This window comes from Cognatilysobacter tabacisoli (genome assembly GCF_003586305.1).
GTDB classification, from domain to species: Bacteria; Pseudomonadota; Gammaproteobacteria; order Xanthomonadales; family Xanthomonadaceae; genus Cognatilysobacter_A; species Cognatilysobacter_A tabacisoli.
Genome location: NZ_QXJI01000001.1, coordinates 612592 through 727934 on the forward strand (window position 1 = coordinate 612592; position 115343 = coordinate 727934).

98 protein-coding genes and 2 pseudogenes (2 of these 100 only partly in view) are annotated in these 115343 nt (G+C 71.3%); 47 read left to right on the forward strand and 53 right to left on the reverse strand.

Annotated features, from left to right (window positions below; genetic code table 11):
- The 11 genes from metX to D3A60_RS07460 all read right to left on the reverse strand — a co-directional run.
- A protein-coding gene (gene metX, locus D3A60_RS07410) for a homoserine O-acetyltransferase MetX (RefSeq protein WP_119718064.1) crosses the window boundary here: on the reverse strand, nt 1-261 show its start. It extends 873 nt beyond the left edge of the window; 261 of the gene's 1134 nt are visible here — the first part of the coding sequence; its start codon is at nt 259-261; its stop codon lies off the left edge, out of view.
- Between the two features lie 64 nt (nt 262-325).
- Complete coding sequence (locus D3A60_RS07415; RefSeq protein WP_119718065.1) at nt 326-1351, reverse strand: tetratricopeptide repeat protein; 1026 nt, start codon at nt 1349-1351, stop codon at nt 326-328.
- 1 nt (nt 1352) lies between these two features.
- Nucleotides 1353-1802, reverse strand: a complete 450-nt coding sequence (locus tag D3A60_RS07420) for a cytochrome c-type biogenesis protein (protein WP_407062776.1) — start codon at nt 1800-1802, stop codon at nt 1353-1355.
- A gap of 20 nt (nt 1803-1822) precedes the next feature.
- Nucleotides 1823-2380 carry a DsbE family thiol:disulfide interchange protein gene (locus D3A60_RS07425; protein WP_119718067.1) on the reverse strand — a complete coding sequence of 186 codons (558 nt, stop codon included), beginning with the start codon at nt 2378-2380 and terminating at the stop codon, nt 1823-1825.
- Nucleotides 2377-4356, reverse strand: coding sequence for a heme lyase CcmF/NrfE family subunit (locus D3A60_RS07430; RefSeq protein ID WP_119718068.1), 1980 nt, complete (start codon nt 4354-4356; stop codon nt 2377-2379). The genes D3A60_RS07425 and D3A60_RS07430 overlap by 4 nt, the downstream gene beginning before the upstream one ends.
- Before the next feature lie 22 nt (nt 4357-4378).
- The gene (ccmE, locus tag D3A60_RS07435) at nt 4379-4858 is read right to left on the reverse strand and encodes a cytochrome c maturation protein CcmE (RefSeq protein WP_119718069.1); all 480 of its coding nucleotides are present in this window, start codon (nt 4856-4858) and stop codon (nt 4379-4381) included.
- Nucleotides 4859-4889: 31 nt separating this feature from the next.
- Nucleotides 4890-5075, reverse strand: a complete 186-nt coding sequence (gene ccmD / locus D3A60_RS07440; protein WP_119718070.1) for a heme exporter protein CcmD — start codon at nt 5073-5075, stop codon at nt 4890-4892.
- Nucleotides 5072-5821 carry a heme ABC transporter permease CcmC gene (ccmC, locus tag D3A60_RS07445; protein WP_119718071.1) on the reverse strand — a complete coding sequence of 250 codons (750 nt, stop codon included), beginning with the start codon at nt 5819-5821 and terminating at the stop codon, nt 5072-5074. The genes ccmD and ccmC overlap by 4 nt, the downstream gene beginning before the upstream one ends.
- Before the next feature lie 87 nt (nt 5822-5908).
- Nucleotides 5909-6628, reverse strand: coding sequence for a heme exporter protein CcmB (gene ccmB / locus D3A60_RS07450; RefSeq protein WP_119718072.1), 720 nt, complete (start codon nt 6626-6628; stop codon nt 5909-5911).
- Nucleotides 6625-7272, reverse strand: coding sequence for a heme ABC exporter ATP-binding protein CcmA (gene ccmA / locus D3A60_RS07455; RefSeq protein WP_119718073.1), 648 nt, complete (start codon nt 7270-7272; stop codon nt 6625-6627). Before ccmA ends, ccmB begins: the two co-directional genes overlap by 4 nt.
- A 46-nt stretch (nt 7273-7318) precedes the next feature.
- The gene (locus tag D3A60_RS07460; RefSeq protein ID WP_119718074.1) at nt 7319-7798 is read right to left on the reverse strand and encodes a DUF3293 domain-containing protein; all 480 of its coding nucleotides are present in this window, start codon (nt 7796-7798) and stop codon (nt 7319-7321) included.
- Nucleotides 7799-7939: 141 nt separating this feature from the next.
- Here D3A60_RS07460 and D3A60_RS07465 point away from each other — a divergent pair, with 141 nt between their 5' ends.
- The gene (locus D3A60_RS07465; RefSeq protein WP_119719024.1) at nt 7940-9088 is read left to right on the forward strand and encodes a pyridoxal phosphate-dependent aminotransferase; all 1149 of its coding nucleotides are present in this window, start codon (nt 7940-7942) and stop codon (nt 9086-9088) included.
- A gap of 9 nt (nt 9089-9097) precedes the next feature.
- Nucleotides 9098-9895, forward strand: coding sequence for an amidohydrolase (locus tag D3A60_RS07470; protein ID WP_119718075.1), 798 nt, complete (start codon nt 9098-9100; stop codon nt 9893-9895).
- Nucleotides 9896-10178: 283 nt separating this feature from the next.
- Here the strand turns inward: D3A60_RS07470 and D3A60_RS07475 are convergent, their stop codons facing one another.
- From D3A60_RS07475 to D3A60_RS07485, 3 genes are all read right to left on the reverse strand, one after another.
- On the reverse strand, nt 10179-11783 hold the full coding sequence (locus tag D3A60_RS07475) for a pseudouridine synthase (RefSeq protein WP_119718076.1): 1605 nt from the start codon (nt 11781-11783) through the stop codon (nt 10179-10181).
- A complete protein-coding gene (gene scpB, locus D3A60_RS07480) occupies nt 11776-12753 on the reverse strand; it encodes an SMC-Scp complex subunit ScpB (RefSeq protein WP_119718077.1) in 978 nt (325 codons plus the stop codon). The genes D3A60_RS07475 and scpB overlap by 8 nt, the downstream gene beginning before the upstream one ends.
- A 191-nt stretch (nt 12754-12944) precedes the next feature.
- Nucleotides 12945-13868 carry a segregation and condensation protein A gene (locus D3A60_RS07485; RefSeq protein WP_119718078.1) on the reverse strand — a complete coding sequence of 308 codons (924 nt, stop codon included), beginning with the start codon at nt 13866-13868 and terminating at the stop codon, nt 12945-12947.
- Nucleotides 13869-14312: 444 nt separating this feature from the next.
- Here D3A60_RS07485 and D3A60_RS07490 point away from each other — a divergent pair, with 444 nt between their 5' ends.
- From D3A60_RS07490 to D3A60_RS07530, 9 genes are all read left to right on the forward strand, one after another.
- On the forward strand, nt 14313-14612 hold the full coding sequence (locus D3A60_RS07490) for a YciI family protein (protein WP_119718079.1): 300 nt from the start codon (nt 14313-14315) through the stop codon (nt 14610-14612).
- 11 nt (nt 14613-14623) lie between these two features.
- Nucleotides 14624-14902 carry a BolA family protein gene (locus D3A60_RS07495; protein ID WP_455423426.1) on the forward strand — a complete coding sequence of 93 codons (279 nt, stop codon included), beginning with the start codon at nt 14624-14626 and terminating at the stop codon, nt 14900-14902.
- Between the two features lie 159 nt (nt 14903-15061).
- Complete coding sequence (locus tag D3A60_RS07500; protein ID WP_119718080.1) at nt 15062-16081, forward strand: LacI family DNA-binding transcriptional regulator; 1020 nt, start codon at nt 15062-15064, stop codon at nt 16079-16081.
- A gap of 62 nt (nt 16082-16143) precedes the next feature.
- Nucleotides 16144-19164 (forward strand): TonB-dependent receptor, encoded by a 3021-nt coding sequence (locus D3A60_RS07505; protein ID WP_119718081.1) that lies wholly within the window; start codon nt 16144-16146, stop codon nt 19162-19164.
- A 151-nt stretch (nt 19165-19315) separates the two neighbouring features.
- Nucleotides 19316-20962: a glucoamylase family protein gene (locus tag D3A60_RS07510; RefSeq protein WP_119718082.1), complete on the forward strand. Its 1647-nt coding sequence runs from the start codon at nt 19316-19318 to the stop codon at nt 20960-20962.
- A 9-nt stretch (nt 20963-20971) separates the two neighbouring features.
- Nucleotides 20972-22255, forward strand: a complete 1284-nt coding sequence (locus tag D3A60_RS07515) for a sugar ABC transporter substrate-binding protein (RefSeq protein WP_119718083.1) — start codon at nt 20972-20974, stop codon at nt 22253-22255.
- Nucleotides 22256-22263: 8 nt separating this feature from the next.
- Nucleotides 22264-23148, forward strand: a complete 885-nt coding sequence (locus D3A60_RS07520; protein WP_119719026.1) for a carbohydrate ABC transporter permease — start codon at nt 22264-22266, stop codon at nt 23146-23148.
- A gap of 7 nt (nt 23149-23155) precedes the next feature.
- Nucleotides 23156-23977: a carbohydrate ABC transporter permease gene (locus tag D3A60_RS07525; protein WP_119718084.1), complete on the forward strand. Its 822-nt coding sequence runs from the start codon at nt 23156-23158 to the stop codon at nt 23975-23977.
- Complete coding sequence (locus D3A60_RS07530; RefSeq protein ID WP_455423423.1) at nt 23974-27153, forward strand: discoidin domain-containing protein; 3180 nt, start codon at nt 23974-23976, stop codon at nt 27151-27153. Before D3A60_RS07525 ends, D3A60_RS07530 begins: the two co-directional genes overlap by 4 nt.
- Nucleotides 27154-27174: 21 nt before the next feature.
- Here D3A60_RS07530 and D3A60_RS07535 read toward each other — a convergent pair whose 3' ends face one another.
- The gene (locus D3A60_RS07535) at nt 27175-28551 is read right to left on the reverse strand and encodes a GH1 family beta-glucosidase (RefSeq protein WP_119718085.1); all 1377 of its coding nucleotides are present in this window, start codon (nt 28549-28551) and stop codon (nt 27175-27177) included.
- 138 nt (nt 28552-28689) lie between these two features.
- On the opposite strand from D3A60_RS07535, the gene D3A60_RS07540 reads away from it, so the two are divergent.
- The 9 genes from D3A60_RS07540 to gyrA all read left to right on the forward strand — a co-directional run bounded on the left by D3A60_RS07540 (nt 28690) and on the right by gyrA (nt 43930).
- The gene (locus tag D3A60_RS07540) at nt 28690-29784 is read left to right on the forward strand and encodes an ABC transporter ATP-binding protein (protein WP_119718086.1); all 1095 of its coding nucleotides are present in this window, start codon (nt 28690-28692) and stop codon (nt 29782-29784) included.
- Between the two features lie 98 nt (nt 29785-29882).
- Complete coding sequence (locus tag D3A60_RS07545; protein ID WP_119718087.1) at nt 29883-30938, forward strand: LacI family DNA-binding transcriptional regulator; 1056 nt, start codon at nt 29883-29885, stop codon at nt 30936-30938.
- Between the two features lie 236 nt (nt 30939-31174).
- Nucleotides 31175-34678 carry a chromosome segregation protein SMC gene (gene smc, locus D3A60_RS07550; RefSeq protein WP_119718088.1) on the forward strand — a complete coding sequence of 1168 codons (3504 nt, stop codon included), beginning with the start codon at nt 31175-31177 and terminating at the stop codon, nt 34676-34678.
- 45 nt (nt 34679-34723) lie between these two features.
- The gene (zipA, locus tag D3A60_RS07555; RefSeq protein WP_119718089.1) at nt 34724-35470 is read left to right on the forward strand and encodes a cell division protein ZipA; all 747 of its coding nucleotides are present in this window, start codon (nt 34724-34726) and stop codon (nt 35468-35470) included.
- Between the two features lie 135 nt (nt 35471-35605).
- Nucleotides 35606-37954 (forward strand): NAD-dependent DNA ligase LigA, encoded by a 2349-nt coding sequence (ligA, locus tag D3A60_RS07560; RefSeq protein WP_119718090.1) that lies wholly within the window; start codon nt 35606-35608, stop codon nt 37952-37954.
- A 3-nt stretch (nt 37955-37957) separates the two neighbouring features.
- Nucleotides 37958-38974, forward strand: coding sequence for an EF-P lysine aminoacylase EpmA (epmA, locus tag D3A60_RS07565; protein ID WP_119718091.1), 1017 nt, complete (start codon nt 37958-37960; stop codon nt 38972-38974).
- Between the two features lie 173 nt (nt 38975-39147).
- A complete protein-coding gene (locus D3A60_RS07570; RefSeq protein WP_196778688.1) occupies nt 39148-39846 on the forward strand; it encodes a DUF3011 domain-containing protein in 699 nt (232 codons plus the stop codon).
- Between the two features lie 49 nt (nt 39847-39895).
- Nucleotides 39896-40966, forward strand: coding sequence for an S-methyl-5-thioribose-1-phosphate isomerase (gene mtnA / locus D3A60_RS07575; protein WP_119718093.1), 1071 nt, complete (start codon nt 39896-39898; stop codon nt 40964-40966).
- 291 nt (nt 40967-41257) lie between these two features.
- A complete protein-coding gene (gene gyrA, locus D3A60_RS07580; protein WP_119718094.1) occupies nt 41258-43930 on the forward strand; it encodes a DNA gyrase subunit A in 2673 nt (890 codons plus the stop codon).
- A 132-nt stretch (nt 43931-44062) separates the two neighbouring features.
- Here the strand turns inward: gyrA and D3A60_RS07585 are convergent, their stop codons facing one another.
- Entirely contained in the window at nt 44063-44542 is a 480-nt protein-coding gene (locus D3A60_RS07585) for a peroxiredoxin (RefSeq protein ID WP_119718095.1), read from the reverse strand.
- Nucleotides 44543-44705: 163 nt separating this feature from the next.
- Here D3A60_RS07585 and D3A60_RS07590 point away from each other — a divergent pair, with 163 nt between their 5' ends.
- Together D3A60_RS07590 and D3A60_RS07595 are read left to right on the forward strand one after the other, a co-directional pair.
- Complete coding sequence (locus D3A60_RS07590; protein WP_119718096.1) at nt 44706-45212, forward strand: Hsp20/alpha crystallin family protein; 507 nt, start codon at nt 44706-44708, stop codon at nt 45210-45212.
- 125 nt (nt 45213-45337) lie between these two features.
- Nucleotides 45338-46222, forward strand: a complete 885-nt coding sequence (locus tag D3A60_RS07595; RefSeq protein ID WP_119718097.1) for a DnaJ C-terminal domain-containing protein — start codon at nt 45338-45340, stop codon at nt 46220-46222.
- Nucleotides 46223-46267: 45 nt separating this feature from the next.
- Here D3A60_RS07595 and D3A60_RS07600 read toward each other — a convergent pair whose 3' ends face one another.
- The 10 genes and pseudogenes from D3A60_RS07600 to purB form a co-directional block, all read right to left on the reverse strand.
- Nucleotides 46268-46633: a response regulator gene (locus D3A60_RS07600; RefSeq protein WP_119718098.1), complete on the reverse strand. Its 366-nt coding sequence runs from the start codon at nt 46631-46633 to the stop codon at nt 46268-46270.
- Between the two features lie 99 nt (nt 46634-46732).
- Nucleotides 46733-47725 (reverse strand): YhdH/YhfP family quinone oxidoreductase, encoded by a 993-nt coding sequence (locus D3A60_RS07605; RefSeq protein ID WP_119718099.1) that lies wholly within the window; start codon nt 47723-47725, stop codon nt 46733-46735.
- A 112-nt stretch (nt 47726-47837) separates the two neighbouring features.
- A complete protein-coding gene (locus D3A60_RS07610) occupies nt 47838-48431 on the reverse strand; it encodes an LOG family protein (protein WP_119718100.1) in 594 nt (197 codons plus the stop codon).
- A gap of 194 nt (nt 48432-48625) precedes the next feature.
- Nucleotides 48626-50068 (reverse strand): dihydrolipoyl dehydrogenase, encoded by a 1443-nt coding sequence (gene lpdA / locus D3A60_RS07615; RefSeq protein ID WP_119718101.1) that lies wholly within the window; start codon nt 50066-50068, stop codon nt 48626-48628.
- A gap of 60 nt (nt 50069-50128) precedes the next feature.
- On the reverse strand, nt 50129-51352 hold the full coding sequence (gene sucB / locus D3A60_RS07620) for a dihydrolipoyllysine-residue succinyltransferase (protein WP_119718102.1): 1224 nt from the start codon (nt 51350-51352) through the stop codon (nt 50129-50131).
- Between the two features lie 77 nt (nt 51353-51429).
- Nucleotides 51430-54261, reverse strand: a complete 2832-nt coding sequence (locus D3A60_RS07625) for a 2-oxoglutarate dehydrogenase E1 component (RefSeq protein WP_119718103.1) — start codon at nt 54259-54261, stop codon at nt 51430-51432.
- A 155-nt stretch (nt 54262-54416) separates the two neighbouring features.
- Complete coding sequence (locus D3A60_RS07630) at nt 54417-55322, reverse strand: GNAT family N-acetyltransferase (protein ID WP_119718104.1); 906 nt, start codon at nt 55320-55322, stop codon at nt 54417-54419.
- Nucleotides 55322-56587: pseudogene (locus tag D3A60_RS07635) on the reverse strand (ribosomal protein uL16 3-hydroxylase); the annotation flags it as partial. The gene D3A60_RS07630 and the pseudogene D3A60_RS07635, both read right to left, overlap by 1 nt.
- Entirely contained in the window at nt 56584-56982 is a 399-nt protein-coding gene (locus D3A60_RS07640) for a VOC family protein (RefSeq protein ID WP_119718106.1), read from the reverse strand. The gene D3A60_RS07640 and the pseudogene D3A60_RS07635, both read right to left, overlap by 4 nt.
- A 36-nt stretch (nt 56983-57018) precedes the next feature.
- Nucleotides 57019-58395 (reverse strand): adenylosuccinate lyase, encoded by a 1377-nt coding sequence (gene purB / locus D3A60_RS07645; RefSeq protein WP_119718107.1) that lies wholly within the window; start codon nt 58393-58395, stop codon nt 57019-57021.
- A 192-nt stretch (nt 58396-58587) separates the two neighbouring features.
- Between purB and D3A60_RS07650 the strand changes: the two genes are divergently transcribed.
- Nucleotides 58588-59970, forward strand: coding sequence for a class II fumarate hydratase (locus D3A60_RS07650; RefSeq protein WP_231120498.1), 1383 nt, complete (start codon nt 58588-58590; stop codon nt 59968-59970).
- Nucleotides 59971-60002: 32 nt separating this feature from the next.
- On the opposite strand, the gene D3A60_RS07655 is transcribed toward D3A60_RS07650, so the two are convergent.
- From D3A60_RS07655 to D3A60_RS07675, 5 genes are all read right to left on the reverse strand, one after another.
- The gene (locus D3A60_RS07655; RefSeq protein ID WP_119718109.1) at nt 60003-60674 is read right to left on the reverse strand and encodes a YggN family protein; all 672 of its coding nucleotides are present in this window, start codon (nt 60672-60674) and stop codon (nt 60003-60005) included.
- 198 nt (nt 60675-60872) lie between these two features.
- Nucleotides 60873-61934 carry a hypothetical protein gene (locus D3A60_RS07660; protein WP_231120438.1) on the reverse strand — a complete coding sequence of 354 codons (1062 nt, stop codon included), beginning with the start codon at nt 61932-61934 and terminating at the stop codon, nt 60873-60875.
- Nucleotides 61931-62800: an ABC transporter ATP-binding protein gene (locus tag D3A60_RS07665; RefSeq protein WP_407062777.1), complete on the reverse strand. Its 870-nt coding sequence runs from the start codon at nt 62798-62800 to the stop codon at nt 61931-61933. Before D3A60_RS07665 ends, D3A60_RS07660 begins: the two co-directional genes overlap by 4 nt.
- A gap of 14 nt (nt 62801-62814) precedes the next feature.
- Nucleotides 62815-63189, reverse strand: coding sequence for a GntR family transcriptional regulator (locus D3A60_RS07670; RefSeq protein WP_119718111.1), 375 nt, complete (start codon nt 63187-63189; stop codon nt 62815-62817).
- Nucleotides 63190-63193: 4 nt separating this feature from the next.
- Entirely contained in the window at nt 63194-63556 is a 363-nt protein-coding gene (locus D3A60_RS07675) for a hypothetical protein (protein ID WP_119718112.1), read from the reverse strand.
- Nucleotides 63557-63690: 134 nt separating this feature from the next.
- Here D3A60_RS07675 and D3A60_RS07680 point away from each other — a divergent pair, with 134 nt between their 5' ends.
- The 6 genes from D3A60_RS07680 to D3A60_RS07705 all read left to right on the forward strand — a co-directional run bounded on the left by D3A60_RS07680 (nt 63691) and on the right by D3A60_RS07705 (nt 68573).
- Nucleotides 63691-64257: a glutathione peroxidase gene (locus D3A60_RS07680; protein ID WP_119718113.1), complete on the forward strand. Its 567-nt coding sequence runs from the start codon at nt 63691-63693 to the stop codon at nt 64255-64257.
- 128 nt (nt 64258-64385) lie between these two features.
- Complete coding sequence (locus D3A60_RS07685) at nt 64386-65321, forward strand: FKBP-type peptidyl-prolyl cis-trans isomerase N-terminal domain-containing protein (protein WP_119718114.1); 936 nt, start codon at nt 64386-64388, stop codon at nt 65319-65321.
- A gap of 113 nt (nt 65322-65434) precedes the next feature.
- Nucleotides 65435-66226: an FKBP-type peptidyl-prolyl cis-trans isomerase gene (locus D3A60_RS07690; protein ID WP_119718115.1), complete on the forward strand. Its 792-nt coding sequence runs from the start codon at nt 65435-65437 to the stop codon at nt 66224-66226.
- Between the two features lie 66 nt (nt 66227-66292).
- The gene (locus D3A60_RS07695) at nt 66293-67639 is read left to right on the forward strand and encodes a UDP-glucose dehydrogenase family protein (RefSeq protein WP_119718116.1); all 1347 of its coding nucleotides are present in this window, start codon (nt 66293-66295) and stop codon (nt 67637-67639) included.
- A 3-nt stretch (nt 67640-67642) separates the two neighbouring features.
- Complete coding sequence (locus tag D3A60_RS07700) at nt 67643-67876, forward strand: SlyX family protein (RefSeq protein ID WP_119718117.1); 234 nt, start codon at nt 67643-67645, stop codon at nt 67874-67876.
- 7 nt (nt 67877-67883) lie between these two features.
- A complete protein-coding gene (locus tag D3A60_RS07705) occupies nt 67884-68573 on the forward strand; it encodes a DUF2058 domain-containing protein (RefSeq protein ID WP_119718118.1) in 690 nt (229 codons plus the stop codon).
- 90 nt (nt 68574-68663) lie between these two features.
- On the opposite strand, the gene metH is transcribed toward D3A60_RS07705, so the two are convergent.
- The 3 genes from metH to D3A60_RS07720 are packed head-to-tail and all read right to left on the reverse strand — an operon-like array spanning nt 68664 to nt 73431.
- Nucleotides 68664-71351: a methionine synthase gene (gene metH, locus D3A60_RS07710; RefSeq protein ID WP_119718119.1), complete on the reverse strand. Its 2688-nt coding sequence runs from the start codon at nt 71349-71351 to the stop codon at nt 68664-68666.
- Nucleotides 71348-72460 carry a homocysteine S-methyltransferase family protein gene (locus tag D3A60_RS07715; protein WP_407062763.1) on the reverse strand — a complete coding sequence of 371 codons (1113 nt, stop codon included), beginning with the start codon at nt 72458-72460 and terminating at the stop codon, nt 71348-71350. The genes metH and D3A60_RS07715 overlap by 4 nt, the downstream gene beginning before the upstream one ends.
- Before the next feature lie 5 nt (nt 72461-72465).
- A complete protein-coding gene (locus D3A60_RS07720; protein ID WP_119718120.1) occupies nt 72466-73431 on the reverse strand; it encodes an ArsR/SmtB family transcription factor in 966 nt (321 codons plus the stop codon).
- 146 nt (nt 73432-73577) lie between these two features.
- On the opposite strand from D3A60_RS07720, the gene D3A60_RS07725 reads away from it, so the two are divergent.
- From D3A60_RS07725 to D3A60_RS07740, 4 genes are all read left to right on the forward strand, one after another.
- The gene (locus D3A60_RS07725; RefSeq protein ID WP_331250544.1) at nt 73578-74759 is read left to right on the forward strand and encodes an acyl-CoA dehydrogenase family protein; all 1182 of its coding nucleotides are present in this window, start codon (nt 73578-73580) and stop codon (nt 74757-74759) included.
- A gap of 233 nt (nt 74760-74992) precedes the next feature.
- Nucleotides 74993-79987, forward strand: a complete 4995-nt coding sequence (locus D3A60_RS07730; RefSeq protein ID WP_119718122.1) for an NAD-glutamate dehydrogenase — start codon at nt 74993-74995, stop codon at nt 79985-79987.
- A gap of 142 nt (nt 79988-80129) precedes the next feature.
- The gene (locus D3A60_RS07735) at nt 80130-80906 is read left to right on the forward strand and encodes an NAD kinase (RefSeq protein ID WP_119719030.1); all 777 of its coding nucleotides are present in this window, start codon (nt 80130-80132) and stop codon (nt 80904-80906) included.
- A 45-nt stretch (nt 80907-80951) separates the two neighbouring features.
- Nucleotides 80952-81857 carry a 5'-nucleotidase gene (locus tag D3A60_RS07740; RefSeq protein ID WP_119718123.1) on the forward strand — a complete coding sequence of 302 codons (906 nt, stop codon included), beginning with the start codon at nt 80952-80954 and terminating at the stop codon, nt 81855-81857.
- A 36-nt stretch (nt 81858-81893) separates the two neighbouring features.
- Here the strand turns inward: D3A60_RS07740 and D3A60_RS07745 are convergent, their stop codons facing one another.
- From D3A60_RS07745 to asnS, 19 genes are all read right to left on the reverse strand, one after another.
- On the reverse strand, nt 81894-82463 hold the full coding sequence (locus tag D3A60_RS07745; protein WP_119718124.1) for a DUF2939 domain-containing protein: 570 nt from the start codon (nt 82461-82463) through the stop codon (nt 81894-81896).
- Between the two features lie 101 nt (nt 82464-82564).
- Nucleotides 82565-83725, reverse strand: a complete 1161-nt coding sequence (locus tag D3A60_RS07750) for an MFS transporter (RefSeq protein ID WP_119718125.1) — start codon at nt 83723-83725, stop codon at nt 82565-82567.
- Nucleotides 83726-83741: 16 nt separating this feature from the next.
- Entirely contained in the window at nt 83742-84428 is a 687-nt protein-coding gene (locus D3A60_RS07755) for a DUF2461 domain-containing protein (protein WP_119718126.1), read from the reverse strand.
- A 10-nt stretch (nt 84429-84438) separates the two neighbouring features.
- Nucleotides 84439-85881, reverse strand: a complete 1443-nt coding sequence (gene sbcB / locus D3A60_RS07760; protein WP_119718127.1) for an exodeoxyribonuclease I — start codon at nt 85879-85881, stop codon at nt 84439-84441.
- Nucleotides 85882-85884: 3 nt separating this feature from the next.
- Nucleotides 85885-87252 (reverse strand): FAD-dependent oxidoreductase, encoded by a 1368-nt coding sequence (locus D3A60_RS07765; protein WP_119718128.1) that lies wholly within the window; start codon nt 87250-87252, stop codon nt 85885-85887.
- Between the two features lie 88 nt (nt 87253-87340).
- Nucleotides 87341-88612 carry a kynureninase gene (kynU, locus tag D3A60_RS07770; protein WP_119718129.1) on the reverse strand — a complete coding sequence of 424 codons (1272 nt, stop codon included), beginning with the start codon at nt 88610-88612 and terminating at the stop codon, nt 87341-87343.
- A 54-nt stretch (nt 88613-88666) separates the two neighbouring features.
- Nucleotides 88667-89677, reverse strand: a complete 1011-nt coding sequence (locus D3A60_RS07775; protein WP_119718130.1) for an amidohydrolase family protein — start codon at nt 89675-89677, stop codon at nt 88667-88669.
- Between the two features lie 6 nt (nt 89678-89683).
- Nucleotides 89684-90640, reverse strand: a complete 957-nt coding sequence (locus tag D3A60_RS07780) for a sodium-dependent bicarbonate transport family permease (protein ID WP_119718131.1) — start codon at nt 90638-90640, stop codon at nt 89684-89686.
- A gap of 1 nt (nt 90641) precedes the next feature.
- Nucleotides 90642-91172, reverse strand: coding sequence for a 3-hydroxyanthranilate 3,4-dioxygenase (locus D3A60_RS07785; RefSeq protein ID WP_119718132.1), 531 nt, complete (start codon nt 91170-91172; stop codon nt 90642-90644).
- A gap of 52 nt (nt 91173-91224) precedes the next feature.
- Nucleotides 91225-91650 (reverse strand): RidA family protein, encoded by a 426-nt coding sequence (locus tag D3A60_RS07790; protein WP_119718133.1) that lies wholly within the window; start codon nt 91648-91650, stop codon nt 91225-91227.
- Entirely contained in the window at nt 91647-92309 is a 663-nt protein-coding gene (can, locus tag D3A60_RS07795; protein WP_119718134.1) for a carbonate dehydratase, read from the reverse strand. Before can ends, D3A60_RS07790 begins: the two co-directional genes overlap by 4 nt.
- A 45-nt stretch (nt 92310-92354) precedes the next feature.
- The gene (locus D3A60_RS07800; protein ID WP_119718135.1) at nt 92355-93782 is read right to left on the reverse strand and encodes an aldehyde dehydrogenase; all 1428 of its coding nucleotides are present in this window, start codon (nt 93780-93782) and stop codon (nt 92355-92357) included.
- Nucleotides 93783-93820: 38 nt separating this feature from the next.
- The gene (nei, locus tag D3A60_RS07805; RefSeq protein WP_119718136.1) at nt 93821-94621 is read right to left on the reverse strand and encodes an endonuclease VIII; all 801 of its coding nucleotides are present in this window, start codon (nt 94619-94621) and stop codon (nt 93821-93823) included.
- Between the two features lie 27 nt (nt 94622-94648).
- A complete protein-coding gene (locus D3A60_RS07810; protein WP_119718137.1) occupies nt 94649-95158 on the reverse strand; it encodes a hypothetical protein in 510 nt (169 codons plus the stop codon).
- Nucleotides 95155-95940: an SDR family oxidoreductase gene (locus D3A60_RS07815; RefSeq protein ID WP_119718138.1), complete on the reverse strand. Its 786-nt coding sequence runs from the start codon at nt 95938-95940 to the stop codon at nt 95155-95157. Before D3A60_RS07815 ends, D3A60_RS07810 begins: the two co-directional genes overlap by 4 nt.
- 1 nt (nt 95941) lies before the next feature.
- Complete coding sequence (locus tag D3A60_RS07820; protein WP_119718139.1) at nt 95942-96574, reverse strand: FMN-binding negative transcriptional regulator; 633 nt, start codon at nt 96572-96574, stop codon at nt 95942-95944.
- A gap of 3 nt (nt 96575-96577) precedes the next feature.
- Nucleotides 96578-96883 carry a hypothetical protein gene (locus tag D3A60_RS07825; protein WP_119718140.1) on the reverse strand — a complete coding sequence of 102 codons (306 nt, stop codon included), beginning with the start codon at nt 96881-96883 and terminating at the stop codon, nt 96578-96580.
- Nucleotides 96880-97188, reverse strand: coding sequence for a hypothetical protein (locus tag D3A60_RS07830; RefSeq protein WP_119718141.1), 309 nt, complete (start codon nt 97186-97188; stop codon nt 96880-96882). Before D3A60_RS07830 ends, D3A60_RS07825 begins: the two co-directional genes overlap by 4 nt.
- The gene (gene asnS, locus D3A60_RS07835) at nt 97188-98588 is read right to left on the reverse strand and encodes an asparagine--tRNA ligase (RefSeq protein WP_119718142.1); all 1401 of its coding nucleotides are present in this window, start codon (nt 98586-98588) and stop codon (nt 97188-97190) included. Before asnS ends, D3A60_RS07830 begins: the two co-directional genes overlap by 1 nt.
- 168 nt (nt 98589-98756) lie before the next feature.
- Between asnS and D3A60_RS07840 the strand changes: the two genes are divergently transcribed.
- The 14 genes and pseudogenes from D3A60_RS07840 to D3A60_RS07905 form a co-directional block, all read left to right on the forward strand.
- On the forward strand, nt 98757-99095 hold the full coding sequence (locus tag D3A60_RS07840; protein WP_119718143.1) for a HesB/IscA family protein: 339 nt from the start codon (nt 98757-98759) through the stop codon (nt 99093-99095).
- A gap of 315 nt (nt 99096-99410) precedes the next feature.
- The gene (lexA, locus tag D3A60_RS07845; protein WP_119718144.1) at nt 99411-100040 is read left to right on the forward strand and encodes a transcriptional repressor LexA; all 630 of its coding nucleotides are present in this window, start codon (nt 99411-99413) and stop codon (nt 100038-100040) included.
- 3 nt (nt 100041-100043) lie between these two features.
- Nucleotides 100044-100664, forward strand: a pseudogene (gene imuA / locus D3A60_RS07850) (translesion DNA synthesis-associated protein ImuA); the annotation flags it as partial.
- A gap of 156 nt (nt 100665-100820) precedes the next feature.
- Nucleotides 100821-102245 carry a Y-family DNA polymerase gene (locus D3A60_RS07855; RefSeq protein WP_119718146.1) on the forward strand — a complete coding sequence of 475 codons (1425 nt, stop codon included), beginning with the start codon at nt 100821-100823 and terminating at the stop codon, nt 102243-102245.
- Nucleotides 102242-105514: an error-prone DNA polymerase gene (locus tag D3A60_RS07860; protein ID WP_196778689.1), complete on the forward strand. Its 3273-nt coding sequence runs from the start codon at nt 102242-102244 to the stop codon at nt 105512-105514. The genes D3A60_RS07855 and D3A60_RS07860 overlap by 4 nt, the downstream gene beginning before the upstream one ends.
- Nucleotides 105515-105596: 82 nt before the next feature.
- A complete protein-coding gene (locus D3A60_RS07865; RefSeq protein ID WP_119718147.1) occupies nt 105597-107405 on the forward strand; it encodes a DUF885 domain-containing protein in 1809 nt (602 codons plus the stop codon).
- A 265-nt stretch (nt 107406-107670) separates the two neighbouring features.
- The gene (rpsF, locus tag D3A60_RS07870; protein ID WP_119718148.1) at nt 107671-108099 is read left to right on the forward strand and encodes a 30S ribosomal protein S6; all 429 of its coding nucleotides are present in this window, start codon (nt 107671-107673) and stop codon (nt 108097-108099) included.
- Between the two features lie 26 nt (nt 108100-108125).
- Complete coding sequence (gene rpsR, locus D3A60_RS07875) at nt 108126-108356, forward strand: 30S ribosomal protein S18 (RefSeq protein WP_119718149.1); 231 nt, start codon at nt 108126-108128, stop codon at nt 108354-108356.
- Between the two features lie 121 nt (nt 108357-108477).
- Nucleotides 108478-108930, forward strand: coding sequence for a 50S ribosomal protein L9 (gene rplI / locus D3A60_RS07880; RefSeq protein ID WP_119718150.1), 453 nt, complete (start codon nt 108478-108480; stop codon nt 108928-108930).
- 267 nt (nt 108931-109197) lie between these two features.
- Nucleotides 109198-110625, forward strand: a complete 1428-nt coding sequence (locus D3A60_RS07885; RefSeq protein ID WP_119718151.1) for a replicative DNA helicase — start codon at nt 109198-109200, stop codon at nt 110623-110625.
- Between the two features lie 125 nt (nt 110626-110750).
- On the forward strand, nt 110751-111923 hold the full coding sequence (gene alr, locus D3A60_RS07890) for an alanine racemase (RefSeq protein ID WP_157981430.1): 1173 nt from the start codon (nt 110751-110753) through the stop codon (nt 111921-111923).
- A gap of 9 nt (nt 111924-111932) precedes the next feature.
- Nucleotides 111933-113510 carry a cryptochrome/photolyase family protein gene (locus D3A60_RS07895; RefSeq protein WP_119718153.1) on the forward strand — a complete coding sequence of 526 codons (1578 nt, stop codon included), beginning with the start codon at nt 111933-111935 and terminating at the stop codon, nt 113508-113510.
- 60 nt (nt 113511-113570) lie between these two features.
- Nucleotides 113571-114311, forward strand: coding sequence for an SDR family NAD(P)-dependent oxidoreductase (locus D3A60_RS07900; RefSeq protein ID WP_119718154.1), 741 nt, complete (start codon nt 113571-113573; stop codon nt 114309-114311).
- A protein-coding gene (locus tag D3A60_RS07905) for a cryptochrome/photolyase family protein (protein ID WP_119718155.1) crosses the window boundary here: on the forward strand, nt 114311-115343 show its 5' portion. It continues 395 nt past the right edge of the window; the window shows 1033 of its 1428 coding nt (coding positions 1-1033); it begins with the start codon at nt 114311-114313; its stop codon lies off the right edge, out of view. Before D3A60_RS07900 ends, D3A60_RS07905 begins: the two co-directional genes overlap by 1 nt.

Sequence of the window (115343 nt, forward strand, 5' to 3'; positions counted from 1 at the left end):
GAACCAGCGGTCGGTGTCGATCGGTTTGCCGGGGCCCAGCATCGCCTCCCACCAGCCGGGCGACGGGTCGTCGGCATTCGATGCGGCGTGCGCATCGGGCGACAGGCCGGTCAGGATCAGGATCGCGTTGTCGCCGGCGGCGTTGAGCGTGCCCCAGGTCTCGTAGGCCATGCGCGCGCCGTGCAGCGCGCCGCCGCGCTTCATCGGGAAAGGCGAAGGCAGGTCGATGAAGCGCGAGCCGGGCGGGATGAATTCGGTCATCGCGAAAGTGTAGCCGCCGCGCGCGGTCGGGTCCGCCGTCACCGCGCGGCCGCGACGCCGTGGATCAGCGCGCCGTGCCGATCGTCAGCGCGACCGGCGTGCTCGCCGGCAGCGCCACGCGCACCGGCGCGCTTTCGATGTCGCCGTCCTGGCGCGTCGCGTCGCCGCTGGCCGACAGGCGCGCGAACACTTCGATTTCCTTCAACGCGGAGAGCTTCTGCGTCGGCATCAGGCTGTCGGCGTCGTCGAGCGTCACCGTCAGCGGCAGCGACGACAGCGGGTGCTTCTCGACCGCGACCGGCATCGGCGGACCGCCGGGCACGCGGGCGATCACGAACACCGTGGTGTCGCCGCGCAGGCGCACGCGCGCGGCGAAGTCGGGGTCGAGCGCGACGGTGAGCGTCAGCGCATTCGGGCCCGACGCCGACGCCGGCGCGGCGGCGGCCGGCAGCGGCGGCAGGCCGGCCTCCTGGCGCGCGGCGTCGATCTGCGGGCGCAGCGTGGTGGCGGTTGCGGCTTCGACGACGGTCAGCAGCGGCTCCCAGGTCTTCGCGGCCTCGGCCGGCTGGCCGGCCTGGCGCTGGGCGATGCCGAGGAACCAGCGGCCGCGCTGGTGCATCGGCTGCAGCGCGAGCGCGGCGCGCAGCAGCGCCACGGCGTCGGCGTCGAACCGGTTGCCCGCGTTGGCCATCGCGCGCGCTTCGGCGGCTTCGACCAGCAGGTCCGGATCGTCCGGGGCGAGCTTGATCGCGCGGGCGAACGCGTCGCGCGCGTCAGCGCGGCGCTCGAGCGCGGCGTACGAGCGGCCGAGCAGGCGCAGGCCTTCGACCTGGTTCGGATCGCGCTCGAGTTCGGCCTCGAGCTGGGTCACGGCCTCGGCGAGCGTCTGCGGCGCAGCGCGCTGCGCCGGGTCGAGCGCGTTCGGCGTGCCGACCAGCGCGTACAGCAGCGCGGTGGTCATCGCCAGCACCGCGACCAGCGCGGCGCCGGCCAGCGGGCGGCCCGACGTGCGCGTCGCCCACAGCGGGCGCAGCACGTAGGCCAGCGTGCCGAGGGCCAGCACGGCCGCGGCGATCACGAATACGGTCACGTCACCACTCCTGGTCGTCGTCGGGCGCGGCGGCGTGCGCGGCCGGCGCGCGGCGGCGCACCAGCGTGGTGATCACGATGCCGCCGATCACCAGCAGCAGCGCCGGGCCGAACCACAGCAGCCAGGTCTTCGATTCGACCTGCGGCCGGTACAGCACGAACTCGCCGTAGCGGGCGACGAGGAAGTCCTTGATCTGCGCGTCGTCCTTGCCCTCGCGCATCAGCGCCAGCACCTCGCGGCGCAGGTCGACGGCGATCTGCGCATTCGAGTCGGCCAGCGACTGGTTCTGGCACATCACGCAGCGCAGTTCGGCGACGAGCGCGTGGAAGCGCTGCTCCTCGCGTGCGTCGGTGAACTCCGGCGGCGCGGCGTCGGTGGCGACCTGCGCCTGCGCGGCCGGCGCCGTAACGAGCGCGGCAAACGCGACAGTTGCCGCGGTCAACACCGACATCGCAAGCATGCGCAGCGCGGTCATGGCCTGGCCTCGAGCCGTTCCAGCGCGGGCACGAGCTCGCCGGCGATCTTGGCGTCGGTCAGCGGGCCCACGTGCTTCCAGCGCACCACGCCGTCGGCGTCGACGAGGAAAGTCTCCGGCGCGCCGTAGATGCCCCAGTCGATCGCGACCTGGCCGTCGTAGTCGACCAGCACCATCCAGTACGGGTTGCCGAACTGCTCGAGCCAGCGCAGCGCGTCGGCGTGCTCGTCCTTCCAGTTGAAACCGATCACGCGCACGCGCTTGGTCTCGGCGAAGCGGGTCAGCACCGGGTGCTCGTCGCGGCACGCGGGGCACCAGCTGCCCCACACGTTGAGCACGTACGGCGCGCCGCGCAGGTCGGCGGACGACACCAGCCGGCCGGCCTCGTGCAGCACTGGGAGCTTGAACGCGGGCGCCGGCTTGCCGACCAGCGGCGACGGCAGCGCGTCGCGGTCCGGGTTGCGGCTCAGCCACACGCCCGCGGCGAGCAGCACCCCGAGCGCGGCGACGACCGCCAGCGGAATCCAGCGCGACAGCGAGGTGCGCGCGGTCATGCGGACGGCTCCGTCGCGAGCGCGCCCTCGGCGCGGCCGCGTGGCGCCCGCGCCGGCGCGGGCTCGCGCACGACCCGGAACCGGCGGTCGGCCGCGGCGACGAGGCCGCCGAGCATCATCAGCAGCGCGCCGGCCCAGATCCAGCGGACATAGGGCTTGATGTGCACGCGCAGCGCCCAGGCGCCGTCGCCGAGCGGCTCGCCAAGCGCGACGTAGACGTCGCGTGTCCAGCCGCGGTCGATCGCGGCCTCTGTCATCACCTGGCCGCCGCTGGCGTAGGCGCGCTTCTCGGGGTGCATCGTCGCCATCGGTTCGCCGCGGTCGAGCACCTGCACCGTGCCGTACTGCGCGGTGAAGTTCGGGCCGGGGCGCTGCTGCACGCCGTCGAAGCGGAACTCGTAGCGGCCGAGGGTGACGCTCTGGCCGGGGGTCACGGCCAGCTCGCGCTGCTGGTTCAGCCCCTCGACCAGCAGGGCGCCGACCAGGAACACCGCGATGCCGAGGTGGGCGAGGGTCATGCCGGCCATCTCGGCGGTGAACTTCCTGCCGGTGGACTGCAGGCGCGTCCACACGAACCGCAGCGTGCCGGCGGCGACCCACGCCGCGCCGAACACGCCGGCGGCGACCTTCCACTGGCCCTGCGGCGCCATGAAGAACGCGACCACGCCAAGCGCGGCGGCCAGGCCGAGCCACGGCAGCAGCATCGCCAGCGGCCGTGACACCTGCTCGCGCTGCCAGCGCGTCACCGGGCCGAACGGCACCAGCAGCACCAGCGGCGCCATCAGCAGGATGAACAGCAGCGAGAAGTACGGCGGGCCAACCGAGATCTTGCCGAGCTCGAGCGCGTCGGCCAGCAGCGGGTACAGCGTGCCGAGCAGCACCATCGCGCAGGCCGTGGTCAGCAGCAGGTTGTTGGCCAGCAGCAGGGTCTCGCGCGAGGTGGCCTCGAACGGCTGGCCCTCGTACTCGACGCCCGGCGCGCGCAGCCCGTACAGCAGCAGCGAGCCGCCGACGACGATGCCGAGGAAGATCAGCACGAACAATCCGCGCGACGGGTCGGCGGCGAACGCGTGCACGCTGGTCAGCACGCCCGAGCGCACCAGGAACGTGCCGAGCAGCGACAGCGAGAACGTGGCGATCGCCAGCAGCAGGGTCCAGCCGCGGAACGCGCCGCGCTTCTCGGTGACGGCCTGCGAGTGGATCAGCGCCGCGCCGGCGAGCCACGGCATGAAGCTGGCGTTCTCGACCGGATCCCAGAACCACCAACCGCCCCAGCCCAGTTCGTAGTACGCCCACCACGAGCCCAGCGCGATTCCGAACGTCAGGAACGCCCACGCGACGTTGGTCCAGGGCCGCGTCCAGCGCAGCCAGCGCGCGTCGATGCGGCCGTCGAGCAGCGCGGCGACGGCGAATGCGAACGGCACCGCGAAGCCGACGTAGCCGACGTACAGCATCGGCGGGTGGATGATCATCCCCGGGTCCTGCAGCAGCGGGTTCAGGTCGCGGCCCTCGGCGGCGGCCGGCAGCAGGCGCTGGAACGGGTTGCTGGTGAAGATCAGGAACGCCAGGAAGCCGACGCTGACGATGCCCATCACGCCGAGCACGCGCGCCAAAACGTCGGCCGGAAGCCGCTGCGACCAGCGCGCCACCGCGCCGGTCCACAGCGCCAGGATCAGCGCCCACAGCAGCAGCGAGCCCTCGTGCGCGCCCCACACGGCGGTGTAGCGGTACATCACCGGCAGCAGCGAGTTGCTGTTCTCGGCCACGTAGCGCAGCGAGAAGTCCTGCTGCACGAAGCCGTGGGTCAGCACGACGAACGCGAACGCCACCAGCACCAGCTGCGCGTACGCCGCCGGGCGCGCGACCGCCATCCACGGCGCGATGCCGCGCTGCGCGCCGACCAAGGGCAGCACCGCCTGCAGCGCCGAGACCAGCAGCGCCAGGACCAGGGCGACCTGGCCGAGTTCGGCAAGCATCAGCGCGCTCCCGCCGCGCCGGTCACGGCGCGGTCCCGGCGGCCGGGGCCTGCACGTCGTGCTTCTTGTGCGCGGCGCCCATCTTGTCGGCGACTTCCTTCGGCATGTAGGTCTCGTCGTGCTTGGCAAGCACTTCCTCGGCGACGAAGCGGTCGCCCTGCATGCGGCCGGTGGCGACGACGGCCTGCTTCTCGCGGAACAGGTCCGGGAGGATCCCGGTGTAGACCACCGGCATCAGCGCGTCGCCGTCGGTGACCTGGAAGTGCGCCTCCATCGAACCGGCGGCGCGCTTGAACGAGCCTTCCTCGACCATCCCGCCGAGGCGGAAGCGGGCCTGGCCGGAGGCGACCTGCGGGCCGGCTTCGCCGCTGCGGACCTCGCTGGGCGTGTACAGGTAGGCGACGTTGCGCTGCAGCGCCATTGCCACCAGCGTCACCGCCACGGCGGCGGCGACGACGAGCGCGAGGATCAGCAGCAGGCGGCGGCGACGGATCGGGTTCATTGCATTCCAGCGTGGTGGATCGAGGGGAGTGCTAACGGATCAGTTCGGGCGGGCGGCCGTCGCTGGATGCAGCGGACTGGCGCGAGCGTTCGCGCGCGGCGCGCTGGCGGGCGTTGCGCAGCTCGCGGCGGATCTGCAGGCGGGTGGCGACGTAGTCCCAGCCGAGCACGACGACGAAGACCGCGTACGCGGCGACGACGTATTCCAGGTAGCTCATGCGCCGCCCCCGGCCTGCTCGGCGACCCAGGCCTTGCCCGACTCGCGACGCAGGTTGTCGGCGCGTGCGCGGGCGAGGAGGGCACCGATGAACCACAGCTTGGTGCCGACCACCATCCACAGCAGCGGCGGCAGCATGCTCGGATCCATCGACGACTCGCCGAACACGCGGATCGTCTGGCCCTGGTGCAGCGAGTTCCACCACACCACCGAGTAGCGGATCACCGGCAGCAGCACCACGCCGACGATCGCCAGCAGGCCGGCGGCGCGCGCGGCGGCGCGGCGGTCGTCGATCGCGTTGTACAGGCCGATCACGCCCAGGTAGAGGAACAGCAGGATCAGCTCGGTGGTCAGGCGCGGGTCCCAGTCCCACCACGTGCCCCACATCGGCTTGCCCCAGATCGAACCGGTCAGCAGGGTGATCAGGGTGAACGCCGCGCCGATCGGCGCGCACGCCATCGCCAGGATCTCGCACAGCTTGATCCGCCAGACCAGCGCGATCGTCGCGTACAGCGCCATCAGCGCGAACACGGCCATGCTCATCCACGCCGCGGGGACGTGGATGTAGAGGATCCGGAAGCTGTCGCCCTGCTGGTAGTCGGCCGGCACGCCGAACAGGCTCCAGGCGACGCCGACCGCCATCGTCACCAGGCCCAGGCCGTAGCCCCACGGCGCCCAGCGCGCCGCGAAGCGGTCGAACGTGGGCGGCGAACCGAGTTTGTGGAACCACAGGACGATGGGGTGCATGGCGTCGCGTTTGGGTTTGCGTGCCCGCCCGGATGCGGCCGGAGCAGGGTGCGTTGGGGCCTGCGCTGGCCCGGTGCCGGCGTGGCGTCAGCTCAGTGCGATGCGGATCGCCGCGGCGGCCGTGAGCGGTGCCAGCACCACCGCGGCCACCAGTCCGGCGGCGAGCAGCAGCAGCGCCCCGCTGGCGTCGAATCCCTGCGCCGAGGCCGCGACGGCGCCGGCGCCGAACACCAGCACCGGCACGTACAGCGGCAGCGCCAGCAAGGCCACAAGTATACCGGAGCGCCTCATCCCGACCGTCAGCGCAGCCACCACCGCGCCGATCAGGCTCAGCAGCGGCGTACCCAGCGCCAGCGAGGCCATCAGCACGGGCAGCTGGTCGCGCGGCAGGTACAGCAGCTCGCCGAGCAGCGGGGCGGCCAGCAGCAGCGGCAGCGCGGTCGTCGCCCAGTGCATGAACGTGCGCACGGCGACCAGCCACGCCAGCGGCACCGGCGCGAGCATCCACTGTTCGAGCGAGCCGTCCTCTGCGTCGCCGCGGAACAGGGTGTCCAGCGCCAGCAGCCCGGCGAGCAGCACCGCGACCCACAGCACTGCGGCGGCGACCTTCGACAGCGCGGCGGCCTCGCCGCCCAGCGCGAGCGCGAACAGCACCACGACGATCACCGCGAACAGCGCCGGCTGCAGCGCGTCGCCGCGGCGGCGCCACAGCAGCCGCAGGTCGCGGGTGACCAGCGCCCGCGCGGCGCCGGCGAGCGTGGCGTGGCCGCCGTGCCCGGGCGCAGGGAACTCCGCCGCGGCGCTCATGCCGTCGCCCGCCGCGGCAACTGCAGCAGGCGCGTGCGCACCGGCGGGGCGGCGTAAGCCCCATGCGTCGTCACCAGCGCGGCGCCGCCGTCGTCGAGGTGGGCCTGGACCATGCGGTTGACCAGTTCGATGCCGTCCAGGTCGAGGTTGGCGTAGGGTTCGTCGAGCAGCCACAGCGGCGCCGGCGACAGCCACAGCCGGGCCAGCGACAGGCGCTTCTTCTGGCCGGCCGACAGCTGCCGGGCGAGTGCGTCTTCGAACCCGCCCAGCCCGACGATGGCCAGCGCACCCCCGGGCGCCACGCTCGGGCGACGGCCCTGCAGCCCGCACAGGAACTCGAGGTTCTCGACGACGCTGAGGTCGGCCTTGAGGCCGGGAAGGTGGCCGAGGTACGCCAGCTCGCGGGCGCGGTGCGCGGCATCGGCCGGCGCGCCGCGCAGCGCGACTTCGCCCGCGTCGGCGCGCAGCAGCCCGGCGAGCACGCGCAGCAGCGTGGTCTTGCCGGCGCCGTTGTCGCCCTGCACCAGCAGCGCCTCGCCGGCGTCGACGGCGAAGTCGAGCGGGCCGAACACCGGCTCGTCGTTGCGGGCGAAGCGCAGGCCGCGGGCGGCCAGCAGCGGCGGGGCGGTGCGGGGGTCGGTCATCGGCGCGGCGCGGGCGGCCCAGGCAACGGCGTGGGCCGCGGGGCCGTCATTCTAACCAGTCGGTATGGGCATCCGGCCCGGGCGACGCAGGCGCTGCCGGCCGCGGCAGCAGCATCCGCAGCCGCACCGGCGCGCCGCGCTCCCAGGCCAGCACGCCGGCCTGGCCGAACTCGACCGCGAGCCGGTCGAGCGCCCCGGTGTCGAGGTCGGCGACCAGCCAGCCCGGTTCGCGCCACGCGCCGTCGTCGGCCGCGGCCCATGCCGGCAGCCGCGGCGCGCCGGCCTCGTCGAGCAGGGCGACCAGCAGCGCGTCGGCCTGCGCGTTCGCCTCGTCCGGGCGCGGCTGCGAGGCCGGGTTCCACGCGGTGATGAAGGCGTAGCGCTGGGCCGGCCAGTAGGCCTCCAGGTCGGGAGCCGGTTCGCCGACGCGCAGCGGCAGCGAATCGCCGTCCAGCCGCACGGCGTAGTCGGCCTTCGCGTAGGCGAGGGCCAGCCCGGCGGCGTCGACGACTTCGAGCGCGTGCATGCCAGCAGTGTCGCGGCGCGCCTGCGGCGGCGCAAATGCACCGTCGGGTTGATCGCACCGTTCGTCATGACGCTCGGCCGCCGGGCTTCGTACACTCTGCGTCCCCACGCACGACGCCTCCCGATGACCCACGACTCCCCGCTGCAGGTCGAGACCAAGCTGCCCAAGGTCGGCACCACCATTTTCACTGTGATGTCACAGCTGGCCGTCGAGCACGGCGCAGTCAACCTCGGCCAGGGATTTCCCGACTTCGATGTGCCGCAGCGCCTCGTCGACGCGCTGTCGCGGGCGATGGCCGATGGCAAGAACCAGTACGCCCCGATGACCGGGATCCCGGCATTGCGCCAGGCGATCGCGGCCAAGACCGAGCGCTGCTACGGCTGGCGCCCGGACGCCGACGCCGAGGTCACGGTCACGTCCGGCGCGAGCGAGGCGATCTTCGATGCGATCCACGCCGTGGTGCGGCCGGGCGACGAGGTGATCGTGCTCGACCCGTGCTACGACTGCTACGAGCCGGCGATCGACCTGGCCGGCGGCGTCGCGGTGCACGTGCCGCTGGACCCGGCGACGTTCGCGCCGGACTGGGCGCTGATCCGCGCCGCGGTGACGCCGAAGACCCGCGTGCTGATGATCAATTCGCCGCACAACCCGTCCGGCGCGATGTTTAGCGCCGACGACATCGCGCAGCTGACCGCGCTGCTCGACGGCACCGGCATCGTGCTGCTGTCGGACGAGGTCTACGAGCACATCGTGTTCGACGGGCGCGTGCACGAATCGGTGCTGCGCTACCCCTCGCTGCGCGAGCGCGCGTTCGTGGTGTCGAGCTTCGGCAAGACCTACCATTGCACCGGCTGGAAGCTCGGCTACTGCATCGCGCCGCCGGCGCTGTCGGCCGAGTTCCGCAAGGTGCACCAGTACAACACCTTCTGCACCTTCGCCCCGGCGCAGTGGGCGTTCGCGGAGATGATCGAAGCCGAGCCGGAGCACTACGACGGGCTGGGCGACTTCTACCAGGCCAAGCGCGACCGCTTCCGCGAACAGCTGCTGACGACGCGGCTGAAGCCGCTCGACGTGCCGGGCGGCTATTTCCAGCTGGTCGACTACTCGGCGGTCAGCGACCTCGACGACGCGGCATTCTGTCGCTGGCTGACGACCGAGAAGGGCGTGGCGGCGATCCCGCTGTCGCCGTTCTACGAGACGCCGCCGGCCGGCCAGCGGCTGGCACGGCTGTGCTTCGCCAAGAACGAGGCGACGCTCGACGCGGCGATCGCGCGGCTGCAGCAGCTCTGAGGTGACCCGATGAACGACCTGCGCATTTCGCTTGTCCAGGGCGACACCCGCTGGCGCGATCCGGCCGGCAACCGCGAGTACTACGGTCGCCTGATCGCGCCGCTGCACGGCATCACCGACCTGGTGCTGCTGCCGGAGACGTTCACCAGCGGCTTTTCCAACGACGCGATCGACGAGGCCGAGACGATGGACGGCCCGACGGTGGCGTGGATGCGCGACCAGGCGGCCCGGCTGGGCGCCGCATTGACCGGCAGCGTGCAGCTGCGCGCCGACGGCGGCGTGTTCAACCGGCTTCTGTTCGTCACCCCCGGTGGCGAGACGCACACGTACGACAAGCGCCACCTGTTCCGCTACGCCAACGAGCACGAGCGCTACGCGGCCGGCCGCGATCGGCTGACGGTCGAGTGGAAGGGTTGGCGGATCTGCCCGCAGGTCTGTTACGACCTGCGATTCCCGGTGTTCTCGCGCAACCGCTTCGACGTCGAGCGCCCGGGCCAGCCCGACTACGACCTGCTGCTGTACGTCGCCAACTGGCCGGCCGCGCGCGCCTATCCGTGGAAGACCCTGCTGCGCGCGCGCGCGATCGAGAACCTGTGCTACGTCGCCGGCCTCAACCGCGTCGGCACCGACGGCAACGGCATCGCGTACTCGGGCGACAGCGCGGTGATCGACTTCCTCGGCCACCCGGTCAGCGAATGCACCGACGAGGAGGTCGTCGTGACCACCACGCTGCAGGCGGCGGAGCTGGCGGCGCATCGCGCACGCTTCCCGGCGATGCTCGACGGCGACCGGTTCGAATTGCGGTAGCGACGCAGGCGACGGGCCTCGGCCTCGTCGGGGGCGTCGAACAACGCAGGCTCGGCCGCATGCAGCCGGCGCCGCGGGATGCGCGGACCGGGTCAACGGCGCAGCCGCAGCGTGCGAAGCGGATCGCCGAGGCCCGCCCCGGAGGGCCGTCTCGCCTGCAAGTGCGTGACGGTTTGTCGCGGCCTTCGCGGCCCACCAGAGGTGCGGGGACGCCGATGCATCCCCGCCAGGCACGACAAAGGCGCCCTCGGGCGCCTTTGTCTTGAGCCGGATATCGACCCGGTCAGGCGCCGCCGCGCGGGCCGCGACCGCCGCCGGGACGACCGCCTCCGCGCGGGCCGCCCGGACGCGGTCCGCTCGGGCGTGCGCCGCCGGGGCGCGGCGCGCCACCGGGACGCGGGCCGCCGGGGCCGCCGCCGGGACGACCGCCCGGACCGCCGGGACGCGGGCCGCCCGGCTTGTTCGGGCGCGGGCCGCGTGGGCCGCGCGGCTCGCCGTACGGGTTGAACCCGCCTGAGCCGCCGGCGTGATCGGACGGGAAGCTCATGCCCGCGCCGGCCGGGTGGCCATACGGGCGCGGACCACCACCGCCGCCGCCGCTGCGCGGCTTGCCGCCACCGGGGCCGCCGCCACCGGGCCGGCCGCCGTACGGCTTGTTGCCGCCGGGCTTGCCGCCGCCGGGGCGACCGCGGCCGTCGGGATTGCGGTGGCCGCTCGGACCGGTGTCGACGCCTTCCGGCACGTACCAGCTGCGGAAGGCGGCGGGGTTGCCGTCGGGCAGCGGCTTGGGGCCCTTCATCGTGCGGTGCTTGAACGGCTTCTGCGACTGCTTGGCGGCCGCCTCGCCGCTGACCGTCAAGCCGCCGTGCGGCTTCTTGCCGCCGCGGCCGCGACCGCGATCCTCGCGCACGTGGTCGAAGCGGCGCAGCTCGCGGCCCTCGTCGGCGGCGCTGGTGTGGCCGCTGAGGTAACCGCCCTGTGCACGCTCGCCGCCGAGGTGGATCGTCGCCTTGGTCGCCTTGCGCTGGCCGATCACCGGCTGCAGGGTCAGCGCCGACGGCGTGCCGTCCTCGAGGCCCAGCTCCTTGCGCAGCGTTTCGACGCGGTCGGAGTTCAGCTCCTGCGAGTGGCCGCGCAGCAGCTCACGCGGCAGCGCGACGCCGCCGTAGCGGACCCGCTTGAGCCTGCTGACCTGGCAGCCCTGCGACTCCCACAGCCGGCGGACTTCGCGGTTGCGGCCTTCCTTGACGACCACGCGGAACCAGTCGTGCGAGTCGGAGCCGCCGATGCGTTCGATCTCGTCGAACTTGGCCGGGCCGTCGTCCAGCGCCACGCCGCGGGCGAGGCGGTCGACGATGTTGTCCGGCACATTGTCCTGGCCTTCCGGCGCGCGCACGCGGCAGACGTACTCGCGCTCGACCTCGAACGACGGGTGCATCAGCGCGTTGGCGAGCTCGCCGTCGGTGGTCAGCAGCAGCAGGCCGGTGGTGTTGATGTCGAGGCGGCCGATCGCGATCCAGCGTGCGCCCTTGAGCATCGGCAGGGCCTCGAACACGGTCGGGCGACCCTCGGGGTCCTCGCGCGTGGTCACCTCGCCTTCGGGCTTGTTGTACATCAGCACGCGGGCCGGCTCGGTCAGCGCGCTGGCGACAAACTGCCGCCCGTCGATCTCGATCTTGTCGCCGCCCTTGATGCTCTGGCCGACCTGGGCGGTCTCGCCGTTGACCTTGATCAGGCCGTCGGCGATGCGCTGCTCGAGCGCGCGGCGGGAGCCGAGTCCGGCTTGGGCAAGCACCTTGTGCAGGCGCTCCTCGAGCTTCGGCGCATCGGTCTGGGCGGTGTCGCCGACGCGTTTGAGCGTCAGCTTGCGGGGAGTGGGTTCAGTCATTTCGTTGCTGCTCCGGCTGGTCCGTGTCGGACCCGGCCTGTGTCTCGGGAACGGTCGTCGTCTCGACGGCGTTGTCTTGCTCGCGGTCGTTCTCGTCCGCCGCGCGCTCTCCCGGCGCGGCTTCGGGTTCGCCCGTGGAGGCGGTGAACCCGGCCGCGGTGTCGCCGCGACCGGAATCCGGGGTGGAGTGATCGGTGTCGCTGTCGGTGTCGCTGGCGTGGGCGTCGTCGTCCGCGTCGTCCGCGTCGGCGTCGAAACCCTCGACGCGGTCGTCCTCGTGCTCATCGCCGGCGAGATCGTCGTTGTCGTCTTCGTCGTGCTCCAGCGCGCCGTCAGCGGTGCCCGCGTCATCGGCATTGGCCGCGTCGCCCGGGCGCCCGTCCGCACCAATGCCGCCGGCGGCGATCGGTGCGCCGTCGAACGCCAGCTGAGGCTCGAGCTCGCCGATGTCCTTGAGCTCCGACAGCGGCGGCAGCTCGTCCAGCCGCTTGAGGCCGAAATAGTCGAGGAACGCCTTGGTCGTCCCGAACAGCGCCGGCTTGCCCGGGACGTCGCGGTGGCCGACGACGCGGATCCACTCGCGCTCCTCGAGCGCCTTGATGATGTTGCTGCTGACCGCGACGCCGCGGACCTGCTCGATCTCGCCGCGGGTGATCGGCTGGCGGTACGCGATCAGCGCGAGGGTCTCGAGCGTGGCGCGGGTGTAGCGGGTCTGGCGTTCGGTCCACAGCCGCGCCACCCACGGATGCACGTCGGCCTTGACCTGGAATCGGAAGCCGGACGCCACTTCGACCAGCTCAACCCCGCGGTCGGCACAGCCGTCGCGCAGCGCCTCGAGCGCCTGCTCGACGCTGTCGTTCGGCGCCGGCTGGTCTTCCGGGAACAGCGCGTGCAGCTGCGCCAGCGTCAACGGCTGGTTGGCCGCGAGCAGGGCGGCTTCGACGATGCGGGTGATCAGGGCTTGGTCCATGCGGTGTCGGTCGTCTGTGCAGCGTGGTCGTCGGTGGCGCGGGTGGAGCGGGTGGGGCGTGGCGCCGTCGCGAGGGCGCGGCGGCGAGTCAGATCCCGGAGTGTTCGGTCGGGGCCGCGGCCCTGGCATCTGGCTTCATGGCGGTGCGGGTGCTGCGGTACGTCGTCGCATCGGCGGCGCAAAGGCCGGGGTCACGCGGCGTCGTCATTGGCGGCGGGTTCGTCGAACTCGCTGCTCAGTTCGATCTGGTCGGGGTCCTGGCTCAGCGCCAGCGACTTGACGTAGATCGTCGCCAGCGCTCCTTCCTGCACGATCTCGACCAGCTGTTCCTTGGCCAGGGTCAGCAGGCCGAGGAACGTGACCACCACGCCCAGCCGCCCTTCCTCGGCGGTGAACAGCGACTCGAAGCGGTGGAACGCGCCGTCGCTCATGCGCTCGAGCAGTTCGCCCATGCGCTGGCGGACGCTCAGTGCATCGCGCTTGATCGCGTGCTGGGTGAACAGCTCGGCGCGCTTGAACACGTCGTGCAGCGCCAGCAGCATCTCGCGCAGTTCCACCGGCGGCGGCAGCTTCACCGACGCCCGGTCCGGCACGTAGGCCTGCACGGGGACCGTGTCGCGGTCCTGACGGGGCAGGGTGTCGATGTCCTCGGCCGCCTTCTTGAAGCGCTCGTACTCCTGCAGGCGCCGGACCAGCTCGGCGCGCGGGTCGTCTTCCTCGCCGTCCTCGGTTGCCGCGCGCGGCAGCAGCATCCGCGATTTGATCTCGGCCAGCATCGCGGCCATGACCAGGTAGTCGGCCGCGAGCTCGAACCGCATCTCGTGCATCGCCTGGATGTAGTGCACGTACTGCCGGGTGATGTCCGCGACGGGGATGTCGAGGATGTCGAGGTTCTGCCTGCGGATCAGGTACAGCAGCAGGTCCAGCGGCCCCTCGAACGCCTCCAGGATGACCTCCAGCGCGTCCGGCGGGATGTACAGGTCCTGCGGGATCTGCAGCACCGGCTGGCCGTGCACCATCGCCAGCGGCATCTCGTGCTGCTGCGGTGCCTGCGGCGGCGCGTGCGCGGTCGTCGGGTTGTGTTCGGTCGCGGCGGGCGCGGGATCGTTGATCATCAAGCCGGCCCCTCAAGGCCACGGCATTGCCACTACGCCGGGTCGTCGGGGCCGAGGGGGCCACGTCGCCGGTCGGAAACTGCGGGTGCAACGGACTGCAAAGGTCGATGCTGGCGCCCGACAGTCCGGCAATCTCCGCCGCGTGGTGAGCGGCGAAGGCAAGCGGATCGGCGTGTCGAGGCGTGGGCCGTGGAGGGCAGCATCCCGTGAGTGGGGGCACGGGGATCGCGCCGGCCGGACCGTCATCCGACGGGCCGATACGCGATGGGCCGCTGCTTCCGGCCTCAGGCTATTGAGCCCTAGGGTACGGGCTGGCGCAGGCGATTGTCCAGCAAGCCTGCCGCGCGGCCTCGGACGCGTTCATCGCTGCCGCCGTCGGCGCCTTCGCGAAGTGCGCGACTACAATCGCGGCCCCGCCATGCGGCGCCCGGACGGACAACCCCGATGTGGTACGTGATCGAAGGCTACGACGGCGCCGACGTGCTGGCGAAGCGGCTGGCGGCGCGCGCCGACCACCTCGCGCGGCTGACCGCGCTGCGCGACGCCGGCAGGTTGCTGCTCGCCGGCCCGTGCCCGGCGATCGACGCCGAGGATCCGGGTCCGGCCGGCTTCTCCGGCAGCGTCGTCATCGCCGAATTCGAATCGCTCGAGGCGGCACGCGCGTGGGCCGACTCGGACCCGTACATCGCGGCAGGCGTCTACACCCGGGTCGAGGTCCGGCCGTTCCGTAAGGTGCTGCCGTGAGCGGAGGGTCGCTGCCGCGCGAAGAGCGCGTCGGCGCGATCCGCGCGGCGATCGAGGCGGCGCTGGCGCCGGCCGCGCTCGAGATCGAGGACGAGAGCCATCGACACGCCGGCCACGCCGGCGCGCGCGACGGGCGCGGGCACTTCCGCGTCGACGTGGTCAGTGCGGCGTTCGCGGGCCTGAACCCGATCGCCCGGCACCGCGCCGTCTACGCGGCCGTAGGCGGGCTGATGGAGACCGACATCCACGCGCTGTCGATCCGCGCCCGCACGCCCGACGAGGTCGTTTAGCCGGCCGCTGCGGCGCTGCAGCATCGCGCAATCAACGCTGAAAGCCTTATGGATCATGGGGTTGCGCCGCACGGCGCCCACCCGGTAAGGAAACTTTTACGTTCCGCTTGAAAACGATTACATTCGCTTCACTTTCCGCAGTGGAGTCGGGTCGGATCGATGGCGGGCGTGACGATCAAGGACGTAGCGCGGGCGGCCAACGTCTCGGTCGCGACCGTGTCGCGCGCGCTGAATGGCCACGACAACGTCACCGACGAGGTGCGCCGGCGCGTGGCGGCGATCGCCGAGCAGATGAACTACTCCCCGCACGCCGCGGCACGCAGCCTCAGCAGCCGCCGCACCCACGCGATCGGCGTGGTCCTTCCCGACCTCTACGGTGAATTCTTCTCCGAGCTCGTGCGCGGCATCGACCAGGTGGCACGCGAGCACGGCCTGCACCTGCTGGTGTCGAGCTACCACGGCCACCGCGAGGAGCAGGGCGCCGCGATGCGTGCCATGCGCGGGCGCGTCGACGGGCTGCTGGTGATGTCGCCGTATGCGGCCTCGGCCGGCATCGTCGGCGATGGCGGGGCCGCCGGCCTGCCGCTGGTCCTGATCAACAGCCAGGACGCGGGCGAGGGCGCCGTCGCGCTGGGCGTGGCGAACTACGACGGTGCGGTCGCGATGGTCGAGCACCTGGTCGACTGCGGGCACCGGCGCATCGCCTTCATCGCCGGGCCCGACGACAACTTCGACGCCCACCAGCGCCTGTCCGGCTACCGCGACGCGCTGGCGCGGCGGCTGCCCGGCACCGAGCCGCTCGTGCTGCCCGGCGACTTCAGCGAGTCGTCCGGCCACCGCGCCGGCGTGGAGTTGCTGGCGCGCACGCCGCGTCCCGATGCGGTGTTCGCCGCCAACGACATGATGGCGCTGGGCTGCCTGTTCGCGTTCACCCAGGCCGGCGTGCGCGTGCCCGACGACATCGCCCTGGCCGGGTTCGACGACATCCCGCTGGCGCGCTTCGTCCATCCGGGCCTGACCACGATGCGCGTCGACATCTTCGAACTCGGCGCCCGCGCCGCGCGGATGCTGCTCGCGCGGCTCGGCGACGAGAGGGAGTCGCCGCCGGCGACGCCGCTGCAGCCGCAGCTGGTCGTGCGCGAATCCAGTGCCCCGCGCCGGGGTGCCGACAGTTCCTGACGCGGCCGCCACCGGCGATCGCGTCCTTGCTTCGAAGTTCGATGCCCTGGGAGGGGATACAGATGAATCACCGCACCGGAAGAGTCGTTCGACCCACGCCGCGCCTGCTGGCGTGCGCCCTGGCCAGCTGCCTGATGATGACCGCGGCCCCCGCCGCGCTCGCGCAAAGCACCGCCGCCACCGTGCGCGGCCAGGTGACCGTCGACGCCGCCCCCGCGGCGCAGGCGCGCGTCACCGCGACCAACGTCGCCACCGGCCTGAGCCGCAGCGTCACCGCATCGGCGTCCGGCAGCTATTCGCTCGCCGGCCTGCCGCCGGGCACCTACACCGTGGTGATGGACGCCGGCGGGCAGACCACCACCCGCACCGTGACGCTGCAGGTCGGCCAGACGGCGACGCTCGACCTCGCCGCCGGCGGCGTCGCGGAGACCGCGACGCAGGGCACCGTCACCGATGTCGGCACGGTCACCGTCACCGGCACGCGGCTGGCCGAGACCAAGACCTCGGAAGTCGCCACGTACATCACGCCGCGCCAGATCCAGGCGCTGCCGCAGGGCTCGCGCAACTTCCTCGCGTTCGCCGACATCGTCCCGGGCGTGCAGTTCGAAACCGGCGCCGACGGCTCCACCAAGCTGCGCTCCGGCGGCCAGAACTCCAACGGCACCAACGTCTTCATCGACGGCGTCGGCCAGAAGAATTACGTGCTGCGCGGCGGCATCAGCGGCCAGGACTCCAGCCGCGGCAACCCGTTCCCGCAGCTGGCGATCGGCGAGTACAAGGTGATCACGTCGAACTACAAGGCCGAGTACGACCAGCTCAGCAGCGCGGCGATCACCGCGGTCACGCGCTCGGGCACGAACGAGTTCGAGGGCCAGTTCTTCTGGGACTACACCACCGACAAGTGGCGCTCGGCATCACCGTCGGAGCTGCGCAGCGGCAGCAAGGCGGACAGCAAGGAAGAGCAGTACGGCGTCGCGTTCGGCGGCCCGATCCTGCGCGACCGGCTGTTCTTCTTCATGACCTACGAGCGCAAGGAGTTCGCCAGCCCGCGCGACGTCGGTGCACAGAACTTCGACCCGCGACTGCTGCCGCCTGAGCTGCAGGCGGGGCTGGGCACGACGTCCGCGCCGTTCGAAGAGGACCTGTACTTCGGCAAGCTGACCTGGCAGCCCGGCGACAACCACCTGTTCGAGCTGTCGACCAAGTACCGCGACGAGGCCGAGCTGACCAACATCTCCGGCATCAACACGCCGAGCTACGGCACCAGCAAGGACAACGAGAGCACGCGCGTCGCGCTGCGCTACCAGTACACCAACGAGAACTGGCTCAACGACGCCAACCTGACGTTCGAGGACGAGAGCTTCGGCCCGCGCCCGATCACGATCGGGCCGGGCTACAACCTCGTCGACGGCCAGCGCCGCGCGATCCTCAACGTCGGCGGCGGCCAGGACTTCCAGGACAAGGGCCAGGAGGGCTGGGGCTTCCAGAACGACCTGACCTTCTTCGGCTGGGAGAACCACACGATCAAGATGGGCTTCAAGTACAAGGCCATCGACATCAACGCGTTCGAGCAGCAGCCGTTCAACCCGCAGTACCTGGTCAACCTGCCGGCCGAACTGGCGCGCGGCAACACGACGCTGGGCTCGTTCACGCCGTACGAAGTCAGCTTCGGCGCGCCGCTGCCCGGCGCCGTCGACCGCAACATCCAGACCGCGAACAAGCAGTACGGCATCTACTTCCAGGACGACTGGGACGTGACCGACCGCTTCACGCTGAACCTCGGCCTGCGCTACGACTACGAGAAGACCCCGGCCTACGAGAACTACGTGACGCCGGCCAACCTCACCGCGGCGCTGCGCGGCTGGGCGAACATCCAGAACACCGACTACGACATCGAGGACTACATCAGCAACGGCTCCAACCGCAGCACCTTCGATGGGGCGTGGCAGCCGCGGCTGGGCTTCTCGTACGACCTGACCGGCGACGAGCGGCACGTGATCTTCGGCGGCGCCGGTCGCAGCTACGACCGCAACCTGTTCGACGTGCTCGCGCTGGAGCAGTCCAAGAGCACGTTCCCGCGCTACACGCTGCGGTTCAACACGCCGGACAACCCGTGCACCGTCGGCACCAACAACTGCTTCAATTTCGACCCGAGCTTCTACAACCCCGAGACGCTGTACGCGCTGGTCGCGGCCAATCCGAACTTCGGCGCCGAGGTCAACCTGATCAACAACGAGCTCGACACCCCGTACTCGGACCAGTTCAGCCTCGGCATGCGCAACGCGGTGGCGTTCCTCGGCCACGACTGGAACACCTCGGTGACGGTGGCGCGGATCGAGAGCCACGACGGCATCCTGTTCCGGCTCGGCAACCGCTACCCGGACGGCACGTTCTACGGCCCGGGCCGCACGTTCGGCGGGGCCCCGTTCGGCAACCCGATCCCGGGCTTCGGCACGCTGATCATTGCCGACAACGCGATCGAGACGAAGACCAACCAGCTGCTGCTGTCGGCCGACAAGCCGTTCACCACCGAGTCCGGCTGGGGCGTCACGCTGGCCTACACGTACACCGACTCGGAGGAGAACCGCAGCGGCGCCGCGGACCGCGACGAGCGCTACACGTTCGACTACGCCAGCCTCGACGACGCGCCGTGGGTCGACTCGATCGGCGTGTCCAAGCACCGCTTCGTCGGCACCGGCATCGTCGACCTCGGTGCGGGGGTGACGTTCTCGACCAAGCTGACGCTGGCCAGCCCGCCGGCCAAGGACGTCCTGAACTGCTTGGCGCCGGTGCCGGCCGGCGTCGACGGCTGCGGCAACGCACGCTTCGAGGGTGGCTACTTCGACGACGCCAAGTTCCGCCAGTGGGACATCGCGCTCGAGAAGGTGTGGGACACCGGCACCGACCTGAAGCTGCGCGTGCGGGCCGACGTGCTCAACGTCACCAACGCGAAGAACTACACCGACTTCGGCACGTTCCGCGGGCTCAATGGGGTGGAGAACGACAGCTACGGCGAGCGCACCGGCGACGGCATCGTGTTCCCGACGCGCACGTTCAAGTTGTCGATGGGCTTCAACTGGTGATCGGGGCGCCGCCGTCCTCATGACGGCGGCGCGGGGAGGGTGCCCGGCCCGCGCCGGTCGCCCTCTTTTCGGTCCGGTGTTGTAATCGTTTACACGCGAGGTCTGTGGTTTGAATCACCGAATGCATGTGTCTGCCGCTTCCGCCCCGTCCATGCCGTCGCCGCCGCGTGCGTTGCCGCGGCGTGCGCGCGCCTCGATCTGCCTGCTGGCGGTCGCGGCGCTGCTCGGCGCCTGCCAGCGGGAGGCACCGAAACCGGCCGTCGAGCCCCCGCCGCCCGCCGCGACCCAGGCCCCCGCGCCGGTGCCGAAGTCGGCGCGCCCCGAGCTGCCGCCGCTGTTCGACGACATCGAGCGGCGCACGTTCCAGTTCTTCTGGGACACCACCAACGAGCGCAACGGCCTGACGCCGGACCGCTTCCCGTCGCGCCCGTTCTCGAGCATCGCGTCGGTCGGCTTCGCGCTGACGGCGTACCCGATCGGCATCGAGAAGGGCTGGGTCAGCCGCACCCAGGCGGTCGACCGCACGCTGACCACGCTGAAGTTCTTCCGCGACCTGCCGCAGGGCCCGCAGGCGACCGGCAAGGGCGGCTACCGCGGCTTCTACTACCACTTCCTCGACATGGACCGCGGCCACCGCTACGACAGCTGGGTCGAGCTCTCCAGCGTCGACACGGCGCTGCTGATGATGGGCGTGCTGTTCGCGCAGTCGTACTACGACGGCGACGACCCGCGCGAGGTCGAGATCCGCGCGCTCGCCGACGCGCTGTACCGCGCGGTGGACTGGAACTGGCTGCAGCAGCGCAAGCCGCTGGTGTCGATGGGTTGGTTCCCCGAGAGCGGCTTCATCGAGCACGACTGGCGCGGCTACAACGAGGCGATGCTGCTGTACGTGCTGGCGCTCGGGTCGCCGACCCACGCGGTCGAGCCCGATGCGTGGTCGGTGTGGACGCGCACCTACAGCGAGACCTGGGGCGTGTACCAGGGCGAGGAGTACCTCTCGTTCGGCCCGCTGTTCGGCCACCAGTACAGCCACGTGTGGATCGACTTCCGCGGCATCCGCGACGAGTACATGCGCGAGCGCGGCATCGACTACTTCGAGAACAGCCGCCGGGCCGCGTACGCGCATCGCGCCTACGCGATCGAGAACCCGATGGAGTGGGAGGCCTACGGCGAGAACGTCTGGGGCCTGACCGCCAGCGACGGGCCGCAGCAGACACGGCAGCAGTTCGACGGCCAGGAGCGCGAGTTCCGCCACTACTCCGCGCGCGGCGCCGGCCTGCGCGAGAATTTCGACGACGGCACGATCGCGCCGACCGCGGCGATCGCCTCGCTGCCGTTCGCGCCGGAGATCGTGATCCCGGCCACGGTGGAGATGCACGAGCGATTCGGCGACTACCTGTACTCGAGCTACGGCTTCCTCGACGCGTTCAACCCGAGCTTCGACTACGAGATCCCGCTGAAGACCGGGCGCCTGGTCGACGGGAAGGGCTGGGTTGCCAGCGACTACATCGGCATCGACCAAGGGCCGATCCTGGCGATGATCGCCAACTACCGCGACGAGTTCGTGTGGACGGTGATGAAGCGCAACCCGCACATCCGCCGCGGACTGGAGCGCGCGGGATTCACCGGCGGCTGGCTCGCGGCCGACGCGTCCAAGCCGGCGCCAGCGGCGACGCCAGCCGACCCGGCCGCCGCCGCCGCGCGCGACGCGGGTGTCGCGCAGTCGCAGGCGACCCGCGCGGCGCGTGAGCAGGCGCCGCCGTCCGCGCCGACGCCGGCGTCGAACCGGCCCGAGTAAGCTGCGTCGATGGGTCCGATCGCGCGCCTCATCGTCGCCGCCGCGCTGGCCTGCGGGCTGGCCGGCTGCGGCGAGCGCGCCGACGACCGCCAGGTGGTCCGCTTCTGGGCGATGGGCTACGAGGGCGAGGTCGTCCAGCAGCTGATGCCGGAGTTCGAGCGCCGCCATCCCGGCATCCGGGTCGAGATCCAGCAGCTGCCGATCACCGCCGCGCACGAGAAGCTGCTGACCGCATTCGCCGGCGACGCGCTGCCGGACGTCGGCGCGATCGGCAACACCTGGATCCCGGAGTTCGCGCTGCTCGGTGCGCTCGAACCGCTGGCGCCGCGGCTGGCCGCGACGCCGTCGCTGGCGCCGGCGGACTACTTCGCCGGCGGCTGGGACACCGGGGTGATCGACGGCCAGGTGTACGCGGTGCCGTGGTACGTCGAGACGCGCCTGCCGTACTACCGCCGCGACCTGCTGGCGCAGGCGGGCATCGCCGCGCCTCCGGCCACGTGGGCCGAGTGGCAGGCCGCGATGGTCGCGATCAAGCGCGCGGTCGGCCCCGACCGCTACGCCGCGCTGCTGCCGCTGAACGAGCACGAGCCACTGCTGAACCTCGGCATCCAGTCGCCGGAGCCGCTGCTGCGCGACGACGGCCGCTACGGCAACTTCCGCAGCCCCGGATTCAAGCGCGCTCTGGCCTTCTATCGGGAAGTGTTCGACCGGCAGTTGGCGCCGCGCGCCAGCAACACGCAGATCGCCAACGTGTGGAACGAGTTCGGCCGCGGCTACTTCAGCTTCTACATCAGCGGCCCGTGGAACATCGCCGAGTTCCGCAAGCGCCTGCCAGCCGAACGCCAGGATGACTGGACCACGATGCCGCTGCCGGGCATCGACGGGCCGGGCGCTTCGGTCGCCGGCGGCGCGAGCTTCGTGCTGTTTCGCGACTCGCCGCGGCACGACGCGGCGTGGCAGCTGGTCCGCTACCTGTCCGAGCCCGACGTGCAGGTTCGGTTCCACGGCATCACCGGCAACCTGCCGCCGCGGCGCAGCGCATGGGCCGCGCCGTCGCTGGCCGGCGACGTGCACGCGCGCGCGTTCCGCGACCAGCTCGAGCGCGCGCGGCCGACGCCGAAAGTCCCCGAGTGGGAGCGCATCGCCAACGAGATCAAGCTGGTCGGCGAGGCGCTGGCGAACGGGCGCTACACGGTCGACGAAGCCGCCGCCGAACTCGACCGCCGCGCCGACGCGATCCTCGAGAAGCGCCGCTGGATGCTCGACCGGCAAGCCGCCCGAGGGGCCCGGTGAGCCGCGCGCTGCCGGTCGCCGCGTCGACGGCGGGCTGGGTGTTCGCCGGGCCGGCCGTCGCGGTGATCGCGGTGTTCTTCGGCATTCCGGTGCTGGCCGCGTTCGCGCTGAGCCTGACCGACTTCGACATCTACGCGCTGGCCGACATCGGCAACCTGCGCTTCGTCGGGCTCGACAACTACGTCGGCCTGCTGCACAACCCGCTGTTCTGGCGCGCGCTCGGCAACACGATGTACTTCGTCGTCGTCGGCGTGCCGCTGTCGATCGCCGTGTCGCTGGGCGCCGCGCTGCTGCTGCATTCGCGGCTGGCGACGCTGAAGCCGCTGTTCCGCACGACGTTCTTCGCGCCGGTGGTGACCACCGTGGTCGCGGTCGCGGTGATCTGGCGCTACCTGTTCCACACCCGCTACGGGCTGGTGAACTGGGGGCTGTCGCAGGTCGGCATCGAGCCGGTCGACTGGCTCGCCGACCCGGCTTGGGCGATGCCTACGATCATCGCCTTCGCGGTGTGGAAGAACTTCGGCTACAACATGATCATCTTCCTCGCCGGCCTGCAGTCGATCCCCGAGGACCTGTACGAGGCCGCGCGCATCGACGGCGCCTCGCCGCTGCGTCAGTTCCGCCACGTCACCGTGCCGATGCTCGGGCCGGTGCTGCTGATGGTCGGCATCCTCACCCTGGCCGGCTACTTCCAGCTGTTCGCCGAGCCGTACGTGATCACCCAGGGTGGGCCGCTGCAGAGCACCGTCAGCGTGCTGTACCTGATGTACGACGAGGGCTTCAAGTGGTGGAACCTCGGCAACGCGTCGGCGGTGGCGTTCGCGCTGTTCGTGCTGATGACCGTCATCACCAGCGGCCTGCTGTGGTTCGCCCGGCGCAGGGGCGCGGAGTGAGCCGCGCATGAGCCCGAGGCTGGCCAGGGCGATCGTCAACGGCCTGCTGGTCGCGCTGGCGGTGATCAGCGCCGCGCCGCTGCTGTGGATGCTGTCGGTGGCGTTCATGCAGCCGGGCGAGGCCAGCCAGTTCCCGCCGCCGCTGCTGCCCTCCAAGCCGACGCTGCACAACTTCCACGAGCTGTTCGCGCGTGCCGGCATGGGCCGCTACCTGCTCAACAGCGTGCTGGTCGCCAGCCTGACGACGCTGATCGCGCTGCTGCTCAACACGATGGCCGGCTACGCGTTCGCGAAGCTGCGCTTCGCCGGCCGCGATCGCGTGTTCCGGCTGCTGCTGGCGGCGCTGGTGATCCCGGCGCAGGTGACGATGATGCCGCTGTTCCTGATGCTCAAGCAGGCCGGGCTGGTCAACAGCTACGCCGGCGCGATCGTGCCGGGCATGGCCGGCATCTTCGGCATCTTCCTGGTGCGGCAGTACGCGCGCTCGATCCCGGACGAGCTGCTGGAAGCGGCCCGTATCGACGGCGCCGGCGAGTTCCGGATCTTCTTCCAGATCGTGCTGCCGGTGCTCAAGCCGATCCTGGTGACGCTGGCGATATTCGTGTTCCTGGCCGCGTGGAACGACTTCATGTGGCCGCTGATCGTGCTCAGCGACGGCGACCTGTACACGCTGCCGGTGGCGCTGGCGTCGCTGTCGCGCGAGCACGTGCAGGACAACGAGCTGATGATGGCCGGCTCGGTCGTCACCGTGCTGCCGGTGCTGCTGCTGTTCCTGGTGCTGCAGCGCTACTACCTGCAGGGCCTGCTGGTGGGGAGCGTCAAAGGGTGAAGGCATGGCGTGTCGCGGCCGCGTTGGCGGCGCTGGTTCCGCTGGGTGCGCTGGCGCAGGAGCGCGCTGCGCCGCGCGTGCTGGACGATTTCGAATCACCCGGGACTTGGCGCGTCGTCACCTCCGACCAGGTCAGCGGCACGTTGCGCCGTGTCGACGGCGACCAGGGCGCTGCGCTGTGCCTGGACTACGACTTCAACGGCGTATCCGGCTACGCCGGGCTGCAGCGCGACCTGTCGCTCGAGTACCCGGCCGACTACGAGTTTGCGTACCGCCTGCGCGGCGAGTCGCCGGCCAACGACCTGCAGTTCAAGCTGGTCGACGCCAGCGGCGACAACGTGTGGTGGGTCAACCGCACGCGGGTGGCGTTTCCCGGCGAGTGGACTCCGGTCGTGCACAAGCGCCGCCACATCTCGCGCGCGTGGGGGCCGGCGCCTGACCCGACCCTGCGCCGCAGCGCCAGACTCGAGTTCACCGTGTACAACAGCGCCGGAGGCAAGGGCTCGGTCTGCTTCGACACGCTGACGTTCCGCGAGCGGCCGCTCGAGACCGACCCGCCGCCGCGGCCGCTGGCCTCGGCCACGGTGGCGCATGCGCCGGCGTCGCTGGCGGTCGATGGCTCGGAGGCGACGCGCTGGCGCGTGCCGGCGGGCACCGCCGCATCGCTGACGCTGGACTTGGGCCGGATGCGCGAGTTCGGCGGGCTGCGCCTGCGCTGGGCGCCCGACGAGGCGGCGACGCGCTATGCGATTTCGCTGTCGGACGACGCAGCCGACTGGCGGCCCGCGCGCCGCGTCGTCGACGGCAACGGCGGCCTCGACCCGATCGCGCTGCCGGAATCGGAGGCACGCTACGTCCGCGTGGACGTCGAGGCGGGCGAGGGCGCGCGCATCGGGCTGGCCGAAGTCACGGTCGAACCGCTGGCCTTTGCCGCGACGGCGAACGACTTCGTCAAGTCGATCGCGCAGGCCTCGCCGCGCGGCACGTACCCGCGAGGATTCCATGGCGAGCAGCCCTACTGGACCGTGGTCGGCATCGACGGCGGGCCGGACCAGGGCCTGATAGGCGAGGACGGCGCGATCGAGCTGGGCAAGGGCAGCTTCAGCATCGAGCCGTTCGTGGTCAGCGCTGGGCGGCTGGTGACCTGGGCCGACGTCGAGACGGCGCAGTCGCTGCAGGACGGCTACCTGCCGATCCCGAGCGTGCGCTGGACCCACCCGGACTTCGCGCTCGACGTCACCGCGTTCGCGCACGGCACGCCGGAGCGCTCGCAGCTCGTCGGCCGCTACCGGCTGACCAACACCGGTGCCACCGCTCGCGACTACACGCTGGCGTTGGCCGCGCGGCCGCTGCAGGTCAATCCGCCGACGCAGTTCCTCAGCGTGACCGGCGGCGTCAGCCCGATCCGCGCGCTCGCGGTCGATGCGGGCGGCTGGCGCGGTGCAGGGCGCGACGTGCGGCTGACGTCGCCGGGCGACCATGCGCTGGCGTCGACCTTCGACCAGGGCGAGATCGTCGAGCGGCTGCGTGCGACGGACTGGTCGCGCTTCGCCCTGACGCGCTCCGGCGCGAAGCCCGCGTCCTGGCCGCTCGCCGGCCGCGCGAGCGTCGATGATCCGACCGGCCTCGCCTCGGGCGCCGTGTTCTACACCGTGCGGCTGCAGCCGGGCGAGAGCCGCGAGTTCGACTGGCGCAGCGGCCTGAGCGGCGCCGCGCCCGATCCGGCCGCGAGCGCCGCGGCGCTGCAGGACGAGGTCGCGGCGCAGTGGCGCGAGGCGCTCGATCGCGTGACGCTGCGCGTGCCCGAGGCCGGGCGGGGCGTGGTCGACACGCTGCGCACGGGGCTGGCGCACATGCTGATCAGCCGCATCGGCCCGCGCCTGCAGCCGGGCACGCGCTCGTACGCGCGCGCGTGGATCCGCGACGGCGCGATGATCGGCGAGGGGCTGCTGCGGATGGGCCGCGAGGACGTCGCCGAGGAGTTCCTGCGGTGGTACGCGCCATACCAGTTCGACAACGGCAAGGTCCCATGCTGCGTCGACGACCGCGGCAGCGATCCGGTGCCGGAGAACGACAGCCACGGCGAGCTGGTGTTCACCGTCGCCGAGGTCTACCGCTACACCCGCGACCGCCGTTTGCTCGAGGATCTGTGGCCGAACGTGGTCGGCGCGGTGAAGTACATGGACGAGCTGCGGCTGAGCGAGCGCACCGCCGCCAACCGCGCGGTCAACCCGGCGTTCTACGGAATGATGCCGGCCTCGATCAGCCACGAAGGCTACTCGGCCAAGCCCATGCACTCGTATTGGGACAACTTCTGGGCGCTGCGTGGCTACAAGGATGCGGTGCAGATCGCGCAGTGGCTCGGGCGCGAGCGCGACGCGCGGCGTTTCGCGGCGTCGCGCGACCAGTTCGCCGCGGACCTCGTGGCGTCGCTCGAGGCCGCCACGCGCCAGCACGGCATCGGCTACCTGCCGGGCGCGGCCGAGCTCGGCGACTTCGACGCGACTTCGACCACGATCGCGCTCGCGCCGGGCGGCGAGCAGCACCGGCTCCCGCAGGACAAGCTGCTCGGCACCTTCGAGCGCTACTGGCGCGAGTTCGTCGCCCGTCGCGACGGCACGCGCGAGTGGAAGGACTACACGCCGTACGAGCTGCGCACCGTCGGGACGTTCGTGCGGCTCGGCTGGCGCGATCGCGCGCACGAGGCGCTGGACTTCTTCTTCGCCGACCAGCAGCCGCGCGGCTGGAACCAGTGGGCCGAGGTGGTCTCGCGCACGCCGCGCACGCCGTTCTTCGTCGGCGACCTGCCGCACGCGTGGGTGGAGTCGGACTACGTGCGCTCGGCGCTGGACCTGTTCGCGTACACCCGCGAGCGCGACGACGCGCTGGTGATCGCCGCCGGGATTCCGGACGCCTGGGTCGCCGCCGACGGCGTGCAGGTGGCGAACCTGCGCACGCCTTACGGGCCGCTGGCGTACACGCTCCGGGCCGAGGGCAGCGCGCTGGCGCTGGACGTGCCGGCCGGGCTGAAGCTTCCGGCGGGCGGGCTGGTGGTGTCGCTGCCGCCGGGCTGGCGCAACGGCGCGGCGACGCTCGACGGTCGCGCGGTGAAGCTGGACGAGGGCGAGCTGCGCATCAAGCGCCTGCCGGCGCGCGCCACGGTCGAGCGGCCGTGACGCGCACGGCGCGGGACCGGGTCAGTACGGCAGCGGGTCGGCCAGCGAGCGGCCGTGCGTGGCAATGACGTTCGAGTACCAGCGCGCGCTGTCCTTCGGCGTGCGCTCCTGCGTGCCGTAGTTCACGTGCACCATGCCGAATCGCTTGGAGTAGCCGAGCGACCATTCCAGGTTGTCCATCAGCGACCACAGCATGTAGCCGCGGATGTCGACGCCGGCCTGGATCGCGTCGTAGATCGCGCCGAGGTGCTGGCGCAGGTAGTCGATGCGAAGCGGGTCACGTACGCGGCGCGCGCCGGTCTCGTCGACGCTGGCGGTCGGCGGGTCGAAGAACGCCGCGCCGTTCTCGGTGATGTAGACCGGCAGGTCGCCGTAGGTCTGCTTGAACCACAGCAGCAGATCGGTCAGGCCCTTCGGGAAGACCTCCCAGCCGGTCTCGGTGTACGTGCCCAGCGGCTGGCGCACCACGCCGGTGTTGAGCGGGTAGCTCTCGGCGGCGCGGGTCACGCTGCGGGTGTAGTAGTTGATGCCGACGAAGTCGAGCTTCTGACGGATAAGGTCGAAGTCGGCCGCCGGCCAGTCCGGCCATGCGTCGCCGAAGATCTCTTGCAGTTCGGCCGGGTAGTGGCCGAGCAGGGCGGGGTGCAGGTACTGCTCGTTCATGTACGCGTGCGCGCGGCGGACTGCGGCCGCGTCCTCGGCCGAGTCGCTGGCCGGGTACTTGGGTTCGATGTTCACTACCAGGCCGATCTCGTGCTTGCCGATGTCGCGGTAGGCCTTCACCGCCGCGCCATGCGCGCGCATCAGGTTGTGGCTGGCGATCGGCGCTTCGTAGCGGCTGCGGTGGCCCGGCGCCAGCGCGCCGTGCAGGTAGCCGCCGTCGGTGATCACCCATGGTTCGTTGAGCGTGACCCACTTCTTGACCCGGCCGTCGAGGGCGCGGAACAGCACGCTGCCGTACTCGGCGAACCAGTCCGCACTGTCGCGGTTGAGCCAGCCGCCGCGGTCGTCGAGCGCGGCCGGCAGGTCCCAGTGGTACAGCGTCAGCAGCGGCTCGATGCCGTTGGCCAGCAGCTCGTCGACCAGCCGCGAGTAGAAGTCGACGCCCGCCGGGTTCACCCGCCCGGTGCCGTCGGGCAGGATCCGCGACCACGACACGCTGAAGCGGTAGGCCTGCAGGCCCAGCTCGCGCATCAGCTTCACGTCGTCCTTCCAGCGGCGGTAGTGGTCGCACGCGACGTCGCCGGTGTCGCCGTTGAGCATCATTCCCGGCGTGTGGGCGAAGCGGGTCCAGATGCTCGGGCCGGCACCGTCGGCCAGCGGCGAGCCTTCGATCTGGTGCGCGGCCGTCGCCGCCCCCCACAGGAAACCATCGGGAAAGACCGGGGCGTGGCTCATTGCGACTTGCCTCCGTGGCAGGCGACGTTGCGTGGCGGGCGTGAAAACGATTACATGGGCAGAATAGCCGAGCCCCGGGGCAATTGCACCGGGGGTCGGGACGGGTCGCGCGGACGCGACGGCAGGGAGAACCGATAGATGGCGAGTGTGTCGCTGACCCGCGTGCGCAAGGTCTACCCGAACGGGTTCGTCGGCGTGGCCGACGCGACGTTCCAGGTCGCCGACGGCGAGCTGCTGGTGCTGGTCGGGCCGTCCGGCTGCGGCAAGTCGACCCTGCTGCGGATGATCGCCGGCCTCGAAACGATCACCGACGGCGAGCTGCGAATCGGCGACCGCCGGGTCAACGAGCTGCCGCCGAAGGACCGCGACATCGCGATGGTGTTCCAGAGCTACGCGCTGTATCCGCACATGACGGTCGCCGAAAACCTCGGCTTCGCGCTGAAGCTGCGGGGCCTGTCGAAGCCCGACATCGCCGCGCGCGTCGGCGAGGCCGCGGCGATGCTGGAGCTCGATGCGCTGCTCGACCGCAAGCCGGCGGCGCTGTCGGGCGGCCAGCGCCAGCGCGTGGCGCTCGGGCGCGCGCTCGTGCGCCACCCGCAGGTATTCCTCCTCGACGAGCCGCTGTCGAACCTCGACGCCAAGCTGCGCAGCGGCATGCGGGTCGAGATCGCGCGCCTGCACCGCAGGCTCGGCGCGACGATGGTGTACGTCACCCACGACCAGATCGAGGCGATGACGCTCGGCCAGCGCATCGTCGTGCTGAAGGACGGGCAGATCCAGCAGATCGACACGCCGATGGCGCTGTACCGGCGCCCGGCCAACCTGTTCGTCGCGACGTTCCTCGGCAGCCCGGCGATGAACGTGCTGCGCGGACGGCTCGTGCAGGCCGGCGGCGTCGCCCTCTACCTCGGCGACGGCCTGCGGCTGCCGATCGACCCGCTCGCCTCGGGGGTTGCCGACGCGTGGCTGGGCCGCGAGGTCGCGATGGGCGTGCGCCCGGAGCACCTGCTGCCGGCGGCGGACGGCGGCGGGTTCGAGGCCGAGGTCGACGTGGTCGAGCCGATCGGCAGCGAGACCTTCATCAACCTGCGGCTGGGCCCGCACCCGATGGTCGCGCGGCTGGCGCCCGAAGCCGCGGTCGACGTCGGGCAGCGGCTGCGCCTGGCCGTCGCGCCGGCGCACCTGCACTGGTTCGATGCCGCGACCGGCGAGCGGCTCGACGCGGCGGGCTGACGGCCGCGCGCAGCCGTTGGGGGCCGGGCCGGGGCTTCGCGCGTGCGGACCGGCAAGCTAAAGTCGGCGCCACGGACCCCACGAGGCAGCCAAGGACCATGGCAGCAATCACGATTCGCGACGTCGCGCGGCTCGCACAGGTATCGGTCGCGACGGTGTCGCGCGCGCTCAACGGACAGGGCCACGTGGCCGAGGCGGTGCGCGAGCGCGTCGCCGAAGCCGCCCGCCAGCTGCAGTACACCCCGCACGCCGGCGCCCGCAGCCTGAGCCGCCGCCGCACCAACACGCTGGGCATCGTGCTGCCGCGACTTGCGGCCGGGTTCTTCCACGACCTGCTGCGCGGCATGGACGATGCAGCGCGTAACGCGGACCACCACCTGCTGCTGGCCGCGCACCACGCCGATGACGACGCGATGCTCGCGGCGATGCGCGCGATGCACGGGCGCGTCGACGGGCTGGTCGTGATGGGCAATGCCGACGCGGCGCTGCGGGCCGGGGTCGAAGAGCCGCTGCTGCAGATCGGCACCGCCCTGTCGCCGGGCGCGCCCGCGGTGGCCATCGACCACCACGCCGGCGCGATGGCAATGGTCGAGCACCTGGTCGCCATCGGGCACCAGCGCATCGCGTTCATCGCCGGTCCGTCGGGGCATGCGCCGGCACGCGAGCGGCTCGGCGGCTACCTGGAGGCCATGGCGCGCCTGCTGCCCCGCGTCGAGCCGTGCGTCGTGCCGGGCGATTTCGACCGCACCTCGGGCATCCGCGCGGCGCTGACGCTGATGGGCGCGCCGGAACTTCCCGACGCGGTCTTCGCCGGCAACGACCAGACGGCGCTGGGCTGCCTGCACGCCTTTGCCCGCACCGGCGTGTCGGTGCCCGATTCGCTGAGCGTGGTCGGCTACGACGACACGGTCGAGGCCGGCCTCGCCACCCCGGGGCTGACGACGATGCGCGTCGACGGCGCGGAGCTCGGGCGGCGGGCGGTGCGACGCCTGCTCGCGTCGCTCGGCGAGGGCGGCAGCCCGGCGATGGTCGTGACGGAAGCCCTGGTGCCGACGCTGACCGTCCGGGACAGCACGGCCTCCCGCGTCGCGGCGGCGCTCGCCAACGCGGGTCCGCAGGGGCGGCGGGTCGGCGGCGTGCGCGAGGCGGGCTGACGGCAGGCGCGGGTCCGTGCAGGCCGATCGCGGCTTGCCGACCCTCTCTAGAATCAGGCCCGGAGGCGGCGCGCAAGGCGTCCGCACCGGCTTCGGCGGGCCCGCTATACTCGCGTGGAAGCTCGGCCGCAGAGCCGTCAACCGCCTATTTGAATCAATCGGATAGACGGGATTCCTAACCCAGTTTGTATTACGGTCACGTGCGACAGGGCACGTGCCGGAGGCCATCCCGCCGCATGCGTCTGTCCACGATCAAGCTCTCCGGCTTCAAGTCCTTCGTCGATCCCACGACGCTCCACCTGCCGACCAACATGACCGGCATCGTCGGTCCCAACGGCTGCGGCAAGTCCAACATCATCGACGCCGTGCGCTGGGTCATGGGCGAGAGTTCGGCCAGCCGGCTGCGCGGCGACTCGCTGACCGACGTGATCTTCGCCGGCTCGTCGGCGCGCAAGCCGGTGTCGCAGGCGCAGGTCGAGCTGATCTTCGACAACTCCGACCACACCATCACCGGCGAGTACGCCGCGTTCAACGAAATTTCGGTCAAGCGCGTGGTCAGCCGCGACGGCCAGAGCCAGTACTACCTCAACGGCGCCAAGTGCCGCCGTCGCGACATCACCGACCTGTTCCTCGGCACCGGCCTGGGCCCGCGCAGCTACTCGATCATCGAGCAGGGGATGATCAGCCAGATCATCGAGGCCAAGCCCGAGGAACTGCGCGTCTACCTCGAGGAGGCCGCCGGCATCTCCAAGTACAAGGAGCGCCGCAAGGAGACCGAGACCCGCATCCGCCACACGCGCGAGAACCTCGACCGCCTCAACGACCTGCGCGAGGAAGTCGGCAAGCAGCTCGAACACCTGCGCCGCCAGGCCCGCCAGGCCGAGCAGTACCAGGCGATCCAGGCCGAGCGCCGGGTCAAGGACGCCGAGTGGAAGACGCTCGAGTACCGTGCCCTCGACGCCAAGCTGCAGTCGCAGCGCGAGAAGCTGTCGCAGCAGGAAACCCGGCTGCAGCAGCTGATCGCCGAGCAGCGCGAGGCCGAGCGCGAGATCGAGACCGGGCGCGTGCGCCGCGAGGAGGCCGCCGAGGCGCTGAACAAGGCGCAGGCGGCCAGCTACGAGGTCGGCGGCACGCTGGCCCGGGTCGAGCAGCAGATCCAGCACCAGCGCGAGCTGTCGTCGCGGCTGCAGCGCGCGCGCGACGAGGCGCAGACCCAGCTCAGCGAGCTGGTGTCGCACATGGGCAGCGACCAGGCGCGGCTCGACGTGCTGCGCGCCGCGGTCGAGGAGTCCGAGCCGCGACTGGAGGCGATGCGCGAGGAAGACGCCGCGCGCCAGGACGCACTGCGCGACGCCGAGGCGCGGCTCACCGACTGGCAGCAGCGCTGGGACGCGCACGCGCGCGCCCAGTCCGAGGCCGCGCGCGCCGCCGACGTCGAACGCGCCCGCATCGAGGGCCTCGACCGCCGCGTCATGGACGCCGACCGCCGCCGCGAAGCGCTCGCCGCCGAACACGCCGGCCTCGACCTGACCGCGCTGTCGGAGTCGTTCGCCGGGCTGCAGGAGCAGCACGAAACCCAGAAGCTGTCGCTCGAGGCCCTCGGCGACGACGTCGAAGCCCGCAAGTCCGCGGTCGGCCAGCTTCAGGACCAGCAGCGGGCGATGCAGGCCGAGTTGGCCGACCTGCGCAAGCAGGCGCAGGCCGCGCGCGGCCGCCTGTCGTCGCTGGAGACGCTGCAGCACGCCGCGCTCGGGCAGGAGCAGGGCGCCGCGCTGGACTGGCTGAAGTCGCGCGGGCTGGATTCGTCGGCGCGCGTCGGCGAGACGCTGACCGTCGACGCGGGCTGGGAGAACGCGGTCGAAGCCGCGCTCGGGCAGCTGATCGAGGGCGTGCTGGTCGACGCGCCCGAGGCGCTTGTCGATGCGATCGGCGAGCTCGGCGACGGCCGGCTGGCGCTGGTCGATCCGGCCGGCGGCGACGCGTCGTTCGCACCGACCTCGCTGGCGTCGAAGGTGCGCGGCCCGCTGGCGATCCGCCGCCTGCTGTCGAAGCTGCATGCGGCCGAGACGCTGGCCGAGGCGCGCGCGCTGCTGCCGTCGCTCGGCGACGGCGAGTCGATCATCACCCGCGGCGGCGAGCGCCTCGGCGCCGGCTGGCTGCGCGTGCTGCGCGCCGGCAGTGCCCAGCAGGGCGCGCTGCTGCGCGAGAAGGACATCCAGGCGCTGCGCTCCGACATCGAGGCGATGCAGGGCCGCGAGCGCGAGCTCGATTCCGGCCTGACCCAGCTGCGCGACCGCCTGCTCGCGGCCGAGCAGCAGCGCGAGGACGCGCAGCGCGCGCTGTACATGGCGCACCGCGGCGTGTCCGAGCTCGCCGGCCAGCTGCAGTCGCAGCAGGGGCGGATCGATTCGGCGCGCGGGCGCATCGAGAAGATCGACGCCGAACTGGCGCAGCTGGCGGCCGCGCTGGAGGAGTCGCGCGAGCAGAGTCGCGAGGCCCGCGCGCGCCAGGAAGAGGCGGTCATGCGCATGACCGAGCTCGAGGACGCGCGGATGGCGCTCGAGGGCGAACGCCGTTCGCTGACCGAGGCCCGCGACCAGGCCCGGCAGCTCGCCCGCGAGTCGCGCGACGCCGTGCACGCGCTCGCGCTGACCCTCGAAGCCCAGCGCACGCAGATCGTCGGCCTGGCCCAGACCATTGAACGCATGGGCGGCCAGCGCGGCCAGCTCGACTCGCGGCTCGAGGAGATCGTCACCCAGCTGTCCGACGGCGACACGCCGGTGCAGGAGCTCGAGCAGCAGCGCCAGGCGGCGCTGGAACAGCGCGTCGTCACCGAGCAGCACCTGGCCAACGCGCGGACCACGCTCGACGGCATCGACAACGACCTGCGCCGCTTCGAGCAGGTCCGGCAGCAGCGCGACGAGCAGGCGCTGCAGCAGCGCGAAGCCATCGGCCAGCGCCGTCTCGACCAGCAGGCGCTGGTGCTGAAGGCCGAGACCATCGCCGCGGCGATCGAGGAGGCCGGCTTCGTCCGCGACGACGTGGCCAACACGCTGCCCGACGATGCCGATGCGCAGGCGTGGGAGCGCGTGGTCAACGAGCTCGACGGCAAGCTGCGGCGGCTGGAGCCGGTCAACCTGGCGGCGATCGCCGAGCATGCCGAGGCCGCGCAGCGCAAGGATTACCTCGACGCGCAGAACACCGACCTGACGACCGCGCTGGAAACGCTCGAGGACGCGATCCGCAAGATCGACCGCGAGACCCGCGGCCGCTTCAAGGACACCTTCGACCGCGTCAATTCCGGCGTGCAGGAGCTGTACCCGCGCCTGTTCGGCGGCGGCCACGCGTACCTGGAGCTCACCGGCGAAGACCTGCTCGACACCGGCGTGGCGATCATGGCGCGTCCGCCCGGCAAGCGCGTGTCGAACATCTCGCTGCTGTCCGGTGGCGAGAAGGCGATGACGGCGGTGGCGCTCGTGTTCGCGATCTTCCGGCTCAACCCGGCGCCGTTCTGCCTGCTCGACGAGGTCGACGCGCCGCTGGACGAAGCCAACGTCGGCCGCTTCTGCGCGATGGTCAGCGAGATGAGCGAGCAGGTACAGTTCCTGTTCGTCAGCCACAACAAGGCGACGATGGAAGCGGCGCAGCAGCTGTCGGGCGTGACGATGCGCGAGCCGGGCGTCAGCCGGCTGGTGTCGGTCGACCTGGCCGAGGCGACCCGCCTGGCCGGCGCGGCCTGACCGCGACGCCGAAGCGACGCACGCGGTCCGAACCAGGAGAACCCGATGTCCGAAGAACAGACCCTGCTGCTGCGCATCATCCTCAGCATCGCGGGCGTGGTGCTGATCGTGGCGATCTACCTGTTCGGCCGCCCGAGAAAGCCGGGGCAGGGCAAGCGGGTGCCGCGCGAGCGCGGCGGCAGGAGCGCCGAGCCGACGCTGGGCGAACAGCTCGAGGCGGACCTGGCGCGCAACGACCGGCCGTTCGACGACGCGGCGTCACAGGCCGAGCTCGACCTGGCCGAGGAGCCGCGCGGGCCGGAAGCGTCGGCACCGGACGTCGGTCGCCGCGCCAACGAGTCGTTCGAGAAAATCGTGACCCTGTACCTGGCCGCGCGCGCCGGCAGCAAGCTGCTCGGGCCCGACATCGTCGTGGCCGCCGAAAAGGCCGGCCTGGCATACGGCCACATGGGCGTGTTCCACCGCCTCGTCGACAACCACCCCGAGCGCGGCCCGGTCTTCAGCGTCGCCAACATCATGAAGCCCGGCAGCTTCGACATGGCCAACATCCAGTCGCTGGAGACGCCGGCGATCGCGTTCTTCCTCACGCTGCCGGCGCCGGTGCCCGCGCTTGACGCGTGGGAGGCGATGCTGCCAACCGCGCAGCGCATGGCCGAGCTGCTCGATGCAGTCGTCCTCGACGAGCAGCGCAACGCGCTCGGCCGCCAGCGCATCGGCCACATCCGCGAAGAGCTTCGCGCCTACGACCGCCAGCGCGAAGCGCCGCCGCTGACCAAGCCCGGGCGCTGGTGAGTCCGCGGCGTCCCGCCGGGCCCCGCCCGGAGACGCCCACCGCGCCCGCGCCGCGTTCGCCCGTAGAGGTCGGCGCGGTTTCCTCAAGACGCGGCGCGCGGCGCCGCAGCTGACGCCCGTCGCCGTTCGACCGCCATGGCCTCCCACGATCCCGCCGCCCGCATCGCCGACCTGCGCCGCCGCCTCGACGACGCGAACCACCGCTATTACGTGCTCGACGACCCGACGATCGCCGACGCCGAGTACGACGCGCTGCTGCGAGAGCTCGAGTCGCTGGAGGCCGCGCATCCCGAGTTGTGTGTCGCCGATTCGCCGACCCAGCGGGTCGGCAACGCGCCGTCGGCGGCCTTCGCGGAGGTCCGGCACGCGCTGCCGATGCTGTCGCTGGGCAATGCCTTCAGCGACGAGGAGGTCGCCGACTTCGTGCGCCGCATCGAGCAGACGCTCGACGTCGAGGCGCCGGCGTTCTCGGTCGAGCCCAAGCTCGACGGACTGGCGATCAGCCTGCGCTACGAGGACGGGCGATTCGTCCAGGGCGCCACCCGCGGCGACGGCGCGACCGGTGAGGACGTGACCGCCAACCTGCGCACGGTCAAGGCCATCCCGCTGGCGCTGCGCGGCCGCGATTGGCCGAAGGTGCTCGAGGTGCGCGGCGAGGTGTACATGCCGCTGGCCGCGTTCAAGGCGTACAACGCGCGCGCGCTTGCCGACGGCGCCAAGGTGCTCGCGAACCCGCGCAACGGCGCCGCCGGCTCGCTGCGCCAGCTCGACCCCCGCATCACCGCGCAGCGCCCGCTGGCGTTCTACGCCTACGGCGTCGGCGCGGTCGAAGGCGCCGAGCTGCCGCCGACGCATTCGGCGACGCTGGCGCGGCTGCGCGATTGGGGCTTCCCGGTCAGCGCCGAGAGCCGCGTCGTGCGCGGCGTGGACGGCCTGCTGGGCTATTACCGCGACATCGGCGCGCGGCGAGACGCGCTCGCGTTCGACATCGACGGCGTCGTCTACAAGCTCGACGACTACGCCGGGCAGCGCGAGATGGGATTCGTCTCTCGCGCGCCGCGCTGGGCGATCGCGCACAAGTTCCCCGCGCAGGAACAGGCCACGGTGCTCGAAGGCATCGACATCCAGATCGGCCGCACCGGCGCGGCCACGCCGGTCGCGCGACTGCGCCCGGTCCACGTCGCCGGCGTCGTCGTCACCAACGCGACGCTGCACAACGCCGACCAGATCGCGCGGCTCGACGTGCGCGTCGGCGATACGGTGATCGTGCGCCGCGCCGGCGACGTGATCCCGGAGATCGTCCGCGTCGTGCCCGAGCATCGCCCTGCCGGTGCGGCTCCGTGGGCGATGCCGGCGCAATGCCCGGTGTGTGGATCGGAGATCGTGCGCGAGGAGGGCGAGGCCGCGTGGCGCTGCTCGGGCGAGCTGTCGTGCCCGGCCCAGCGCAAGGAGGCGATCCGCCACTTTGCGTCGCGCCGCGCGATGGACATCGAGGGACTCGGCGACCGCTACATCGAGGACCTGTGCGACCTCGGCTACGTCGCGTCGGTCGCGGACCTGTACCGGCTTACGGTCGACGACCTGGTCGACATGAAGCGCCGCGCCGACGAGCGCGACGGCACCACGCCGGAGACCGTCAAGGCCGGCAAGGTCGCGACCAAGTGGGCCGACAACCTGATCGAGGCGATCGACCGCAGCCGCGCGACGACGCTCGAGCGCTTCCTGTTCGCGCTCGGCATCCAGCACGTCGGCGAGGCGACGGCAAAGGCGCTGGCGGCGTGGTTCGGCGACCTCGAGACGATCCGGCGGCTGCCGTGGCCGCTGTTCAAGCGCGTCCCCGACGTCGGCGGCGAAGTGGCGCGCGCGATCGGACATTTCCTCGACCAGCCGGGCAACCAGCAGGTCATCGACGACCTGCTCGCGCGCGGCTTGGTTGTCACCGACGCGCATGCGCCGTCGCCGAAGCTGCGCGGCGGGTTAGACCTGGCCACGCTGCTGGTCGACCTCGAGATCCCGAAGGTCACCCGGATCCGCGCCGAGCAGTTGGCCGCGGCGTTTCCCAGTGCCGCGGCGCTGCTCGACGCCCCGCAGCACAACTTCGTGACCGCCGGCCTGCCGGCCGAGTCGGCGCAGGCGCTGGCGTCGTGGCTGGAGGTCGATGCCAATGCGGCGCTTCTGGCGGCGGCCGGCGACGCGATGACGCGGCTGCTGGCCCTCACGCCGGCGTCAGTGTCGACCGCGACGGGTCCGCTGGACGGCCAGACGGCCGTGCTGACCGGGACGCTGGCGACGATGACGCGCGACGAAGCCAAGGCGCGGCTCGAGGCGCTCGGCGCGAAGGTGTCCGGCAGCGTGTCGAAGAAGACCGCGTTCGTGGTCGCCGGCGAAGCGGCCGGGTCCAAGCTCGACAAGGCCACCGAACTCGGCGTGCCGGTCTGGGACGAGGCGCAGCTGGTGGCGTTCCTCGCCGCCAACGGGGCCTGATCGATGGCGCAGTTCACCCCGGGCGATGAGTGGCCGCCTGCCGTTGGTGGCGCCGCGTGGGCGCCGTCGGCGACGCGCGACGCCGTGCGGCTGCGCGCCTGGCTCAACCGGCTCGTCCGAGAGTTCTTCCACGCCCGCGGCGTGCTCGAGGTCGAGACGCCGGTGCTGTCGGTGGCCGGCAACACCGACCCGAACATCGCCTCGTTCTCGCTGGCGTTCAGCGGGCGCACCGACGGCGCGCCGCGCACGCGCTGGCTGCGCACCTCGCCGGAGTTCGCGCTGAAGCGCCTGCTCGCGGCGGGGATCGGCGACTGCTACGAACTGGGCCGCGTGTTCCGCGACGGCGAGACCGGCGGCCGGCACAACCCGGAATTCACCATGCTCGAGTGGTACCGCGTGGGCTGGGATCACCGGCAACTGGTCGCGGAGGCGGCCGAACTGGTGCAGGTGGCGCTGTCGCTGGTCGGGCGCAGCGCCACCTGGTCGACGACCAGCTACCACGCGCTGTTCCGCGATCGCCTCGGGCTCGATATCGAAACCGCCGGCGATGACCAGCTGCGCGCGGCGCTGGGCGACGTGGTCATCGATCCGGCCGGGCTCACGCGGGACGACTGGCTGGACCTGCTGATGACCCACCGCCTGCAGCCCGGCTTCGCGCCGGACCAGCTGCTGGCCGTCGTCGATTACCCCGCATCGCAGTGCGCGCTCGCGCGCATCCGGCAGGACGACCCGCCGGTGGCGGAGCGCTTCGAGCTCTACCTCGGGCCGCTCGAACTCGCCAACGGCTACCACGAACTGACCGACGCGGCCGAGCAGGGCGCGCGTTTCGATCGCGATCAGGCCGTGCGCGCGACGAGGGGAGACGCGATACCCCCACGCGACGAGCACCTGCTGGCCGCGCTGGCGAGCGGGCTGCCGGGCTGCGCCGGCGTCGCGCTGGGTGTCGACCGGCTGCTGATGGCCATGCTCGGTACCTCGCGCATCGGCGACGTGCTCGCGTTCGATTTCGCCCGCGCCTGAGCTTTGTCCGCGCGACAAGCGCGGTGCGCGTCGGGCAGCGCGGTTCAGCCGGATGTGAACTGCTCAGCGAATTCACGCGCGAGCCCAGGGCCGCCGCACTGCGTCATGAATTCCTTCACCCCGCCGCGCTAGAGTGCGCGCAGAACGTCAAGGGGGACGTGGATTTGCGCAGCGTGGCGATTCTGATCGGCGTGATCGCAGTGGCACAGTCGTGCATGGCGGCGCCTGCGCACGCGGCTCGCGGTGGCACGACCCTGCGCTGCGAGTCGGTCGGCGCGCAGCCGCGCACCTGCGCCGCGGATACGCGCAACGGCGTGCGCGTCGGCCGCAAGCTTTCGCGCGCCGAGTGCGTCGAAGGCAAGAGTTGGGGCGCGGTCCCCGATGGCATCTGGGTCAGGGACGGCTGCCGCGCGGAGTTCGTGCTCGGGTTCGGCGCCAGCAGCCGCGGTGGCTACGGGGCCCAGGTCGTTCGCTGCGATTCGCTAGGCAACCGCTGGAGCCACTGCGTGGCCGACCCGTCGAGCGGTTTCGAGGTCGTACGCCAGCGGTCGGATCGGCCGTGCATTCTCGGCCAAACCTGGGGCTGGGACGATCGGGGCATCTGGGTGTCGGCCGGCTGCAGGGCCGATTTCCGCGCCAAGCTAGACGAAGACGCGCCGCGCCCGGACGCCGCGCGCGTGGTGCGCTGCGAATCGCGCGACGGCCGCTCGACCCACTGCGCGCTGAGCGATGAAGCCGCGGTGCGACTGCGCCGCCAGCTGTCGAAGGCCGAATGCGTCAAGGGCCGCAGCTGGGGCGTCGACGACGACGGCATCTGGGTCGCGCGCGGCTGCCGCGCGGACTTCGAACTGGTCGCGCAGGAGGGCAACTGAGGCGTCGTCGTCGCCCGGGGCCCGCGGGGGCGTGCACTACAATCGCGGGATGAATACGCCCGCCACGAACGCCATCGATTACGACCGCTACGACCGCATCCGCCCGATCCGCTGGACCGGCGAGGCGCTCGAGCTGCTTGACCAGCGCAAGCTTCCGTTCACCGTCGAATACGTGATCTGCACCGACAGCGACGCCGTCGCCGAGGCGATCCATTCGCTGACCGTGCGCGGCGCGCCGGCGATCGGCATCGCCGCGGCGTGGGGCACGGTGCTGGCCACCCGCGCGGTGGACGCGCCGGACGGCGCCAGCGCACTGGCGGCGATCGAGCCGGCCTTGCAGCGGCTCAACGCGTCGCGGCCGACGGCGGTCAACCTCGCGTGGGCGCTGGCGCGGATGCGTCGGGTGCTGGCCACGGCCGGCGCGGACTGGCGCGAAGTGCTCGAGCGCGAAGCGCAGGCGATCGCCGACGAGGACCTGGCCGCGAACCGCCACATGGGCGCGCTCGGCGCTGCGCTGATCGCGCCCGGCAGCGGAGTGATGACCCACTGCAACACCGGCTCGCTGGCGACCGCCGGCTTCGGCACCGCGCTTGGCGTCATCCGCGCCGGCGTCGCACAGGAGCGCATCGCGCACGTGTTCGCCGGCGAGACGCGGCCGTGGCTGCAGGGTGCACGGCTCACCGCGTGGGAACTGCAGCAGGACGGCATTGCGCCGACCCTCGTCGCCGACGCCGCGGCCTCGCACCTGATGAAGTCCGGCCAGGTGCAGTGGGTGATCGTCGGCGCCGACCGCATCTGCGCCAACGGCGACACCGCGAACAAGATCGGCACCTACCAGCTGGCGATCGCGGCGCGCCACCACGGGGTCAAGTTCATGGTGGTGGCCCCGGCCTCGACCGTCGACATGGACACGCCGTCGGGCGACCGCATCGAGATCGAGGAGCGCGATCCCGGCGAGCTGTTCGGCGTCGGCGGCGTACGCACCGCGGCCAACGAGATCGCCGCGTGGAACCCGGTGTTCGACGTGACCCCGCACGAGCTGATCGACGCGATCGTCACCGAGCGCGGGGTGATCGAGCGCCCCGATGCGGACGCGATGCGGGCCGCGTTCGGGGGCTGATTGTCGGCCAGTCAGGCTCGCCGACGGTCGCGGACGGTGACGACTCCGACCGGTCCGATTCGCCTCGCCTGACCCGGACCGAACAGCGGTTGGAGCGCAGGCTCGAAAATCGACCGTAAGCCCTTGTTTCCGCGTGGAAATGAGCGGGCTTCCAGGGCCCGTTTCGTGATACGATTTCACGTCTTTTGAAGCCGCCCGGAGCGAGCCGCAGGACATGCCCGCTCGGGCCTGCCTTTGCCTCGGTTCCGGACGGACCCTGCACGCCGCCCACGCAACGCACACGGAACCCTGATGGCCGAACTCGCCAAGGAAATCATCCCGGTCAACCTCGAAGACGAGATGCGCCGCAGCTACCTCGATTACGCGATGAGCGTGATTGTCGGGCGCGCGCTCCCGGACGTGCGCGACGGCCTCAAGCCGGTCCATCGCCGCGTGCTGTACGCGATGAACGAGCTCGGCGCCCACAGCAACAAGCCGTACTACAAGTCGGCGCGCATCGTCGGCGACGTCATCGGCAAGTACCACCCGCACGGCGACCAGTCGGTGTACGACACGCTGGTGCGCATGGCGCAGCCGTTCTCGCTGCGCTACCTGCTGGTCGACGGGCAGGGCAACTTCGGTTCGGTCGACGGCGACTCCGCCGCGGCGATGCGCTACACCGAGGCGCGCATGTCGCGCCTGACCCACGAGCTGATGGCGGACATCGACAAGGACACCGTCGATTTCCAGCCGAACTACGACGAGAAGGAGCTCGAGCCGACGGTGATGCCGTCGCGCTTCCCGAACCTGCTTGTGAACGGCTCGGCCGGCATCGCGGTCGGCATGGCGACCAACATCCCGCCGCACAACCTCAGCGAGGTCGTCGACGCGACCATCGCGCTGATCGACCAGCCCCAGATCGACATCGACGGGCTGATGGAATTCATCCCGGGTCCGGACTTCCCGACCGCGGGCATCATCAACGGCACCGCCGGCATTCGCGCCGCGTACCACGGCGGCCGCGGCCGGGTGCGGATGCGCGCGCGCGCCGAGATCGAGGTGGCCGACAACGGCCGCGAGGCGATCGCGGTCACCGAGATCCCGTACCAGGTCAACAAGGCGCGGCTGATCGAGAAGATCGCCGAGCTGGTCAAGGAGAAGAAGCTCGAGGGCATCAGCGAGCTGCGCGACGAGTCCGACAAGGACGGCATGCGCATCTACATCGAGGTCAAGCGCGGCGAGTCGGCCGACGTCGTGCTGAACAACCTCTACGCGCAGACGCAGATGGAGTCGGTGTTCGGCATCAACATGGTGGCGCTGGTCGACGGCCGCCCGCAGCTGCTGAACCTCAAGCAGATGCTCGAGGCCTTCGTCCGCCACCGCCGCGAGGTGGTGACTCGCCGCACGATCTTCGAACTGCGCAAGGCCCGCGCCCGCGCGCACATCCTCGAAGGCCTGACCGTCGCGCTGGCCAACATCGACGAGATGATCGAGCTGATCAAGACGTCGGCCAACCCGAACGAAGCGCGCGAGCGCATGCTCGCCCGCACCTGGGAGCCGGGGCTGGTCGGTGCGTTGCTCGCCGCCGCCGGCAGCGAGGCCTCGCGACCGGAAGACCTGCCGCTTGGCGTGGGGCTGGTCGACGGCGCCTACCAGCTCACCGAAACGCAGGCGCAGCAGATCCTCGAGATGCGCCTGCACCGCCTGACCGGGCTAGAGCAGGAGAAGCTGACCGACGAGTACAAGCTGCTGCTGGAGACGATCCGCGGGCTGATCGAGATCCTCGAGAACCCCGACGTGCTGATGGAAGTGATCCGCACCGAGCTGCGCAACCTGAAGGAAGAGTTCGGCGACGCGCGCCGCAGCGAGATCCGCGCCAGCGAGGAGGACCTTGACATCCTCGACCTGATCGCGCCGGAAGACGTGGTCGTGACCCTGTCGCATTCGGGCTACGCCAAGCGCCAGCCGGTCAGCTCGTACCGCGCGCAGAAGCGCGGCGGCCGCGGCCGCAATGCGGCGGCGACGAAGGACGAGGATTTCATCGACCAGTTGTGGCTGGTCAACACGCACGACACGCTACTGACCTTCACCAGCGCCGGCCGCGTGTTCTGGCTGTCGGTCCACCAGCTGCCCGACGCCGGCCCGAACGCGCGCGGCCGCCCGATCATCAACTGGATCCCGCTGGAGCCCGGCGAGCAGGTGCAGGCGGTGGTGCCGGTGCGCGCGTACGAGGAAGGCAAGTACGTGTTCTTCGCCACCCGCAACGGCACGGTCAAGAAGACCCCGCTGACCGAGTTCGCGTTCCGCCTGCAGCGCGGCAAGATCGCGATCAACCTCGACGACGGCGACGCGCTCGTGGGCGTGGCGCTGACCGACGGCCAGCGCGACATCATGCTGTTCGCCAGCAACGGCAAGGCCGTGCGCTTCGCCGAAGGCGAGGTCCGCTCGATGGGCCGCACCGCGACCGGCGTGCGCGGCATCCGCCTGGCGGCGGGCGACGTCGAGGGCGATGGAGACGGCGAGGCCGAGGTCGTCACCGGCGGGGCCAAGGTCGTCAGCCTCATCGTGGTCGACGGCGACGGCGACATCCTGACCGCCAGCGCGCGCGGCTACGGCAAGCGCACCCCGGTCGACGAGTACCCGCGCAAGGGCCGTGGCACGCAGGGCGTGATCGCGCTGAAGACCACCGAGCGCAACGGCGAACTGGTCGGCGCAGTGCAGCTGTCCGACCATCACGAGGTGCTGCTGATTTCCGACGGCGGCACGCTGGTGCGCACGCGTGCCTCCGAGATTTCGCAGGTGAGCCGCAACACCCAGGGCGTGACCCTGATGAGGCTGGCCGCCGACGAGACGCTGCAGGCGATCGAGCGGGTCGACGCGTCGCTGGACGACGAGGACGACGCGATCGACGCGGGCGGCATCGGCGTCATCGGCCCGGCTGCGGCGAGCTCGGAGGTCGAAACCGGGCCGTCACCTGCCGAGTAGGCCGCGTTCCAACCCGCCAAACAGAACGCCACCCTCGGGTGGCGTTCTGCTTCGTGCCTGGCGGAGGCTGCAGCGGTCGTCGCACCGGATGGGCGGCGACGGGGCGGCGGCGGCACTGGTTTCGGCGCGCCCTCAGCGCAGCGCGTCGAGCATGTGCTCGGCGGTCGACACGCGGAATTCGCCCGGCGCTTCGACGAACAGCTGCTGGACCACGCCGTCGTCGACGTACATGGCGAAGCGCTTCGAGCGCGTGCCCATGCCGTAGGCGCTGGCATCGAGCTCCAGGCCCAGTGCGCGGGTGAAGTCGCCATTGCCGTCGGCGAGCATCTGCAGCCCGGCCGGGACCTCCTGGCTCTGGCCCCAGGCCTGCATGACGAACGGGTCGTTGACCGACATGCACGCCACGTCGATGCCCTTGGCGATGAAGTCGTCGTAGTGCGCGACGAAGCCGGGCAGATGCTTCTCCGAGCAGGTGGGGGTGAACGCGCCGGGCACGGCGAACAGCACCACCTTGCGGCCCTCGAACAGGGCGTTGGTGTCGACCGTCTCGATGCCCTCGCGGATGCGCTGCAGCGGAACCTCGGGCAGGCGGTCGCCGATCTGGATGCTCATGGGTGTCTCCTGTGGGGAAACGGCGAGTCTAGTCGCAGTCCGGCGGGCGCGCTGGCCCTTGAAATCCCCGGGGGCCGGCCCATCTGCAGCAGTGACGGCGCCCGTCGCCGTCGTTCCCATCCACCCTCCCACGAGGACCCAGAGAGTTATCGGAGTGTGAGCGATGAACATCGTCCGTACCCGTCCGTGGCCGCTGCAGGGCCACTTCCAGAGTGAGCTGCGCCAGGCCTTCGACCGGCTGTTCGAAGGCGCGATGCTGGACCAGAACGACACCGACGACAGCGCCGTCGTCACCAGCCAGTGGGTGCCGCACGTCGACGTGCGCGAGGAAGGCGACCGCTTCGTGCTGTACGCCGACCTGCCCGGCATCGACCCCGACCAGATCGAGGTGTCGATGGACAAGGGCATCCTCAGCATCAAGGGCGAGCGCAGCAGCGAGACGACCAGCCAGACCTCGCGTTTCTCGCGGATCGAGCGCCGTTACGGCAGCTTCCACCGCCGCTTCGCGCTGCCCGACAGCGCCGATCCGGACGGCATCCGCGCGCAGGGCAAGAACGGCGTGCTCGAGATCACCATCCCGAAGCGGCCCGAGACGGCGCCGCGCCGGATCCAGGTCAACCGTCGCGACGACGACGGCCGCACGCTGGACGCGCCGTCCACCCAGCAGTAGCGCCGATGCGGGGCCGTGCCCCGCGCTGGGTTAACCTGCCGGCCCGCGATGCGCTGCGTCGCGGGCCGGTCCATTCGTGGCGCGCGACGCCTGCGTCGATTTCCGATTCCAATTCCGGGTGAGGCATGCAGTTCAAGGATTACTACCAGACGCTCGGGGTCGAAGCCTCCGCCGGCGAGGCCGAGATCAAGACGGCCTACCGGCGGCTGGCGCGCAAGTACCACCCCGACGTCAGCAAGGAAGCCGGCGCCGAGGACAAGTTCAAGGCCGTCAACGAGGCCTATGAAGCGCTGCGCGACCCCGACAAGCGCGCGGCCTACGACCAGCTGCGCGCGCGCGGCTACCGGCCGGGCGACGAGGTGCAGCCGCCGCCGGGCGGGTTTGGCGGCGGGCACGGCGGCGTCGACTTCGAGGAGATATTCGCCGGCGGCGGCGCCGCGGGCGGCTTCAGCGACTTCTTCGAGGGGCTGTTCGGGCGCGGACGGCCGGGTGCCGGACCGCGCGGCCCGATGCCGCGCGGCGACACGCGCGCCAAGCTGGCCGTCGCGCTCGAAACCGTGCACGACGGCGGCAGCGTGCGCATCACGGTCAACGGCAAGACCCTCGACGTGCGCGTGCCCAAGGGCATCCGCCCGGGGCAGGTGATCCGGCTGGCCAAGCAGGGCAGCGGGCAGGGCGACCTGCTGCTGGAGATCGAGTACGCGGCGCACCCGAATTTCGAGGTCGAGGGCCGCAACGTGATCCACGTGCTGCCGATCGCGCCTTGGGAAGCCGCGCTCGGCGCCACCGTCAGCGTGCCGACGCTCGCCGGCCCGGTCGAGCTGAAGGTGCCGCCGAATTCCGAGGCCGGCCGCAAGCTGCGGCTGCGCGGACGGGGGCTGCCGGGCACGACGCCGGGCGACCAGATCGTCGAGCTCGAGGTGCTGGCGCCGCGCCCGCACACGGGCGCGCAGGCGCAGGCGTACGAGGGCCTGCGCGAGGCGTTCGGCAGCGACTGGCGCCGCGCATAGCGGCGTAGGCACGGGCGCGCCCGGACGGCGCCCCGGTGGGGCGGGTCAGACGACGAGCAGCTGGCCGATGATCTCGGACAGGTCGGTCTCGCTGAAGGGCTTGGTGATGTAGGCCTTGGCGCCCTGGCGCATGCCCCAGACGCGGTCGGTGTCCTGGTCCTTCGTGGTCACCAGCACGACCGGGATGTGCGCGGTCGAGGGGTCCTTGCAGATCGAGCGCGTGGCCTGGAACCCGTTGAGGTTCGGCATCACGACGTCCATCAGCACCAGGTCGGGGCGTTCGCGCTTGGCGACCTCGACCCCGGCGGCCCCGTCCTCGGCGGTCAGCGCCTCGTGCCCCAGCTTTTCGACGATGCGGCGGATGCCCATCAGCTGCGACGGCGAGTCGTCGACGATCAAAATGCGCGCCATGTGTGTCCCCCGGAACCTGTAACCGATTGTAGCGGCCGGTCGTTCAGCCGCAAGCCAAGAAGGTGACGGCGGGGTTCACACAATCGCGCCCCGGCCCGATCACAGTCGAACCAGCGTGCGTCCCAGCGAGCCGCCCGCCAGCATCGTCGGGAACACCTCCGGCAGCTGGGCGAGCGTGACCTCGCGGGTGCAGATCCGATCGAGGTGGCGGGGCTTCCAGTCGCCTGCAAGCTTCTCCCAGACCGCTTGGCGGATGTCGCGCGCGGTGCCGGCCGACGCGACGCCGACCAGCGAGACGCCGCGGATGATGAACGGCATCACCGTCGTCGGCAGGTCCGCGGTCGCGGCGAGTCCCGCGCTGGCGACGTTGCCATAGGGGGCGGTCTGCGCCAGCAGGCTGTTCAGCATCGGCCCCCCGACGTTGTCGAGGCCGCCGCCGAAGCGCACCGACTCCATCGGCCGCGTGGTCGCCAGGGCATCGCGGCCGAGGACCTCGCTCGCGCCGATGCCCTTCAGGTAGTCGGCGTGCTCCGGCTTGCCGCTGATCGCGTGCACCTCGAACCCGGCCCGGCTGAATATGTCGACCGCGAGCGACCCGACGCCGCCGGTCGCGCCGGTGACTGCGAGCGGGCCGAGGTCCGGCGTCTGCCGGTTGTCGTGCATCCGGTACAGCGCGAGCGCGGCGGTGAAGCCGGCGGTGCCGAGGATCATGCTCTCGCGCAGGTCGAGGCCGGCCGGCAGCGGGATCACCCATTTCGACTCGAGCCGTGCGTACTCGGCGTAGCCCCCGTCACGCGTCTCGCTGAGGCCGCAGCCGGTGACCAGCACCGCGTCGCCTTCGCGGAGCGCGGGGTCGGTACTCGCCACGACGTGGCCGGCCACGTCGATGCCGCCGTTGAGTGGAAAGCGACGCAGGATCTTGCCCTGGCCGGTGCCGGCGAGCGCGTCCTTGAAGTTCACCGACGAATACGCCGTCCGGATCACGACCTCGCCCGCGGACAGCGCGTCGAGCGTCATGTCCTCCAGGCCGCTGCGGTAGCCGGCGGCGTCGCTGTGGATGCGGAAGGCGTTGAAGCGGGCGGGCAGGCTCATGCGCGTATGTCCGGCAGGCTCAGGGGGAAGGTCGCGCGGCCATTGTGCGACAGCGCAGCGGGCGCGCGACGGCGAGCCGACTACGACGATCGCCGCAGGTGCAGCCGATGGGTCAGCGCAGCGCCTTCCGGCGCTTCTCGTCGAGCCACTTCGACGCCGCCGCGGGCGAGTACTCGCGCATCCACGCCAGCATCGCGTCGAGGTCGTCGCCGTGCCACAGGTCGGCGCGCTGGTCCGGGTGGACGAAGCGCTCGGCCACCATGCGGTCGAGCATCGCGAACAGCGGCGCGTAGAAGCCGTCGACGTCGAGGAACGCGCACGGCTTGTCGCCGAGGCCGAGCTGGCGCCAGGTCAGCATCTCGAACATCTCGTCGAGCGTGCCGAAGCCGCCTGGCAGGGCGACGAAGGCGTCGGCCAGGTCGAACATGCGCGCCTTGCGCTCGTGCATCGAGCCGACGATCTCGAGGCGGGTCAGGCCCTTGTGCGCGACCTCCCAGTTCACGAGGTGCTCAGGGATCACGCCGATCACCTCGCCGCCGGCTTCGAGCGCCGCGTCGGCGACCAGGCCCATCAGGCCGACGTTGCCGCCGCCGTACACCAGTGCGATGCCGTCCTTCGCCAGCCGCGTGGCGAGCGCGATCGCGCGGTCGCTATAGGCCGACTTGGCGCCGGCGTTGGAGCCGCAGTAGACGCAGATGGATTTCATGGTGCCGTGACCGGTAATTCGTGATGGGTGGTTCGAAAGCGCAGACGCCGGGCGGTGCCCGGCGTCGGTTCCTGCCCGAGTCCCCCCTGAGTCAGGGGGACGGTTCGCGCTGTAGGCGCGAACGGACCAGGGGTGTGGCCCGCGAATGGCCTGGGGCTTGCGCGGCAGGCCGCAGGCAAACACACAGCCAACCGTCAGTTGGCTTTGTGGATCGCGCGCTTGTGCACCGCCATCGCCGCGTCGTGGATCGCCTCCGACAGCGTCGGATGCGCGTGGCAGATGCGGGCGAGGTCGTCGGCCGAGCCGCTGAACTCCATCGTCAGCACGCCCTCGTGCACGAGTTCGGACACGTTGACGCCGACCAGGTGCATGCCGAGCAGGCGGTCGGTCTCGGCATGGGCGATGATCTTGACCATGCCGGCCGGTTCGCCCATCGCGACCGCGCGGCCGACGGCGGCGAACGGGAACGTGCCGATCTTGACCGGCACGCCTTCGGCCTTCAGCTGCTGCTCGGTCTTGCCGACCCAGGCGATTTCCGGCTCGGTGTAGATCACCCACGGGATCGTGTCGAAGTTGACGTGGCCCGGCAGCCCGGCGATCAGCTCGGCCACCGCGATGCCTTCCTCGAAGCCCTTGTGCGCGAGCATCGGGCCGCGGACGCAGTCGCCGACCGCCCACACGCCGTCGACGCCGGTGTGGCAGTGCTCGTCGACTTCGATCATGCCGCGCGCGTCGACGCGCACGCCGCTGCCGTCGGCCAGCAGGTTCTTCGTCGCGGCGCGGCGGCCCACGGCCACCAGCAGCTTGTCGACGACCAGCGTCTGCTCGCCGGCCCCGTCGGCATAGGTCAGGGTGACCGTCTTCGACGTGCCGGTGCCGGCGACCTCGGCCTTGCTGACCTTGGCGCCGAGCTTGATGTCCAGGCCCTGCTTCTTGAACTCCTTCAGCGCAGCCTTGGCGATGTCCGCGTCGGCGGCGGCGAGGAAGTCCGGCAGCGCTTCGAGCACGGTCACTTCGGCGCCCAGGCGCTTCCACACGCTGCCGAGCTCCAGTCCGATCACGCCCGCGCCGATCACGCCCAGGCGCTTGGGCACGGACTCGAAGTCGAGCGCGCCGACGTTGTCGACGATGGTGTCGCCGTCGAACTTCGCGAACGGCAGTTCGATCGAATCCGAGCCGGCGGCGATGACGACGTTGGTGCCCTTGAGCTCGACCTCGGTGCCGTCGTGCTGCCTGACCTTGACCACGTTGCCCGGGTGCAGCACGCCGAAACCGTAGAACGCCGCGACCTTGTTGGCCTTGAACAGCGCGGCGATGCCGCCGGTGAACTGCTTCACTATCTTGTCCTTGCGACCGATCATCGTCGGGACGTCGATCGTCGGGTCCTTCGCGGCGATGCCGTGGTCGCCGAACAGGTGGGTCAGGTTGTGGAACTGGCGCGAACTGTCGAGCAGCGCCTTCGACGGGATGCAGCCCACGCGCAGGCAGGTGCCGCCTAGCGCCGGCTTGCCATCCTTGCCGAGCGCGGCATCGATGCACGCAGTCTTCAGGCCGAGCTGCGCGGCGCGGATGGCCGCGTGGTAGCCGGCGGGGCCGGCGCCGATCACGACGACATCGAATTGCTGTTGTTCGCTCATCTCAAATGATCCTGGTTCGCTCAATGCAGAGGCCCCGCGCGTGGCGGGGCCAGGCGGGCATTACATGCCCAGCAGCATGCGGTGCGGGTTCTCGAGCTGGTTCTTGATGTCGACCAGAAACAGCACCGCGTCCTTGCCGTCGATGATGCGGTGGTCGTAGCTCAGCGCGATGTACATCATCGGCGCGGCGATCACCTGGCCGTTCTCGACGATCGCGCGCTCCTTGATCGCGTGCATGCCCAGGATCGCGGACTGCGGCGGGTTGACGATCGGCGTCGACATAAGCGACCCGAACGTACCGCCGTTGGTGATCGTGAACGTGCCGCCCTGCAGGTCCTCGAGGCCGAGCTTGCCGTCGCGGGCCTTTTTGGCGTACTCGCCGATTCCCTTCTCGATGTCGGCGAACGACATGCGCTCGACGTTGCGCAGCACCGGCGTGACCAGACCCTTGTCAGTCGACACCGCGATCGAGATGTCCGCGTAGCCGTGGTAGATCACGTCGTTGCCGTCGACCGAGGCGTTGACGATCGGGTGGCGCTGCAGCGCGTTGGCGGCGGCCTTGGCGAAGAAGCTCATGAAGCCGAGCTTGATGCCGTTGGCCTTCTCGAACGACTCGCCCAGCTCCTTGCGCATCGCCATGACCTTGCCGAGGTTGACCTCGTTGAACGAGGTCAGCATCGCGATAGAGTTCTTCGACTGCATCAGGCGCTCGGCGATGCGGGCGCGCATGCGGGTCATCGGCACGCGCTCTTCCGGGCGCGCGCCGCCGCCGACGCCGGCGGTCTTGCCGCTGGCGTAGTTGACGATGTCTTCCTTGGTCACCATGCCGCGGCGGCCGGTGCCTTCGACCTGCGCCGGGTCGACGCCGGCAGTGGTCGCGGCGAAGCGCGCGCCCGGCGGCAGCGTGCTGTCGCCCGTGGCCGACACCGGGGCCGGGGTGGTGCTGGCCGGTGCGGCCGCCTTGGCCTGCGCGGCCTCGGCCTTGGGCTGGACCTCTTGGGCGCCGGCGGCCGGAGCGGCAGGCGCGGGCGACGCCGCGGCAGCGGCGCCGGCCTCGACGATCGCGATCACCTGCTGGCTGTTGACCGTCGCGCCTTCGGCGAACTTGATCTCCTTGAGCACACCGTCGACCGGCGATGGCACCTCGAGCACGACCTTGTCGGTCTCGAGGTCGACCAGGTTCTCGTCGCGCTTGACCGCGTCGCCGGCCTTCTTGTGCCAGGTCGCGATGGTGGCGTCGGAAACCGATTCGGGCAGGACCGGGACTTTGATTTCGGTGCTCATGGAGGCGTCCTTGGAAAGCTTGAAGTCGTTGGTTGGCGCGGCGCGTCACGCGACGCCGCGCCGGTGGGGCCGGTGAACTACTCGGCGCAGCTTTCGCCGCGCAGCGGATTGACGAGCGCGTCGGCGACGAGCTGGTTCTGCTCGACGACGTGGTCGGCGAAGTGGCCGACCGCCGGCGACGGCGAGCGCGAGCGCCCGGCGTAGTGCAGCGTCTGCTTGGGCGCGAGGCACGCGGTCAGGTGGTGGCGGATCTGGTACCACGCGCCCTGGTTCATCGGCTCTTCCTGGCACCAGACCACGTCGGTCGCCGTGCCGAAGCGCTTGAGCTCCGCGGCCAGCGCCGCGCGCGGGAACGGGTACAGCTGCTCGATGCGCACCAGCGCCACGTCGTCGCGGCCGAGCTTCTGCTGCTCCTCGAGCAGGTCGTAATAGACCTTTCCGCCGCAGACGACGACGCGCTTGACCTTCTTCGCATTGGCCGTCGCGTCCGGGATCAGCTCCTGAAACTTGCCGGCTGCCAGCTCGTCGAGCGTCGACACCGCCAGCTTGTGGCGCAGCAGCGACTTGGGCGTCATCACCACCAGCGGCTTGCGCGTGGTCATGCGCATCTGCCGGCGGATCATGTGGTACGCCTGCGCCGGGGTGGTCGGCGTGCAGACGATCATGTTCTCGAGCGCGCACATCTGCAGGAAGCGTTCAAGGCGCGCGGAGCTGTGCTCCGGGCCTTGGCCTTCGTAACCGTGCGGCAGGAACAGCGCCAGCCCGCACAGGCGGCCCCACTTGGCCTCGCCGGACGACAGGAACTGGTCGATCACGACCTGCGCGCCGTTGGCGAAGTCGCCGAACTGCGCTTCCCAGATGTCCAGCGTCATAGGGTCGGCGGTGGCATACCCGTACTCGAACGCCATCACCGCTTCCTCGCTGAGCAGCGAGTCGATGATCGTGACGTCGACCGGGTTCTTGACCAGCTGGCGCAGCGGCAGGACGTACTCGTCGTTGGTCTGCTCGTGCAGGATCGCGTGGCGGTGGAAGAACGTGCCGCGGCCGCAGTCCTGGCCGACCAGGCGCAGCTTGTAGCCTTCGGTCAGCAGCGTGGCGTAGGCGAGGTTCTCGGCGAAACCCCAGTCGCCGCCGAGCTCGCCGGCGGCCATCTTGCGACGGTCCTCGTAGATCTTCGCCACGCGCGGGTGCAGCTTGATCGTGTCGGCGATGGTGTTGATCTGCAGCGCGAGCTGGTCGAGCTGCTGGCGCGCGAACGTCGTGTCGACCGCGTCGGACAGCTTGCCGCCGAGGTACTTGCTCCAGTCGATGGTGAATTCGTCGGGCGTGACCGAGACCAGCTCGGTGGTGACCGCGCCCTGGTCCATCTTGTCGCGGTAGCCGTCGACCAGCGCCTTGACGTCGTCGGCGCTCAGCGTGCCCTCGGCGACGAGGCGGTCGGCGTAGAGCTCGCGCGGCGTCTTGTGCTTGCGGATGACCTGGTACATGACCGGCTGCGTCGCGGCCGGCTCGTCGGCCTCGTTGTGGCCGTGGCGGCGGTAGCAGACCAGGTCGATGACGACGTCGCGGCCGAAGCGGTTGCGGAAGTCCAGCGCCAGTTCGGCGCAGAACACCACGGCCTCGGGGTCGTCGCCGTTCACGTGCAGGATCGGCGCGCCGACCATCTTCGCCACGTCGGTGCAGTACAGCGTCGAGCGGGCGTCCTGCACGGCGCTGGTGGTGAAGCCGACCTGGTTGTTGATGACGATGTGGACCGTGCCGCCGACCGCGAAGCCGCGGGCCTGCGACATCTGGAACAGCTCCATCACCACGCCCTGGCCTGCAAACGCGGCGTCGCCGTGGATCAGCACCGGCAGCACCTGCGCGCGGCCGTTCTCGCCGCGGCGGGTCTGGCGCGAGCGCACGCTGCCGGCGACCACCGGGTCGACGATCTCCAGGTGCGACGGGTTGAACGCCAGCGCCAGGTGGACCGGACCGCCGGGGGTCGCGATGTCGGCGCTGAAGCCCATGTGGTACTTGACGTCGCCCTGGTGGGCGAGGTCGCTGTGGACGTGCTCGAACTTGCCCTCGAACTCGTCGAACAGGTGGCGCGGCGGCTTGCCGAGCGTGTTGACGAGGACGTTGAGGCGGCCGCGGTGGGCCATGCCGATGACCACGTCCTTGGCGCCGTTGCTGCCGGCGCGGCGGATCGTCGTGTCGAGCAGCGGGATCAGCGCGTCGCCGCCTTCCAGCGAGAAGCGCTTCTGGCCGACGTACTTGGTGCCGAGGTAGCGCTCGAGGCCGTCGGCCGCGACGAGGCGCTCGAGGATGCGCTTCTTGTCCTCGGCGCTGCGGCCGAACGTGCCGCCCGCGGTTTCCAGGCGCTCGTACATCCAGCGACGCTGTTCGGCGTCGGTGATGTGCATGAACTCGGCGCCGATCGGCCCGGTGTAGGTGGCCTTGAGCAGGGCGAGCAGGTCGCCGAGCTTCATCCGCTCCTTGCCTGCCACGCCGCCGGTGCTGAACTCCGCCGACAGGTCGCTCTCGGACAGGCGATGGAAGGCCAGCCCGAGGTCCGGCGCTTCAGGCTTGACCAGCAGCTTCAGCGGGTCGATGTCGGCGGCCAGGTGGCCGCGCGAGCGGTACGCGGTGATCAGGCGGCCGACCGCGCGCTCGCGCTCGTCGCCGGCGCCACTGGCCACGCTGACGTGCCCGCGCGCGGCGGCCTGGCCGGCGGCCGCGATCGCGTCGATCACGGCCGAGTGCGGCACGTCGCCGGCCTCGCGGCCCTTGAACCCGTCGAAGTACGCCTTCCATTTCGGCCCGACGCTGTCGGGGGCGACCAGGTACTGCTCGTACAGGTCCTCGATGTAGGCCGCGTTGGCGCCGAGCTGCGAGGACTGGGAGAACTGCTTGAGGAGGCTGTCCACGATGGTGATCGGGATACTCAGGGGGAAGGGCGGGGAGCGCCCGAATCGACGCGATTCGCGCTATTCAGGCGGTCAAGAGTCGAAATTATAGCCCCAGCGTCCCGGTGAACGGGTGCGCGGAACCATCAAACCTTGGTCGGACGGCGAAGCGGGCCTCAGATGCCGAGGGCGCGGAACTCGGTGACCGGGCGTGCGCGCTCCCAGAACGGCTCGAACTCGTAGCGCAGCTGGCGTGCGCGCGCGCCGCCGTCGATGCGCGTGTCGCCGTCGAACCGGTGGCCCAGCGGGCGGTAGTACCAGCCGTCGCGATCGTTCACGGCGAACGCCGCTGGGTACTCGCGGTCGCCGGGCTCCTCGACCGCGCGGAATGCGAACGCGCTCGGCAGCCGCTGCGACAGGCCGATCAGCGGTGCGACCGCGCGCTGGGCCGCCGCCGGGTCGTGCAGCAGCACGTGGACCTCGCCGCGGTGGGTGGCGAAGCGGCGGAACGCGGCGACCACCTCGGGCACGTCGAGCACGCCGGGGTCGAGGCTGCGCGAGTAGACGAACACCGACCGGCCGGCGCTGGCGATCACGCCGAGCATCGCCGCGCGCGCGCCCTCGCGCGTATCGACCGGGTTGGCCGCGTCGAGCCGGCGACGCATGGTCAGGTGCTCGATCCCGGCCTCGACGAAGCGCGCGCCTTCGGGCAGGAAGCCGTTCCGCGCGTAGAACTCGATCGCACTGGCCTGCGCGTGCAGCGACAGCTCGTGCCAGCCCAGCCGCCGCGCTTCCTCGATCAGCGCCGCGAGCAGCGCGTCGCCGACGCCGCGCCCGCGCCAGTCGGCGAGCACCGCCATGCGGCCGATCCGCCGCGACGGCGTCAGCCGCCCGGTGCCGATCGGCCGGCCGTCGGCGTCGCGGGCGAGCACGTGGCGGCACTCGGGATCGAGCGCGTCGAGTTCGATCTCGGCCGGCACGCCCTGTTCGCGGATGAACACCGCCTCGCGGACGAGGCGCAGCTCGGGCAGCGCGGTCGCGTAGTCGACCGGCTCCACGCTGATGCCGGTGGGCGGGCTCATTCCTCTTCGTCTCCGTCGCGCTGCAGGCTGTAGTGGCCGGCGCCGAGCAGGCCGATCACGCAGTCGCGCCCGGCCTCGCCGAGCGAGGCGTACAGCGCGCCGTCGATCGCGCCGGCGTTGGCGATCCGCGAGGCGTCTTTCGCCGGCAGCGCGTGCTCGGCGCCGCTGACGTACAGGCGTGCCTCGCGGCCGGCGCGGCGCCACGCCATGCGCGAGTACGGGTGGCGGTGCAGCGTCGCGCCGTGCTCGAGGTCCCACTCGACCTCGATCCGCGAGCGCGGCTCGCCGCCGGCGGCGACTTCCCCGGCGGCACGGTAGACGGTGATGAAGCGCCCGAACCAGTCGCCGAGGCGGTCCGGATCGTTCATGCGCAGCATGTTCAGGGCCTCGACGACGCGCGTCATGGCCGCCGCGTCGATCTCGGCCGGGTCCTGTGCCGGGGCCAGGTCCGGGTCGCGGAACCGCAGCGACTCGTCGGCCTCGCTGGCGAGCGTGTCGACGAAGTCGCCGAGCAGCTCCGCAGCCGACGGCGCGCGCATGCCGATCGAGAACGTCAGGCACGCGTCTTCGGCGACGCCGTGGTGCGGCACACCGGGCGGCAGGTACAGCATGTCGCCGGGGCCGAGCACCCACTCGTGGGTCGGGGTGAAATCCCGCAGCAGCTTGAGCTCCACGTCGTTGCGGAACGCCAGCGGCGGCGCGTCGCCGGCGTCGACCTGCCAGCGGCGGTGGCCCTGGCCCTGCAGCAGGAACACGTCGTACTGGTCGACGTGCGCGCCAACCGAACCGCCGGGCGCAGCGAACGACACCATGACGTCATCGATGCGCCAGCGCGGCAGGAAGGCAAATGCCGGCAGCAGCGCGGCGACGTCGGCGTCCCACTTGTCGACGTCCTGCACGAGCAGGGTCCAGTCCTGCGTCGGCAGGCCCGGGAACTCGGCCTCGTCGAACGGGCCGTGCCGCACGCTCCACGCGTCGCGCGCGCGGTCGTGCTGGATCAGCCGCGCCAGCACGCCGTCCTCGCAGGCCAGCCCGGCGAGGTCCTCGGGCTGCAGCGGCGCCTCGAAGCCGGGAAAGGCGTTGCGGATCAGCAGCGGGCGCTTCTGCCAGTAGTCGCGCAGGAACGCCGCCGGCGCCATGCCGAGCGGGGGCAGGGCGCGCGCGTCGATCTCGATCGGCAGCGGCCGGGCGGTGGGCGCGGCCGCGCGGGCCGGAGACGTGCGGGCCTTCGGGCGGCGTGCGGGGGTCTTGCGGGTCGGGGTCATGCGGAGATCTCGTCGTAGCCGCGTCCGAGGAACTGCAGCAGGCACCAGCCGTGGCCGAACGGGTCGGCGAGCTGGACGATGCGGCCCCAGGCCGCGGTGCGGATGGCGCCTTCGGCGACGGCGCCCGCGGCCGTGGCGCGGGCCAGCGCGGCGTCGAGGTCGTCGACGACAACGTCGACGTGCAGCGGGGTCCAGTGGCGGTCGTAGGTGCGGGGCGAAGCGGCCGCGCCGACGCTCGCGGCGGGCTGGGCGAGCAGGTACAGCGGCGAGGAGCCGCCGACCAGCTCGACGGCGGCGTCACCGAAGCGGCGGGCCGCGCTGAAGCCGAAGGCCCGCGTGTAGAACGCTTCGGCGGCGGCGAGGTCGGGCACGTCGAGGTTGATCAGCAGGTCCATCGTCGCTCCGTCCCTCCGCGCGCTCGCGTCGCGGGCTCAGATCTCGCGCGCCAGCCGCTCGGCCAGGCCTTTGTAACCGCCCGGAGTCATGGCCAGCAGCCGGCCCTTGGCGTCGGCCGGCAGGTCGAGGCCGGCGATGAACTCGCGCATCGACGCTTCGGTGATGCCCTGGCCGCGGGTCAGCGCCTTGAGCTGCTCGTACGGGTTCGGCAGGCCATGGCGGCGCATGACCGTCTGGACCGCCTCGGCCAGCACCTCCCACGACGCGTCGAGGTCGGCGGCCAGCCGCTCCGGGTTCGCGCTGAGCTTGCCGAGCCCGCGCTGCAGCGCGTCGAAGCCGATCAGCGCGTGGCCGAACGCCGTGCCGAGCGCGCGCAGCACGGTCGAATCGGTCAGGTCGCGCTGCCAGCGGCTGACCGGCAGCTTCGCGGCGAAGTGCTCGAACAGCGCGTTGGCGATGCCGAAGTTGCCCTCGGCGTTCTCGAAATCGATCGGGTTGACCTTGTGCGGCATCGTCGAGCTGCCGACTTCGCCGGCCTTGACCGCCTGCTTGAAGTAGCCGAGCGAGATGTAGCCCCAGACATCGCGGCACAGGTCGATGCAGATCGTGTCGATGCGCTTGGACACGTCGCACAGTTCGGCGATGCCGTCGTGCGGCTCGATCTGGGTCGTGTACGGCTGCCAGTCCAGACCGAGCGACTCGACGAACCGGCGAGAGAACGCGGTCCAGTCGATGTCCGGGTACGCGGCGACGTGCGCGTTGTAGTTGCCGACCGCGCCGTTGATCTTGCCCGGCATCGGCAGCCCGGCGAGCACCTCGCCCTGCCGCTGTAGCCGCGCGACGACGTTGGCGATTTCCTTGCCGACGGTGGTCGGCGACGCCGTCTGGCCGTGGGTGCGCGACAGCATCGGCAGCGCGGCGTGCTCGTGCGCCATCGCGCGCAGGGCCTGGATCAGCGCGTCGAGCCGCGGCAGCAGCACCGTGAGCCGGGCTTCGTTGAGCATCAGCGCGTAGCTGAGGTTGTTGATGTCCTCGGACGTGCAGGCGAAGTGCACGAACTCCAGCGCGGGTCCGAGCTCGTCATCGTCCTTGAGCCGCTCCTTGATCAGGTACTCGACCGCCTTGACGTCGTGGTTGGTGGTGCGCTCGATCTCCTTGACCCGCGCCGCATCGGCGACGGACAGCCCGTCGGCCAGCGCGCGCAGCCGCGCGGTGGCGGCGTCGGAGAACGGCGCCAGCTCGGCGATGCCCGGCTCGGCGGCCAGCGCCAGCAGCCACTCGACCTCGACCTTGACGCGCGCCTTGATCAGGCCGAACTCCGAAAAGATCGGACGCAGCGGATCGACCTTGCCGGCGTAGCGGCCATCGAGCGGTGACAGGGCGAGCAGTTGGGAATCGACGGAGGCGGGCATGGGGGCGGGAACGGCGTGCGGGCCGGCAATTCTACCCGCTCGCCCGCGCGCGCCGGGCCGCGGCGTGCACCGGTGCCGTGCATTGCCGGGCGTATGCTCGCCGCAGCGCAGCCGCTGCGCGCCGCCAGCGAGGACCTCGTGCCCAATACCGCCGACCCCAAGAGCGCCGACTTCCGCACCGAGCACGACAGCATGGGCGACCTGCAGGTGCCGGCCGACGCGCTGTGGGGCGCGCAGACCCAGCGCGCCGTGCAGAACTTCCCGATTTCCGGCCGGCCGATGCCGCGCGGCTTCCTGCGCGCGCTCGGGCTGGTCAAGGCCGCCGCGGCCGAGGTCAACGGCGCGCTCGGGCTGCTGCCCAAGGCCACCGCCGCCGCGATCCGCGCGGCCGCGCTCGAAGTCGCCGACGGCCGGCACGATGCGCACTTCCCGGTCGATGTGTTCCAGACCGGCTCGGGCACGTCGAGCAACATGAACGCAAACGAGGTGATCGCAACGCTCGCCTCGCGCGGCACGGTTCGCGGCAAGCCGCGCGCCATACACCCGAACGACCACGTCAACCTCGGCCAGAGCTCCAACGACGTGATCCCGACCGCGATCCGGGTCGGGGCGCAGCTGGCGGCGACCGAACGGCTGCTACCCGCGCTGAAACACCTGCGCCGAACGATCGAGCGGCGCGCGCGCTCGTTCGGCACCGTCACCAAGACCGGCCGCACGCACCTGATGGACGCGATGCCGATGACGTTCGCGCAGGAGTTCGGCGCGTGGGCGGCGCAGCTCGAGTCGGCCCAGGCGCGGGTCGAGGACAGCCTCAAGCGGCTGCGGCGCCTGCCGATCGGCGGCACCGCCATCGGCACCGGCATCAACGCCGACCCGCGCTTCGGCAAGGCGGTGTGCAAGTCGCTCAGCGCGCTGGCGGGCACGCGCTTCGAGGCGGCGTCGAACCGGTTCGAGGGCCTCGCCGCGCAGGACGACGCGGTCGAACTGTCAGGCCAGCTCAACGCGCTGGCGGTGGCGCTGATGAAGATCGCCAACGACCTGCGCTGGATGAATTCCGGCCCGCTCGCCGGGCTCGGCGAGATCGAGCTGCCGGCGCTGCAGCCGGGCAGTTCGATCATGCCGGGCAAGGTCAACCCGGTGGTGCCCGAGGCGGTGGCGATGGTGTGCGCGCAGGTGATCGGCCACCACGCGGCGATCACCGTCGCCGGGCAGAGCGGCAACTTCCAGCTCAACGTGATGCTGCCGCTGATCGCGCTGGACCTGCTCGAGCAGATCGAGCTGCTGGCGGCGGCGATGCGGGTGCTGGCCGATTCGGCGATCGCCGGTCTGAAGCTGCGCGAGGACCGGGTCCGCGAGGCGCTCGACCGCAACCCGATCCTGGTGACTGCGCTGAACCCGATCATCGGCTACGAGAAGGCCGCCGCGATCGCCAAGCGCGCCTACCGCGAACAGCGGCCGGTACTGGACGTGGCCGCCGAGGACAGCGGCCTGTCGCTGAAACAGCTGCGGGCCCTGCTGGACCCGGTGGCGCTGACCCGCGGCGGCATCCGCGAGGGCAGCGGCGGGGGCGGCTGAGGCCGCCCCCGGATAACGTCATCGCGAACGGCTCAGCCGTTCTTCGCCGGGGGCTCCGGCGGCAGCGGCGGCTCGGGCGGCAGCGGCGGCGCCGGGGCCTCGGCCGTGTCCTTGCGGCACTCGTCGATGTCGCTCTCGTCCATCGTGGCGTACGGGGCGAACTGCGGGATCGCCGCCGCGGCGGCGCGCTGGGCCTGCAGCATGCCCGGCATGCGGTCGCACAGCTTCAGCGCCGCGACGCGGATGCCGTCGGCTTCGGCCTCGATGCGCTTTTCGACGTCGCCCGGGTCGTTGCCCGACAGCACGGCGCCCAGCGATTCCTTCATCGCCTTGGTCGCCAGGTCCGCGCCCTGGATGCCGATCTCGGCCCCGGCGCTGGCGATCCCGGAAATCTCGGTGCGGTAGGCAAGCATCAGTGCGCGCTGGGCGTCGTCGAGCGTGACCTGCTTGCCGTCGATCCACAGGTCGCCCTGCGGGGTGATCTCGGCCTTGGGGACGCCGCCGCGGGCGTCGAGGGTGATGTTCTCGGTCGCCATCTTGTCGCGGACCTTAGCGGCCACCTTGCCGGCGACCTTGCCGAGGACGGAGACGTCGGCGCTGGCGTCGGCTTCCGGTGCGGCCGGGGCGGGCGGCTCGCGGTTGCAGCCGACCGCGAGGACGGCCGTCAGCAGCGCGAGGGCGAGGGGGGCGGTGCGGAGGGTCATGCGCATGGTCGTTCTCGCAGGAGGTTCGTTGGGACAGGCGGCGGAGTGGGCGGGTCCGATCAGGCTTCGAGGGGTCCGGATTCGAGGGGTCCGGATGGCTTGCCTGGCGGAACCTGACCGCGTTCGGGTCGTCGGGCCCGGCCATTCATGGCCGGGCGTTCGACATGCCGCGCGGCAGTGCCGCGCAAGCGGCTTGCCTCACCCCTCGTCGCGCCACCGGCGCAGGCGGATCGCACCGACGATCATCGCGACGCCGGCCACCGCACCGATCCACATCTCGGGGCGCAGGAACGCCGCGTAGGTGTTCGGGATCGACAGCATCTGGCGGACGTTCTCGATGCCGTCGGACGCCACCACCAGCTCGTCGCCGCGGTACAGCAGGTCGCTGCCGGGGACGGTGCTGAGCAGGCCGCGGGCGACGACGTGCTTCCAGAACCAGCCCGCATCGAGGTTGAAGAAGTGCATCAGGTCGAACCAGGTGACGAAGATGCCGGCGAACAGCGGGATCATCAGCGCCCACAGGAACGGCTTGCTGCGGGCCCACGAGGAGCACAGCATCAACCAGCCGACGGTCGGCAGGGCCCACACCGCGTACACCGGGATCGACGCCAGCAGCTGCGCACCGATCTGCAGCGGGCTCGCCGGACCCCAGATCAGGGTGTACGGGTTGCCGCCGTGGATCAGCACGACGACGCTGATCAGCGCGAGAAAGCCGATCATCGTGATCACGCCCGCCACCGTGGCCATCACCGGCGCCATCAGCGTGGCGCTGGCGACCTTGGACAGCACGGTCTCGGTGTCGGACACCGGCAGCGACTTCCAGAACAGCACGCTGCGGTCCTTGCGCTCGTCGTAGAGGCTGCCCAGGCAGTAGAAGAACACGACGAACGCCAGCACGATCAGCGGCCAGGTCGAGGCCATGAACAGGCTGACGTCCAGCGCCTGACCGACCTCGATCAGGTCGTTCGCGCTGAGCTTCTCGGTCAGCATGCCCAGGTCGAGCCCGTTGACCTTGAAGCTGCCGCCATCGACGTTGATCTGCGCGTCGTTGGGGATGCGGCGCGCGGCGATCTCGCCGACGACGATGCCCATCAGCGACAGCAGCAGGAAGATGCCGCCGGCGACCAGCGGGGCCCAGAAGAACCCGCCCTTGTGCTCCCAGAACTCGCGCCGCAGCAGCAGCCGCAGCTTGTGGGTCGGATGCGGCGCGCCGACGGGCGCGCGGGTATCGGCGATGGCCGATCCAAACGTAGCGTTCATGCGTAGGTCCCCTTCATCGTGGCGACGAACAGGTCGGCCAGGCCGGGCGTGCGGGTTTCCCCGAGCGCGGCGAGCTGGTCGCCCGGAACGCCGTCGAACAGCATCACGGTCTTGCCGAACGGCAGCTGGCGTTCGTCGATCGGCTTCAGCGCGCGGGCGGCGTCGGCACGGTCGACGCTGACCAGCACCTCGGTGTAGCGGTCGCCGAGCGACTCCATGTCGGTGTCCAGCACCATATTGCCGTCGCGGATGAACATCACGTCGGTCAGGATGTGCTCGATCTCCTCGACCTGGTGGGTCGTGACGACGATCGTCTTCTGCTCGTCGAAGTAGTCCTCCAGCAGGCGCTGGTAGAACTGCTTGCGGTACAGGATGTCGAGGCCGAGCGTGGGCTCGTCGAGCACCAGCAGCTTGGCGTCGATCGCCATCACCAGCGCCAGGTGCAGCTGCACGATCATGCCCTTGGACATTTCACGCACCCGCATGCCCGGCTTGAGCTGGGTGTTAGCGATGAAGCGCTCGCAGCGGGCGCGGTCGAAGCGCGGGTGGACGCCGGCAACGAAGTCGATCGCCTCGCGGACCCGGATCCAGCGCGGCAGCACCGCCACGTCGGCGATGAAGCACACGTCGCGCATCAGCTCGTCGCGCTGGGTGCGCGGGTCGAGGCCGAGGACCTTGAGCTCGCCCTCGAACGGGATCAGGCCGAGCATCGCCTTCAGCGCGGTGGTCTTGCCGGCGCCGTTCGGCCCGATCAGGCCGATGATCCGGCCGGCGGGAATCTCGAACGCGGTGTCGTCCAGCGCGACCTTGTTCTTGTACGCCTTGCGCAGGTGGCGGGCGGACACCACCGGGGCGGTGGCGACCATGTCGTGGGCGGCGTTCATTGCGCACCCCCGACGGCCGGCGCCGGCGCCATCAGCTCCTGCATCGACAGGCCCAGGCGCTGGATGCGCTCGAGCACGACCGGCCATTCCTCGCGCAGGAAGCGTTCGCGTTCGTTGACCAGCAGCTTCCGTGCGGCTTCTTCGGTGACGTACATGCCAAGCCCCCTGCGTTTCTCGACAAGAGCCTCGTCCGCCAGTTCCTGGTAGGCGCGCGAGACGGTGATGGGATTGAGCTGGTACTCGGCCGCGACCTGGCGGACCGAGGGAAGCGCGTCGCCGGGCTTGAGCAGCCCGTCGAGCATCATCGCGATGACGCGCTCCTTCAGCTGACGGTAGATGGGAGCGCCATCGCTCCATTGGATAGCGGTCATGGGATCAACCCCGCGGTGCGAAAGAGAAATAAGGCATGACGAGCGCCTGGCGGTGGTGGCGTTTGGCCTTGCGGGCCTTGCGCCGGGGCTCCGGATCCATGGAGGAGGTGGCGGCCTCGCCGCCGCGGATCGCCGAGGCGATGGCGGCGGTGGTGGCCAGTTCGGCGGTCAGCGCGGCCGCCTGGGCGAGCGCGTCGACGCGGTCGGAGGACAGCACGACCGCCGTGGCGGCCGGCTGGGCGGCATGCGCCGCCAGCCCGGCCTCTGGCGCCGGGAAGGCGATGGGCTGGGCCAGCACCAAGCCGACGGCCAGCAGGGCCGCGGACGCGATCAGCGCGGTGAACGTGTTTTCGAGCTTGCGGATCATGGTGGGGGCCTGCTCGGTTGGTTGACCGGTGTTGTAGGCAACTATAACACCAAATTGGCCCCGGTCAAGCATCGCCAACCCAACTGAAGTCATACTCGGCGCAGGACCCGTCCCAGCCTTTCCCGGAGTGCCCGATGCGCCGTTCCACCGTGTTTTCCGCCGCCCTGGCGGCCCTGTTCATCGCCGGCGCCGCCGTCGCCGCGACCGGCCTGCTCGACCACAGCTTCCGCCCGCTGGCCGGCAAGCAGACCGTCAACCTGCGCCAGTCCTACGGCGGCGACGTGCTGCTGGTGGTCAACACCGCCAGCAAGTGCGGCTTCACCCCGCAGTTCGAGGCGCTCGAAGGCCTGCACGCGAAGTACAAGCCCAAGGGCTTTGCCGTGCTGGGCTTCCCGTCGGGCGATTTCCGCGAGCAGGAATTCACCGACGAGAAGGAGATTGCCGAGTTCTGCACGCTGACCTACGGCGTGAAGTTCCCGATGTTCCAGAAGGTGCACGTCATCGGCGAGCAAGCCACGCCGCTGTACAAGCAGTTGGCCGCAGCCTCCGGCCAAGCACCGAAGTGGAACTTCCACAAGTACCTGATCGGTCGCGACGGCAAGCTGGTGGCGACCTGGGGCAGCCGCACCAAGCCCGACGACGCCGAGATCGTCGCGGCGATCGAGAAGGCGCTCAAGGCGCCGCGCCCGGCCCGGCGCTGAACCCTGTCGTCGTGCACGTTGCCGGCGGCGCGTCGCGTCGCCGACAATGTCGCGCCGTTGCTTCGGCCGCGGATCTACCCGCGAACACGTCCGGCGTCGCCGGGCCTCCACCACGGAGCAGTTTCCCGATGAATTCCCTCGTGCGCGGCGCCGCCGCGCTCCTCACCTCGGCCGCCGCGCTGATCAGCGCGCCCGCCATCGCCCAGGACAAGACCGTGCTGACCACCGACCGCGAAAAGGCCTCCTACATGGTCGGCATGGATGTCGGCGCGTCGATCGCCCCGGTCGGTCCGGACCTCGACATCGCATCGTTCGAGCGCGCGGTGCGCAATGCGTTCGACGGCGGCAAGCCGCTGCTCGATGAGGCCCAGAGCAAGGCCACCGCGCAGGCGCTGATGGCGCGCATCCAGCAGCGCGCCGGGCAGGGCGCCGCCGGCGCCGCGCCCGAAGTGGCCAAGGACAAGGTCGGCCTGCTGGTCGGCACCGACGTCGGCCGCTCGCTCGCGCCGATCAAGGGCGAGCTCGAGCTGCCGGTGCTGGTGCAGGCGATCCGCACCGTGGTCGCGCAGGGCAAGCCGCTGCTGACCGAGGCCGAGCTCGGCCCGATCCGCGAGGCGTTCTCGAAGAAGGTCCAGGCGCAGATGGAAGCCAAGGCCTCGGCCGCCGGCGAAGCCAACCGCGTCGCGGGCGCCGAGTTCCTGGCCAAGAACAAGACGGTCAAGGGCGTGTTCACGACGCCGTCGGGCCTGCAGTACATGGTGCTGCGCCAGGGCGCGGGCCTGCGGCCGAAGGCCACCGACCGCGTGCGCGTGAACTACCACGGCACGCTGCCGGACGGCACGGTGTTCGACAGCTCGGTCGACCGCGGCCAGCCGATCGACTTCGCGCTAAACCAGGTGATCGCCGGCTGGACCGAGGGCGTCTCGATGATGCCGGTCGGCGCCAAGTACCGGTTCTGGATCCCCGGCGACCTCGCCTATGGCGCGCGCGGCACCCCCGGCGGTCCGATCGGCCCGAACCAGATGCTGATCTTCGACGTCGAACTGCTCGACATCGTCCAGTAAGTGCGCCGCGCCCGGCCCGGCCGTAGCGAAACCGTTCAGCCGGTGGCGACCACAGTCACCGGCCCGGGCCGCCCCCGCCGCCCGCCCTGTCCCTATCCGGAGTCCGAATCTTGATGAAGCCCACCCTGCGACAGGCCGCCGCTGCGGCCACCGTGGCCTCGCTGGCCCTGCTGGCCGCCTGCAACAAGCCCGCCACCGATGCGTCCGACGCCGCCAAGACCGACGCCGCACCGGGCGCCGCCGCGGCCGACGGCACGCTGAAGATCCCGGGCCTGGAGACCGAGAAGCAGCAGGTCAGCTACGTCATCGGCATGCAGCTGGCGAAGAACTTCGAGCCGATCAAGGACGAGATCGACGTCGACCTCGTCGCCAAGGCGATCAAGTCGCAGCTCGCCGGCGAGAAGCCGCTGCTCGACGAGAAGCAGGCCCAGCAGATCAACGAGGCGTTCGGCCAGAAGGTGCAGGCCAAGCAGATCGCCAAGATGATGGCCGACGCCAAGAAGAACATGGAGGAGGGGGCCAAGTTCCTCGCCGACAACTCGAAGAAGCCGGGCGTGCAGACCACGCCGTCGGGCCTGCAGTATCAGGTCGTCACCGAGGGCACCGGGCCGAAGCCGAAGGCCAGCGACGTCGTGCGCGTCCACTACAAGGGCACGCTGCTCGACGGCAAGACCTTCGACAGCTCGTACGAGCGCGGCCAGCCGGCGACGTTCCCGCTGAACGCCGTGGTGCCGGGCTGGCAGGAGGGCATCGCGCTGATGCCGGTCGGCAGCAAGTTCAAGCTGTGGATCCCGGGCAACCTGGGCTATGGCGACAAGGTTCCGCCGGGCGCGCCGATCGGCCCGAACGCCACGCTGGTGTTCGACGTCGAGCTGCTCGAGATCGTCAAGGCGCCGGCCCAGTAAGCCGACCGCGCACCACGACCGGCGCGCGCGGCGCGCCGGTCCACTGACACAAGCCAGAGTCCGCCCATGCGCGTCACCATTTTTGGCACCGGCTACGTCGGCCTGGTCACGGGCACCTGCCTGGCGGACGTCGGCCACGACGTGGTCTGCGTCGATATCGATGCAGCCAAGGTCGACGGCCTCAACCGCGGCGTGATCCCGATCTACGAGCCGGGCCTGGAGCCGATGGTCAAGGCCAACCACGGCGCCGGTCGACTGCACTTCACCACCGACGCGGCCGCCGCGATCGCGCACGGCGACGTGATCTTCATCGCGGTCGGTACCCCGCCGGACGAGGACGGCAGCGCCGACCTGCAGTACGTGCTGGCGGTGGCGAATACGATTGGCCAGCACCTCGAGCGCACGGCCGTCGTCGTCAACAAGTCGACCGTCCCGGTGGGTACCGCCGACAAGGTGCGCGCGACGGTCGCCGCGGCGCTCGCCGCACGCGGCGCGCAGGTCGCGTTCGACGTGGCGTCGAATCCCGAGTTCCTGAAGGAGGGCGACGCGGTCAACGACTGCATGCGCCCGGACCGCATCGTCATCGGCTCCGACAGCGCCGCGGCGGTCGAGAAGCTCAAGCGGCTGTACGCCCCGTTCAACCGCAACCACGAGCGAATCGTGGTGATGGACGTGCGTTCGGCCGAGCTGACCAAGTACGCGGCGAACGCGATGCTGGCGACCAAGATCAGCTTCATGAACGAGATCGCGAACATCGCCGAGCAGGTCGGCGCCGACATCGAGATGGTCCGCCAGGGCATCGGTTCGGACCCGCGCATCGGCTGGCACTTCATCTACCCGGGCGCCGGCTACGGCGGCTCGTGCTTCCCGAAGGACGTGCAGGCGCTGGAACGCACCGCGCGCCAGCACGGCTACCGGGCCGAACTGCTCGGCGCGGTCGAGGCCGTCAACGACCGGCAGAAGTCGCACCTGTTCGAGCTGATGGTGCGCCACTACGGCGGGATCGACGCGCTGCGCGGCAAGACCGTCGCGGTGTGGGGCCTGGCCTTCAAGCCCAACACCGACGACATGCGCGAGGCCTCGAGCCGGCGACTGCTGGCGCAGCTGTGGGACGCGGGCGCGACCGTGCGCGCCTACGACCCGGAAGCTCGCGCCGAGGCCGAGCGCATCTTCGGCGAGCGCGACGACCTGGTGCTGTGCGATTCGGCCTACCAGGCGCTGGTCGATGCCGACGCGCTGGTCGTCGTCACCGAGTGGAAGCAGTTCCGCAGCCCGGACTTCGCCCGGCTGAAGCTGGCGCTGGCCGATGGCGCGGTGTTCGACGGGCGCAACCTCTACCACCCGGACGAAGTCGAGGCCGCCGGTCTGGCGTACTACGGCATCGGCCGTGGCCGCTCGATCGCGAAGGACTGAGCGATGTCCGGCACCGACCTCGAAGCCCGCCTCATCGAGCTGGAAATGCGCTTGGCGTTCCAGGAGCAGACGCTGCAGGAGCTCAGCGATGCGCTCGCCGCTGCCCGCAACGAAGAAGCCGGCAACGCGCTGCTGCTGCACCGTGCACTGGAAGACCTCCGGCAGCTGCGCCTGACGATGGCCGCCGGCCCCGTGTCCGCGGATCCGTCGCAGGAACCGCCACCCCCGCATTATTGATGGCCCCATGACCAACAGCCTCCGCGACCAACTCCTCTGCCTGGGCTTCGCGCCCCCGGCCAAGCCCGAGCGTCCCGCTCCATCGAAGCCGGGCAACGCACCGCGGCCCGAACGGCGCGACGGCCGACCGGGCGGCAACGCGGCGCGTCCGGGCCAGGGACCGCGCCAGAAGCCGCACGCGGGCAAGCCCGGTGCCGCGCCGTCCACCGGCCGGCCGGCGCAGGGTCGACCGGGCAATCGCCCGGCCCACGGCGGCAAGCCGCGTTCGCAGGAGGACATCGACCTCGCCAAGGCCTACGCGATCCGCGCCCAGCGCGAAAAGGACGAGCGCATTGCGGCCGAGGCGGCCCGCCAGGAAGAAGCGCGCCTGCGCCGCGAGGCCCGCGCCAAGCTGGCCGAAGCAGTGAAGGACAAGGGCCTCAACGTCGCCGATGCCGACATCGCGCGCCATTTCGAGTACGGCGGCAAGATCAAGCGGATCTACGTCACGGCGGACCAGCTCAAGGCCCTCAACGCGGGCGAACTAGGCGTGCTGCAGATGGACGGCCGCTACCTGCTGGTCGACGCGGCGATGCTCGCGCAGGCCGAGGCGATCTTCCCGCCGGCCGTGGCCCTGAAGGTCGATCCGAACGCGAGCGCCGAAGACGATCCGTACGCCGACCCGCAGTACCAGGTGCCGGACGACCTGGTCTGGTAGCAGGCGTCACGTGCGAGGGCGACAACGCAAGAAGGCCGGGCATGTCGCCCGGCCTTCGCGTTTGATGCGCCCGAGCATGCGCGCGTCGGGCTACTCCGGGTCGTAGTCCAGGTTCGACGCCAGCCAGCGTTCGGCCTGCGCCAGCGTCGCGCCCTTGCGCCGTGCGTAGTCCTCGACCTGCTCCTTCGACACGCGCCCGACCACGAAGTACTGGCTCTTCGGGTGGCTGAAGTAATAGCCGGACACCGCGGCCGCCGGGTACATCGCGAAGCTCTCGGTCAGGCGCACGCCGGCGTTGGATTCGGCATCGAGCAGGCGGAACAGCGTGGCCTTCTCGCTGTGCTCGGGGCAGGCCGGGTAGCCGGGCGCGGGGCGGATGCCCTGGTACTGCTCGTCGATCAGCGCGGTGTTCGGCAGCGCCTCGGCCTCGGCATAGCCCCAGAACTCGCGGCGCACGCGCTCGTGCAGGCGCTCGGCCAGCGCCTCGGCGAATCGGTCGGCCAGGGCCTTGAGCATGATCGCGTTGTAGTCGTCGTGATCGGCCTCGAAGCGCGCGACGTGCGGCTCGATGCCGATGCCGGCGGTCACGGCGAAGCCGCCGATCCAGTCGGCGCGGCCGCTGTCGTGCGGGGCGACGAAGTCGGCCAGGCAGAAGTCCGGCCGATCGATCGGCTTGTCGGCCTGCTGGCGCAGGAAGTGCAGGGTGGTCGCCTGTCCGTCGACGTCCACCACGACGTCGTCGCCGCGCGCCTGGGCCGGCCACACGCCGAACACGGCCTTCGCGGTGAGCCACTTCTCGTCAACGATCTGCCGGAGCATCGCGCGCGCGTCGCGGTAGAGCTCGGTCGCCTGCGTGCCGACAACCTCGTCGGTGAGGATCGCCGGATACCGACCCGCGAGTTCCCACGTGTTGAAGAACGGCGTCCAGTCGATGTAGTCGACCAGCTCGGCCAGCGGGTAGTCGTCGAACACGTGCAGGCCGGGCTGCTTCGGCGCCGGCGGCGCGTAGTCGGCCCACCCTCCGTCGAACCGCTGCGCCCGCGCCTTGGCCAGCGGGACCAGCCGCTTGCCGTCGCCGCGGTGCTTGTGGCGTTCGCGGATGTCGGCGTAGTCGGCGTCGTTGGCGGCCACGAACGGCGTACGCAGGTCGGCGCTGATCAGCGACTGGGCCACGCCGACGGCGCGCGAGGCGTCCTTCACCCACACGGTCGGCGACTTGTAGTGCGGGTCGATCTTCAGCGCGGTGTGCGCCCGGGACGTCGTCGCGCCGCCGATCAGCAGCGGCATCGTGAAGCCCTGGCGCTGCATCTCGCGCGCGACGTGGGTCATCTCTTCCAGCGACGGGGTGATCAGCCCCGACAGGCCGATCAGGTCCGCGTTCTCCTCGCGCGCGCGGTCGAGGATGGTCTGCGCGGGCACCATGACGCCGAGGTCGACCACGTCGAAGTTGTTGCACGCCAGCACCACGCCGACAATGTTCTTGCCGATGTCGTGGACGTCGCCCTTGACCGTCGCCATCACGATCTTGCCGTTCGACTTGCCGACGTCGCCGGTGCGCAGCTTTTCGGCCTCGATGTACGGCAGCAGGTAGGCCACGGCCTTCTTCATCACGCGCGCGGATTTCACGACCTGCGGCAGGAACATCTTGCCGGCGCCGAACAGGTCGCCGACGACGTTCATGCCGTCCATCAGCGGGCCTTCGATCACGTCGAGCGGGCGCGTGGACTCGGCGCGCGCGGCCTCGGTGTCGAGCTCGATGTACTGGTCGATGCCGTGCACCAGCGAGTGGCTCAGGCGGTCGCGCACGGGCTTGTCGCGCCAGGCGAGGTCCTCGACGCGCTTCTCGCCCTTCTTGCCCTTGTAGCGGTCGGCGATTTCGAGCAGGCGCTCGGTGGCGTCGCTGCGGCGGTTGAGGACGACGTCCTCGACGCGCTCGCGCAGGTCGGCGTCGAGGTCGTCGTACAGCGGCAGCGCGCCGGCGTTGACGATGCCCATGTCCATGCCGGCGCGGATCGCGTGGTACAGGAACACCACGTGGATCGCCTGGCGGACGGGCTCGTTGCCGCGGAACGAGAACGAGACGTTCGACACGCCGCCGGACACGTGGCTGTAGGGGAAGCGGCGCTTCAGCTCGCGCGTGGCCTCGATGAAGTCGACCGCGTAGTTGTCGTGCTCTTCGATGCCGGTGGCGATCGCGAACACGTTCGGGTCGAAGATGATGTCCTCGGGTGGAAAGCCGACCTGCCGGGTCAGCAGCTCGTACGCGCGCGAGCAGATCTCGATCTTGCGCTGCGCGGTGTCGGCCTGGCCAACCTCATCGAACGCCATCACCACGACCGCGGCGCCGTAGCGCCGGACCAGCCGCGCCTGGCGCAGGAACTCGGCCTCTCCCTCCTTCATCGAGATCGAGTTGACGATGCCTTTGCCCTGCAGGCACTTCAGGCCGGCCTCGATCACGCTGAACTTCGAACTGTCGACCATCACCGGAATCCGCGCGATGTCCGGCTCGGCCGCGATCAGGTTGAGGTAGGTCACCATGGCGTGCTCGGAGTCGAGCATGCCTTCGTCCATGTTGACGTCGATCACCTGCGCGCCGCTCTCGACCTGCTGGCGGGCCACGACGACGGCCTCGTCGTAGCGGCCCTCGAGGATCAGCTTCTTGAACTGGGCGCTGCCGGTGACGTTGGTGCGCTCGCCGACGTTGACGAAGTTGGTGAGCGGGGTGATCTGCAGCGGCTCCAGGCCGCTGAGGCGGGTCTGCCGCGGAAGCACGGTCATGCTGCGGCCTCCAGCGCGGGCCGCTCGCGCGGCGGCAGCCCGGCCACCGCCGCGGCGATCGCCTCGATATGCGCCGGCGTCGTGCCGCAGCAGCCGCCGACGATGTTGAGCAGACCGCTCTCGGCAAACTCGCGCAGCATGCCGGCCATGTCCTCGGGCGTTTCGTCGTAGCCGCCGAACGCGTTCGGCAGGCCGGCGTTCGGGTGCGCGCTGACGTAGGCATCGGCGACCTGTGCGAGCACGTCCACGTGTGCGCGGAGTTCCTTCGCGCCGAGCGCGCAGTTCAGCCCGATCGTCAGCGGCTGGGCGTGGCGCAGCGAGTACCAGAAGGCCTCGGCGGTCTGGCCCGAGAGGGTGCGGCCGGAGGCATCGGTGATCGTCCCGGAGATCATCACCGGCAGGCGCGCGCCGCGGGCGTCGAACGCCTCCTCGATCGCGAACAGCGCGGCCTTGGCGTTGAGCGTGTCGAAGATCGTCTCGACCATCAGCGCGTCGCTGCCGCCGTCGATCAGCCCGTCGGCAGCCTCGCGGTACGCGATGCGCAGCTCGTCGAAACTGGTCGCGCGGTAGCCCGGGCGGTTGACGTCCGGGCTCAGGGAGGCGGTGCGGCTGGTCGGGCCGAGCACGCCGACGACGAAGCGCGGTCGCGACGGGTCCGCCGCTTCGGCCTCGTCGCAGGCCTCGCGGGCCAGCCGCGCGCCGGATTCGTTCAGCTCACGCGCGAGGTGCTCGAGGCCGTAGTCGGCCAGCGACACGGTCGTCGAATTGAACGTGTTGGTTTCGACCAGGTCGGCGCCGGCGGCGAGGTACTGCGCGTGGATCGACTTGATGATGTCCGGGCGCGTCAGCGTCAGCAGGTCGTTGTTGCCGCGCTGGTCGCGCGCGCAGCCGCAGCCGGCGCCGTGCGCGTGTCCGGCCGGCGCGTACAGCCGATCGAAGCCCTCGGCGAAGCGTTCGCCGCGGTAGTCGGCTTCCTGCAGCTCATGGCGCTGGATCATCGTGCCCATCGCGCCGTCGAGCACGAGGATGCGCGTGGCAAGGAGGTCCTGCAGGGCCTGCGCGCTGCGGGGCTTCAGCCAGGGGAGGGGGCGTGCGGCGTCGTGGGTCACGTGGTTCAGTGCCTGGAGGACTTGCGGGAAGCGGACAGGGCGGCGGGCCGGCGCGCGATCAGCGCCAGGGCCTCGAAGTGCGGCGGACGGCGCTCGCGGGTCACGGTGCTGGTGCTGACGATCTCCAGGCCCGCCTTCAGCGCGAACTTCTGCAGGTCCTTGTCGCTGAAGCCGAGGTTGACGTGGCCGTAGGCCTCGACGACGGCCCGGTGCTCGTGGCGCGCGAGGCTGGTCAGCAGCAGGCGGCCGCCCGGACGCAGCACGCGGGCGGCCTCGGCCACCGCGACCGCCGGGTGATCGGCGTAGGTCAGCGCGTGCATCAGCACGACCAGGTCGAAGGTGCCGTCGGCGAACGGCAGCGCGTGCATGTCGCCCTCGCGCACCTCGACGTTCTGCAGGCGGCGCAGGCGCTCGGAGGCGGCTAGTACGACCTTGGTACTGGAGTCCAGGCACACATAGCGGTGCGCATGCGGCGCCATCAGCTCAGCGAGCACGCCGTCGCCCGAAGCGATGTCGAGCACGTCGCCGGGCTGCATCAGCGGGATCGCCGAACGCGCCAAGGCCTCCCACGTGCGCCCGGGGGAGTAGTGCCGCTCCATGTCGCCGGCGACGCTGTCGGCCCAGTTCTGTTCGGACGCGCGCGAGGCGAGCACGCCTGCAACGCGTTCGGCGTCCTGGCGCAGCAGCGGGTCGTCGCTGCCCTCGCGCAGCGTCGCCCACAGCGCGCGCTGGGCGGCGTCGAGCGCCGCGTCGTCGAAACGGTAGTACGCCGACACGCCCGAGCGGCGATCGCGCACCAGCCCCGCCTCCTTGAGCTTGGCCAGGTGCGTCGAGACCCGCGGCTGGGCGAGGCGGGTGATCGCCGAGAGTTCGGCGACGGTGAGTTCCTCGCGCTCGAGCAGCGCCAGCAGGCGCACGCGCGTGGCATCGGCGAACACCTTCAGTCGGAGCGACCAGCCTTCTAGATCCATTGCCTGCCTGCTTTATCTGCGTATCGCGATATAGAGATAAGTTTGATCCGCGATGGGCAGGGGGTCAAGCGCTGCAAGCCTGTGCGTCGCCTTCGAGGGTGGGGTTATCCGACGCGCGCCGGTACAATGGCGGGCGGGACGAAACCATTCGTAGACGAGGTGCCGACGTGGATTTTGGCTTCACCGAAGAGCAGTTGATGATCCAGGACGTGGCCCGCCGCATCGCGCAGGAGAAGATCGCGCCGAGCGCCGAGCACCACGACCGCACCGGTGAGTTCCCGCTCGACAACATCCGGACCCTCGGCGAGAACGGCCTGATGGGCATCGAGGTGCCTGCCGAGTACGGCGGCGCCGGCATGGACCCGATCAGCTACGTCCTGGCGATGATCGAGATCGCCGAGGCCGACTGCGCGCATTCGACGATCGTGTCGGTCAACAACTCGCTGTTCTGCAACGGCATCCTGAAGTTCGGCACCGAGGCGCAGAAGCAGCTGTACGTGCGCGCGATCGCCGAGGGCCGGGAGATCGGCGCGTTCGCGCTGACCGAGCCGCAGTCCGGCTCGGACGCCACCGCGATGCGCTGCAAGGCCGTGAAACAGGCTGACGGCAGCTACGTGATCAACGGCAAGAAGAGCTGGATCACGTCCGGGCCGGTCGCCAAGTACATCATCCTGTTCGCGATCACCGACCCGTCCAAGGGCGCGAAGGGGATCACCGCGTTCATGGTCGACACTGCCAAGCCGGGCTTCCACCGCGGCAAGACCGAGCCCAAGCTCGGCATCCGCGCGTCGGCGACGTGCGAGATCGAGTTCCAGGATTACGTGGCCACGCCGGACGAGGTCGTCGGCCAGGACGGCGAGGGCTTCAAGATCGCGATGGGCGTGCTCGACGCCGGCCGCATCGGCATCGCCTCGCAGGCCGTGGGCCTGGCCAAGGCCGCCTACAAGGCATCGGTCGCGTACGTGAAGGAGCGCAAGAGCTTCGGCCAGCCGATCGGCTCGTTCCAGATGATCCAGGCCAAGATCGCCGACATGAAGTGCCGCCTCGACGCCGCCGAGCTGCTGACCCTGCGCGCCGCATGGGCGAAGGAGCAGGCCGAGAAGATCGGCGGACGCTTCAGCACCGAGGCCTCGGTCGCCAAGCTCACCGCGTCGGAAGCGGCGATGTACATCACCCACCAGGCCCTGCAGATCCACGGCGGCATGGGCTACTCGAAGGAGATGCCGCTGGAGCGGTATTTCCGCGACGCCAAGATCACCGAGATCTACGAGGGCACCAGCGAGATCCAGCGCCTGGTGATCGCCCGCAACGAGACCGGCCTGCGCTGAGCCGCCATGGGCCGTTCCGTCGGCACCTGCGCAGTCACCACGGCGACCGGCCCGCGCGGCCGGCGCCGGCGCGTGGCCGACGGCGTCGAACCGGCCCCGCAATCCCTGTTCCCCGACCATGCGGCGCGCAAACGCCGCCGTGACCGGCACGTTCCCGCACCATCCTCCCGCTGATTCCACCTGACCGGCCTGCGCGAAAGCGCGGGCCTCATTGCATTGGAAACTCCGTACCCATGAGTACTGCCAAGAAGGCCCCCGCCAAGAAAGCCGTCGCGAGCCAACGCGCGCCGTCCACCGCTGCGTCGGCCGAGGCCGCGCGCGACTCCGTGTCGCTGACGCCGATCCTCGCGGCGATCCGCAGCCGGCTGCCGAAGGCGCGCCACGCCGAGGGCGAGGCGTTCGTGCGCGCGTTCTACAAGCGCATGTCCGGCGACGAGCTGCCGCAGCACAGCGCCGAAGGCTGGGCCGCGCTGGCGGCGGACTTCCTCGATTTCGCGCGGCAGCGCAAGCCGGGCGCGCCGCTGGTGCGCCTGTTCAACCCGGCGCTGAAGGGCCACGGCTGGGAGTCGGCGCACACGGTGCTGCAGATCGCCAACGACGACATGCCGTTTCTGGTCGACTCGGTGACGATGGCGCTGGCCGAGATGGGCATCGGCGTGCACGTGCTCGGCCACCCCGTCGTGCGCGTGCAGCGCGACAAGGCCGGCAAGCTCGCCGCCGTCGGCGAGGGCGAGGCGGAATCGCTGATGCACCTGGAGATCGACCGGCAGGCGCCGGAGTCGATGCCGGCGGTCAAGCAGGCGGTCGAGGCGGTGCTCGCCGACGTGCGCGCGTCGGTCACGGACTGGGCCTCGATGCGGGCCAAGATGCTCGAGGTCGCCGAGGACATCGGCGCGCGCAAGCTGCCGGTCGGCGACGAAGGCCGCCGCGAGGCGCAGGCGTTCCTGCGCTGGGCCGCGGACAACCATTTCACGTTCCTCGGCTACCGCGAGTACGAGGTCGTCAAGAAGGACGGCAAGGACGTGCTGTCGGCGGTCAAGGGCAGCGGGCAGGGCCTGCTGCGCGGCAAGGAGGTCGGCAAGCCGCGCCTGCTGACGTCGCTCGCCGCGCACTACATGCCGCAGTCCGGCGCGGTCGACGCGCTGATCCTGACCAAGACCAACGCCCGCTCGACCGTGCACCGCCCCGGCTACATGGACTACATCGGCGTGCTGAGCTTCGACGACAAGGGCAAGCCGGTTCGCGAGGAGCGCTTCCTCGGCCTGTACACGTCCAGCGCCTACAACCGCCGCCCGTGGGACATCCCGCTGGTGCGCCAGCGCCACGAGTACGTGATGGCGCAGTCCGGGCTGGCACCGGACAGCCACAGCGGCAAGGCGCTGCGGCACATCCTCGAGAGCCTGCCGCGCGACGAGCTGTTCCAGTCGACCGAGCAGGAGCTCGCGCACACCGCGTCGGGCATCCTCGGCCTTCAGGAGCGCGTGCGCAGCAAGCTGTTCCTGCGCCGCGACCGCTACGGCCGCTTCTTCTCGATCCTCGTGTACGTGCCGCGCGAGCGCTTCAACACCGACATGCGCCTGCGCATCGAGGCGATGCTCAAGCGCGTGCTGCACAGCGACCAGGTCGATTCGTCGGTGATGCTGGGCGAGTCGCCGCTGGCGCAGCTGCACCTGATCGTCCGCCCGAAGTCCGGCGAGACCGTCGAGGTCGACAGCGCCGCGATCGACGCCGAGCTGTCGACCATCGTGCGCAACTGGGGCGACGACCTGCGCGAGCGGCTGGTCGCGCGCAACGGCGAGGAGCGCGGCCTGGCGCTCGCCGGTTCGGTCGGGCGCGCGCTGCCGGCGGGCTACATCGAGAACGTGTCGGCCGACGTGGCCGCGACCGACGTCGAGTACCTCGACGCGCTGACCGGCCCGGACGACCTGCGCCTGAGCCTGTACCGCGGCCGCGACGGGCTGCTGCACTTCAAGTTCTACCGGCTCAACGACGACATCCCGCTGTCGGACGCACTGCCGATGATGGAGAACATGGGCCTGCGGGTGATCTCCGAGCACCCGTACCGCATCCAGTTCGGTGACCGCACGGCCTACATCCAGGACTTCGAGGTCGAGACGGCCAAGCGCGACCTGGACATCGACCGGCTCGACGAGAACTTCGAGGAGGCCTTCGCGCACATCTGGCGCGGCGAAGCCGAGAACGACGGCTTCAACCGCCTGATCCTCGGCGCCAACCTGTCGTGGCGCCAGGTCGCGGTGCTGCGCGCCTACTGCAAGTACCTGCTGCAGATCGGCGTGCCGTTCTCGCAGAGCTACGTCGAGGAGACCTTCGCCCGCTACCCGCTGCTGGCGCGGCTGATGGTCGAGCTGTTCGAGGCGCGCTTCGACCCGAGCACCGGCAAGGAGTCCAAGGCCGAGATCAAGGCCGGCGCCGAGCGTTTCCGCGCGCAGGTCGTCGCGCTCGCTGGCGGCGACGCCGCGGTGCTCGCGGCGGTGGAGCCGGTGCTCGAGGCCCGCGCCGGCAAGCGCGAGGCGCAGTTCGACGCGACCCGCACGGCGATCAAGGCGATGCTGGACCGCGTGTCGAGCCTCGACGAGGACCGCATCCTGCGCAGCTTCATGGGCGTGATCGAAGCCACGCTGCGCACCAGCTACTACATCCAGTACAAGGACGGCCTGCGCGCCGACGGCGGCCCGTCCGACTACGTCAGCTTCAAGCTCGATCCGGCGAAGGTGCCGGACCTGCCGAAGCCGCGCCCGTACCGCGAGATCTTCGTCTACGGGCCGCGCGTGGAGGGCGTGCACCTGCGCTTCGGCCCGGTCGCGCGTGGCGGGCTGCGCTGGTCCGATCGCCGCGAGGACTTCCGCACGGAAGTGCTCGGCCTGGTCAAGGCGCAAATGGTCAAGAACACGGTCATCGTGCCGGTGGGTTCGAAGGGCGGCTTCTTCTGCAAGCAGCTGCCGAACCCGGCCGTCGACCGCGACGCGTGGTTCAACGAGGGCGTGGCCTGCTACAAGCGCTTCATCAACGGCCTGCTCGACATCACCGACAACCTGTCGATCGACGGCCGCATCCTGCCGCCGGCGAACGTGGTCCGCCACGACGGCGACGACCCGTACCTGGTGGTCGCGGCCGACAAGGGCACGGCGACGTTCTCCGACATCGCCAACGGCATCGCCCGCGCGCACGGCTTCTGGCTCGACGACGCGTTCGCGTCCGGCGGTTCGGTCGGCTACGACCACAAGGGCATGGGCATCACCGCGCGCGGCGCGTGGGAGTCGGTCAAGCGCCACTTCCGCGCGATGGGCCGCGACTGCCAGACGCAGGACTTCACCGTCGTCGGCATCGGCGACATGTCGGGCGACGTGTTCGGCAACGGCATGCTGTTGTCGAAGCACATCCGCCTCGTGGCCGCGTTCGACCACCGCCACGTATTCCTCGACCCGAATCCTGACGCCGCTGCGTCGTTCAAGGAACGCGAGCGCATGTTCAAGCTGCCGCGCTCGTCGTGGGAGGACTACAACCCGAAGCTGATCAGCAAGGGCGGCGGCGTGTTCCCGCGCTCGGCCAAGTCGATCCCGGTGTCGGCCGAGGTCCGCGCCGCGCTCGGCATCGACCCGGCCGTGACGGCGATGAGCCCGACCGAGCTGCTCAGCGCGATCCTCAAGGCGCCGGTCGACCTGCTGTGGAACGGCGGCATCGGGACCTACGTCAAGGCCAGCACCGAGTCGCACGCCGACGCCGGCGACCGCGCCAACAACGCCCTGCGCGTCGACGGCCGCGACCTGCGCTGCCGCATGGTCGGCGAGGGCGGGAACCTGGGCCTGACCCAGCGCGGCCGCATCGAGGCGGCGCAGCACGGCGTGCTGCTCAACACCGACTTCATCGACAACTCCGCCGGCGTGGACACCTCGGACCACGAGGTCAACATCAAGATCCTGCTCAACGCGCAGGTGCAGAAGAAGAAGCTCACGCTCGAGGCGCGCAACGCGCTGCTGGCGTCGATGACCGACGAGGTCGCCGGGCTGGTGCTGCACGACAACTACCGCCAGAACCAGGCGATCAGCCTGATGGAGCGGATGAGCGTGCCGCGCATGGGTTCCAAGCGCCACTTCATCAGCACGCTCGAGGCGCAAGGGCTGCTCGACCGCCAGATCGAGTTCCTGCCGAGCGACGCCGAGCTGTCCGAGCGCAAGGCGCGCGGGCTCGGGCTCACCCGCCCGGAGCTCTCGGTGCTGCTGTCGTACAGCAAGCTGGTGCTGTTCCCGGAGCTGCTCAATTCGGACGTGCCGGAGGACCCGTACCTGTCGAAGGAGCTGGTGCGCTACTTCCCGCAGCCGCTGCAGGGCAAGTACGCCAAGGCGATGGAGGACCACCGGCTCAAGCGCGAGATCATCGCGACGGCGGTCACCAACCAGATGGTCAACCGGATGGGCGCGACGTTCACCCTGCGCATGCAGGAGGACAGCGGGCGCAGCGCGGCCGAGGTCGCCAAGGCCTTCAACATCACCCGCGAGACGCTCGACGCGCGTGCGCTGTGGACGCAGATCGACGCGCTCGACGGCCAGGTGCCGGAGGCGGTGCAGATCGACGCGCTGCAGGTGATCTGGGAGCTGCAGCGCCGGTTCACCCGCTGGCTGCTGTCGCGGCCGGGCGCGATCCCGAACATCACCTCGGCGGTCGAGCGCTACCACGACGGCTTCAAGGAGATCCGTGCCGGGCAGGGCATCCTCGGCCCCGGGCAGCGTCCCGAGTACGAGGCGAGCCTCGCGGCGTGGAAGGCCAAGGGCGTCCCGGCCGCACTGGGCGCGCAGCTGGCCGCGCTGCCGTACATGGAAGCGTGCCCGGACATCATCGAGCTGGCCCGCGAGCGCAAGCTCAAGCCGGTCGAGGTCGCGAAGACGCACTTCCGCCTCGGCGAGGCCCTGCGCCTTCCGTGGCTGCAGCAGCAGATCGACGCGCTGGCGGTCGACGGCCGCTGGCACGCGGTGGCGCGCGGCGTGCTGCGCGAGGAGCTGGCGACCCAGCAGCGGGCGCTGGTCGGCCAGGCGCTGACGATGCCGGGCAAGGATGCCGACGCCAAGGTCGCCCTGTGGCTGGGCCGCGACGACAACTCGCTGCGGTTCACCTTGGCGATGCTCAACGAGCTGGCCTCGCAGAAGTCGCTGGACTACCCGACCGCGTCGGTCGCAGTGCAGCGCCTGTCGCAGCTGGCGTCGCGCGGCTAGTCGACGGCGTCCCGCCGGTGCCCGTGCGGCACCGGCTGGGCCTGCCGCCGGTACCGCGACGTGCGGGATGGCGGTCGCGGCCGCGTCATCCGTCGCCGACGCGACCCCGCGCTATGCTCTCGCCATCGCACTGGAGCCGCCGATGTCCGCGACGACGCCCCGCATCGCCTTCCTCGCCAGCCACGCAGACGAGGCCCAGCGCGCGCTCGCGGAGCTGACCGCGCGCCACGGCGAGCGCGCGCCCGACGAGGCGGACGTCCTCGTCGCGCTGGGCGGCGACGGCTTCATGCTCCAGACGCTGCACCGGCACGGCTCGCTCGGCAAACCGGTCTACGGCATGAAGCTCGGCACCGTCGGCTTCCTGATGAACCAGCAGCGCAGCGAGGACCTGGTCGAGCGCCTGCACGCGGCCGAGCCGGCCGTGCTGCGGCCGCTGGAGATGGTCGCGATGACCGAATCGGGCGCGACCGTCGGCTCGCTGGCCTACAACGAGGTGTCGCTGCTGAGGCAGACGCGGCAGGCCGCGCACCTGAGCATCGACCTCAACGGCCAGACCCGGCTGGACGAGCTGATCTGCGACGGCGTGCTGGTCGCCACGCCGGCCGGCAGCACGGCGTACAACTTCTCCGCGCACGGGCCGATCCTGCCGCTGGGCGCAAACGTGATCGCGCTGACGCCGATCGCTGCGTTCCGCCCGCGGCGCTGGCGCGGGGCGGTGCTGAAGGCGGACACCGAAGTGCGCTTCCGCGTGCTCGACCCGTACAAGCGCCCGGTCAGCGCCACGGCGGATTCGCACGAGGTCCGCGACGTCGTCGAGGTGATGATCCGCGAGTCGCACGACCGCACCGTGACGCTGCTGTTCGACCCCGAGCACAACCTCGAAGAGCGGATGCTCGCCGAGCAGTTCATCAGCGGCTGACGGCCGGTCTCGCCGGCTGCGACGCGGGCGCGGCACAATACGCGCATGCCCGACCGTGATGCCAACCCGCTGATCGTCGCGATTTCCTCGCGCACCCTGTTCGACCTCGAGGCCAGCCACGCGCTGTTCGAGGGCGACGGCATCGACGCCTACGCCGACTTCCAGCGCCAGCACGAGGACGACGTGCTCGAACCGGGCATCGCGTTCCCGCTGGTGCGCAAGCTGCTGGCGCTGAACGAGGGCGCGCCGCCCGAAGCGCCGCGGGTCGAGGTGATCCTGATCTCGCGCAACTCGGCCGACACCGGCCTGCGCATCTTCAACTCGATCGCCCACCACGGCCTGTCGATCAAGCGCGCGGCCTTCAGCAACGGCGCGCCGCCGTTCCCGTACATCCGGCCGTTCGGCGCCGACCTGTTCCTGTCCACCCACGCCGAGGACGTGCGCAACGCGCTGGCCGCCGGCGTGGCCGCGGCGACGCTGCTGCCGGCGCGCGCGCCGCAGCACCGTCACGACCAGCTGCGCATCGCCTTCGACGGCGACGCGGTGATCTTCGGGGACGAGGGCGAGCGGGTCTCGCGCGAGGGCGGGCTGGCGGCGTTCGCCGCGCACGAGCGCGCGCATGCCGGCGAGCCGCTGTCCGGCGGGCCGTTCCGCGGGTTCCTCGACGCGCTGCACCGGCTGCAGGCCGCGTTCCCGACGGGCATCGACGCGCCGATCCGCACCGCGCTGGTCACCGCGCGATCGGTGCCGGCGCACGAGCGGGTGATCCGCACGCTGCGCGAGTGGGGCATCCGGCTCGACGAGGCGCTGTTCCTCGGCGGGCGCGCGAAGGGCCCGTTTCTGGAGGCGTTCGGCGCGGACGTCTTCTTCGACGACTCCCCGCACAACATCGCGTCGGCGCGGGACCACGTCGCCGCCGGGCACGTGCCGCACGGCGTCGCCAACGGCTAGCGCGCCGCGCCGGCAATGCCGGAACGTCGTGGGGAATCAGCCGGCGGGCAGCGCGGCGTCCGCGGCGCCGAGCGGCAGGCGGATGTCGGTCAGCCGCCAGGTCAGGCCATCGCGGGTCAGCACGAACACCAGCGGCGGGCCGTCCGCGCTCGGCACGGTGGCGGTGAAGCGCGACGTCGACTCGAAGCCGTAGCGCGCGTCCCTGAGCACGTCGTCGGGGCTGCGGTGCGCGTAGGCGTCCTCGGTCGTCACGCCGCTGCCGCTGGCGCGGTGCCACAGACCGCGGCCCTCGATCAGCGCGCCGATGCCGGCCGGCGTCACCATCGCGTCGACGATGCCGCCGGTGACGCTGCCGGCCAGCCGCAGCGCCAGCGCGCCGAACAGGTTGGCCTGCGCATCGGGACCGGCGCGCCGGGCGATCTGGTCCTCGACCTGCGCCTTGAGGTTCGCCCGAAGGGTCGGGAAGTCGACGTGACGGGCGAGCGCGGCGGTGTCCTGCGCCTCGACTGCGTTGCGGATGCCGCGCACGGCGACGAACGGCCCGGCCGCGACCGCGGCGAGGGCGAGCACGACCAGCAGGACGAGGGCGACGACCAGCTTCTTCATCGGGGCTTTCCGCGCGGATGGGTGGACGGCCAAGCATATCGGGCCGCCGCGGCTACGACCGCGGGCCGCGCTGAACCGGCGGGCCCCGTTCGTTCGGTCGGTCAGGCCTGGTGCGCCGCCGCGCGGTGCAGCCGCGCGACGCCGGCATGCAGCGCCAGCGCGCACAGCGCCGCGAGCGCCCCCAGCGCGAAGGCCATGCCGCCACCACCGTGCTGCCATGCGACCGACGACACCAGCGCGCCGAGCACGCCGCCAACGCCGCCACCGATGCCGTACAGCAGTCCCTGCGCGCCGACCATGTGCCGGCGCTCGGGGAACAGCTCGGCCATGCGGCGCATCACGCCGGCATGGAAGGCGGCGAAACCGAACGCGTGCGTCGCCTGCGCCAGCGCCATCCACGCGAACGAGTCGGCGAGCGTGGCGACCATCAGCCAGCGTGCGACGGTGACGACCATGCACGCGGTCAGCATCCGGTGCGCGCCGAAGCGCTGCACCAGCTTCGGCGCCTGCCAGAACATCGCGATCTCGCACAGCACGCCGAGCGCCCACAGCGCGCCGACCCCGGTGCCGTCGTGGCCGTTGGCCCGCAGGTGCAGGGTGTAGAACACGTAGAACGGCCCGAAGCCCACCTGCATCAGCATCACGGTGCCGAGCAGCCGCTTGGTGCCGAGCCGTCGCCACAGCGGCTCGCGCGGCCCGGCATCGGCCTGGGGCAGCGGCGCGTCGCGGCGGTGCAGCCATGCGGCGATGACGGTCAGCGCCAGCCACGGCAGCGTGAGCCACACGAACATGCCGTCGCCGAAGCGGTCGAGCAGCCAGCCATAGGTGCCGGCCACGATCAGGAAGCCGATAGAGCCCCACACGCGGATGCTGCCGTAGGCGTGGTTGTTCGCGCCCAGCGTCGACAGCGTCATCGCCTCGAATTGCGGCATCACCGCGTTGAAGAACAGCGCGAACCACAGCATCGCGCCGAGCATCCACGCCAGCGGCGGCGCGCCGGCGAGCGTGGCGAAGCCGGCCAGCGCCAGCAGGCAGCCGCCGACCAGCCAGCGCCCCGGCGTCGCGCTTGCGGCCGTCAGCCGCGACCACACCGGCGGGGCGAGGATGCGGCCGCCGTACCACAGCGCCAGCACGGCGCCGACCACGTAGCCGCCGTGGCCGAGCGCGTCGACCCAGCGGCTCACGTACGGCGTGTAGGCGCCCAGTGCGCCGTAGTAGCCCAGGTAGAACAGCGCGTAGCGGCGGAATTCGTTTGTCGTCACGCGTCAGCCGTCCCGCTCAGAACTCGAGATCAAGCGCGGCGCACAGGTAGTCGGTGAAGCGGGCCAGTCCGGCCAGATCGCCCTCGATCACCTTGAGCAGGCGCGGGCCGGTCATCGTTGCGTCGTCGATCGCGCGCAGCGCGACGAAGTTCTTGCGGCGCAGGTCCTCGGCGAATGCGAAATCGGCCGGAAAGCCGCGCGGCGCGCGCACCAGCATTTCGCTGTCGTCGAGGTCGTAGCGGCGGCGGAACGCCTTGTCGTGCGCGGCCGCCTGCCAGCTGCCGGGGTTGTCGACGATGAAATGGCGGATGCGCCGCAGCGCCTCGGGCTGCGGGTGCCAGAGGCCGCTGCCGATGAAGCAGTTGCCCGGCTGCAGGTGCAGGTAGTACGACGGCGCTTCGACCTGCTTGTGGCGCTCGTGGAACAGCCGCGCGCCCTGCCATTCCTTGTACGGGCGCTTGTCGCCGGAAAAGCGCGTGTCGCGCTGGATGCGGAACAGCGAGCCGCCGACGCCCTTCGGGTCGGCGCGGTAATGCGGGCTGACCGCGGCGAGCGCCGGCTGCAGGTCGCCGATCAGGCGCAGGAACGGCCCCCGCACGTTCGCGTCGTACTCGGCCTTGTGCGCGTGGAACCACTCGCGCTCGTTGTGGCGGGCGAGGCTGCGCAGGAACTTGAAACTGGCGTCGGAAAAGTAGGCGGGCATCGGGGAGGGCTCAGGTCAGGCTGGCGTCGATGTCGCGGCCCCAGGCCTCGAGGCGATCGAGCAGGGCGAGCTTGCCGCCGTCGCCGGCATGGCGCAGGCGCAGGTCGGCGATCTCGGCGTGGAACCGCGCGAAGCTCAGCTCGGACAGGCCCGACTCGTCGTGCAGGCGCCGGCGGCGGTACGCATCCCAGCGCGCGCGCTCGTCGGCGTCGAGCGTGTCCGGCCAGTTGCGCGCGCGGTAGCGGAACAGCAGTTCGGCCAGCCGGGGGTCGCGGAACGAGAATGCGCGCGCGCCGAGCGCCGCCGGCGGCGTGGTGCGCACGTCGGCGAACAGGCGCTTGTCCCCGTCGCCGATGAAGCCGTCGTACAGGGATGCATCGACGTCCGACGGAGTGCGCGCCTTGTCGGCGTCGAACACCCGGCGCACCTTCTCGGCCAGTGCGGGTCCGGCCGCGCGCAGCGTCGCCGCGCGTGCGAGCACCTCGGCCGGGTCGATCCGCAGCCGTTCCAGGTCAGCGTCGCGCAGGTGGTCCCACGCGACCAGCGCCGGCGCGCGGTTGAGGTGGACCTCCTTCAGCGCGATGCGGACCTCGCCCTCGGGCAGGTCGGCGGCGGGCGTGTACAGGCGGTCGGCGATCTCGTCCGGCGACAGCCGCAGCAAGGGTTCCGGGTCCTGGCCGAGGTCGAACACGACCACGCGGTTGTCGATGCGCGGGTGGCGCGCGAGCGGCACCACCGGCGCCGCGCACAGGCGGCTGGCCGGAAAGCGCTGCGACACGTGCAGCACCGGCGTCATCGCGACCACGTCGAGCAGGCTGGCGGCGAAGCGCTTGTCGCGCAGCTTCAGCAGGTAGTCCCACAGCCGCGGCTGGGCGCGGCGCAGGAGCCGGGCGATGCCGATCAGCGCGCGCACGTCGCTGAGCGCCTCGTGGGCCATGCCGTCGCGCACGCCGTTGGCCTCGGCCAGGTGCTCGAGCTTGAACGACGGCGCGCCGTCCTCGCGGGTCGGCCACACCAGACCGTCGGGGCGCAGCGCGTGTGCGGTGCGCATCACGTCGAGCAGGTCCCAGCGGCTGTTGCCGCCGCGCCACTCGCGCTCGTACGGGTCGAAGAAGTTGCGGAACAGCCCGTGGCGGACGAACTCGTCGTCGAAGCGCAGCGAGTTGTAGCCGAGCGTGCAGGTTTCCGGCCGCGCCATCTCCTCGACGATGCGGGCGAAGGCCTGCGCCTCGTTGACGCCGTCGCGCAGGGCGTCCTGCGGGGCGATGCCGGTGATCAGCGTCGCCACCGGCGACGGCAGCAGGTCGTCGGCCGGGCGCACGAAGAAGTCGATCGGCGCGTCGATCTCGTTGAGCTCGGCGTCGGTGCGGATCGCCGCGAACTGGGCGATGCGCGTCGTGCGCGGGTCGGCCCCGAACGTCTCGAGGTCGTAGAACAGGAAGCTCGCCGGCATGCGTCAGGCGTCCAGCGGCAGCGGCTCGAGCCGGGCGCGCACGGTGGCGTCGACCGCGTCCCAGTCCAGCGTGTCGAGCGTGTCGTGGCCGGCGGTCAGTTCGACCAGCAGCGCGCGCTGGCGCTGGCCCCGGTCCAAAGCGGTCGCGTAGGGCATGCGCTGGAACGTGACCATCGAGTAGCGCGGCATGAAGCGGTCCGGATGCCGTTGCGCGAGCTGCAGTTCCAGCGCACGCTGCAGCAGGTAGTCGTGGTCGTCGACGCGGTCGCGCATCTCCAGGTAGTTCTCCAGCGCCATCTGCTGGATCGCGCGCGCGTTCGGCAGCCGTTCGGCCTGGAACGCGGCGAAGGCCGCCGCGCGGTCGGGCGTGCGGTCGAGGTGCTCGGCCAGCGCCACGCAGTCCTCGAACGCGCAGTTCATGCCCTGGCCGTGGAACGGCACCATGGCGTGCGCGGCGTCGCCGAGCAGCACCGCGCGGCCGTCGAGGTGCCAGCGGTCCAGGTACAGCGTGGCCAGCAGCCCGGTGGGGTTGCGCTCGAAGTCGGTTTCCAGCGCCGGGATCAGCGGGATCGCATCGGCGAAATCGCGCTCGAACAGCGCGCGCACGTCGGCGCCGTTGCGCACCGTCGCAAAGCTCGGGTCGCCCTCGTTCGGCAGGAACAGGGTGACGGTGAAGGTCTGCTCGTCGTTCGGCAGCGCGATGCACATGTAGCGGCCGCGCGGCCAGATGTGCAGGGCGTTCGGCTCGATCCGGAAGCTGCCGTCGGCGGCCGGCGGGATCTCGAGCTCCTTGTACGAGTGGCCGAGGAATTCGGTGCGCTCGCCCAGTTCGAGCTGCCCGCGCATCGCCGCCCGCAGCGCCGAGCCCGCGCCGTCGGCGCCGACCAGCGCGTCGAAGCGCACCGCGACGCGGTCGTAGCCGCCCTCGTCGGCGAACGTGGCGACCTGCCCGTCGAAGTCGACATGGTCGAGCGAGCGGTAGAAGTGCAGCCGCACGCCGGCCTGCTCGGCGAGGTTCAGCAGGGTGATGTTGAGCTCGCCGCGGTTGACCGACCAGATCACCTCGCTGTCGTCGCGCCCGTAGCGCTGCAGGTCGGTGCGGCCGTCGAGGAAGTGGACCATGCGGCCGCGCATCATCACGGCCCGCGCCATCACCTCGTCATCGCCGCCGGCCTGCCGCAACGCGTGCAGGCCGCGCTCGGCCAGGGCGAGGTTGATCGAGCGGCCGCCGCCGTAGCCGTGCACGCGCGGGTCGCCGCGCTTCTCGTACACGTCGACGCGCCAGCCGCGCTGCACCAGCAGCGTGGCCAGCAGCGCACCGGCCAGCCCGGCGCCGATGATCGTGATGTGGCGCGAGGCGTCGTGGCTCATCGGTCGAGTCCGTCCGGCAGGTGGCCGCGCAGGGCCGTCAGGGCCGTCAGGGCCGTCAGGGCGTTATTCCAGGTCGCGCGCGGCGCGGTCACGCGGTCTTCCATCCCTGCACCGTGCGCGCAAAGCGCAGGACATCGGCATGGGTGTTGTACAGCGGCGCCGGCGAGATGCGGATCACGTCGGGTTCGCGCCAGTCGCCGAGCACGCCGCGCGCGGCGAGGTGCTCGAACAGCGCGCGGCCGTGCTCGCGGCCGCCGCGCACGCGCAGCGACAGCTGGCAGCCGCGGCGCTCGGGCTCGGCCGGGGTCAGGATCTCCAGCGTGTCCGACAGGCCCGCGTGGATCAGAGCTTCGAGGTAGCCCGTCAGCCGGATCGACTTGGCGCGAAGCGCCGGCATGCCGACGCGGTCGAACAGGTCGAGCGACGCGCGCAGCGGCGCCAGGCCGAGGATCGGCGGGTTGCTGAGCTGCCAGCCGTCGGCGCCGGCCGACGGCACGAAGTCCGGGCCCATCAGGAAGCGGCTGGACGGGTCGTGGCCCCACCAGCCGGCGAAGCGCGGAACGTCGGCGTGGGCGTGGCGCTCGTGCACGAAGCAGCCTGCGATCGCGCCCGGACCGGAGTTCAGGTACTTGTAGTGGCACCACACCGCGAAGTCCGCGCCGCTGTCGTGCAGCGCCAGCGGCACGTTGCCGACCGCGTGCGCGAGGTCGAACCCGCACGCCGCGCCGGCCGCGTGGGCGAGCCTGGCGATCGCCGGAAGGTCGAACGCCTGGCCGGTGCGGTACTGCACGCCCGGCCACAGCACCAGCGCCAGCCGCGGCCCGTGCTCGGCGATGGCGCGCTCGATCGCGCCCATCGAAAACAGGCCGCCGGGTTCGTCAGGCTGCAGCTCGATCAGGTCGGCGTGCGGGTCGAAGCCGTGGAAGGCCACCTGCGAGGCCACCGCGTAGCGGTCGGACGGGAACGAGCCGGCTTCGACCAGGATCGCCGGGCGCTCGCGCGTCGGCCGGTAGAAGCTGACCATCATCAGGTGCAGGTTCGCGGTCAGCGTGTTCATCGCGACCACTTCCGACGGCTGCGCGCCGACCAGCCGCGCGAGCGGCTCGCGCACCAGCCCGTGGTAGGTCATCCACTGCGCGTCGCCGGTGAAGTGGCCCTCGACGGCTTCGTGCGCCCACTTGTCGAGCACCTCGTCGATGTAGCGCCGCGCCGCGCGCGGCTGCAGGCCGAGCGAGTTGCCGACGAAGTAGGTCTGTTCGGCGCCGCCGTGGCGCGGCAGCAGGAACTCGTGGCGCAGCGTCGGCAGCGGGTCGGCGGCGTCGAGCGCGGCGGCGTGGGACGGGGCGAACAGATCGGTCACGGCGAGCGGATTCCGGAAAGCAATGGCGAAGGGATCAAGCGGCAGGAGCGTGGCTCAGGCGAATCGCGACAGCGGCAGGCCGAGCCATTCGAGCGCGGTGCCGTGGTACAGGCGCGCCTGCTCGGCGGCGTCGAGCCCCAGCGCGGCGATGCCGGCGCCCGGCTCCTGCTCGCCGAGCGGGAACGGGTAGTCGGTGCCGAGCATCACCCGCGAGACGCCGCAGGTGTCGAGCAGGTAGCGAAGCGCGCGCGGGTCGGCGACCCACGAGTCGAAGTAGAGGCGGTCGAGGTACTCGCGCGGGTTGCGCGGGTTGTCGGTGGCCACCAGGTCCGGGCGCATGTTGAAGCCGTGCTCGATGCGGCCGATCGTGTACGGGAAGCTGCCGCCGCCGTGGGCCATGCATACCTTGAGCTTCGGCAGGCGCTCGAGCACGCCGCCGAACACCAGGCAGCACGCGGCGCGCGACTGCTCGGCCGGCATGCCGACCAGCCACGGCAGCCAGTACTTCGGCATCGACGCGGCGCCCATCATGTCCCACGGGTGCACGAGGATCGCCGCGCCCAGGTCGCTGGCGGCCTCGAAGAATTCGAACAGCTCCGGCGCGTCGAGGTTCCAGTCGTTGACGTGGCTGCCGATCTGCACGCCCTGCAGGCCGAGCTGGTCCATGCAGCGCTCGAGCTCCTGCACGGCCAGCCGCGGCGACTGCAGCGGCACGGTGCCGATGCCGGCGTAATGGCGCGGGAACTGGCGCACGGTGGTGGCCATGTGGTCGTTGAGCGCCTGGTGCAACTCCAGCGCGTGCTGCGGCTTGGCCCAGTAGCTGAACATCACCGGCACGGTGCTGATCACCTGCACCTGCACGCCGAACCGCGCGTAGTCGTCGATGCGCTCCTGCGGGTCCCAGGTCTTCGACCAGATCTCGCGGAAGAACTTGCCGTCTTTGTAGATGCGGTGGCGGCCGTCGTCGGTGTGGTGGATCACCGGGAAGCGCAGGTCGCCGTACTTGCGCGCCAGGTCGGGCCAGTCGCGCGGCAGGTAGTGGGCGTGGGTATCGATCTTCAGCATTCGGGCTCAGCCACCGATGGCCCCGGCCACCACGCCGTACAGCGGGATGCCGATGGCCAGGTTGAACGGGAAGGTGACGCCCAGCGATGCCGCCAGGCAGCGGCCGACGTTGGCCTCGGGCATCGACGCGCGGATCGACGCCGGCGCGGCGATGTACGACGCGCTGGCGACCATCGTCGCGAACACCGTCGCCGTGCCCGGCTCCATGCCGGCCAGCCGCGCGACTGCCGCGCCGGCGCACCCGTGCAGCAGCGGCACCGCGATCGCATACGGCACCAGCCGCGCGGCCTCGCGCCCGATCGTGCGCAGCTGCGCGGCGGCGAGCATGCCCATGTCGATCATGAACAGCATCAGCGTGCCCTGGAACAGCTGGAAGTACATCGCGTCGACGCTGGCGATGCGCTGCTTGCCGGCCAGCGCGCCGATCGCCAGGCCGCCGAGCAGCAGCAGCGCGGTCTTGCCGGTCAGCACCTCGCGCACCTGCGCCATGCGCACCGCGCCGCCCTTGCCGATCGCCAGGCCGAGCAGGATCGCCGGGATCTCCAGCGCCACCACCAGCGCGACCAGCACGCCGTCGGGCGCGCCGCCGCCGCGCTCGACGTACTGCTGAGCGGCGATGAAAGTCACCGCCGACACCGAACCGTAGTGCGCCGCCATCGCCGCGGCTTCGGTGCGCACGTCGCGCAGCCACAGCCGCGCAGCGAAGTAGGCCGACGCCGCGGTCGCGACGCCGACCGCGATCGTCAGCAGCACCAGCCCGCCCAGCCGCAGCGGGTCGCCGCCCTGGCTCAGCGCGACGCCGCCCTTCAGGCCGATCGCCAGCAGCAGGAAGATCGACAGGTACTGCTGGATCGCGCCGGGGATTTCCAGGTCGCTGCGCACCAGCCGCGCGACGACGCCCAGCGCGAACGCCAGCACCACCGGCGACAGTAGGTTGGCGGACAGCAGGTCGGCCGAGATCATCTCAGGTGTCCGGCATCACGTACTTGGCCGGCGCCGGGTTCACGTGCCCGCAGGCCTTGCAGGTGCGATGCTCGAGCGACGAGTAGAAGCGGTCGAACACCGGCGGGAAGTCCTGCTCGATGTCGACCAGGTGGAAGAACTCCTCGTACAGCTTGGCGTTGCACTGTGCGCAGAACCACAGCAGGCCGTCGTCCTCGTGCGGCAGGCGCTTGCGCTCGATGACCAGCCCGATCGAGCCCTCCATGCGCTGCGGCGAATGCGGCACGCGCGGCGGCAGCAGGAAGGTTTCGCCGGCGCGGATCGGGATGTCGCGCACCTTTCCGTCCTCCTGGATGCGCAGCACCATCTCGCCCTCGAGCTGGTAGAACCACTCCGCGCCCTCGTCCCAGTGGTAGTCGGTGCGCGCGTTCGGCCCGCCGACGACCATGACGATGAAGTCGCCATCGTAAATGCATTTGTTGCCGACCGGCGGCTTCAACAGGTGGCGGCGCTCGTCGATCCAGGCCTGAAGGTTCAGTGGGGCGGGCAACATCGGGACGGTCTCCAGTCGGTCGGGTTCGGCGCGCGGCGGTCGGGCGGCCGTGTCAGCCGGGCAGGGCGGCCACGCACTTGAGCTCGATCGCGATCGGCGTCGGCAGCGCGGTGATGCCCAGCGTGGTCCGGCACGGCGCGGTCGAGGGGTCGGGAAAGTATTCGGCCCACACGGCGTTGTACGCCTTGAAGTCGCGCGCCATGTCGGTGAGGTACACGGTCACGTCGACCAGGTCCTCCCAGCGCGCGCCGCTGGCTTCGAGCACCGCGCGCACGTTGGCGAACACCGCGCGCGCCTGCAGGTCGATGTCGTACGAGATCAGGCGGTCGTCGGCGTCGTGCACGTTGCCGGGGATCGCGTTGCTGGCCGGGTCGCGCGGACCGATGCCGGACAGGAACAGCAGGTGGCCGACCCGGCGTGCGTGCGGGTAGTGGCCGACCGCGCGCGGCGCGCCGCTGGCGTGGATGGCATCGCTCATGCCTCGTGCCCCTGCTGCCGGACCCGTTCGATCGCGGCCGCGTAGGCCGGTGCGACCTCGTCGGGCCCGTCGATGCCGGGGCCCAGTTCGCGTACGCGCCCGTCGTGCAGGCTGTACACCCACGCGTGCACGCCGAGCGTCTGGCCGCGCGCCCACGCGTCCTGCACGACGGTGGTCTGGCAGACGTTGAGCACCTGCTCGATCACGTTGAGCTCGCACAGCCGCGCGTGGCGCAGGGCGTCGAGTTCGACCTCGTCGAGCAGCGCGGCGTGCTTCTGGGCGACGTCGCCGACGTGGCGCAGCCAGTTGTCCGCGAGCCCGACGCGGGTGCCGTTCAACGCCGCGTGCACACCGCCGCAGCCGTAGTGACCGACGACGAGGATGTGCTCGACCTTCAGGATGTCGACCGCGAACTGCATCACCGACAGGCAGTTGAGGTCGCCGTGCGACATCACGTTGGCGACGTTGCGGTGCACGAAGACCTCGCCCGGCGCCAGCCCGGTGATCTGGTTGGCCGGCACGCGCGAGTCGGAGCAGCCGATCCACAGGTACTTTGGCGCCTGTTGCTGCGACAGGCGCTTGAAGAAGGTCGGGTCATCGCGGCGGACCTGCTCGGCCCAGTCGCGGTTGTTGCGCAGCAGTTCGTCGAGGTTGCTCATGCGGAACGGCGTATCCGTGGTGCGTGGTGAGGTGAGGTGGCGGGGTCAGGGCAGCGCGATGCCGACGTTCTTGGCCTCGCTGAAGAAACGCATCGCCTCCATGCCGCCCTCGCGGCCGAGACCCGACGCGCCGGTGCCGCCGAACGGCGTGCGCAGGTCGCGCATCATCCAGGTGTTGATCCAGACCATGCCGGTGCGCAGCTGCGCGGCCATCCGGTGGGCGCGGTTGAGGTCGCGCGTCCACACCGACGCCGCCAGCCCATAGTCGCTCGCATTGGCCAGCGCGAGCGCGTGCTCGTCGCTGTCGAACGGCTGCAGCGTCACCACCGGGCCGAAGATCTCGTCGCGGTTGGTGGCGCAGTCCGGGCCGAGCCCGTCGATGACGGTCGGGGCAACGAACCAGCCTGGCCGGTCGAGCGCGGCGCCGCCGCACAGCACCTGGCCGCCCTCGGCGCGCGCACGTTCGAGCGCGGCGACGACCTTGTCGAAATGCGCCTGCGACACGAGCGGGCCTAGCTGGTTGTCCTCGTCGATCGGGTCGCCGACCCGCAGCGCGATCGCGCGCTCGACCAGCGCGTCGCGGAACTCGGCGTGGATCGACTGCTCGACCAGCATCCGCGAGCCGCAAAGGCAGATCTGACCGGAGTTCTGGAACGCCGAGCGCACCAGCACGTCGAGGTGCTCGCGCCAGTCGCTGTCGGCGAACACCAGGGTGGGGTTCTTGCCGCCGAGCTCGAGCGACACCTTCTTCAGCAGCGGCGCGGCGAGCGAGGCGATGCGGCGGCCGACCGCGGTGCTGCCGGTGAACGACACGGCCTTGATCCGCGCATCGGTCACCAGCGCCTCGCCGACCTCGGCGCCGACGCCGTGGACGACGTTCAGCACGCCGGCCGGCAGGCCGATCTGCGTGGCGAGTTCGGCCAGCATCGTCGCCGTCACCGGCGTGACTTCCGATGGCTTGGCCACGACGGTGTTGCCGGCCGCCAGCGCCGGCGCGATCTTCCACGTGAACAGGTACAGCGGCAGGTTCCACGGCGAGATCGTCGCCACCGCGCCGAGCGGCGTGCGCAGCGTGTAATTGAGCCCGGCCTGCCCGTGGTGCGACTCGCTGGCGAACTGGGTCGCCGCGTGCGCGAAGAAGCGCAGGTTGGCCACCGCGCGCGGGATCTCGATCTCGCGCGCCAGCCGCATCGGCTTGCCGCCGTCGCGGGACTCGGCGTGGGCGAAATCGACCAGCCGCGCCTCCAGCGCATCGGCGAGCTTCTCGAGCCAGCGCGCGCGCTCGCTCGGGGCCAGCGCGGCCCATGCCGGGGCGGCGGCGTCGGCGGCGGCGATCGCGTCCTCGACGTCGGCGGCGGTGCCGGCGGCGACCTGCGCGTAGGCCCGCGCATTCGCCGGGTCGAACACCTCCAGCCAGCGGCCGCCGTGCGGTTCGCGGGGCTGCCCGGCGATGTGGTGGTGCAGTCGCTGCATGCGCCTAGCTTAACCGGCGCGGCGTGTGGCCGACCTGTTCAGCGCTGGCAGCGCGGGCACAGGTAGAGCCGCCGGCCGCCGATCTCGCGGCGTTCGACCAGCCCGCCGCAGCCGTCGCACGGCAGTTCGGCGCGATCGAACACGGCGAAGCGGAAGCCCGCCGGCGTGTCGTTGACCGAGGCCGCGTAGCGACGGGTGCCGCGGGTCCGGTAGCTGCGTCGCGGCACGTCGAGCAGCGCGTGGGCCAGCCGTCGGCGTTCGTCGTCGTCGAGGTCGCGCGGCCTGCGGGACGGCAGCAGCCGTGCCTGGAACAGCACCTCCGAGCGCAGGTAATTGCCCATGCCGGCGAGGAAGGACTGGTCGAGCAGCAGCACCGACAGCGCGCGGCCGGAAAACCGGTCGCCGCGCAGTCGCTGTTCGACGGCCGCCTCGTCCAGCGATGGGTCGAGCACGTCGGGGCCGAGCTTGGCCAGGAACGGGTGCCGGCCGAGCTCGTCGTCGCGCCACATCTCGATGTCCGACGCCGAGTACAGCAGGATCGCGCTGCGCGCCGTTTCGATCGCCACGCGCAGCGCCCGCGTCGAGTCGGGCCGCTCGCCGGCCTTGGCCACCGACCACACGCCGTACAGCTGGTTGTGGCTGTACAGCGTCCAGCCGTTGTCGAACCGGGTCAGCAGGGCCTTGCCGTGCGGGTCGATCGCGCGGACGCGGGCGCCGACCAGCGCTGCCTCGTGGTGCTTCAGCGTGGGGAAGGCGAACCACGCCGACTCGATCGGCTGGCCGACGACGGCCTCGGCCAGCCGGTCGGCGGCGCGGCGGATCTCGGGGCCTTCGGGCATCGGTGGTTCCGGCAGCGGCAGGTCCGGTCAGTACGCGCGCGGGGCGATCGCCGGAGGCGCCTTGGCCGGCCGTCCCGCCAGCACGCGCGTGCACAGCAGCGATGCACCCAGCGCCAGCGACACGATCATGACGCCCGCGGTCCAGTCGAACGCGGTGCCGTAGCCGGCGTACGCCGTCGCCCGCGGCTTCGCGATGGTCCACATGAAGGCGGCGGGCGCCGCCATCGCGATCGCGAACAGGACGAATCCGCCGGCAACCAGCGGCACCTGCTCGCCCTCGGTCATCGGCACGCGAGGCGGCGACAGGCGCAACGCGTAGGTGGGCACCAGGCCGATCAGCAGCGCCGCCAGCGGCACCCACGCAGCCATCGCCAGCACGAACGCGCCGATCAGCGTCGCGAACCAGCCGCGGTGCACGTACTCCGCGCCCTGGCCCAGCGACTGCACCAGGTAGTCCCAGCCCAGCACGACCGATCCGCCGACCAGCAGCGCGGCCGGCACCATCCGCCACAGCGGCCGGTCGGCGAGGTCGCTCATATCGACTGCATCCGCCCGCCGTCGACCGGCAGGCTGACGCCGTTGACGTACGCGGCGGCCGGCGAGCACAGGAACGCGATTACGCCGCCGACCTCGCCGGCTTGGGCGAAGCGGCCGACCGGCACCGTCGCCAGCATCCCGTCGGCAACCTGCGTCTGCGCCTTGCCGGACGCCGCCGCGCGGTCGGCGAGGATCTGCGCCAGCCGCGCGGTCTCGGTGTAGCCGGGCAGCACGTTGTTGACCGTGATGCCGTCCGGGCCGAGCTCGCGCGACAGGGTCTTGGCCCAGCTCGCGACCGCGCCGCGCACCGTGTTGGAGACGCCGAGGTTGGCGATCGGCTCGCGCACCGAAGTCGAGATCACGTTGACGATGCGGCCCCAGTGGGCCGCGCGCATGCCCGGCAGCACAGCCTGCACCAGCGCGTGGTTGGCGAGCAGGTGGCGCCCGAACGCATCGACGTAGGCCGACGCGTCGGCCCCGTGCGCCGGCCCGCCCGGCGGACCGCCGGTGTTGTTGACGAGGATGTGCACGGGCCGTTCGTCGGCCAGCGCCGCGACCTCGGCCGCCAGGTCGTCACGCTGCGACACGTCGGCGACCAGCAGGCCGTGCCGCTGTTCGCCGCGCCGGGGCAGGGCATCGACCACCGCCTGCAGCGCCTCGGCGCGACGCGCCATCACCGTGACGTCGGCGCCGAGCGCGGCGAGCTCGTGCGCCGCGGCGCGGCCGATGCCTTCGGAGGCGCCGCACACCAGCGCGTGGCGGCCGGTCAGTTCGAGGTCCATGTCAGTCTCCGGTGTTCGTGGCGAGTGCGGCGCGCATCAGCGCGGCGACGTCGCGGTTGGCGTCGCCCGGCAGCGCCTGCAGCGCGGCGACCACCGCCTCGCGGTTGGCGCGCGGGTGGTTCTGGTTGAGCTTGTGCTTGATCGCCACGCGCTCGGCGCGGAAGCGGAAGCCGACGATGCCGCGCAGCTGCACGCGCTCTTCCGGCCGGTCGAACTCGAACGCCCAGTCGCCGCCGACCCGGGCCTCGAAGTGGCGGCTCAGGCGGTCGACCAGGTCGGCCAGGCCGTCCTCGTCGTCGTACGTCTCGAGCGCGCCGTGCAGTTCGGCGCTCGCGTAGTTCCAGGTCGGCACGCGCGCCTGCGCACGCTTGTCGGGGTACCAGCCGGGCGACACGTACGCGTGCGCACCGTGCAGCAGCACCGTCGCCGGGCCGGCGTGGGCCGACTGCGGGTTCGCGCGGGCCCAGTGGCCGTGCAGCTCGACCCGCTCACCGTCACGCACCAGCAGCACCGGCAGCTGGCTGATCGTCGGCGCGCCGTCGCGGACCGTCACCAGCGTGGCGAATGGGTCGCGCGCCACCAGCGCGTCGAGCGCGGCCAGGTCGGTCTCGGCGAACGCGCGCGGCAGGTACATCGCTCAGTGGCGCGGCGGCAGCTTGACGATCATCCGGTCGCGCAGGTCGTCATCGTCGTCCGACGCCGGCGGCGCAATCTCGTCGAGCGCGAAGCCGCGCTCGCGCGCGTCGTCGTCGTCGAGGCCATCGAGGCTCACGAACTCGGCGTCCATCAGCGCGGCGCGGGCCGTGTCCTCGCTGTCGTAGGCGAGGGTGTTGCCGTCGCTGTCGAAGACCTCGGCGGTGCCGGCGTCGCGCACGCGCAGGCGCGCCCACACGATCGTGCGGCCGATCGAGGCCAGCCACCACTCCACGTTCGAATCGCTCATCCGCCCACCACCGTCGAAAGCAGCCACAGCAGCGCCGACGCCGCCAGCGCAAACAGGATCACCAGCAGCGAGATCCGCGCCGGCGTCGCCAGCCCGCTGAGGTTGCGATCGCCGGCGTTGCGGTAGCCGCCGCGCAGCAGCCAGGCCAGCGCCGACGGCTTGGCGAACGCGCCCTCACCGAGTTCGGCGGCGAGCGCAGCGTGGCGGTCGCGCACGTGCACCAGCGTCAGCGGCCAGAAGATCACGAACGCGGTGGCGCCGGCGATCGCGACGCCGACGAAGCACAGGGCGAAGAACAGGATCATCAGAATTCCGCCTGGCCGGGCGCGCGCGGGTACGGGATCGCGTCGCGGATGTTGCTCAGCCCGCACACGTACACCACCAGACGCTCGAAGCCGAGCCCGAAGCCGGCGTGCGGCACCGTGCCGTAGCGGCGGAAGTCGCGGTACCACTGGTAGTGGTCGGCATCGAGGCCGAACTGCGCCATGCGTGCGTCGAGCACGTCGAGGCGCTCTTCGCGCTGGCTGCCGCCGATGATCTCGCCGATGCCCGGCGCCAGCACGTCCATCGCCGCGACGGTGCGGCCGTCGTCGTTGAGTCGCATGTAGAACGCCTTGATGTGCTCGGGGTAGTTGGTGACTACGACCGGACGGCCGACATGCTGCTCGGTCAGCCAGCGCTCGTGCTCGGTCTGCAGGTCCAGGCCCCATTCGACCGGGAACTCGAACTTCTGCCCGGACTTCTGCAGCAGGCCGATCGCGTCGGAGTACTCGATCCGCTCGAACGGCGCGTTGACGAACTTCTCCAGTCGCGTGATCGCATCAGGCTGGACGCGCTCGGCGATGAACGCCAGGTCGTCCATGCGCTCGGCCAGCACCGCGCGGAACAGGTACTTGAGGAACTCCTCGGCCAGCCGCGCGTCCTCGGCCAGGTCGGCGAAGGCGATCTCCGGCTCGATCATCCAGAACTCGGCCAGGTGGCGCGTGGTGTGGCTGTTCTCGGCGCGGAACGTCGGGCCGAACGTATAGACCTTGCTCAGCGCCAGGCAGTAGGCCTCGACGTTGAGCTGGCCCGACACCGTCAGGAACGTCTCCTTGCCGAAGAAGTCGCGCGAGAAGTCGACCGCGCCGTCCTTGCCGCGCGGCAGGTTGGCCAGGTCCAGCGTCGACACCCGGAACATCTGCCCGGCGCCCTCGGCGTCGGACGTGGTCACGATCGGGGTGCTGATCCAGTAGAAGCCGTGCTCGTGGAAGAACCGGTGCACCGCGTTGGCCAGGCAGTGGCGGATGCGCGTGACTGCGCCGAACAGGTTGGTGCGCGGGCGCAGGTGCGCCACCTCGCGCAGGAACTCCAGCGAATGCGGCTTGGGCTGGATCGGGTAGGTCTCGGGGTCCTCGACCCAGCCGACCACCTCGACGCGCGTGGCCTGCATCTCGAAGGCCTGGCCCTGGCCCTGCGACTGCACCAGCGTGCCGGTGGCGATGACCGCGCAGCCGGCGGTGAGGTGCTTCACCTCGGCCTCGTAGTTGGGCAGGGTGGCGGGCGCCACGACCTGGATCGGCGCGAAGCACGAACCGTCGCTGACGTTGACGAAGCTCAGCCCGGCCTTCGAATCGCGGCGGGTGCGCACCCAGCCGCGGACCGTGACTTCGCCGCCGGCGGGCACCTTGCCCGCGAGCGCCTGTTCGACGCTGACCACCGTCATGCCTTGATTCCTTGCCTGTTCGGGCCAATGTGGGAAACGTCGGAGTTTACTGGCTCGGCCGACACCGGTGCGAGGCGCGGCGTCGTCGCGACAACGCGGCATCCCGCCCACGGTGCCGGGCTTCGACCACCGCCTCGCTATACTCGCGTCGTCGCTTCTGGAGTCCGCATGCCCGTCACCCTGACCCCCGCCGCCCTGGCCCGCGTGCAGCGCTACCTCGCCGAGGACGCGCAGGCGCTCGGCCTGCGCTTCGGCGTGACCCGCACCGGCTGCTCGGGCTGGCAGCACACCGCCGATCTCGCCCGCGACCAGCGCGACGGCGACACCGTGTTCGAGCAGGACGGCGTGCGCGTGTTCGTCGATGCGGTCAGCCTGCCGGTGGTCGACGGCACCCGGATCGACCTGGTCAAGCAGCGCCTCGGCGAGCAGTTCGTGTTCCGCAACCCGAACGCCAGCGCCGAATGCGGCTGCGGCGAGAGCTTCACGACCGACGAAAGCCTCGCCTGAGGCCGCGGGCGCGCCGCGCCCGTTCGTGCGTCCTGCGATGTGATCCGGCCCGTGCATTCACCGGTCCGGGCCTGCGGTACTGGGCGGAAAGCCCCTCCCTCGTTCAGTTGCGCAGTCGAGCCATCCGGGCCGGCGGCGCGGTGGCGCCGTGGCGCTGGCGACGGTGAAGCGGATTCTCACGACTCCCGCCTAAGCGATTGATCCGTTTCCATCGCAGCCGGTGAGACGGCGGCGGCGCCGAATGGGCCATCGGCGCCGGTTGTGCGCGCCTTCCGAAGTAAATACATTTTTACTCCGTCGACTGCCTGACCGACCATGCCTTCCGACCTCACCGAACGCCAGGCCGAGATCCTCGCCTTCATCCGCGCGCACGCGGCCACTGAAGGCCTGCCGCCGACCCTGCAGCAGATCGCCGACGCGTTCGGCTTCCGCCAGGCCTGCGCGGCGCACAAGCACGTCAAGCGGCTGCAGCAGGCCGGCCACCTCACGGTGCGGCCGAACGAGGCCCGCGGCATCCGCCTGCCGACGGCGTCGTCGAAGGCCGGTGGCGGCCGCGCATCGGAACGGATGGCGTTGCCGGTGCTCGGCCGCGTCGCCGCCGGCGCGCCGATCGGCGCCGATGCCGGCATCGAGCGCCACGTGCTGCTCGACCGCGCGCTGTTCTCGACCCGCCCCGACTACCTGCTGCGCGTGCAGGGCGATTCGATGCGCGACGACGGCATCTTCGACGGCGACCTCGTCGCGGTGAAGCGCAGCGCCGACGCGCGCAGCGGGCAGGTGGTGATCGCGCGCATCGACGGCGAGGTCACGATCAAACGGCTCGAACGCGACGACACGCGGCTGCGGCTGCTGCCGCGCAATCCCGACTTCGCCCCGATCGAGGTGCCGCCCGGCAGCGACTTCGCGATCGAGGGCCTGTACTGCGGCCTGGTGCGGCCGGACTGAGCGATGGCCGCCGTCCTCCGCCCGGACTCCACTGCGCTTGAATCGCTGCTGTCGGCGCGCACGGTGTGGCGCGCCGGCCGCAGCGCGGCGGGCGAACCGCTGGGCGAGCCGACCGGCTTCGCCGCGCTCGACGCGCTGCTGCCGCAGGGCGGCTGGCCGTGCGGGGCGCTGACCGAACTGCTGATCCCGGCCGACGGGGTCGGCGAGCTGGCCGTGCTGATGCCGACGCTGGCGCGGCTGACCACCGCCGGCACGCGCGTGGCGCTGGTCGCGCCGCCGTACCGCCCGTACGCGCCGTCGTGGCAGGCCGCGGGCGTGGACCTGCGCTGGCTCGACGTCGTCGACGGCGACGCCCGCAACGCGCTGTGGGCGTTCGAGCAGTGCCTGCGCAGTGCGGCGTTCGGCGCGGTGCTCGGCTGGCCGCTGCGCGCCGACGGCCCGGCGCTGCGGCGCCTGCAGGTCGCCGCCGACAGCGGGCAGTGCCTGGGCTTCGCGATCCGCGGCCGCCAGCACGCCGACAACCCGTCGCCGGCGGCGCTGCGCATGGAGCACGTGCGCGGGGCGTGGCACGTGCGCAAATGCCGCGGCGCGCCGGCGCCGGCGGTGCCGTTCTTGCCGGAGCACGTCTTGCCGGAGCAGGTCTTGCCGGAGCATGTCGTGCCAGAGCACGTGGCGCCGGGACGGATCGCGCGGGGGCAGGGCGCGGCGGCGCCGATCGTGTCGAGGCCACCCGGAGCGACGCGACCGCCGTTCGCGCCGTCGCCGACCTGAGGCCTCGCCGTGCTCTGGGCCTGCATCGCGCTGCCGCAGCTGGCGCTGGACGCCGTCCAGCGGCGGTTGCCCGACCCGACCCGCGCGCTGGCGCTGGTCGGCGGGCCGGCGCACCTGCGCCACCTGCACGCGGTCAACGCCGCCGCCGAGGCGATGGGCCTGGCGCCGGGCATGCGTCTGTCCGCCGCGCAGGCGCTGTGCGCGCAGGCCCAGCTGGTGGAGCACGACGAAAGCGCCGAGGCGCGCTGGCAGCGCTTCCTCGCCGCGTGGGCGTACCGGCACAGCTCGCTGGTCAGCGCGCAGTGGAGCGGGGCGATCGTGCTCGAGGCGCGCGCCAGCTTCCGCCTGTTCGGGCCGTGGCCGCGGTTCGCCGCGCGCCTGCGCGAGGAGCTGCAGGCGCTCGGGTTCACCCACCGGCTCGCACTGGCGCCGACGCCGCGCGCCGCGCGCGTGCTGGCCGGCCTGCGCGACGGCCTAGCGGTCGGTAGCGGCCCGGCGCTGGCGCTGATGCTCGACCGCGTGCCAACCCGCCGCGCCGCGCTGCCCGACGACGCCGGCGAGCGCCTGCACGCGGTCGGCGCGCGCACGCTGGCGGCGGTGCGCGCGCTGCCGCGCGACGGCCTGCGCCGGCGCTTCGGCGCGGCGCTGCTCGAGCACCTCGACCGCCTGTACGGCGAGGCCGACGATCCGCTCGCGTACTACCTGCCGCCGGACCATTTCGATGCGCGGGTCGAACTGGGCTACGAGGTCGAGAGCCACCAGGCGCTGCTGTTCCCGCTGCGCCGGCTGGTCAACGACCTGGCCGTGTACCTGTCCGGGCGCGACGGCGGCGTCCAGCGGTTCGCGCTGCGGCTGGAGCACGCGCACGGCCACACCGAGGTGCCGGTCGGGCTGCTGGCGGCCGAACGCGACGCGGCGCTGCTGTTCGAGATCGCGCGCAACCGGCTCGAGCAGGCGTCGATCGGCGCGCCGGTGGTCGGCCTGCGCCTGCTCGCGCGCGAGCTGCCGCCGTTCGTGCCGGCCGAGCGCGACCTGTTCGATGCCCGCCCGGCGCAGGCGGTGCCGTGGCCGCAGCTGCGCGAGCGATTGCGCGCGCGCTTGGGCGACGAGTCGGTCTACCGCATCGCCGCCGACGGCGACCCGCGCCCCGAACGCGCGTGGCGCCGCGCCGGCCCGGACGACGACGCGCTGTGCGCCGTGCCCGCGCCGCGGCGCCCGCCGCGCCCGGCGTGGCTGCTGCCGCGGCCGGTGCCGCTGCGCGATCCGGACCTGCGCATCGTGTCCGGCCCCGAGCGGCTGGAGAGCGGCTGGTGGGACGGCGCCGACGCGCGCCGCGACTACTACGTGCTCGAGACCTCGCAGGGGCAGCGCGCGTGGGCGTTCGCCGCGCCCGGCGAGCAGTGCGGCTGGATGCTGCACGGGTGGTTCGCATGAGCTGGGACGACGCCGTCGACGGCGTCGACCGCGAGACGCCGGGCGACCGCATGCCGCGCGCGCTGCAGGTCGCCGCGCGGCTGCGCGAGGCCGCCAACGACGACGCGGTGCCGGTCGACGATTCGCCCGCGTACGCCGAGCTGCACTGCGTGTCGGACTTCAGCTTCCTGCGCGGCGCGGCCAGCGCGGAGGAGCTGTTCGAGCGCGCGCGGGTGTGCGGCTACGCCGCGCTGGCGATCACCGACGAGTGCTCGCTGGCCGGCATCGTGCGCGCGCTGGAGGCGTCGCGCGCGACCGGCGTGCGGCTGGTGGTCGGCAGCGAGTTCGCCCTCGACGACGGCGCCCGCTTCGTCCTGCTGGTCGAGGACGCCGCCGGCTACACCCGGCTGTGCGCGCTGATCACCCGCGGCCGCCGCGCGGCGGGGAAGGGCAGCTACCGGCTGCGCCGCGGCGACGTGGAAGCGCTGTTCGCCGGCGTCGACGCGCCGGGCGTGTTCGCGCTGTGGCTGCCCGATGCCGGCCCCGGCCTGCGCGCCGAGCCGGCGCATGGCGCGTGGCTGCGCGCGGTGTTCGGCGACCGCGCGTTCGTGTCGGTGGCCCTGCACCGCGAAGAGGACGACGCCGCGCGGCTGGCCGCGCTGCAGGCGCTGGCCGATGGCCTCGCGCTGCCGATGGTCGCCACCGGCGGCGTGCACATGGCCACCCGCCGCCAGCGCGTGCTGCAGGACACGATGACCGCGATCCGCCACGGCCTGCCGCTGGCCGACTGCGGCGCGCACCTGTTCCGCAACGGCGAACGCCACCTGCGCGCGCGCCGCACGCTCGGCAACATCTACCCGCGCGCGCTGCTCGAGGCCGCGGTGGCGCTGGCCGCGCGCTGCACATTCGACCTCGGCACCGACCTGGCGTACCGCTACCCGGCCGAGCTGGTGCCCGACGGCGAAACCCCGTCGACCCACCTGCGCGCGCTGACCCTGGCCGGCATGCGCCAGCGCTGGCCCGGCGGCGCGCCGGCCGACGTCGTCCGCCAGATCGAGACCGAACTGACGCTGATCGCCGACCTGAAGTACGAGGCGTTCTTCCTGACCGTCGAGGACATCGTCCGCTTCGCGCGCGGCCGCGGGATCCTGTGCCAGGGGCGCGGCTCGTCGGCGAATTCGGCGGTGTGCTTCGCGCTGGGCATCACCGCCGTGGACCCGACCGAGAGCCGGCTGCTGATGGCGCGGTTCCTGTCGCGCGAGCGCAACGAGCCGCCGGACATCGATGTGGATTTCGAGCACGAGCGGCGCGAGGAGGTCCTCCAGTACGTCTACGCCAAGTACGGCCGCGAGCGCGCCGCGCTGGCGGCCACGGTGATCCGCTACCGCGGCAAGAGCGCGGTGCGCGATGTCGCCAAGGCCTTCGGCCTGCCGCCGGACCAGGTCGCGCTGCTGGCCGGCTGCTACGGCTGGGGCAACGGCGGCACGCCGATGGAGCAGCGCCTGCGCGAGGCCGGCTTCGACCCGGACAACCCGCTGGTCGCGCGCGTGCTGTGGGTGACCGCGCAGCTGGAGGACCACCCGCGCCACCTGTCGCAGCACGTCGGCGGCTTCGTGATCTGCGATGCGGCGCTGTCGACGGTGGTGCCGGTCGAGAACGCGGCGATGGCCGACCGCACGATCATCCAGTGGGACAAGGACGACCTGGAAACGATGAAGATGCTGAAGGTCGACTGCCTCGCGCTGGGCATGCTGACCTGCATCCGCAAGGCGATCGAGCTGGTCCGCGCGCACCGCGGCCGCGACCTCGACCTCGCCGCGCTGCCGCCCGGCGACGGTCCGACCTACGCGATGATCCAGCGCGCCGACACCGTCGGCGTGTTCCAGATCGAGTCGCGCGCGCAGATGACGATGCTGCCGCGGCTCAAGCCGGCGTGCTTCTACGACCTGGTCGTCGAGGTCGCGATCGTGCGCCCCGGTCCGATCCAGGGCGGCATGGTCCATCCGTACCTGCGCCGGCGCATGGGCAAGGAGGCGGTCAGCTACCCGTCGCCGGAGGTCGAGGCGATCCTGAAGCCGACGCTCGGCGTGCCGCTGTTCCAGGAGCAGGTGATGGAGCTGGTGATGCACGCCGGCTACACCGACAGCGAGGCCGACCAGCTGCGCCGGTCGATGGCCGCCTGGCGCGTCGGCGGCGACATGGAGCCGCACCGGCTGCGCATCCGCGACTGCATGCAGGACAAGGGCTACTCGCCCGAGTTCATCGAGCAGATCTTCGAACAGATCAAGGGCTTCGGTTCGTACGGGTTCCCGCAGAGCCACGCGGCGTCGTTCGCCAAGCTGGTCTACGTCAGCTGCTGGCTCAAGCGCCACGAGCCGGCCGCGTTCGCCTGCGCGCTGCTGAACTCGCAGCCGATGGGGTTCTATTCGACCAGCCAGATCGTGCAGGACGCGCGCCGCGGTGCCCCGGCCCACGCGGAGGACCCGCACGGGCCGGCGGCGCGCGTGCCGGTCGAGGTGTTGCCGGTCGACGTGCTGCACAGCGACTGGGACAGCACCTTGGTCGACCGCGACGATCCGCGGCAGCAGCCGGCGATCCGGCTCGGCCTGCGTGAGGTGCGCGGGCTGGCCGAGGCGGCCGGCCGCGCGGTCGTGCAGGCGCGCCGGCAGCGGCCGCTGCGCGACCTGGCCGACCTGCGCCTGCGCGCCGGGCTGGATGCCAAGGCCTGCGCCGCGCTGGCCGAGGCCAACGCGCTGCAGGGGCTGGTCGGGCACCGCCACGATGCGCGCTGGGCGGTGGCCGGACTCGAAGGCCGGCGGCCGCTGCTGCCGGGCAGCCCCGACGAGGACGCGATCCTTCTGCCCGCGCCGCGCGCCGGCGAGGAGATCGCCTCGGACTACCGCGCCGTCGGCCTGAGCCTGGGCGCGCATCCGATGAGCCTGCTGCGCGAGCGCCTGCGTGCGCAGCGCATCGCCGGCTCGCGCGAACTGCGGGCGGCCCCGCACGGCCGCGGCGTGCGCGCGGCCGGCCTGGTGACCCAGCGCCAGCGCCCGGCCACCGCCAGGGGCACGGTGTTCGTCACCCTCGAGGACGAGGACGGGATGATCAACGTGATCGTCTGGCCGGACCTGGCGATGCGCCAGCGCAAGCCGCTGCTCGGAGCGCGGCTGCTGGCGGTGCGCGGGCGCTGGGAGCGGGTCGACGGCGTCGAGCACCTGGTCGCGCGCCAGCTCGACGACCTCAGCCCGATGCTCGGCGTGCTGCACGCGGAGTCGCGCGATTTCCGCTAGGCGCGCCAGCGGCCAACTTTCGTCATGCCTGCCGGCGCGGCCGAGGCCCTAGACTCGGCGGATTCGCCCGCCGGAGTCCGCCGTGATCCACCGCCTGCTGCTCACCGCCGCCATCGCCGCCGTCCTGTCCGCCTCCCCGGTGCACGCGCAATCCGCGTCGCCGGCCGGCGCGCCCGCCGCGACGCCCGCCTCGCCGGCCGCAAAGGCGCTGCACGCGCTGTTCGACGCCGAGTGGGAGCGCGACATGCGTGAGAACCCGGAGAACGCCAGCTACCGCGGCGACAACCGCTACAACGACCGCTGGACCGACCTGAGCCTGGCCGCCATCGCCCAGCGCGAGGCCGCCGACCGCCAGGTGCTCGCGCAACTGCGCGCGATCGACCGCAGTGCGCTGTCGGAGCAGGACAAGCTCAACTACGACGTGTTCCTGTGGCAGCAGCAGAAGGCGGTCGAGCGGCAGAAGTACAAAGAATGGCAGCGCCCGCTCAGCCAGCGCGGCGGCGTGCAGAACGCCGAGGGCATCGCCGAGGTGCTGCGCTTCTCGACGGCAAAGGACTACCGCGACTGGCTGGCGCGCATCGAAGGCATGCCGCTGCAGCTGGAGCAGACCACCGCGCTGATGCGCGAGGGGCTGAAGGCGCGCAACACGCCGCCGCGCGTGCTGATGGAGCGCGTGACCGGGCAGATCGCCGCGCAGGTCGTCGACGACCCGACCCGGAGCCCGTTCTACAAGCCCTTCACCAAATTCCCCGATGCCGTCCCGCAGGCCGAGCGCGACGCCCTGCAGGCGCAGGCCAAACAGGTCATCGCCGACAAGCTGGTGCCCGCGTACCGCCGGTTCGCGACGTTCTTCAACGACGAGTACCTGCCGGGTACGCGCACCACGATCGCCGCGGCCGACCTGCCGGACGGCAAGGCCTATTACGACTTCCTCGCCGCGAGCTTCACCACCACCGACCTGTCCGCCGACGCGATCCACGCGATCGGCCTGAAGGAGGTCGCGCGCATTCGCGCCGAGATGGAGAAGGTCAAGGCCGAGGTCGGCTTCAAGGGCACGCTGGCGGAGTTCTTCGACCACCTGCGCACCGACCCGAAGTTCTTCCACAAGACGCCGCAGGAGCTGTTCACCGCCTACCAGGCGATCTCCAAGCGCATCGACCCGGAGCTGGTGAAGATCTCGGCGATGATCCCGCGCCTGCCGTACGGCCTGCGCGCGATCCCGGACAACATTGCCCCGGACACGACCACCGCGTACTACCAGCCCGGCGCGGTCGACGGCACCCGTGCCGGCTACTACTACGTCAACCTGTACAAGCCCGAGGTCCGGCCGACCTGGGAAATGATGGCGCTGTCGCTGCACGAGGCCGTGCCGGGCCACCACTTCCAGTTCGCCCGCGGCATGGAGCTGCCGGACGTGCCGATGTTCCGCCGGGTCGGCTACTTCACCGCCTACGGCGAGGGCTGGGGCCTGTACGCCGAACGGCTCGGCTACGACATGGGCCTGTACGACGACCCGTACGACCGCATGGGCCAGTTGGCCTACGACATGTGGCGCGCGGTCCGGCTGGTGGTCGACACCGGCATGCACAGCAAGGGCTGGAGCCGCGACAAGGCGATCGCGTTCTTCATGGACAACGCGCCCAAGACCCGCCAGGACGTGGTCAACGAGATCGACCGCTACATCGGCTGGCCGGGGCAGGCGCTGGCCTACAAGATCGGCCAGCTGAAGATCTCCGAGCTGCGTGAGAAGGCGTCGCGTGAGCTCGGCGACCGGTTCGACCTGCGGGCCTTCAACGATGCGGTGCTGGTGACCGGCTCGGTGCCGCTGCAGGCGCTGGAGACCCACATCGACGCGTGGATCGCGGCGCAGAAGGCCCGGCCGGCCAGCTGACGGTGCCGGGCCGGGCGGGCAGGGGGCAGCGCACCGCTGGTCCCGGCCCAGCCCGGGAAGGTCGCCGCGCGTTCGGGACCGGGCCGCGCACGCCGAGGGCGGGTCCAACGCTGTCGATTTGCGCCCAAACCCTTGAATCGGCCATACTTTCCGGCTCCCGCGGGCTGCACGCCCGCCGGGGACCTTGCTCCACCGCGTCCATCCCGGGCGGCGGGGGGCTGATCCGGGCGGCGACCGCCGGCCGAACCATCCACAAGGAACCACCATGCGTCATTACGAAGTCGTGTTCCTGGTCCACCCGGACCAGAGCGAGCAGGTGCCGGCGATGATCGAGCGTTACAAGACGCTGATCGAGAACGGCAACGGCACCATCCACCGCCTCGAGGACTGGGGCCGCCGCCAGCTGGCGTACCCGATCGAGAACCTGGTCAAGGCCCACTACGTCCTGCTCAACATCGAGTGCGACCAGGCCGTGCTCAACGAGCTCGTCGACGGTTTCCGCTTCAACGACGCGGTGCTGCGCCACCTGGTCATGAAGCGTGACGGCGCCGACACCGAGCAGTCCCTGATCATGAAGTTCAAGGACGAGAAGGGCGACAAGCCGGAGCGTGGCGAGCGTCGTCGTCGCGACGAAGACAGCGAGACCGTGGTCGGCACCGCCGACAACGCCGACGACAGCGCCGAAGCTGCCTGATCACGACCTCCTAGGAGCACGTTCCCATGTCCAAGTTCTTCCGCCGCCGCAAGTTCTGCAAGTTCACCGCCGAGGGCGTCACCGAGATCGACTACAAGGATCTCAACACCCTGCGCCAGTACCTCACCGAGACCGGCAAGATCGTGCCGAGCCGCGTGACCGGTACCAAGTCGAAGTACCAGCGCCAGCTGGCGACGGCCGTCAAGCGCGCCCGTTTCCTCGCGCTGATCCCGTACACCGACAACCACAACGCCTGATCGCGTCCGTCGCCTGCCCGCGCCCCGCGCGGGAGGCACGGCACCGCGCCATCGATTCCCTGTCATTCGGACAGCCATCGCTGCGGGGCGCGCGCCTCGCTAACGAATACGGAGCAAGACCATGCAACTGATCCTCCTGCAGAACGTGCAGAACCTCGGCAAGCTCGGCGACAAGGTCAACGTCAAGCCGGGCTACGGCCGCAACTTCCTGGTGCCGCAGGGCAAGGCCGCGCCGGCCACCCCGACCAACCTGGCCGAGTTCGAGGCGCGCCGCGCCGAGTACGAAGCCAAGGCCAAGGCTTCGCTGGACGGCGCCGAGGGCCGCAAGGCCCAGCTCGACGGCGTCGAGGTCACGATCTCGGCCAACGCGTCGACCGAGGGCAAGCTGTACGGCTCGATCACGCCGCGCGACATCGCCGAGGCGCTGACCAAGAACGGCCACAAGGTCGAGAAGTCGGAAGTGGTGCTGGGCGAAGGCCCGCTGCGCCGCACCGGCGAGTACGAGATCGTGATCCACCTGCACGCCGACATCGAAGCCACCGTCAAGGTGATCGTGGTCGGCGAAGCCGCCTGATCCCGGCGACGCGCAGTGCATGACGGGGGGCGCCGCAAGGCGCCCTTCTTCTTTGCGGGCCCTTCACCGGGACGGCGGCCCGGTCCGACGGACGGGCGGACGCGTCGCAGCCGGTGCGACGCCGCGCGCGCAGAACCGCGGCATGCGTTATCCCGGCGATATCCACAGGGTTATCTGCAACGCTCCGCCGGTGGCGGGGTCTAGGATGCCCGACCAGCGTTTTCATCAAGGCCGCGCAGACGGCCCATCCAGGGGACAGCACCGGTAATGAGCGCACGTCCGGGGTATCGCGGCGAACGGCGGTTCGACGACAAGCGGTTCGAGTCGCGGGCCGACCAGCGCATCGACCAGCTGCGGGTCCCGCCGCAGTCGATCGAAGCCGAGCAGGCGGTCCTCGGCGGGCTGATGCTCGACCCGGAGGCCTTCGACCGCATCGTCGACCGGCTCAACGACAACGACTTCTACCGCCGCGACCACCAGCTGATCTTCCGCGCGATCCGCGAGCTGGCCGAGAAGAGCAAGCCGTTCGACGCGGTGACGCTCGGCGAGTGGTTCGAGTCGATGGGCCTGATCGAGCAGGTTGCCGGCGGCGCGTACCTGATCGAGCTGGCCAGCACCACGCCGTCGGCCGCCAACATCACCGCCTACGCCGAGATCGTGCGGGACAAGGCGATCCTGCGCGCGCTGATCGACGTCGGCACAGGCATCGTCAACGACGGCTTCCAGCCCGACGGCCGCGAGAGCAGCGAGATCCTCGAGGAGGCCGAACGCCAGGTGCTGGCGATCGCGCAGGCCTCCAGCGAGGGCCGCACCGACTTCGTCACCGTGCAGAAGGCGCTGACCGAGGCCTTCGACGTGCTGCAGACGCGCTACGCCAGCGGCGGCAGCGTGACCGGCCTGCCGACCGGCTACACCGAGTTCGACGAGCTCACCGCCGGCCTGCAGAAGACCGACCTGATCATCGTCGCGGCGCGCCCGGCGATGGGCAAGACCACGCTGGCGCTGAACATGGCCGAGTACGCCGCGTTCCGCAGCAAGCTGCCGGTGGCGGTGTTCTCGATGGAAATGTCGGCCAGCCAGCTCGCGCTGCGCCTGATCTCGTCGGTCGGCCGCGTCAACGCGCAGCGGCTGCGCACCGGCCAGCTCGAGGACGAGGACTGGAGCCGCGTGACCAGCGCGATCCGCCAGCTGCGCGAGGTCAAGATCTTCCTCGACGACGAGCCGGGCCTGTCGCCGACCAAGCTCGCCGCCAAGGCGCGCCGGCTCAAGCGCGAGCACGGCCTCGGGCTGATCGTGATCGACTACCTGCAGCTGATGTCGGTGCCGGGCAACAGCGAGAACCGCGCGACCGAGATCTCCGAGATCTCGCGCTCTCTGAAGGGCTTGGCCAAGGAGCTGCAGGTACCGGTCATCGCGCTGTCGCAGCTCAACCGCTCGCTGGAGACGCGCGCCGACAAGCGCCCGGTGATGGCAGACCTGCGCGAGTCCGGCGCGATCGAGCAGGACGCCGACATGATCGTCTTCATCTACCGCGACGACTACTACAACAAGGAAAACTCGCCGGACAAGGGACTGGCCGAGATCATCATCGGCAAGCAGCGAAGCGGCCCGACCGGGTCGATCAAGCTGAAGTTCTTCGGCGAGTACACCCGCTTCGACAACCTGTCGCACGACGCGTTCGGCAGCTTCGAGTAGGTCCGCGTCCCGCGCGCACGCGGCCGCGCGCGTCCTCGGCCGTCACGCTCCCGCGCTGGCACGCCGGCGGGCCCGCGCGCGGGCCGCTTAGAATGGGCCCAACGCCCGCCAACCCGTTGGACCCCGTGCACGAGCCGCCCGGCCAGCCCCCGACCGCCAGCGAACGGCCGACCCGCATCGCGGTCGACCTGGACCGCATCGCGCACAACCTCCACGCGATCCGCGCGCACGTCGGCGTGCCGGTCATGGGCATCGTCAAGGCCAACGCCTACGGGCACGGGCTGGTGCCGGTGGCCCGCCACCTGCAGGCCCAGGGCGTCGAGCAGCTCGGCGTCGCGTTCGTCGAGGAGGGCATCGCGCTGCGCCGCGCGGGCATCACCACGCCGGTGCTGGTGATGGGCGGCATCTTCGGCCGCCAGGTCGCGCAGTTCATCGCCCACGACCTCGAGATCACCGTCTCGTCGCTCGACAAGCTGCGCCAGGTCGAGGGCGCGGCCGAGTCGCTGGGGCGCAAGGCGGTGGTGCACCTGAAGGTCGACACCGGCATGGAACGAATCGGCGTCCACAGCTACTCGGCGCGGGCCTTCATCGAGGCCGCGGTGGCGTCGCGCTGGTGCGTGCTGAAGGGCATCTACTCGCACCTGGCGTGCGCGGACGACCCGGACTCGCCGATGACCGACCAGCAGGTCGCACGCTTCGCCGACGCCTGCGCCCACATCGAGCGGATCGGCGCGCCGATGCCGCTGCGCCACCTCGCCAACTCCGGCGGCGTGCTGCATTTCCCCGCGACGTGGCTCGACATGGTCCGCCCCGGCATCGCGCTGTACGGCGTGCTGCCGGACCCGGCGTCGCGGGCGACGGTGGACGTGCGACCGGCGCTGTCGCTGTCGTCGCGCGTCGTCTACTTCAAGGTCGTCAAGGCCGGCAACCCGGTCAGCTATGGCGCGACCTGGGCGCCGAGCGCCGACACGCGCGTGGTCACGGTGCCGATCGGCTACGGCGACGGCTTCCCGCGATCGCTGTCGTCGCGCGGCGAGGTGCTGGTCCGCGGCCGTCGCTATCCGATCGTCGGCCGGATCTGCATGGACCAGTTCATGGTCGACATCGGCCACGACAGCGCGTGGAACGAGGACGAGGTCGTGCTGATCGGAGAACAGGACGGGCAGGTCATCGGTGCCGAGGACGTCGCCCGGCGCGCCGGCACGATCCCGTACGAAATCCTGGTGGGCCTCAACGACCGGATCCCGCGCGAGTACCGGGGCGGCACCGCGCCCACCGCCGACGCGGCCGCCGGCTGAGCGGCCCGGATGGAGGCGACCGTCCGCCACCTCGTCCTCGTGCTCGGCGACCAGCTCGACCCGGACAGCACCGCCTTCGAAGGCTTCGACCCGGCGCGCGACGCGGTGTGGATGGCGGAGGTCGCGCACGAATCGAACCAGGTGTGGAGCACGAAGGCGCGGATCGCGGTGTTCCTCGCGGCGATGCGCCACTTCCGCGACGCGCTGCGGGCGCGCGGCTTCCGCGTCGAGTACCGCGCGCTCGACGAGCACGACCACCCGACGCTGGAGGCCGCGCTGGCGGCGGACCTCGACGCGCTGCGCCCGCAGCGGGTGATCGCGGTCCGTCCCGGCGAATGGCGGCTCGCGCAGTCGCTGCCCGACGTCGCGCGCGCGGCGGGCGCGAACTGGAGCGAACGGCCCGACACCCACTTCTACTGCGACATCGACGACTTCGCCGACTGGGCGCGCGGCCGGCGCGAGCTGCGGATGGAGCACTTCTACCGGTGGATCCGTCGGCGCGAGGACGTGCTGATGGACGGCGACCAGCCGGTCGGCGGGCGCTGGAACTTCGATGCCGAGAACCGCAAGGCGTTCGGCAAGGCCGGGCCGGGCGACGTGCCGCCGCCCGCGCGCTTCGGCCACGACGCGGTGACCCGAGAGGTGGTCGCGCTGGTCGAGCGGCGGTTCGCCGCGCACCCGGGTTCGCTCGACGACTTCGACTGGCCGCTGACCCCGGTGCAGGCACGCGAGGCGCTGGACGACTTCGTCGCGCACCGGCTGGCGAAGTTCGGCGACCACCAGGACGCGATGTGGGCGGGCGAGCCGTGGCTGTACCACGCGCGCCTGTCGGCGGCGATGAACCTCAAGCTGCTGTCGCCGCGCGACGTCGTGCGCGCCGCCGTCGCCGCCCACGCGCGCGGCGAGGCGCCGCTGGCGGCGGTCGAGGGCTTCGTGCGCCAGGTGATCGGCTGGCGCGAGTACGTGCGCGGCGTGTACTGGCTGCGCATGCCGGGGTTCCTCGACGACAACGCGCTCGGCGCGGACCAGCCGCTGCCGGGCCTGTTCTGGACCGGCCAAACCCACATGGCCTGCCTGCGCGACGCGGTCGGGCAGACGCTGTCGCTCGGCTACGCCCACCACATCCAGCGGCTGATGGTCACCGGACTGTTCGCGCTGCTGGTCGGTGTGCGCCCGCGCGAGATCCACGCGTGGTACCTGGCGGTCTACGTCGATGCGGTCGAGTGGGTCGAGCTGCCGAACGTGCTCGGCATGAGCCAGTACGCCGACGGCGGGCGGATGGTCTCCAAGCCGTACGCCGCCAGCGGCCAGTACATCAAGCGCATGTCCAACTACTGCGCCGGCTGCCGCTACCGGCCGGAGGAGGCCGTCGGCGACGACGCGTGCCCGTTCACCACGCTGTACTGGGATTTCCTCGACCGCCACGCCGCGCGCTTTCGCGACCACCCGCGCGCCGGCATGCAGTGGCGCAACCTCGACCGCGTTCCGGCCGAGCGGCTGCACGCGATCCGGGAGCGGGCCGCGACGATCCGCGCGCTGCTCGCAAAGACGTCGGTCGACGCCCCGACTGCATCCGCGGCGGACTGACGTGCGAATCTCGCAGGCCGACTGCATCCCATCCTGTAGCCCGTCCCGAGGAGTCCCGCCATGCCGACCTGCCTGATCACCGGAGCCAGCGGCGGTGTCGCGTCAGCGCTCGCCGCACGTTTGCGCGCGCAGGGCTGGCGATTGGCGCTGGTCGGGCGCGATGCGGCTCGGATCGACGGCACGGTCAAGGACGTGGTCATCGGCTCGGACGTGTCGAGCGAGGCGGGCGCCGCGCAGGCGCTGGCCGCCGCCACCGAGGCCTTCGGCGCGCCGCCCGATGCGGTGGTGAACTGCGCCGGCGCGATCCTGATCGCGCCGATCGGGCGCACCAGCGAGGCCCAGTACCGCGACTGCCTCGCCGCCAACCTCGACAGCGCCTTCTTCGTCGCCAAGGCCTACACCGCGCAGCTGCAGCCGCTCAAGCGCGCCGGGTCGCTGCTGTTCTTCAGCTCGGTCGCGGCCGGCATCGGTGTGGCCAACCACGCGGCGATCGCGATCGCCAAGGGCGGCATCGAAGCGCTGACGCGGTCGCTGGCCGCCGACTTCGCCGGCATCGGCCTGCGCGTCAACACGATCGCGCCCGGGCTGATGGAGACGCCGGCCACCGCCAAGCTGGTCGCCGCCGAAGCCAGCCGCAAGGCCATCGCCGCGCAGTACCCGCTCGGGCGCCACGGCAGCGCCGATGATGCCGCCGCGCTCGCCGCGTTCCTCGTCTCCGACGATGCCGGCTGGATCAGCGGGCAGGTCGTCGGACTGGACGGCGGCTTCCTCGCGGTGCGGCCGTACGTGCGGGGCAGCTGATGGGGTTCGCGCTGGTCTGGTTCCGCGACGACCTGCGGCTGGACGACAACCCGGCGCTGCGCGCGGCGCTCGACGGCGGCTACGTGCCGATCCCGGTGCACATCCACGCGCCGGACGAGGAGGGCGCGTGGACGCCCGGCGCGGCCTCCGATGCGTGGCGGCACGGGTCGCTGGCCGCGCTGGACGCGTCGCTGCGCGAACGCGGTTCGCGCCTGCGGTTGTTCGCGGGCCCGGCACTGGCGACGCTGCAGTCGCTGGTCGCGGTGACCGGCGCCGAAGCGGTGTTCTGGAATCGCCGCTACGAGCCGGCGATCGAGGCGCGCGACACGAAGATCAAGCGCACGCTGCGCGGGCAGGGCGTGCGCGCGGAGAGCTTCAACGGCGCGCTGCTGTTTGAGCCGTGGGACCTGCAGACCAAGCAGGGCGACCCGTACCGGGTGTTCACCCCGTTCTGGAAATCGGCGCTGTCGCAGTGGCGCGACGTGCCGCTGTGGGACGCGCCCGCGCACCTGCCGGCGCCGGACGACGACGCGACGGTGCCGGACGGCGTCGCGCTCGATGCGCTGTCGCTGCGGCCGGCGCTCGGCTGGGATGCCGGGTTCTGGGACCGGTTCACGCCCGGCGAGGCCGGCGCGCGCGCCGCGCTCGCGCGCTTCGTCGCCGAGGGCCTGGCGCACTACCACCGCGGCCGCGACGTGCCGTCGCAGCGCCACACGTCCCGGCTGTCGCCGCACCTGCACTTCGGCGAAATCTCGCCGCGCCGCGCCGCGCTGGCCGCCCGCGACGCCGACGTGCCGGCCGCCGAACGCGAACACTTCGTCCGCGAGCTCGGCTGGCGCGAGTTCTCGTACCACCTGCTGCACCATTTCCCGCACACGCCCGAGCGCAACCTCAACCCGCGCTTCGAGGACTTCCCGTGGGCGCCGCCGCGCGCCGAGGCGCTGGCGGCGTGGCAGCGCGGGCGCACCGGTGTGCCCATCGTCGATGCCGGCATGCGTGAGCTCTGGCACACCGGCTGGATGCACAACCGGG

Bases quoted from the DNA above. Each gene is read 5' to 3' on its own strand.
- D3A60_RS07420 (WP_407062776.1), bottom strand. From the start codon at position 1,802: ATGTCGGTGTTGACCGCGGCAACTGTCGCGTTTGCCGCGCTCGTTACG.
- D3A60_RS07425 (WP_119718067.1), bottom strand. From the start codon at position 2,380: ATGACCGCGCGCACCTCGCTGTCGCGCTGGATTCCGCTGGCGGTCGTC.
- D3A60_RS07430 (WP_119718068.1), bottom strand. From the start codon at position 4,356: ATGCTTGCCGAACTCGGCCAGGTCGCCCTGGTCCTGGCGCTGCTGGTC.
- ccmE (WP_119718069.1), bottom strand. From the start codon at position 4,858: ATGAACCCGATCCGTCGCCGCCGCCTGCTGCTGATCCTCGCGCTCGTC.
- ccmD (WP_119718070.1), bottom strand. From the start codon at position 5,075: ATGAGCTACCTGGAATACGTCGTCGCCGCGTACGCGGTCTTCGTCGTC.
- ccmC (WP_119718071.1), bottom strand. From the start codon at position 5,821: ATGCACCCCATCGTCCTGTGGTTCCACAAACTCGGTTCGCCGCCCACG.
- ccmB (WP_119718072.1), bottom strand. From the start codon at position 6,628: ATGAGCGCCGCGGCGGAGTTCCCTGCGCCCGGGCACGGCGGCCACGCC.
- ccmA (WP_119718073.1), bottom strand. From the start codon at position 7,272: ATGACCGACCCCCGCACCGCCCCGCCGCTGCTGGCCGCCCGCGGCCTG.
- D3A60_RS07460 (WP_119718074.1), bottom strand. From the start codon at position 7,798: ATGCACGCGCTCGAAGTCGTCGACGCCGCCGGGCTGGCCCTCGCCTAC.
- D3A60_RS07470 (WP_119718075.1), top strand. From the start codon at position 9,098: ATGAACGACCTGCGCATTTCGCTTGTCCAGGGCGACACCCGCTGGCGC.
- D3A60_RS07475 (WP_119718076.1), bottom strand. From the start codon at position 11,783: ATGACTGAACCCACTCCCCGCAAGCTGACGCTCAAACGCGTCGGCGAC.
- scpB (WP_119718077.1), bottom strand. From the start codon at position 12,753: ATGGACCAAGCCCTGATCACCCGCATCGTCGAAGCCGCCCTGCTCGCG.
- D3A60_RS07485 (WP_119718078.1), bottom strand. From the start codon at position 13,868: ATGATCAACGATCCCGCGCCCGCCGCGACCGAACACAACCCGACGACC.
- D3A60_RS07490 (WP_119718079.1), top strand. From the start codon at position 14,313: ATGTGGTACGTGATCGAAGGCTACGACGGCGCCGACGTGCTGGCGAAG.
- D3A60_RS07500 (WP_119718080.1), top strand. From the start codon at position 15,062: ATGGCGGGCGTGACGATCAAGGACGTAGCGCGGGCGGCCAACGTCTCG.
- D3A60_RS07505 (WP_119718081.1), top strand. From the start codon at position 16,144: ATGAATCACCGCACCGGAAGAGTCGTTCGACCCACGCCGCGCCTGCTG.
- D3A60_RS07510 (WP_119718082.1), top strand. From the start codon at position 19,316: ATGCCGTCGCCGCCGCGTGCGTTGCCGCGGCGTGCGCGCGCCTCGATC.
- D3A60_RS07515 (WP_119718083.1), top strand. From the start codon at position 20,972: ATGGGTCCGATCGCGCGCCTCATCGTCGCCGCCGCGCTGGCCTGCGGG.
- D3A60_RS07525 (WP_119718084.1), top strand. From the start codon at position 23,156: ATGAGCCCGAGGCTGGCCAGGGCGATCGTCAACGGCCTGCTGGTCGCG.
- D3A60_RS07535 (WP_119718085.1), bottom strand. From the start codon at position 28,551: ATGAGCCACGCCCCGGTCTTTCCCGATGGTTTCCTGTGGGGGGCGGCG.
- D3A60_RS07540 (WP_119718086.1), top strand. From the start codon at position 28,690: ATGGCGAGTGTGTCGCTGACCCGCGTGCGCAAGGTCTACCCGAACGGG.
- D3A60_RS07545 (WP_119718087.1), top strand. From the start codon at position 29,883: ATGGCAGCAATCACGATTCGCGACGTCGCGCGGCTCGCACAGGTATCG.
- smc (WP_119718088.1), top strand. From the start codon at position 31,175: ATGCGTCTGTCCACGATCAAGCTCTCCGGCTTCAAGTCCTTCGTCGAT.
- zipA (WP_119718089.1), top strand. From the start codon at position 34,724: ATGTCCGAAGAACAGACCCTGCTGCTGCGCATCATCCTCAGCATCGCG.
- ligA (WP_119718090.1), top strand. From the start codon at position 35,606: ATGGCCTCCCACGATCCCGCCGCCCGCATCGCCGACCTGCGCCGCCGC.
- epmA (WP_119718091.1), top strand. From the start codon at position 37,958: ATGGCGCAGTTCACCCCGGGCGATGAGTGGCCGCCTGCCGTTGGTGGC.
- mtnA (WP_119718093.1), top strand. From the start codon at position 39,896: ATGAATACGCCCGCCACGAACGCCATCGATTACGACCGCTACGACCGC.
- gyrA (WP_119718094.1), top strand. From the start codon at position 41,258: ATGGCCGAACTCGCCAAGGAAATCATCCCGGTCAACCTCGAAGACGAG.
- D3A60_RS07585 (WP_119718095.1), bottom strand. From the start codon at position 44,542: ATGAGCATCCAGATCGGCGACCGCCTGCCCGAGGTTCCGCTGCAGCGC.
- D3A60_RS07590 (WP_119718096.1), top strand. From the start codon at position 44,706: ATGAACATCGTCCGTACCCGTCCGTGGCCGCTGCAGGGCCACTTCCAG.
- D3A60_RS07595 (WP_119718097.1), top strand. From the start codon at position 45,338: ATGCAGTTCAAGGATTACTACCAGACGCTCGGGGTCGAAGCCTCCGCC.
- D3A60_RS07600 (WP_119718098.1), bottom strand. From the start codon at position 46,633: ATGGCGCGCATTTTGATCGTCGACGACTCGCCGTCGCAGCTGATGGGC.
- D3A60_RS07605 (WP_119718099.1), bottom strand. From the start codon at position 47,725: ATGAGCCTGCCCGCCCGCTTCAACGCCTTCCGCATCCACAGCGACGCC.
- D3A60_RS07610 (WP_119718100.1), bottom strand. From the start codon at position 48,431: ATGAAATCCATCTGCGTCTACTGCGGCTCCAACGCCGGCGCCAAGTCG.
- lpdA (WP_119718101.1), bottom strand. From the start codon at position 50,068: ATGAGCGAACAACAGCAATTCGATGTCGTCGTGATCGGCGCCGGCCCC.
- sucB (WP_119718102.1), bottom strand. From the start codon at position 51,352: ATGAGCACCGAAATCAAAGTCCCGGTCCTGCCCGAATCGGTTTCCGAC.
- D3A60_RS07630 (WP_119718104.1), bottom strand. From the start codon at position 55,322: ATGAGCCCGCCCACCGGCATCAGCGTGGAGCCGGTCGACTACGCGACC.
- D3A60_RS07640 (WP_119718106.1), bottom strand. From the start codon at position 56,982: ATGGACCTGCTGATCAACCTCGACGTGCCCGACCTCGCCGCCGCCGAA.
- purB (WP_119718107.1), bottom strand. From the start codon at position 58,395: ATGCCCGCCTCCGTCGATTCCCAACTGCTCGCCCTGTCACCGCTCGAT.
- D3A60_RS07650 (WP_231120498.1), top strand. From the start codon at position 58,588: ATGGGCGACCTGCAGGTGCCGGCCGACGCGCTGTGGGGCGCGCAGACC.
- D3A60_RS07655 (WP_119718109.1), bottom strand. From the start codon at position 60,674: ATGACCCTCCGCACCGCCCCCCTCGCCCTCGCGCTGCTGACGGCCGTC.
- D3A60_RS07660 (WP_231120438.1), bottom strand. From the start codon at position 61,934: ATGAACGCTACGTTTGGATCGGCCATCGCCGATACCCGCGCGCCCGTC.
- D3A60_RS07665 (WP_407062777.1), bottom strand. From the start codon at position 62,800: ATGGTCGCCACCGCCCCGGTGGTGTCCGCCCGCCACCTGCGCAAGGCG.
- D3A60_RS07670 (WP_119718111.1), bottom strand. From the start codon at position 63,189: ATGACCGCTATCCAATGGAGCGATGGCGCTCCCATCTACCGTCAGCTG.
- D3A60_RS07675 (WP_119718112.1), bottom strand. From the start codon at position 63,556: ATGATCCGCAAGCTCGAAAACACGTTCACCGCGCTGATCGCGTCCGCG.
- D3A60_RS07680 (WP_119718113.1), top strand. From the start codon at position 63,691: ATGCGCCGTTCCACCGTGTTTTCCGCCGCCCTGGCGGCCCTGTTCATC.
- D3A60_RS07685 (WP_119718114.1), top strand. From the start codon at position 64,386: ATGAATTCCCTCGTGCGCGGCGCCGCCGCGCTCCTCACCTCGGCCGCC.
- D3A60_RS07690 (WP_119718115.1), top strand. From the start codon at position 65,435: ATGAAGCCCACCCTGCGACAGGCCGCCGCTGCGGCCACCGTGGCCTCG.
- D3A60_RS07695 (WP_119718116.1), top strand. From the start codon at position 66,293: ATGCGCGTCACCATTTTTGGCACCGGCTACGTCGGCCTGGTCACGGGC.
- D3A60_RS07700 (WP_119718117.1), top strand. From the start codon at position 67,643: ATGTCCGGCACCGACCTCGAAGCCCGCCTCATCGAGCTGGAAATGCGC.
- D3A60_RS07705 (WP_119718118.1), top strand. From the start codon at position 67,884: ATGACCAACAGCCTCCGCGACCAACTCCTCTGCCTGGGCTTCGCGCCC.
- metH (WP_119718119.1), bottom strand. From the start codon at position 71,351: ATGACCGTGCTTCCGCGGCAGACCCGCCTCAGCGGCCTGGAGCCGCTG.
- D3A60_RS07720 (WP_119718120.1), bottom strand. From the start codon at position 73,431: ATGGATCTAGAAGGCTGGTCGCTCCGACTGAAGGTGTTCGCCGATGCC.
- D3A60_RS07730 (WP_119718122.1), top strand. From the start codon at position 74,993: ATGAGTACTGCCAAGAAGGCCCCCGCCAAGAAAGCCGTCGCGAGCCAA.
- D3A60_RS07735 (WP_119719030.1), top strand. From the start codon at position 80,130: ATGTCCGCGACGACGCCCCGCATCGCCTTCCTCGCCAGCCACGCAGAC.
- D3A60_RS07740 (WP_119718123.1), top strand. From the start codon at position 80,952: ATGCCCGACCGTGATGCCAACCCGCTGATCGTCGCGATTTCCTCGCGC.
- D3A60_RS07745 (WP_119718124.1), bottom strand. From the start codon at position 82,463: ATGAAGAAGCTGGTCGTCGCCCTCGTCCTGCTGGTCGTGCTCGCCCTC.
- D3A60_RS07755 (WP_119718126.1), bottom strand. From the start codon at position 84,428: ATGCCCGCCTACTTTTCCGACGCCAGTTTCAAGTTCCTGCGCAGCCTC.
- sbcB (WP_119718127.1), bottom strand. From the start codon at position 85,881: ATGCCGGCGAGCTTCCTGTTCTACGACCTCGAGACGTTCGGGGCCGAC.
- D3A60_RS07765 (WP_119718128.1), bottom strand. From the start codon at position 87,252: ATGAGCCACGACGCCTCGCGCCACATCACGATCATCGGCGCCGGGCTG.
- D3A60_RS07775 (WP_119718130.1), bottom strand. From the start codon at position 89,677: ATGCTGAAGATCGATACCCACGCCCACTACCTGCCGCGCGACTGGCCC.
- D3A60_RS07780 (WP_119718131.1), bottom strand. From the start codon at position 90,640: ATGATCTCGGCCGACCTGCTGTCCGCCAACCTACTGTCGCCGGTGGTG.
- D3A60_RS07785 (WP_119718132.1), bottom strand. From the start codon at position 91,172: ATGTTGCCCGCCCCACTGAACCTTCAGGCCTGGATCGACGAGCGCCGC.
- D3A60_RS07790 (WP_119718133.1), bottom strand. From the start codon at position 91,650: ATGAGCGATGCCATCCACGCCAGCGGCGCGCCGCGCGCGGTCGGCCAC.
- can (WP_119718134.1), bottom strand. From the start codon at position 92,309: ATGAGCAACCTCGACGAACTGCTGCGCAACAACCGCGACTGGGCCGAG.
- D3A60_RS07800 (WP_119718135.1), bottom strand. From the start codon at position 93,782: ATGCAGCGACTGCACCACCACATCGCCGGGCAGCCCCGCGAACCGCAC.
- nei (WP_119718136.1), bottom strand. From the start codon at position 94,621: ATGCCCGAAGGCCCCGAGATCCGCCGCGCCGCCGACCGGCTGGCCGAG.
- D3A60_RS07810 (WP_119718137.1), bottom strand. From the start codon at position 95,158: ATGAGCGACCTCGCCGACCGGCCGCTGTGGCGGATGGTGCCGGCCGCG.
- D3A60_RS07815 (WP_119718138.1), bottom strand. From the start codon at position 95,940: ATGGACCTCGAACTGACCGGCCGCCACGCGCTGGTGTGCGGCGCCTCC.
- D3A60_RS07820 (WP_119718139.1), bottom strand. From the start codon at position 96,574: ATGTACCTGCCGCGCGCGTTCGCCGAGACCGACCTGGCCGCGCTCGAC.
- D3A60_RS07825 (WP_119718140.1), bottom strand. From the start codon at position 96,883: ATGAGCGATTCGAACGTGGAGTGGTGGCTGGCCTCGATCGGCCGCACG.
- D3A60_RS07830 (WP_119718141.1), bottom strand. From the start codon at position 97,188: ATGATCCTGTTCTTCGCCCTGTGCTTCGTCGGCGTCGCGATCGCCGGC.
- asnS (WP_119718142.1), bottom strand. From the start codon at position 98,588: ATGACGGTGGTCAGCGTCGAACAGGCGCTCGCGGGCAAGGTGCCCGCC.
- D3A60_RS07840 (WP_119718143.1), top strand. From the start codon at position 98,757: ATGCCCGTCACCCTGACCCCCGCCGCCCTGGCCCGCGTGCAGCGCTAC.
- lexA (WP_119718144.1), top strand. From the start codon at position 99,411: ATGCCTTCCGACCTCACCGAACGCCAGGCCGAGATCCTCGCCTTCATC.
- D3A60_RS07860 (WP_196778689.1), top strand. From the start codon at position 102,242: ATGAGCTGGGACGACGCCGTCGACGGCGTCGACCGCGAGACGCCGGGC.
- rpsF (WP_119718148.1), top strand. From the start codon at position 107,671: ATGCGTCATTACGAAGTCGTGTTCCTGGTCCACCCGGACCAGAGCGAG.
- rpsR (WP_119718149.1), top strand. From the start codon at position 108,126: ATGTCCAAGTTCTTCCGCCGCCGCAAGTTCTGCAAGTTCACCGCCGAG.
- rplI (WP_119718150.1), top strand. From the start codon at position 108,478: ATGCAACTGATCCTCCTGCAGAACGTGCAGAACCTCGGCAAGCTCGGC.
- D3A60_RS07885 (WP_119718151.1), top strand. From the start codon at position 109,198: ATGAGCGCACGTCCGGGGTATCGCGGCGAACGGCGGTTCGACGACAAG.
- D3A60_RS07895 (WP_119718153.1), top strand. From the start codon at position 111,933: ATGGAGGCGACCGTCCGCCACCTCGTCCTCGTGCTCGGCGACCAGCTC.
- D3A60_RS07900 (WP_119718154.1), top strand. From the start codon at position 113,571: ATGCCGACCTGCCTGATCACCGGAGCCAGCGGCGGTGTCGCGTCAGCG.